This is a genomic window from Pseudomonas algeriensis, from assembly GCF_048847255.1.
Lineage (GTDB): Bacteria > Pseudomonadota > Gammaproteobacteria > Pseudomonadales > Pseudomonadaceae > Aquipseudomonas.
Genome location: NZ_JBKKRK010000010.1, coordinates 57,672 through 170,447 on the forward strand (window position 1 = coordinate 57,672; position 112,776 = coordinate 170,447).

Below are 112,776 nucleotides of genomic sequence, written 5' to 3' on the forward strand. Positions count from 1 at the left end.
CCGTAGCCTATTGCCCGACAGCCCTTTCAAGGCCTATGGCGACGTACTGGCGGTGAAAGCCGAAGAGGTGGACGTCAACGGCCAAAAGAAACTGGCGCTGTTCGCGAAGGTCGAGCCCACCAACGACTTGATCGCCATGAACAAGGCCAAACAGAAAATCTATACCTCCATCGAAATCGACGAGAGCTTTGCCGACACGGGTGAGGCCTACATCGTCGGTCTCGCCGTGACCGACTCACCCGCCAGCCTCGGCACAGACGTGCTGGCATTCTCAGCGCAGAAGCCCGAATCCAGCCCGTTCCAAGACCGCCACTATTCGCAAACCTCCATGTTCACCGAGGCGGTGGAGACCGAGCTGAAATTTGAAGAGTTCGAAGAGAAGCCGAGCATCGGCGCCCAGCTACTCAACAAGGTACAAACCCTCCTGACCGGCAAACAGACCAAGGATGACAACGACTTCACCCAGATCGGTGAAGCGGTCGAAGCCATCGCCGAACACGTCAAGGATTTGCCCGACCAACTCGCCGCTGAAAAGAAATTTTCGGCTGGGCTAAAGACCCGACTCGATCAAGTCAGCACCGAACTGACCGAGCTGAAAACCCAGCTCTCCACCACCCAGGATCCCAACCAGAAAACGCGCCCGCAGGTCTCCGGCGGCGGTAACCAAGTCATGACCGACTGCTGACCATCAAGGAAGATCAACATGCGTAACGACACCCGAGTACTGTTCAACGCCTACCTGCAGCAACTTGCGCAACTGCATGGCGTGGCTGACGTCACCACCAAATTCACAGCAGACCCAAGCGTCGCCCAGACCTTAGAAACCCGCATGCAGGAATCCAGTGCGTTCCTCCGTGCAATCAACGTCTACCCCGTCTCGGAACAGTCGGGTGAAAAGGTCGGTATCGGCATCGACGGCACCATTGCCAGCACCACCGACACCACCGTCAAAGACCGCGAACCACGCGATCCAAGCGGCCTGGATGATCGAGGGTACACCTGCACCCAAACCAACTTTGACACCAGTATTCGCTATCAAAAGCTGGACCAGTGGGCCAAGTTCAAAGATTTCCAAGCACGCATCCGTGACGCGATCATCAAGGCCCAGGCCCTCAACCGCATAATGATCGGTTGGAACGGCATCAGCCGCGCCGCGACATCCAACCCAACCATCAACAAGCTCCTGCAAGACGTGAACATCGGCTGGCTGCAAAAGATGCGCGAGGAAAACCCTGCCCGGGTCATGAAAGAAGTTAAAGACGGCAGCGGCAAAATCGAAATCGGCGCCAACAAGGACTTCGCAAACATCGACGCCCTGGTCGTCAGCATGGTCAACGAGTTCATCGAACCCTGGTACCAGGAAGACACCGAGCTGGTGGTGATTTGTGGTCGCCAACTGCTGGCCGACAAATACTTTCCCATCATCAACACCATTCAGGCACCGTCTGAAATGTTGGCCGCCGACATCGTCACCAGTCAAAAGCGTCTCGGCAACCTGCCGGCCGTGCGCGTGCCGCACTTCCCGGCCAGCGGCCTGATGGTCACGCGCCTCGACAACTTGTCGCTGTACTGGCAGGAAGGCACTCGCCGCCGAACCGTCATCGACAACGCCAAGCGCGACCGCATCGAAAACTTCGAATCGGTCAACGAAAGCTATGTCATCGAAGACCTGGGCTGCGCCGCCCTGGCCGAAAACATCACCCTGAATTAAGGCGGCGAACATGACCAACCCCTGCCGCCGCCACTTTGAACGCGTCACCGCTGCTGTCGAAGCAGCCGCCACCGATCCCACCCAAACCATGGCCGGCGCCACGGCTTATGAACATCAGCTAAATCAGCTGCTACAAGATCGCTTGCGCCTGAAACAGGTTCAGTCCAACCAGTGCAAGGCAGAACTCAAACGCCTGCTACTGCCAAGCTACGAATCCTATGTGCAAGGCGTGCTGGAGGGCGGCAAAGGCGCTCAGGACGAAGTGATGACCACCGTCATGGTCTGGCGCTTCGATGCCGGTGACTTCACCGGTGGGCTCGACATCGCGACCTACGTGTTGAAGTACAGGATGGTCATGCCGGACCGCTTCGCCCGCACCTTGGGTTGCCTGGTCGCTGAAGAGGTCGCCACAGCAGCCTTCAAGGCCCAGAAGATCGGCGAGCCGTTCGACCTGGCAACCCTGCATCGCACCGCCGAACTCACCGACGCCGAAGACATGCCCGACCAGGCCCGCGCCAAGCTGTTTCTCGCCATGGGCCGCGCCACGCTGGAAGGCATTACCGAACAGGCCCCAGGCCAACCCGGCCAGCTTCAAGCCGGTGTGGATCTGCTGAAAAAAGCCATCGCCCTGCACGACGCCTGCGGTGGCAAGAAAGATCTGGAGCGGGCCGAACGCCTGCTCAACAAACTTGCCGGCCCTGCCGGCTAACTAAGCGTCCCCACGCACCCCGCCGGCTCGGGGCGGATCGGCCAGGCGGCTCCCCCTGAACGTGAAGCCCCGACCACCGGCGACCTATTCTGAGTGCTGTTCCATGAGCGGATTTATTGCCGGCGGCACCGTCGCCAGCGGCCTTATCAATACCGATGCCTTCTGGCCCTCGATCGATCTGGACCAGTTGCGCGCCACGCTACGGATCGACGCGAGCGTCACCGCGCCACGCCTGGAAACCGCGGCTGTTGCCGCCGCCATCAGCGTCAACCGCGAGCTGAGCGAATGGCGCTCCACCCAACAGGTGGCCGGCCATACGAAACTTGCCGACATGCCCGGCGAGCGTATCAACGGCGTACTGGTCCTGGTGCACCTCTACCGCCGTGCCATCGAAGCGGCAACCGGCGCCGAAGTTTGCGAGCGCTACCGCTCCTACGACTCCACAAACAGCGGCCACCAGAACGCAGAAGACCTCACCCCGAACATCGACGACTACCGCCGGGACTTGCGTTGGGCGGTGCGTGACTTTCTGGGTATCAACCGCACCACCGTGGAGCTGATTTGATGCCCGTCACCGTCCGCGCCCGCCAAAACGAAACCGTCGACGCCCTTTGTTGGCGTCACTACGGCCGCACAGCTGGCGTGACCGAGGCGGTACTCGAAGCTAACCCCGGCCTGGCCGATTACGGACCGATCCTTCCCCAAGGCCTGGGCGTGCAGATGCCCGAAGCCCAAACCGCCGCCCCACAGCGGCAGATGGTGAATCTATGGGACTGATACCCTCAACAAGGCCTGGAACTGATGAACAAACCTGAAAGCCTGCGCACTCACCTGCTTGCCACCATTAGCGAACTCAAGCACAACCCCGACCGACTGCTGATTTTCATCGACAATGGCAAGATCCGATGCACCGCCGCTGCCACCCTGTCCTTCGAATACAGCTTTGATCTGCAGGTCATCCTCACGGACTTCGCCGGCCATCCTGACAGTGTGATGTTGCCAGTGCTCGGGTGGTTGAAAGTGAACCAAGCGGATCTGCTTGAAAACCTGAACAAATCAGCAGAAGGCATCAAGTTCGAAGCCGACATTTTGGATAATAGTAAGGTGGACCTCAGCCTGACCCTGTCGCTGACCGAGCGAGTGATTGTGAGGACGGACGCCGGCGGCAATACAACTATCCGCCACCCCGGCGAACCTCAGCGCACTGCCATGTTTCTCGACCCAGCGTGGATACCCGGACCTTGGAAGTCCGGCAGCGAATGGGCTACACCGACGTGACCAATCGACTGGAAGCGCTGGAGAACTGGGCCGAAAGTCCGATACGCCAGCTTCAACCTGCGGCACGAAACAAACTCGCACGCAGCATCGGCCAAGCCCTGCGGCGGAGCCAGCGCCAGCGGATCATCTCCCAGCGCAATCCAGATGGGAGCATGTACACACCACGGAAGCAGCGCAATCTACGAGGCAAAACAAGGAGAGTGAAACGGAAGAAGCAGATGTTTCAAAAACTGCGCACCACAAGACTACTAAAAGCGTATGGCAACAGTCACACCGTCAGCGTAGGTTTTTTTGCACGGGTTGCTGGAATAGCTCGGGTACATCAATTCGGGTTGAAAGAGCATGCCGGGAGAAGGCGGCCTGAGATACTATACAGTCGGCGACAGGTGCTGGGCTTCAACGACCATGATATTGATTTAATCAAAGATCAATTACTGACACACCTCGCTCCAATAGAGAAATAGCTTCTATGGTCATAGGCGCCAGGAAGTTCAGTCTGTGATCCGCTCAAACCGAAGCAAGGAAGGAGATAGCAATGGAAAATGCTGACGTTTCAGCAGAGATGAATGTCAGAATTTCTACAAACGACACGACCAGTACGTTCGAAATAATAAAAGTGCAAGACGAGAATAAATATTATCCTAGAACGCACTACCTATTGATAGAAACCGAGCTAAAATCCCATATCTGGTCCTCTGAGATAGCATCCACCTCCACTTCAAAAATTAAGGTCAGAGCCACTTACCTCTATGGAAGTGATGGCATATACAAAGCCGGATCTTTGATCAGCGAGATGGGAGGGGAAATGCAAAGCTATAGGCAAAGCGTCAGAGTGACTAATGGTGCGGTTATGGTCGACAGCTCAATGCGTGGATTGCACGTAGGCACCTATCTTTTTCATAAAATTGTCACTTGGGCAAAACAATTCGACCCTTCATATAACATCGTACCGATATCAGTGATCGCTGGAGATGCAGACAAGGATAACAAAGACAGGAGAAACAAATTATACGAAAACTCAGGAATACAATTCATATGGGATGGCTCAGCAGGGATGCAGGGAAGCTCCGACCCTACGTTAACCGTTTCAGATCTCATAGCCTACGCTAATTGGCCTAACATTCAAAAAGACTATGGGATGCGGTCCCTTGATAAGACTTGGCAAGAATTAGCGACCTTAAAGGTACAGGTACAAAGCCTTAAAGCCGCGAATCGTTTCTGCCGCCGCCAATATAATACAATTGAATCACGCCTTAAAATATTAGCAGGCCTTATAAGTATACCTCTTTGCATTGGATGTCTTTTGTTAGGGCTCGCTGTGGGAAAAGCAATCGGTTGACGATCCAAGCTATCGAGCATCTAAATTATGTTTTGCCGTGCTCATGTAATCGCCCCAACGTAGAGCAGGAACAACATAAGAAACAACTCGCCTAAACACCTAAACAACTGAGAAAAAAATGTACGAGACGGCCAACAAATTTGAAAAAGTGGCATCTACGCTGTTGATGCACTTGGGATTTCACATATCCACCAATCCCGCCCAAGTTGATTTTTATGCAATAAAAGAAAATCTAACCTGGGCTGTTGAAATAAAACACTACAAAACCCAACGAGCACAGCTAACACTACTCAAGACCGCGGCACGGCAGATCCGATTAGAAATGGATAACAATCCAACTCTGAAAGGATTACTTATCGCTTCATGCATCCTTACAGACAATCAGAAGGAACATCTAAGAAAGGAATACGGCATCTCCGTCTTCGACAGACAGCTCTTACTGAGTATGGCCTCTGATTCCCCTGAGATAACTGAGGACTTACACGCGTTATTCGAAATCGACCCAAATGACCTTTCAGTTAGCATCGAGAAATTTTACAATCTAGATAAAGAACTAGCTCCCCCAGTCGCTCCAGAGCTTGAAGAGTCCCTGCCCTTAGACACCACCGGCACTGAACTTTGCAAATCTCTTCGCGCAATAGAAGCTGGCAGACCAGGCTGGAGCGACTACGAAAAAAAATGTATAGAAATCCTCCAATATTTATTCAAAGATCACTTAGCAGGCTGGAAAGACCAACGAAAAACTGATGACGAACTCAATCGATTTGATCTCGTATGCAGGATAAAACCCGTCACGGACTTTTGGAAATTTATCATACACAACTTAGAAAGCAGATACATGATATTTGAATTTAAAAATTATGAACACCCTATCAAACAAGGACAAGTATTAACCACCGAAAAATATCTCCTTGAAAAGGGATTACGAAAAGTCGCCATTATGCTAACTAGAAAAGGCGCTCATGAGAGCGCAACTAAGATGGCTCAAGGGGCAATGAGAGAAACAGGAAAACTCATCATCATCCTTGATGACGACCAAATTTGCGAAATGCTTCATATGAAAGAAAAAGGGAGTGATCCGACTGACTTCTTATTTGACGTTACGGATGATTTCCTTCTCTCTCTCCCTCGCTGAGCCTTGTAGGCTGCAACTAGACAATCGTAGCAAGTAATTTATTTCCAAACCTGGCGCCATTATTGGCGCCATGAATAAGTTACCTACCCTCGCCCGCCTAATCGAAAACCTCATCCGCTACGGCACCATCGACGCCGTCCAGATGAAGCCCCCACGTGTGCGAGTCAAAACCGGAACCCTAACCACTGCCTGGCTGCCATGGATCGCCCTACGAGCCGGCGCCGACCGAGAGTGGAATCCACCGACGGTCAACGAACAAGTTTTGCTGTTCAGCCCCTCGGGCCAGCTCGGCAACGGTGTCGTCCTGACCGGCCTGTTCAGCGACCAGATCCCCGCCAACGGCGAGCGCGAAGGCCTACACCGCGTCACCTATCGCGACGGCACAGTGATCGAGTACGACAGCGTCGAGCACCACCTCAACGCCACGCTCACTGAGGGCGGCACCACCAACCTGATCAGCACCGGTGGTATCAACATCGTCGGCGACATCACGCATCAGGGCGATTACACCCAGACAGGCAACCAGAACGTCACCGGAAAGGTCACCGTCTCGGCGGACGTGGTGGCTGCCGGCATCAGTCTGGTGAAGCACCCGCACAGCGGCGTCATGCCAGGCAGCGGCAAAACAGGAAAACCGGAATGAACCGACACACCGGCGCCTCCCTCACCACCGTCGAGAGCATCGCCCAATCCATGAGCGACATCCTCAGCACCCGCATCGGTACCCGAGTCATGCGCCGCGAATACGGCAGCCTATTACCCGAATTGGTGGACCACCCGTTCAACGACATCACCCGCCTGCAGGTGTACGCGGCCACCGTCATGGCGCTGATGCGTTGGGAGCCGCGTATCAGCCTGAGCCGCGTGCAGTTCCAGGGTGCCACGCTGCAAGGTCAATCCTCGTTGGATATCGAGGGCAGCATCGTCGATAGCAACGAGCCGCTGAGTCTGAGCGTGCCGCTGCACTTAGGGGGTAGCGCATGAACTCATTCGTCGCGATTGACCTGGGCCAGCTCCCCGCGCCCGAGGTCGTTGAGCAGGTCGATTACGAGCAGATCCTCGCCGAGCGCAAGGCCTACGCAATCGGCCTCTGGCCGGTCGAAGAACAAGCCGAGATCGCTGCACGGCTTGAGCTGGAATCTGAGCCCCTGACCAAACTGCTCCAAGAGAACGCCTACCGAGAGATGGTATGGCGCCAGCGCGTCAATGAAGCGTCCGTCGCCAACATGCTGGCCCTCGCCAAGGGCAGCGACCTGGAGAACCTGGCCGGCAACTTCAACGTCAGGCGCCTGGTCATTCAGCCCGCCAAGCCCTCGGCCGTGCCGCCGGTCCCGCTGCTGATGGAAAGCGACGACAGCCTGCGGGAGCGGGCTCAAATGGCGTGGGAAGGACTCAGCACTGCCGGCCCGCGCAACAGCTACATCTTTCATGCGCGCTCTGCTGACGGCCAGGTTGCCGACGCCACTGCCGAGAGTCCCGCCCCGGCCGAGGCGGTGGTGACCGTGCAATCGATCCTGGGTGACGGCAGCGCATCGCCCGCGCTGCTGGCGAGGGTTAATGCCTACCTCAGCGACGACGACCGCCGCCCTGTCGCGGATCGGCTCACCGTGCAAAGCGCCCAGGTCATCAACTACCAGGTCAAAGCCAAGCTGTTTCTTTCGACGTCGGGCCCTGAGAGCGAATTGATCCTTGCGGCAGCCAATGCGCAGTTGCTCGCCTTCGTGCACCAACGGCGACGCCTGGGCTTGGAGGTTTCGGAATCCATTATCCACGCCTCGCTGCACGTTGAGGGTGTGCGCAAGGTCGTGCTGGAGAACTGGACGGACATCGTTGCCACGAAGTACCAGGCCCCGTACTGCACGGCCGTCGATTTGGCGCTGGGGGTCGAATGATGGCAGACGCGCCCCTGCTCCCCAGCAATTCGACGCCGTTGGAGCGCCAAGCAGCGCAGGCGCTGGCCCAGATCCAGCGTGTGCCGATTCCGTTGCGCACGCTGTACAACCCCGACCTATGTCCGTTGTCCCTGCTGCCTTATCTGGCCTGGACCTTCTCCGTGGATCGTTGGGACAGCAAATGGACCGAAGCCGCCAAGCGCGCTGCCATCCGTAGCGCGTACTACATCCATTCGCGCAAGGGCACCATCGGGGCACTGCGCCGCGTTGTTGAACCGCTCGGCTATCGGATCGAAATCATCGAGTGGTGGCAGACCGTTCCGCTCGGCCCTCGCGCTACCTTCAGGCTCAACGTCGGCGTGCTCGACACCGGTATCACCGAGCAGATGTATCAGGAGCTGACCTGGCTAATCGACGATGCCAAGCCCCTGACACGCTACCTGACCGAGCTCGCCATCAACCTGGAAACCACCGGTCTTGTTCATATCGGCGCCTGCCTCACCGAGGGCGACGAGATTGATATCTACCCACCCACACAGCGAGACATCGAGGTCACGGGCTACATCCACCAGGGCGGCCGTGAACACCAGATCGACACCATGGACATCTACCCATGACAGACCAAAACAGCCAGTTTTTCACTATCCTCACCGCCATCGGTAAGGCCAAGCAAGCCAACGCGAACGCGTTGGGCGTTGCGTGGACCTTCGCGCAAATGGGCGTGGGCGACGCCAATGGCACCGACCCAATACCCAGCGAGCAGCAGACACGCTTGATCAATGAGCGCCGCCGTGCCCCGCTGAATCAGTTGAAGGTTGACCCCGCCAACCCAAACATCATCATCGCCGAGCAAGTCATCCCTGAGCACGTCGGTGGCTGGTGGATTCGTGAAGTCGGCTTGTATGACGCCGACGGTGACATGGTCGCGGTGGCGAACTGCGCGCCAAGCTTCAAGCCGTTGCTGACTCAGGGATCGGGCCGTACGCAGGTGGTGCGGATGAACCTCATCGTCAGCAGCACCGCCAACGTAGACCTAAAGATAGACCCGTCCGTTGTGCTGGCGACCCGTCAATACGTGGATATGAACGTTCAGGACATCACCCACGGCTTCGCTCGCTTGCTGTCGCCGAACTTTACCGGCACACCCAAGGCCCCGACGCCCCCCCAGCCCGACAACACAACAGCCTTGGCGACCACTGAGTTTGTCCAACGCGGCATGGGCAACTATCGAGGGTTCATCAACGCCACCCGCTCATTGACCCTGACCGCTGACAGTATCGGGGCGGTGGTGACCTGCGTTGGAACATTCACGGTGAAGCTCCCCCCGGCTGGTGATAGCCGTAGCGGCTCAGCTGTCCACGTTCGAAATAATGGAAGCGGCACCATCACCGTCGCTTGTGCTGGAGCCGATACGATTAACACCGGCTCCGGTCAGGTCAAGAGCATGGTGCTTGACCCCGGAACGAATCTCGAATTGATCGGCAACGGCGCTTTGAGCTGGTGGGCATCTGGGTCTGCCCAGCTTGGATACTCCGACATTTTCAGTGGGCAGTACTCCCCCGCTGGTTTCCAAAAATGGCCGAACCGTTTTATCGAGCAATGGATGCAAGTTGCGTTGTCCGCCTCTGGTACCAGCACAATCACCTACCCGCACACGCTATCGGCGGTATACGGGGTTCACCCCGTTGTGATTTTCGGTGGGGCCCACTATGGCGTGTCGGTTGACGGTACTCCCGGATTGTCCTCATGCGGACTGAGAGCGAGCACAGCGGCACCGCTGCACGTATTTGTCCGAATCATTGGGAAGCGTTAACCATGCCTTACTACATCGCTGATATTCGTGGATTCGATCATTCTGAAATTCCGCCCGCTGGATCGGTGTTCATTTCCGATGAGGCCTTTCAAGATTTGTACAGAGACGTGGCGAGTCGCCCTGGTGCCTCGATAGTCCCTAACCGACAAGGTTATCCGGTGTTGCAGGAAGCACCTGAACCGACGTCGGCAGAACTGGCCGCTGCGGCCTTGGTTCGTCGTGACGAACGGCTGGCCCGGGCAGCATTGCGAATAGCGCCGCTACAGGATGCGGTCGATACTGATCAAGCCTATGAAGCAGAGGTACAGCTATTGAGGTTGTGGAAGAACTACCGGGTTGATCTCAATCGGATTGATCAGCAGGAAGGTTTCCCTACTTCGGTTGCCTGGCCTATTGAGCCCACGTCAAGCGAAAGCGGCCGGACTCGATAAACACGTGTGCAACACCCTGCTCTTTTAACGACAGGCACTAAACCTACAGCCACATACCCGGTAACACCGAACGCTCGCCCAGAGGCTACATCGCCTTGCGCCTTTGCCTACAACTAAGCCAGAATCCGCCCGCTTGTGCGCCTTGGTCCGTATCGGTAGCTTGGTTTCTGTCACTGCTCATCAGTGATCGGGTTTAGCGACCCGAATCGGTATGGATGCAACAGCGCTCCTGATTTCATTGCGGATACTCATGTCTGCAATCGTTGCAATGGCGGCTGTACGCGGGAGACCTTCGGGTCTGCCGGGCTCCTGTACCCCCGGTTCGCTAACCTGCGTCCAGCTGCCACCCTTACTTGTTTAGCGACAAGTCATGGTGGCCCAATCAGGTCAGGAGATTCACCATGTTCAAGGTCACACCCAATCCCCCGGAGTTAGACGCTGCCTCATCTAGCTCTAGCCTCGATCCGGAACAACTTCACGAAGCCGATGAGCGGGCGCTCAATTATTATTTGAAGCCGAAACAGGCCAAACCTAGAAAAAAACCTGCCCCGGGTCAGCTTTTTACTGTCGTAGAGAGTGTCGACACGGAAAGCCTGCTCGCCAACCTCAGCGAAAACCTAGCCTCTGCCAACGCCATGATCAGCGACCTGGCCTTCGATCTTGAAGGTTCCCGCCGACATATTGCGCTGGGGATCCAGCAAGTGATTGAGGTCAGCGAACTACTGGCGAATCGGGCGCAGGATATCGCCGATCCGCGTTAGCAACGGGGCCGTGACCGAACGGGCTCGCCGGCGCTTGTAGTTCCCCTAGCTACAGGGCAGCCGGCTCGCCCAATCGGTGCAAGCGCGGCAGCCTGTGCAGTGTCATTACAAACACTGCGCAGGCACCCATGACTGATTATCTCCATGGCGTGCGGGTTATCGAACTCAACGACGGCACCCGCCCCATTCGCTCCATCCCCACCGCTGTCATCGGCATGGTCTGCACGGCCGACGACGCCGATGCGGCCGCGTTCCCCTTCGACACGCCGGTGCTGCTCAACAACGTTCAAACCGCCATCGGCAAAGCCGGTACCACGGGCACCCTGGCGTCCAGCCTACAGGCCATCGCCGACCAAACCAGGCCCTACACCATTGTCGTGCGCGTGAAGGAAGGCGACACCGAAGAAGAGACCACCAGCGCCTTGATCGGCACCACTACCGCCGAAGGTAAATACACCGGCATGAAAGCCCTGCTCGCCGCCAAGGCTCGCTTGGGGATGGTGCCGCGCATCCTAGGTGTACCAGGCCTCGACAGCTTGCCGGTGGCCACCGCCCTGGTGTCCATCGCTCAGCAGGTACGCGGCTTCGCCTACGTCAGCGCCTGGGCCTGCAAAACCAAGGAAGACGTGGTCGCTTACCGGGCCAACTTCGGCGCCCGAGAAGCGATGGTCATCTGGCCTGAATTCCAGAATTGGAACACCGCTACCAACGCCACGGTGACCGCCTCGGCGGTGGCCCGCGCCTTGGGTCTGCGCGCCAAGATCGATCAAGAAGTGGGCTGGCACAAAACCCTGTCCAACGTCCCGGTCAACGGCGTCACGGGCATCAGTGCTGATGTGTTTTGGGATCTGCAGAACCCCGCCACCGACGCTAACTACCTCAACAGCCAGGATGTGACCACGCTCATCAACGAGGGCGGCTTTCGCTTTTGGGGCAGTCGCACCACCAGCGCGGACCCGCTGTTCGCGTTCGAGAATTACACCCGTACCGCGCAGATCCTCGCGGACACCCTGGCGGAGGCGCACATGTGGGCAGTGGACAAACCACTGCATGCGTCCCTGGTGCGGGACCTCATCGAAGGGGTCAACGCCAAGTTCCGCGAGATGATCGGCGCGGGCTATTTGATCGGCGGCAAATGCTGGTACCCAGACGATGCCAACGACAAGGACACCCTCAAGGCCGGCAAGCTGTTCCTGGACTACGACTACACGCCTGTGCCTCCGCTGGAAGACCTCACGCTGCGGCAGCGCATCACCGACCGCTACCTGATCGACTTCGCCAGCAAGATCAATAGCTGAACCCGCCCCTGCGCACCGGAGAACCCGACATGGCCATGCCTCGCAAACTCAAAAACCTCAACCTGTTCAACGACGCCAACAGTTACCTGGGCGTGGTCAAGTCCGTCACCCTGCCGCCGCTCGGCCGCAAGATGGAAGGCTATCGCGGCGGCGGCATGAACGGCCCGGTAAAGGCTGACCTCGGTTTCTCCGACGACGGCATTCAGTTGGTTTGGAAAACCGGTGGGCTGGACCTGATCGTTCTCAGGCAGTTCGGCGCGGTCAATGCATCGGGCATCGCGTTGCGTTTTTCCGGCGCCTTTCAGCAGGACGACACCGACGCCATCAGCGCGGTCGAGGTGGTGATGCGTGGTCGCCACGAGACCATTGAGATGGGTGAAGCCCAGCCCGGGGAAGACACCGAGCACAGCATCACCACCACCTGCACCTACTACAGATTGATCGTCGACAACGAAGACATCATCGAAATCGACCTGCTCAATTTCATTGAAATCGTGGATGGCGTAGACCTGCTGGACAAGCAGCGCAAAGCCATCGGCATCTGACCTACCCTCTGGACCCGCTATGAATACTCAAGACAACCTTGAAGCGCTGCCGCCCCAAGACGAAAACACCGTGCACCTGGATACCCCAATCATCCGTGGCAAAACCATCATTGAGAGCATTACTTTACGAAAACCGCAGTCCGGCGAACTGCGCGGCGTGCAACTGGTGGACCTGCTGAATATGGACGTTGCCACCCTGTTCAAGATCCTGCCGCGCATCAGCCAGCCCAGTATCACCGCACCGGAAGCCGCCAACTTGGACCCGGCCGACTTGTTCACCTGCGGCGCCAAGATTGCCAGTTTTTTATTGCAGAAAGCGGCGAAGCCCGATGCCTGCCTCGTTGCGTAGAAGACGCCATGGCCGATCTGGCCGTGGTTTTCCACTGGGCGCCGGCTGACATGGACACGCTGGGTCTGCAAGAGCTGATGGAATGGCGCGAGCGCGCCCGTGTACGGAGTAACACCGATGGCGAATGACTTGAAACTGCGTGTGCTGCTCGACGCCATCGACAAAGCCAGCGGCCCGCTGAAGGCCATCGACAAAAGCAGCATCGCCACCGCTCGCGCCTTGAAAGAAACCCGCGACCGACTCAAGGCGCTCAACGCGCAGCAGCACGATGTCAGTGCCTGGCGTGCCCAACGCACAGCCGCACTGCGCACCGAACAGGCGCTCAACGCAGCGCGGGATAAGGTCAAAACACTTAGCCAACAGTTCGCGGCCACCGGGGCGCCGACCCGTGCCATGACCCAGCATTTTCAGAAGGCTGTCCGGGCCGCTCAGGCGCTCAAACAACAGCATCAAAAACAAAACGAACAGCTCCAGACACTGCGCAGCCGAATGTCCGCCGCCGGCATCAGCACCCAACACCTGGCCCGCGATGAACGCCATCTGCGGCGCCAGATCAGCAGCACCACCGCCAGCCTCAGCGCGCAACAAAAACAACTGACCGCGTTAACGGAACAACGCCGACGCCTCAACGCTGCGCGGGTCTCAATGGATGGCTCTCGACGCACCGCTGGCGAGCTGGCCGCCAAGGGGGCAGTCGCGACGGCGGGCGGTGGTTCGGTTTTGTATGCGGGCGCTCGGTTGCTGTCGCCGGGCATCGACTTCGACGCCAGCATGAGCCAGGTGCAGGCCATCACCCGACTCGAGGAGCAGGCCGACGCACTCAAAGCCCTACGCGCCCAAGCCCGCAAGCTGGGCGGGGCCACCCAATTCACGGCGGGCCAGGCGGCCGATGCGCAGGGCTATCTTGGCATGGCGGGTTTTGAGCCCCACGCCATCCAGACCGCGATGCCCGGAATGCTCAAACTCGCGGCGGCCGGCGGTACTGAGCTGGCCCAAACTGCCGACATCGCTTCAAACATCCTATCGGGACTGGGACTCACCGCCGATGAAATGGATCGTTTGGGCGACGTATTGGTGGGCACGTTCACCCGTTCCAATACCACCTTGCAAATGCTGGGCGACACCATGAAATACGCCGCGCCCATGGCGAAAACCTACGGCGTGGAGTTGGAAGTGGCCGCGGCGATGGCCGGCAAACTCGGCGATGCGGGTTTGCAAGGCAGCATGGGCGGCACGGCGCTCAGCTCGATCATGAACCGCTTGGCCGCACCGCCCAAAGGCGCGGAAAAGGCCCTAAAACAGCTGAACATCATCACAGCGGACACCGCCGGTAATCTGCGCCCGCTGCCGGATCTGCTGAAGGAAATCCATGCCAAAACCCGCGCCTTGGGCACTGCTGAGAAAGGCGGCCTGTTCAAAGCCATCGCCGGTGAAGAAGCGGTGAAGGGCATGGCTCAGCTGGTCGAACAAGCGGGCACCGGGCAACTGCAAACACTCATCGCCAGCCTGCGCCAAAGCCGAGGCGAAGCCGCTCGTACGGCCAAGATCATGGCGGACAATCTCAAGGGAGACCTGGTTACCCTCAGCAGTGCCTGGCAAGACTTTGGTATTGAACTGCAAGACCAGCAGAACGGCCCCTTGAGGGAGTTGATTCATTCCGTGACCGAGCTTGTTCGAAGCATCAAAAGCTGGACGCGGGAAAATCCAAAGCTTGCGGCCGGGCTGGTGAAAGCCGTCGCGATCATTGCGGCGCTGGCTGTCGGCGTCGGCGGTTTGATGTTGGCCCTTGCGAGCGTGCTGCTGCCTTTCGCTGCGCTACGTTATTTCTTGGTGTTGCTGGGCTTTCGCTTGCCAGGATTGATTGGTCTGCTGACGACGTTGGGCCGTACCGTGCTGCCTTTTCTCGCCAAAGGACTCTTGACGGTCGGGCGTGCTCTGATGCTCAACCCCATTGGTTTGACCATCACTGCCATCGCCGGCGCGGCGTACCTGTTGTATCAACACTGGGACGCCGTGACGGCCTATTTGCTTGGCGCTTGGGACGAGATCCGAAGCGGCTTTGATGACGGGCTGGGCGGCATCTTGAAAGTGCTCGCGGACTTCAGTCCGGTTGGGCTGATCTACCAAGCTTTCGCGGCGGTGTTGAAGTACCTAGGCGTCGATTTGCCCAATCGCTTTACCGCCTTTGGTGGGCTGATGATCGATGGTCTGGTTAAAGGATTGACCGCCGGTATCGGCAAGCTCAAGGAGGTGGTCGATCGGCTTGGCACCCGAACGATTGACGCCTTCAAGGAAACTCTCGGCATCCACAGCCCTTCACGAGTGTTTGCCGAGCTGGGCGGCTTCACCATGGACGGTCTCGTCCAGGGCCTATCACGGCGCGCCGACGACCCCGTGCGCGCCATGACGGTCTTAAGCCAACGGCTCATCGAGGCCGGTGGACGCTTGGCGTCCGTTGATTCAATGACAATCGATCATCGCGCCCCGATCAGCCCTTGCCCCTCGCAGCACATCGACAGTCACGACACCTACGCCATTCACATCCACACAACGCCCGGCATGGACGCCAACGCGGTCGCCCGGGCTGTGCGTGCCGAGCTGACACGGCATCAACACGATCAAGCGGCTCGACGCCGCAGCCGCCTTGCGGACCTGGAGTAACCGACCATGATGCTTGCCTTGGGCATGTTCGTCTTCAGCCTTTCCACTGCGGCCTACCAGGCGCTGCAACGTCAAACCGAATGGCGCCACGCCAGCAACCCTCGCGTTGGCGCGGCGCCGGCTCGGCAGTTTGTCGGACGCGGTGACGACACCATCACTCTCCCCGGCATCATCCTGCCGGAGCTGGCCGGCAGCGCCCTGAGCCTCGACGCGCTGCGTCTGATGGCAAACACCGGTAAGGCCTGGCCGATGGTTGAAGGCAGTGGGCGGATCTATGGCCTGTGGATTATCGACAGCCTGAACGAAACCAAAACCCTGTTCTTCCGTGACGGCACGCCGCGACGCATCGAATTCACCCTCATCCTCAAGCGCATCGATGATGACAGCATAGACCTGCTCGGCGCGGCCACCCGCGTGGGCGTCAGCATCATGAGGGCGCTGCTGTGATCGACGCGGCGCTGTCCAAGGTCACCGGATACATCTACGGCTTAGTCGAAGGCTATCGCCGCGATGCCGCTTACCCCGTGCCGGCGTTTCGCATCACTGTCGATGGCAAGGACATCGCCCAGTTGATCAGCCCACGCCTGATGAACCTGGACCTGACCGACAATCGCGGCATCGAGGCCGACCAACTCAGCATCACCCTCAGCGATCATGATGGGCTGCTGACTATCCCACCGAAAGGCGCAGTGATCCGCCTGTGGCTGGGCTGGAGCGACACCGGCCTTGTGGACAAGGGCAGCTACACGGTCGATGAAATCGAACACAGCGGCGCGCCGGACGTGCTGAACATTCGCGCCCGTTCGGCGGACCTGCGCAAGGGTTTCAAAACCAAGCGCGAGCGCAGTTGGAGCAACACCACGCTCGGCGCCGTGCTGGGCGATATCGCCTTGGGCAACGGCCTGACCGCCTGCGATGCCGACGCCTTGACCGGGTCGCCCATCCTGCAGTTGGACCAGGCCAACGAATCTGACGCCAACCTGATCAGTCGCATCGGGGAAGCGTTCGACGCCGTGGTCACCGTCAAGGCTGGTTGCTTGCTGTGCCTGCCGGCAGGCGGCGGCAAGACCGCCAGCGGCGCCGACCTGCCGCACGTCACCCTCACCCGCGCCGACGGCGACCAACATCGCTATCTGCAAGCCGACCGCGACAGCTACGACGGGGTGCGAGCGTATTTTTACGACGTGAGCAGCGCGAAGAAACAGGAAGCCATTGCCGGCGGTGGCGACTATCTCAAAGACCTGCGCCACACCTACAGCGACCGCCAGTCAGCCTTGCGCGCAGCTCGTGCTGAATTCAATCGGTTACAGCGCGGTAGCGCGACGCTCAGCTACTCCCTCGCCCGGGGGCGGCCTGACCTGATTCCCGAATTGACCTACACGCTTCAGGGCGTAAAACCGGAGATCGACGCGATCGTCTGGTACGGCGGCAACGTGCTGCACAGCCTCAATGGGGACAACGGTTACACGGTCGATCTGGAGTTGGAAAGCAAGCTGCCCGAGGACAGGGTTGAGGATCTGGCTGAAGAGAATAAAGGCGACTTCACCGGAGTGATTGCTCACTACCGCGACAGGAGGACCGGGAAGGAAAAGACAGTGTCGGTCGGTGATCAGAGCAGGCCTAAGCGACTGCGGTGGTTGTACGCCACGGAGAAATCGGCCAAGCGGGCGATTGACCGGGAGTGGCGACGAATGCAGACAGAGACGCCATGACTCGGGCACGGAAAAACGATTACGAACAACTCAAGGACGATTGCATGCAGGACATACGTTGCGGCCATTGCTGTCGCAAGCTGGCCGCCGCCAGCGGCTTCCAGGAACTCCAGATCAAATGTCCGCGTTGCCGGACGCTTAACCATTTGAAGGCCCAGAGCCTCCCCTCAGTGTGCCGCGAGCATCCAGAACAACGAGTTCATGAATGCAGCAACCCACTATTGGAAGCCTGTTCGCAGGCATAGGAGGTTTTGATGTCGGATTTGAAAACGCTGGATACCGCAGCGCCTGGCAAGTTGAACTCAACCCCATCAACCGGGCTGTGCTTGCCGATCGATTTCCCCATGCACAGCAATTTGAAGACGTGCGCCAGTGTGGCGCCCACAACCTCTGCCCCGTCGACGTGCTTACCGCCGGCTTCCCCTGTCAGGACATCAGCCTTGCAGGATACCGAGAAGACAACCACGCCTCCCGAGGGCTACGCGGCGAACGCAGCGGCCTGTTCTGGGAAGTCATACGTATCCTCAAAGAGATACAACCTGGCTGGGTGGTGCTTGAGAACGTCGTTAACCTGCTCGCTGTCAACGATAGCCAAGACTTTGAGACAGTCGTCCGGGCCCTTGCGGACTGCGGGTATGTGGGATTTTGGCGAGTGCTTAATGCTCAATATTTCGGAGTCCCCCAGCAACGTCGTCGAATATTCCTGGTCGCCGGTTATCGACGAATGCCCCCCTTCGAGTTCCTGGCTGACGCCGCGCCAGTGGACGCAATACCTCCAGCGTCTCGCTCGATCCAATGGCCTCGGCCCGCGGATGCCTGGGCTGCCAATACTCTATTGGCAAACAAGGCCGGCTCCCAGATCGCTATGGGCTGTACCACTTTCGTCGCTCACCCGAACGGATGGGATCAGATGGTTGAGCGGCAGCGAGCGTCTGAAGATGATGGGCTTTGCCTCGGACTGGATGCGGCCAACCTTGCGGAGGCTTTCAGTGCCGGAAACGCCGTTGTTACGCAGGTCGCGGAGTGGGTTGGGCGGATCTTGATGCTGTGACCCAGCCTCACGTCTAGGCGGAAGTCCCTGCACTCCCCGCACATCTATCCAGTAAGTGCAGATTAGAACTCTGAAAGCAAAAAACCCCAGGGCTTGCGCGCCTGGGGCTTTCAGCTGAATCTCTATATCGGCCTATCCTTTCGCTTTCGCTTATCCCGCTCACTGGCTAGGAGAGGTTTTCACCTCCGAAATCGATACCCCCTTTCGGGTTCCGGTCCGTATCGACAGTTCCTAATCTACCCGGCTTTGTCGGTCCCGTCAAACCGGAATAGATTGAAGCCAACCCGAGCTTCGCACACATTCATTCCTCAGAAATTTACGTACGCCGACGTTCGGTGCAAATAGCCGTATTTTATGACTTCTTTCACATCTCTGTTGTTTCTCTATTTTCGCCCCGGTACGCTGCTGCGCTTTCCCCTACCCGAGTCTGCGAAATGCAATGGAGAGATCTGAACATCAACGGCAGGACGCTTTCGATGGCGCATTTGCAGCCATTTGAGATGGCGTTCGACGTGGCAGGTGAGCAGGTCACAGTAAAATTTGAATTCGGCTTCCATTGCTTCACGGACGACAAAGGCAACGGCGAATTGCTACATTTTAATGGTGAACACCGTTATTTCTGTGGAAATCGCTATCATTGCAGCACGCAATTGCGAGATTACATCGAACGGCGTTTCTATCAAGGAATGGCTGTGCCGCATTTCGTCCAAAACAACCAGCGGTACTACTGTCTGGACCTGCATGACTATGCAATCTTTTTCTCGATTAGCAAGCCAGCAAAAACAACGAATCAGCTCAAATTACGAATAATTTCAGCATATGACGTGGCGACATGGGGCCGCACCACGCTGCCACGAGGCAAGCCCCATAACGTGCGCTACATTCTGGAGATGCGTAACGCAGGCAAAAACGTATAGAAAGCAAAAAGCCCCAAGGCTTGCGCACTTGGGGCTTTCAGCTGAATCTCTATATCGGCCTGTCCTTTCGCTTTCGCTTATCCCGCTCACTGGCTAGGAGAGGTTTTCACCTCCGAAATCGATACCCCCTTTCGGGTTCCGGTCCGTATCGACAGGCCATAATCTACTCGGCTTTGACGGTCCCGTCAAACTGGAATGACCCCGGCAGACAGGGCCGTAGCGCTTTCGTATCTGCTAATCAGGCTTCACCGGTCGGCGTCACGGCAACCCCGGGGCTGTCAGTACAAAGTCCCTCCTGCTAGATGCGTCGCCCTCTCCTGATCGGTCAGCGCCTTCGTGCTCAACACCGCGCTAGTCACCTCACTTCCGGCATTTTTCCCACAACTGGGGCAGTCAATATTTTCCCGCTCCTTGCCCCCAGGGAACTCCCCACTCAGATAGATGACTTTGAATAGCTCGTTACATCCAGTACAGGTGTACACGTCCATCGCCTTGCTCCCTCATACGAAAATATGTCAACGCCGTGGCTGATACGAGCTCGCCGACGCTTCACCTCCCTTTCTACGCTTTACCTTCAACTACCGCACGCCTACCCGACGAGCACCCAGTCGTCTACGCCATGAAAGCGAGTACCGGAATGATTTCCTGCGGGACACGTCCCGTCAGCACCAGGAAGCGGCGCCAGACGCCATAGGGCGGTGCTTTGCTGCCGTCCTTGAAAGCCCTGACTCGACGATCCGAGGACAAGCCTAATAACCCCGCCAGCTTTGCGTCGGTGTTATACGCAGGAAAATGCGCCTGGAAGTGTCGGAAGTAGGCACCGATCAGATCCCGGTGCGGTGGCTCCCATCCCTCTTGCTCGGTCAGCAGGTGGGTACGCGGGTACTGGCTTTCGTCCACCTCGGTTTGTCCTGTCAGTTTCGGTGCCTTCAGGTTGGCTTGGAGCTGCGCAACGCCCGCTTTCGTTGCCGCCTCGAACACGAAAGCCTGCTGTTCGGTAATGCTCGGTAGATCGATGTTCATAAACCAATTCCTTAAGCGCCTGTGAAGCGTCAGGGGCCTTCCGGCCCCCTTTGCTTACCGTGGCGACAGCTCGATACGTCGAACGTCTGAAACACGGATATTGACCAAGCTCAACGTCCCGGTGGCTACCCTTTGCCAGTCGCCCCGCTGGTGAATCGCTGCGAGACAGTAAAACAGGTAATCCGGTAACAACAGATCAGTTCGTTCCACCCGTAACCCGATGTACTCGGGGTTGTAGCTCCGGGTGGGCTCGCCGCACCGTTGTATGGAGCCCCGCCGTACGATCCAGAAATGTGCCTCGGGAAAGCGCGTGCGGATGGTCGCTACCTCAGAAAGTTTCATCTCGTTCTCCGCCGGCGGCATGGCTAGCCCCCTCAGAGTCGAGTGGCTTTCCGCATGCCACCAACGGAATCGATACTAGGCTCTTTGAGCCTAAAACGACAGCTTTTTTCAGGCTCGATGAGCCTAAATTTGTAACGGCTCCTTGCATTTCTCCCCGACGCTCACCGATGCGTTTTTTATGAAAGAGCTTGATGTGGGACTAACCCAAGGGACACAGTACAGATAACACGTGCATTGTGTTTACTTGTGTTGCCTCCTATAGCGCGATGTTGCGCAACAGATGTGTTGCGCACTTATGCAGCACTTATGCAGCACTTCTGCTGCACACTTAGCTGAAGTTTAGTAGCCACAAAACTCTTAGCCTACCGTCCGTCGGATGTTTAAGTGGAGATGTACGCCTCTAGGGGTTTACATAAGTAAATCCGTGCCAATCGGATCAAATGTGGATAACCCAGTGAAAGCCTTACCAGCCAGGCACTGGCGCTTCGAAGATTATTTTCTAAACCTTCCGCGCACAAAAAAGCCCGGCTGGAGCCGGGCTTTACGGGCTGAAAATCGTGGTTGCTCTGGTTTCAAAAAAACCTGATGATTCGTTCAACCGCCGGTTCAGCCATTTCACTTGTCTTCGCAAAACAAAGGTTATGGGCTGATCGCACCTCAGTCAACCTGGTTTCGTTGACTAAACGTACGTAAGTACGTACGTAGTTGCGTAAAGTGCATTCATACATTGACATAGTGAAAACTTCAATCATTGTTGGGATGCGGTGGCGGGATGGAGGTTCTATTAAATAGAACCTAATCTTCCATATGAGGAGCATTTAGAAATGGTGAAAATCACCTTTCGTTTTATTCCTGAAGAGTTGATCCGTGCGCTGCAAGCCGCGTATTGGTCAATCCGTTTGATCCGCATACTCTTCTAAAATGGAATGACCAGGGGCCTAGGCCCCTGGTCTTGTTGGAGAGAGATCTCAATAACACCTCACCGTCCAGAGTTGATCAATCCTCGTTGTGAAGCTCTGGCTCATCATTTCTCGCCGCATCCCCCAATCAGGACTGGCCGGCACGCTACCAGTACGCAAGGTTCCACGCCCCCACCGCTGATTAATCTCATCCAGGACGCCCATCATCTTCTCAGCGGCCTGCGGTTGGGACTGGGCGAACAAGTCGTCCGTAAATTCACCAGGCTGACGCAGATCCATCAGCAGGATCTCAGCTTTGCTGTATTTGAAACCCGGCCTGAACAGACGATTCACCGCCTCGATCGCCGCCTTCGTCAGCAACCGAACATCGTTGGTTGGGTAAGGCAGCTCGACCAAGGCCCCGTTGGCATACTTCGCCTCTTCTGGGTTGAACATGCCGGTGCGTATGCTGACGCGGATCTTCTTGCACAACGAGTTCTGCACTCGTAGTTTTTCCGCCGCCCGGTGGACGTAGGTGGCCACCGCCTCCTTGATCGGCTCTATAGTCGTCAAGCGCTTGCCGAACATGCGACTACTGCAGATCTCCTGCTTGGGCGGCTCAGTGTCGGATAGCTCCAGGCATGAGGTGCCGGCCAGCTCGCGGGCGGTCTTTTCGATGACCACGCTGAATTTCTGCCGGAGCATCCACGGGTCGGCTTTCGCCAAGTCCATGGCCGTCTTGATGCCCAGTCCTTCGAGATGGACCTTCATCCGCCGGCCCACCCCCCACACTTCGCTCACGTCGGTGTTGCGCAGCACCCAGTCACGCTTGACCTGGTCGCAGATATCCACAACGCCACCGGTGTGAGCCTGAAGACGTTTGGCGGTGTGGTTGGCGAGCTTTGCCAGGGTCTTTGTGGGAGCGATGCCGACGCCCACCGGGATGCCGGTGCGCTTGTGAACCGCGGCGCGAATGGTGCGACCGAACGCCGTTAGATCGCCGCGAATACCTGTCAGGTCGGCAAAGGCCTCATCGATGCTGTACACCTCCACGGCCGGCACCATGGATTCGATGATGGTCATCACCCGCTCGCTCATGTCGCCGTAAAGCGCGTAATTGCTGCTGAACACCTGGACGCCGTTGCGGCGCAGCACGTCCTTTATCTGGAAGTACGGCGCGCCCATCTTCACGAAGGGCTTGGCGTCGTAGCTGCGTGCAATGACGCAACCGTCGTTGTTGCTCAGCACGACGATGGGGGTCTTCGCCAGATCCGGCCGGAATACGCGCTCGCAACTGGCGTAGAAGCTGTTGCAGTCGATCAGCGCAAAGACTTGTTCACGGTTTGCCATGGTCGCGCACGCTATAGGTCACCACACCCCAGATAATCAGCTCGTCGCCCTCCATCACGTAGCGCGGCGGGTACTTGCTGTTCGCCGATAACAGGATGATTGTGTTGTCACGCATGTGCAGGCGCTTACAAATGGGCTCGGAGTTGAGCCCGGCGATGACGATATCGCCATGCTCGGCGGTCAGGCTGCGATTGACGACCACCAGGTCTCCGCAAAATATGCCGGCGCCCTGCATGCTCTCGCCCTCGATCTTTGCCAGATAGACGTGTGGGGCTCGGATCTCGAACAGCTCGTCCAGGGAGATGTGCTTTTCGATGTGGTCGGCTGCCGGCGAAGGGAAGCCCGCAGGAATCTGGAACGAGTACAGCGGGAGCTTTTCGCCCCCTTCCAACAGCGGGCCAAGGATGGTGACACTCATGATGCGAACTCAACGTAAATTACTGTATGCACATACAGTAAACTCGTCGGGGTGTGCGTGGTCAATTGATGTGTAGGAAATTTCGACGGGTGACACCATGTGTGGACGCTATTCGATTTACGAACCGATGGACCACTACCTGAGAGAGCTGGCCCCACAGCAGCTGGTAATCAACGGCTACGACCTTTGGGCCATCGATCGGTACAACGTGGCACCCACGACTCGCGTGGAAATCATCCGGCCGGCGGACGGTGGGTTGAGCATCGATAAGGTGCGATGGGGATGGTCGCCGTTTTGGGCTAAGGGCAAGAGGCCTGACCCTATCAACGCCCGAGTTGAAACGGTCACCACCGGGAAATTCTTCAAGCAGCTTTGGCCGAACGGCCGAGCCATTGCGCCTGCCAATGGCTGGTTTGAGTGGGTCAAGGATCCCGATGATCCCAAGAAGAAGCAGCCCTATTTTATCCGTCTGAAAAGCCAGGCGCCGATGTTCTTCGGTGCCCTAGCGCAGGTGACACCTGGATTGGAACCGAACGACCAGGACGGGTACGTCATCGTCACCGCGGCCAGTGACCAGGGCATGGTCGATATCCATGACCGGCGGCCCCTGGTGCTCGCTCCTTCAATAGCTCGGGAATGGCTCGATCCTGAGCTGGACGCGGCCAGGGCTGAAGAGATCGCCAAGACCGCGTGTCGGCCGACTGAGGACTTCGAGTGGTTTCGGGTTGGCAGGGATGTGGGGAATGTCAGGTATCAAGGGCCGCAGCTAATCCTTCCGCTGGATGACCCATGTTGACAGTTCCGATGGGAATCCAGTGCGGCGTAGGAATGTGGTCGCGGCTCTGTTCTAACCCCACAGCAAAAGCAGTCCCCACCTCTCTGCAACTTAAGATACAGGGGCACACGCCAGCGACTTTGCAACGTGTCTTACATAGCCACGATCTGCATCAGATAACTTCCGATACCATGTAAGAAGATTCCATTCATCCTGTGCTAGCTCAGAACTCTCGCGGTGGTTCTTTTCCACGCCAATGTTCTTTTTGTCATCCTGATCCAACATGCCCACTACTCCATTAAGTGCATTGCGTGCGCAACGTTACTTAGGCGTGTGGGAAATCAAAACTGAAATTCGTCGTAACGAATCGTTTAAATACGACTAGTTATTTCTCGGCGTTCGAAAGACCGGTAACTTCTGCCATTGCGCTGATGATGCGATGCACAGCTTTTTGGTCATAGCCAGACAAGATCCTGAACTGGTGCAGCAGCGTTTCTTCGGCCTCGCTCAAGCCTTCGAGCCCACGTCGCGTGCGCCTTCCAGTCAGGACGTATGGCACGTCGACACCAGCCTTGAGCACCGCCGTGAGGTAGACGGAATCAGGGTTTCGCTCTCCTTTCTCATAGCTGCCTTGAGTATTGCGCGTGATGCCACCCAGTTGCGCAAAGGCCTCCTGGTTGAGCCCAAGCCGCGTCCGCTCTTCGCGCAAGCGTTCACCCACGCCAACGTCCATGTCATTTTCAGATGCACAACTTTTCAAGCTTTCACCCTTTACAGGACCAAATCCTTGGGCATAATTGCACCAAATCAACACGGATGCCCACGAATGGACACTATGCCCGCCCCCCTCACACCCGAGCAAGCCCGAGCGATGCTTGATCGAAAAGGTATCAGCATTGCGCAGTTCTCTCGTCAGAACGCGCTGAACAGCAACCTGGTCAGCGACCTGCTGAATGGCCGGAAGAAAGGACGCCGCGGCGAAGCCCATCGGGCCGCGGTGTTATTGGGCATCAAGCTCGGCACTGTGCCGGCAACCATCACCCCATCAGCCCTCGCGCAAGGACGCCGCCGTGAGCACTTACAAATTGGTTTGCCCCCATTGCCAATCACGGATGCGCATCCGCACAAGTGAAGGCACGCATATTTTTCTTCGCATTGCTTATTTGCAATGCACTAACGAGGCGTGCGGTTGGTCTGTTCGCGCCGAGTTTGAAATGACACACGAGATGAGCCCCAGCGGGATGGCCAACTCGTCGGTCAAGTTACCTTTGGCAGATGTCGCGCTACGTCGTGAGGCGATGACAACGAATGTCGCGCAACTCGAACTATTACCCCACTTAAGGATGGAGCGGACTGAATGAACGATACCCAGCCTATTTCGCTTGATTACCGCAGCAGTATGCAGCAGGCCGCCCTTGCCTATCTGGCTCGACACCAAGCCGAACATCTGGCCGATGGCGATCAGTTGTTCAAAAACTGTATCCATCATCTGATCGTTGCACTTGAGGTGCCGTCCGGCATTGCGACGAAACTGGTGCAGTTAGCCTGGACTGAGCATAACGCGGCGTCCGGCCTCGACCACCCCTCCTCGCTTTAACTCTTAATCATTGACTCAACCCTACTCGACCGTAGGGCTGGGTTTGTATTGCCCATCGGTTGGTGCGACATGGAACAGTCAGAAACGCTACGAGCTGAAGTGCTTCAACGGCTCAAGGACGATTACGGATTCAAGGCGCGGCACAGTGCCGTCTATTGGCGCGGCGGCAAATGCCCAGCCTGTGGACAAAAAGAGCTCTATACCCGGGTTTCGAAACCGTGGCTGATCATTTGCGGTCGCGAGGGCAAATGTGCGAAGCGCTGGCACGTTAAGGAGTTGTACGAGGATCTGTTCAATGACTGGAGCCGTCGAGCGCCCTCTTGCGATCAATACCCCACCGCAACAGCTCGAGCCTATCTAGAGTTTGCCCGTGGGTTTCGCCTTGAGCTGATTCAGGGCTGGTTTAGCCAAGAGTCATACTACTCCCGAGAGCTGAATGAAGGCAGCACTACCGTCCGCTTCGCCCTGGACAAAGGTGGATATTGGGAACGGCTGATCGATCGTCCGCACCGCTTCGGCAAGATGAAAGCTCGGTTCAAGCCTGGCGAGAGTCCTCGCGGGGTGTGGTGGTGTCCGCCTTGCGTCGAATTGTTAGACGTCGCAGGACTGTGGATTGTTGAGGGGATCTTCGACGCTATCGCTCTGGTGCATAACAGCATTGCCGCGGTGTCGGCTATGTCTTCCAACGCCTTTCCCGAAGAGTCATTGAGAGAGCTGGCACGACTGCGCGGCGGCAAGTTGCCCAAGTTGGTCTGGGCCTTGGACAACGAGCCCGGCGCACACAAATACACCAAACAATGGGTACGACAGGCACGCGCCCTGGGCTATGAATGCGAAGCAGCGCAGATCCCCCAACCTGACAGCCGCAAGGTTGATTGGAATGATTTGCATCAGCGCTGGGCCTTTATAGATGACGAGCCCCAGCGTACCGAGCAAGTCAAAAAAGACTTGGCGATTGCCCGCTATCACGGCTCGCTTCTGATCGCCGAAAGCGCGACCGACAAAGGCGTGCTGATGTACGAATGGCGCGAGCGTTATGAGTTTCACTTCGAGTTTGAGAGCCGGCTGTACTGGTTCAAGATGGACTTGGAGAAATTCCATAAAGCCATGCAGGCGTTGGAGTCTTCGGAGCGCCACGAAGACCAACTGCTTAACGATAAACAACGTCGGGACAAGGCGCTGCGCCAATGTGGTGGTGTTGTCGAAATCGCCAACTGCTATCCCCAGGCGCTGTACTTCCAGCGCAACGAGGTAACCGACGAGTCCTGGTACTACTTCCGTGTGGACTTTCCGCACGACGGCGGCAGCGTGAAGAACACTTTCACAGGCGGCCAGGTCGCCGCCGCCAGCGAGTTCAAGAAGCGCTTACTCAGCATGGCGGCCGGCGCGGTGTTCACCGGCAGCGGGCAGCAGCTCGACAAGATCATGAAGGACCAGCTCTATGGGCTGAAAACTGTAGAGACCATCGATTATGTGGGCTACAGCAAGGAGCACGGCGCCTATGTGTTCGGCGATATTGCCGTGCGTAATGGCATCGTCAGCCAGGTCAATAAAGAAGACTTCTTTGAGTTCGACAAGCTGCGGCTCAAGACGCTGCAGAAGTCGATTGCCATGCACATCCAGCGTGATGCCAAGCACTACCGCAACGACTGGCTGCCCATGCTTTGGACATGTTTTGGCGCCAAGGGAATCGTTGCGCTGGCGTTCTGGTTTGGCTCGTTGTTCGCCGAGCAGATTCGCGCACAGTACAAGTCGTTTCCCTTCCTGGAGGTCACGGGCGAGGCCGGTGCCGGTAAAACAACGCTGCTGACTTTTCTCTGGAAGCTCCTAGGCCGAGAACATGAAGGTTTCGATCCGTCGAAATCGACGCGTGCCGGCCGCCAGCGGGCAATGGGACAAGTTTCCAATATGCCGGTGGTGTTGATCGAGGGCGACCGCAACGAGCCGGATAAAGCACATGCCAAGGGCTTTGACTGGGACGAGCTGAAAGACTTCTTTGGCGGCGGCACCCTCGGCACGCGGGGGATGAAAACCAGTGGTAACGAAACCTACGAGCCACCGTTTCGGGGTGTCGTCGCCATCAGCCAGAACGCCGACGTCAGCGCGTCGGAGGCGATCCTGACCCGGATTATCAAAACTCACTTTGCTCGGCCAGCAGTGACCACTGAGAGTCGTGCAGCAGCGGATAACCTGAACCTGATCCCGGTGGAACAGCTCAGTCACTTTCTGCTGATGGCTGTGCGAGCTGAAGCTCAGGTCATGGCGAAGTTTGCCGAGCGCGTGGCAGTGCATGAGCAGTGTCTGCGCCAACTAAAGGAGATCCGTGTGGAGCGGATCATCAAGAACCATAGCCAGATCATGGCGCTGGTGGACTGCCTTTGTTTGGTCTGTCCGCTGGATGAAAACCAGCGCGTCACTACCCATCAGGCACTGACCACCATGGCTTTGGAACGTCAGTCAGCGATCAGTGCTGACCATCCTTTGGTTGCCGAGTTTTGGGACGTCTACGAGTACCTGGAAAGCCTCGGCGAAGGGCCGCAGGTCAATCACAGCATCGATCCAAAACTCATCGCCATCAACCTCAACGACTTCGCCGAAAAAGCCAGCGATCACCGACAGAACCTCGCGGATCTCAAGACCCTGCGCACGCTTTTGGTCAATAGCCGCAGCCGCAAGCTGCTGGAGGTGAACAAGGCCACCTACAGCGCCGTTCGAGCGGCCCAGGCAGCCAATAACGCGATGGCTAGGAAATCTACCACCGTGCGTTGCTGGACCTTCCAGAACGCCTAAGCGGCACCGTTCTTTACCAACCCGAATGTCGCTTACCCGAAGCGCGGTATCCCATTACACGACCCCGCGAGACGTTGCCCTTCGCTTATGCGAAAGACCGGACCGAAGTCGTCGGCATCATCAAGCGAGACCAGGCCAAGAACTAAAGGACAGTGCCGAGGAACGGCCATTCCTCGGCACCTACCACCCTCAAGGAGAGAGACATGCGAGATCAAACCCACAACGGTGGCCAGCCAGAGCCTACCACGCTAGATTCAAAAGTCGTCGCCCCGGCCGGCGTCATAGTTCGCGAACGACCGCCGCTGGCAGGCCAGCGCCTGGATCTGCCAAGCATTTGCGATATTTGCGGTAAAGCAAGGGTGACGCGCAGGCACCAGACTTGTAGCCGGATCAGGCAGAAGCGCAAATCGACAGAATGGGCAGCGTTGATGGCAGAGAAGGCCGCTGCTAAAAAAGTGAGGGGTGGGCGATATGCTTGAGCGTCATCAAATCAGCTGCCACCTAGGCTGCGCTGCCTTTCATGCGCTTCGACTCCGCCTCCATGTCAGTCTAGAAATGTGCGCCGACGGGGATGGAGGGGTTCTGCTATGAGCCAGCCGATAGATGGAGTCCTGATCTTTGAAGATCTACAACGTATCACTGGCTACGCTCGCCGGTCGGATGTCGAGCGCACTTTGATAGACCAGGGCGTTCGATTATTCCGTGGTCGGCTCGGCCCTTGGACTACGATCAATCTCATCAACCAGGCCGGTGGGCTGTGGCCCGCGACAGCGGAACGATACGAGGCCGAAATTTTATGAGGCGAGCCAGGAAGCGTAAGCACAATCCGCACATCCCAGGGCACATCGATCAAGCCGCCCTGCCGGCAGGCGTTTACTTTGACCATCGCGGCAGTGGCGTCTGGTACACCTTGCACTACGACGAAACGGGCAAACAGCGCCGCAAGAACATTGCACCTGCTGACAGTACCCTGGCAGAACTGCACCGGATCATGGACGAGGCATCCAACGTTGACAGGGGCACACTCCGATATGTGTGCGAGCAGTTCCATTTGAGCGACCGTTACAAAAAGCTCGCCCCGAAAACCCATGGTGATTACTGCTACTCCCGGGACGTGTTGCTGAACATCCCCACCAAGCTGGGTAAGCCCCTGGGCGATCTGGCGGTGAAGAGATTCACCGCCGCGCTGGTTCAGCGCATTGTCGATCGGCTGGCAGACGAAGGCACACCTTCGAAAGCTGCGCATGCTCTGCGCTACTTGCGCCGCGTGTTGCAGTGGGGTCGCAACCGTGGATTTCTTGATGTGAATCCTGCGCTGGGCATCGAGGCGCCGATTGAGCGAAAGCGGAGACGGTTGCCACGGCATAAGGTGATGGACGTTCTGATTGATCGCGCAACGGCACGTGGGCGTCTGGTGCGCAATGAACCAGGTGGCTGTCCGGAGTACTTGGCTTGCGTGATGGAGTTGGCCTATCTATGCCGGCTGCGAGGTATAGAGGTCGTGACGCTCACGGATGCCAACGAGCTGGACGAGGGGATCTTGACCAATCGGCGCAAGGGGAGCCGGGATAATATTGTTCGTTGGACTCCGCGGCTGCGGGCGGTGTGGGAGAGCGCGAAAGCGCTTCGCGCTAGAACCTGGGAGCGTCGGAAAACTGCGATTCCAATCTCACCTTCCAAGCGGTTCATCATCGTTGCGAGTCACGGTGGACCGCTTCGAAAAAGCAGTCTCGATACGGCTTGGCAGCGGTTTATTACTTTAGCGATTGCGGATGGGGACGTGGAGCCGGAGGATCGGTTTGCGCTGCATGATTTGAAGCGGCGGGGCATCACCGACACGACGGGCACCAGGGCGGACAAACAAGAGGCTAGTGGACATCGTGACCCTAAGATGATGGATGTCTACGACCATAGTGTCCCTGTTGTTTCACCCTCTGCTGACTGACGCCACTATCCTGAGACGGACGACTGCCTTCAAAAAATAGCGGAGGCAGCCGCATAAAAGCTAAGCTGACAAGCCATGGATGAATGCGGCCAACGTAGGAAAGCAATGCATGAGAACTGACGAACCGAGCAAAGGACGCATCGCTAAATCAGCGCGAGATGAGTTCAGTTCCAATACGAAAAGCATGCTTGCACTGCGCGTTGCCTACCGTTGCTCATTTAAAAACTGCGACAAGACAACCATCGGCCCAAGCGATTCCGCCATCACCAAAACAATAAGCATCGGTGAGGCTGCCCATATCACCGCTGCTGCACCGGGAGGCGCGCGGTACGATCCCAACCTGACCCCAGAGCAGAGGAGTAGCATCAGCAATGGGATATGGATGTGTAAAAATCACGCTCGGCTGATCGACGTTGATCCCTCGGTCTATCCCGCACACGTACTCCGCGCAATGAAAGCCGAACACGAAGCGCGCATAAATCTAGAAATTTCCGGTTTAAGCCCTGGACGAAACGCTTTTGACTTCATAGCCATCGGCCCGTCGATAGTTTTTGTCGGTGATTTAATAGCTGCAGAGCAGAGCAAGTGGAGCTATCGCGTAGAACACTTCGTAATAGGAGACCTTTCTGAACTGTTGAGATACATCGACCAGTTCGAAAGCTCAGATCCTTATGATAAATACGTGCTCGTCAATGAGCTTGGTGACGGCCGCGAACTGTTGGCCGCGCCGTCATGGTCGAAAACCGGCAATGACTGCGTGATCACAACTCTGGTTAAGCCCGGCTTTCCGAAGATCGATGTCCATCAGCTTCCAATGACGATGGCACTGGGTGACGACCATGACTTGCAAATACTCAACGGAAGTCTTGCTCTGATAAGAGGCTTGGAGGCGCTCCCTCAACAAGTCAAAACGTGCCTTTCAATGAGCCGTGGAGAGTCCTACTTCGCTCCCAGCTACGGCACGCGAATTCGTGAGTATTCCGTCGGTTTCTTTGGCTCGCCCTGGCTTCCACGTCTAATCAAGCTGGAGGCCATCAGGATGGCCGCAATTCCATACGTAGACAGTCACGGCATAACGCAGCCGACGACACCGTTGTGCTGCGTTCGGAGGGTTATTTCGATTGAGCAAATCGACGCTGTCGGTGACAGTGGCTGGTATCGATTCCGTGTCGATCTCGATATTGAGGGGCTAGGCGAATGGTCACGCGAAATGCCGATCTTCATATCCGAGAAGCTTTGAGTGCTTATCCCCCACGTAACAGGCGAGCCAAAGCCTGCGAAACATGCGGGTTCTGGGGTGCTCGCACGTAACAAGGAATCACTTAACCCTTTGTTTTATACGTTTGAAGCACCTTCCTTGTAATCAGTAGGTCCCGGGTTCGACTCCTGGTGCCGGCACCATACAAAACAAAGCCCTCGCAGAAATGCGGGGGCTTTGTTGTTTCTGGTGTGCTCTCCTGCCTCCGCTCCCTGAGAAAACCTGTGGGAGCGAGCTTGCTCGCGATGAGACCATCAACCCGCCGACATCTTTTCGCCCAACACAACGGGCAATCCTTCCTAGGCCAACTCAGCCAAACAACATCTTCTGCCAGTGATCCTCACCCACAATGGCAAGCGAAGCACCCGCTTCCCGCAGCTCCACTGCCTTCATGATCTTCGTTCCGTAGGTACTGTGGCGCCACTGCTCATTACCCACGCTGCCGACCACCAAATAATGCACCTTCTTACTCACCCCGCCCCCAATCAAACCGCCACGCTCCTCGACCAGAGCCTGACAATCCTTGCGCGGCCCGTAGGCCATGACGCCTGTGAATACAAATATACGGCCGTCCCACACCAAGTCAGGGACAGGCGAGTTGAACGGAAGGTCTGTCGGAGCGAAGGCAGCTGCACCGCCGACCTGGGGTCTATCAATGCCCACGCCAGAGAAACTACTCAGGATGTTAAGCAGCTCAAGAGACTCATCCGGGTCCAGGGCATCGTCCTGAAGCATGGACGCCAAACGCGAGTACAACAAATTGATCACCGGGTCATTCAAATGAGCGAGGTTGTTTTCCAACCACTGCTTTAAAAAGATCGCTTCGTGGGTGTTCACGACGCCGTCCGCCGTGATGCCAGCGGCCAGCCCGACCAGGGCATCGGCGGCACGCCGATCGATGCGGGACTGGTGGAAGAATTTGCTGTTTTCGAATTCGTTGTGTAGGTCCATTACGGGGGTTCCTTGAGTGTATTGACGAGGCTGATGCATTACCGATGGAGAGAAATATTGTGTCCAAACCTAGCAATTCTGCGCTCAATTTCCGGGTTCTATCTGAAAATAAATCCGTCCCCTTTTTCTTCGTCCCCTTTTTCTTCAAGACATTATCCGACCTGGACGGGAGATTCTGCACGCACACAACCTTAAAGGTCTGCATGAGCTACGAGCGGCATACGCATGTGAGCGCTACGAGCAAATCACCCAACGCCCCGCGCCTATCAATGGCGGCAATTGTCACCAGTTAGATAGGAAACCTTGATCGTGTGACCCGGAGACGAATCAGCTACGAGCTGGGGCACGGTCGGATCGATGTGGTCGCTGCCTACATCGGGGGATGGCATGAGTAAGCCATTCGATATGGAAACGTTCTTGGCTGGCGTGCTGACCGGTTCGCATGTGACACGGCAGCGTCATCTACGACAGGCGAAAACTATCCAAGCTGAAATATCAGAACGCTGGAATCGAGACACGCCCAGGGGGTGGAAGCGAAAGCATGTGGCTTGGTTCCCCAATTATCGCCTCAGCCAGCACAGTGAGGCGACGCGGTACTACTACTTGCTGACGGTACGGCTGCTCGCATATCGTTTAGAAAAGTCATGGGCTTTCAACCTATGATCTAGGATCTAATTTTCTTGTTCACGAGCTACACCGACCGACCCATGTGTCTTTCACACTGCGGGAGACGACGCACCTACCCTCGAAATGACGATCCATGAGAGATTGTCTGGCTCGGGTAGCCTGCCATTCAGGAAGCTGGTATAGAACGTTGAGGTCCCAATGAAGGATCTCGGTAAAAAATCCTCAGGGGGGGAGAACGATGGAAACGTTCCACAATCCGGACCGGTTTATGTCCGATCTACGGCAAGTGCTATCTCAGGGAAGAAAGCGTATCGGGATTCTTGTCGGCGCAGGAGCTCCCCTTGCGATTCGCGTTAATGAGAAGAATGAAATTGACCCTAAAGGCAAGTCGCTAATCCCGGGTGTTGAGGCACTGACTTCGCAAGCTACCACTGGGCTTACAGAGACGCAGACATTGGCGGTTAATTCGATAAAGGAAAGCCTAGGCAGCAATGCCAACATCGAATCTATTCTTTCCCACATTCGTTTGCTAGAACAGGCCTTGGGAAAGACTGTAGTTCAAGGACTAGACTCTAATGGCTATAAAGATCTCGGCAGAGACATTTGCAAGAATATTGCAAAAATCGTAGGGGTTTATTTACCAAAAGAACGGAATGCCTACTCTGACTTGATCGCCTGGATAACAGGAACGGTCCGCACAAACTCTGTAGAAATATTCACCACAAACTACGACTTTTTGTTTGAGGAAGCATTTGAGAGAGTTCGGAGCCCCTACTTCGACGGATTTTCAGGCGGTGGCAAACCGTTTTTCGATCCGGTTTCAGTCGCTGGTGATGACTTGCCTCCACGGTGGGCAAAGCTTTGGAAAATGCATGGATCTCTCGGTTGGGCATTGGAGGACGGAGCCGTCGTCCGTGGACATGGCAGGGAAGCAGCCGAGCTAGTTTATCCAGACCACTTAAAGTATGACCTAACGCAAAAACAGCCCTACTCAGCACTTTTTGAAAGGCTTAAGCGCTTTTTACTAACCCCAGACTCCCTGTTACTTACAATAGGGTTTTCCTTTAGGGACGCTCATATATGTGCAGTTCTTGATGAAAGCTTGGCGATGAACGCCAACTCGGCAGTTTTGGCTTTCCAGTACCAAAATCTCGTAAATGAAGAACCCGCTGTTAAGTTAGCAAGCGACAGGCCAAACCTTAGTGTCTACGCAGCTGACGGGGCTGTGATAGGAGGTGTACCTGGAAAATGGCGTCCAGGTGAACTACCAAAAAACTGGGGAAGTATACGTGAAAGCTTTTGGGCACCACGTTGGCCGAAAGAGCCTGATCTGTTCTTGCTGGGAGACTTCTCAGCATTTGCACGTTTTTGCGCATTAGCTCAGGCTAATGACTTGGTAGTCCAGTCTCTTAGAAGAGACGAACCAGAAGCCCCAAAAGAAGAAGTTGAAAGCTCCGACTTCGGTAGTGGCAAATCAGAGGACGCTAATGGATGAGTGGCAATGATCCTACCTATCTAGGTGTCGTCAGCGCCGTATCTGGCGCTACTCTTACTGTTAAACTCGCAGAGTCTCTAGACTCAGGATTTGCTGTCATCAGAGGTCATACATATCGGGTAGGGCAAGTAGGAAGCTTTGTCAGAATCCCTCAAGGCTACCAAGACCTATTTGGTATCGTCTCTGAGGTTGGCGCGACTGCGGCACCAGTACAGTCTATTGCATCAGGCATCGATTCAGGGAGGTGGATGACGGTCCAGTTGGCCGGTGAAACCATTGGGGGACAGTTCGAAAGGGGTTTAAGCCAGCACCCGAACATAAATGACGCTGTACATTTGGTAACCGAAGCCGACTTGAGGAGAATATACGGATCAGTTGGCGATGACCAAGTTGTTATAGGCCACCTAGCTAGCGCTGAGAATATTGAGGTGCGGCTATCTTTGGACGCCCTGGTAACGCGTCACTCTGCCATACTTGGTTCAACAGGAGCAGGGAAATCCACAACAGTTGCAAGCCTTTTAAGGTCAATAATTCGAAAAGATCAAGTAGCGGGTTCTCCAGGTGCACGTATCCTCATGCTCGACATCCATGGGGAATACACAAAAGCGCTTGAGGATGTGGCGACAGTTTTTAGTGCTACACCTAGTCAAGGCCAAGAGTCACTGTTCGTTCCTTATTGGGCCTTAGAGGCTGGAGAGCTTCTGGACTTCGTTACCGGAGGACTTTCCGACGCCCATGAAATTGCATTTACGGATAAAATTGCGGAGTTAAAGGAAAAGGCGATTAGGGCGCATCCCAAAGCAGGCGTCGACTCAAGAACATTGACCGTGGACAGCCCTGTACCATTCAGCCTGAAGCAGCTCTGGTACGAGTTGATCGATTTTGAAACAACCACCTACATCGGCGCGAATCGTGATGAGCCTGCCTTAGAGGAGGCTGGCGCCGCAGATACCCTTATAGCACCAAAATATCAACCTCACGCTATGGGTACCAAGGGTCCATTTACCAATACAGCGGCAAAAGGAATCCGTAGGCCGCTGAATCTGCTTCGATCTCGCTTGCTAGATCGACGCTTTGACTTCTTACTTCATCCAGGAGATTGGGAGCCAGAGCTGACCGGCGCGGTAAAGAATGACCTCGACCAATTGCTGAAGGGCTGGCTTGGCCACGATAAACAAATCACGATATTAGACTTATCCGGAGTTCCAAGCACTGTCCTCACACGCCTTATCGGCTCTATTCTCCGTATTGTTTATGAAGCCCTTTTTTGGAGCCGGGAAAAATCAGAAGGCGGCGTAGAACGCCCTCTCCTAGTAGTAATGGAGGAGGCTCATCGCTATTTGGGTCCTGACGCCGGAACAGTGGCCTCAGAAGTAGTAAAGCGTATTGCTAAAGAAGGCCGAAAATACGGTGTTGGAGCGATGGTTGTTTCTCAACGCCCCGCAGAGGTTGATGAAACAGTTCTATCCCAATGCGGCACGATTATCGCGCTCCGTCTGTCTAACCCTGTAGACCGAGCACGTGTGAAGGGGACCTTACCGGATAATTTAGCCGGTCTGATGGATTTGCTGCCAGTCTTAAGAACAGGAGAAGCTATTATCACGGGTGAAGCAGCACGCCTTCCTATTCGCTGCCGAGTTGCATTACCTCGCCAAGAACATTTACCTCGAAGCAATGATCCGAAGGTGACTCACGCTTGGGCTAGGCGGCGCTCAGCAGAGGGATATGATCGAGTGGTTGCGTCATGGCGTGGTCAGCAAACTACAGCAGTTGTCCAAAAGCTTGATATAACCCGTTCCCCCATAGAAGACGATTCTGAGGAAGGCTGAAAATGAACCGTGATGCCGTATCTTCGTCAAACATTATATCTACCGGCTATGACCCAGAGAGTGAGACCTTAGAAATCGAGTTCAAAAGCGGAGCCGTTTACCAGTATTACAACGTGAGCGAGCACCTTTATGAACAATTCAAAGCAGCCCCTTCGAAGGGTCAATTTTTCCATACATACATTAAAGACGCCGTTCCTTTCTCAAGGGTTTGACTAGCATATTCGGGCTGCACAAAGTGCAGCCCGATTTCCCGATCAAATCAGGGACCAAGCTACATGCATCTATCTTAAACAGCTGTCTAAAATCCTTCTAGCTACCAAAAACCGGCTCTACTCAGATGATCCGACTGCGCTCCGCTTACATCTTTATAGGACTTTCTCTACCTGCACCAAACCCTGAAAGATACAATTTTCAGGTTAATTTGCCTGCTTAAACTAAGTGTCATTTTCTCTCCTTACGCAACGCTTCCAGCTCCGCCGGAGTTAGCTTTTTCGTATTCGAATATCCCTGTAAATACCATGACAGGATAGAGGTTGACTTCCTAAAGCATTCCAGCACCTCAACCCAACTGAACTCAGGAAACTTTAAATCAGTCGCAGAAATTTCAAACTCGATAGTTCCAACCTCATCTCCAATACCAGAGATAGAATCGATCATGTGCGAGCCTGAAAAATGCACATACCCACAGAGATTTTTGTAAACATTAGGAAGCCATGGATACTCATCTTTATGAGTCTCAACGAGGAATGCATCTGATAGCTGTTGTTTTCCATCTCTTGCCTTTATCTTGTTGATTGGCGTCCCTTTCATTACATTGAGAGCAAATTCATGCGGATCGGGTACAAGCCAGGCTGCAGAGAATCGTAGAGCCGTGTCTATATGCATCCGCAACAGCGAGCGCGCACAAACCATATTCCATGTACGGACCATTGATGCGAGCGCACTTGAAGTACTGATACCTCGTTTTATTGCGGCGAAGACCATCCAGTCTAATGGATACATAGGGCTACCAGAAGGACCCACAACATCCATGCCGAATTTAATTAAAGTATTCTTGTCCCGCTCCAGCTCCTGCAGCAGAGCTTCGACATTAACACTCTGCGGAGGGAATTTTTTATCCATACTGAAATCTCCACGATTGAAATTCTGGTCGACGCAGCCCAGTCTGCTAAAAGAAATCGCGATAGGCGTTAGTCCCCTAGACTAGCAGTAGATCCCCGAGCGCTCAGCAACTAACCGAGCACACCGAAATACTTTTAGGGATATAATGGCGCTACAAGGCAAAAAAACATCAACAAAAACAATATCTTGTTATGAAGTTCGACTCTTGGTGCCGCACCATACAAAACAAAGCCCTCGCAGAATGCGGGGGCTTTGTTGTTTCTGGTGTGCTCTCCTGCCTCCGCTCCCTGAGAAAACCTGTGGGAGCGAGCTTGCTCGCGATGAGACCATCAACCCGCCGACATCTTTTCGCCCAACACAACGGGCAATCCTTCCTAGGCCAACTCAGCCAAACAACATCTTCTGCCAGTGATCCTCACCCACAATGGCAATCAAAGCCCCCGCGTCCCGTAGCTTCACCAAAAATCGCTTCGTTGGTGTTCACGACATCGTCGGCCGTAATCCAGAGGAAGCGGCGATGATTCGCGGCACGGATCGGTATGCCTGGGCTTCGATTATTTGCAGGACGGGGCAAGGCCGTTATTGACGGCGTGGTGAAGGTACTGGAGGCGCCGGGCAGCATTGGGTTCTTCGGTGCTACGGGACTGATAGAGGGCTCCTACGCAGCCCGGCGGGAGCAAGCTCCCTCGCCACGGGTTCATCTAATCACTTTTTCCGCCGATAGCTTTATATATAAGAGCCAGGCCCATCCCAAGCCGCCGCTGGCGCTCGACTACACTTTCCCAGACATCCCCGCTCCAGGAGCAGTAAGCGATGAGAATCCGCACCAAGGTTGTAGGTTCGGGGTTGGTCAGCCTGTTTTTTGCGTTGTTGCTGGGCGGTATCGGACTCTGGGGATATCACGCCATGACCGAGGCCTTGGCGCAGAACGAGACCAGTATTTCCGCCATGCGCAAGCACATGGAGGCGGACATGATGCACGACGCCATTCGTGGCGATGTGTTGGCTGCCTTGCTAGTGGCGCCGGGCGATGCCGAAGGCGCAAAGGAAGTAAACGAGGCGTTTGATGAGCATTCACAGCGGATGCGCAAGGTCATTGCCGAAAACGCCGAGGCGCGGTTGCCTGGTACTATTTCCCAGACCATCTCCGAGCTCAAGCCTCAGGCCGAGGCCTATATTGCCTCAGCGAAGCAAGTGATTGGCAAGGCGCTGAGCGGCGCTCAGGATGGCCGGGCGTTGCGCATTGAATTCGACAAGGCATTTTCAGCCCTGGAGGAGCGCAACGAGGCGGTCAGTGAACTGATCGAGAGCCAGGCGCATTCCTCTCGCGAGTTTCAAGATCAGAGCATCAACACCTCCGAGCGCTGGTTGATCATCACCTTGCTGGCCACATGTGTGGCGTTGGCGTTGTTGTCGTGGAGCCTGCTCAAGGCTGTGCTCACGCCACTGAATAAAATCATTCTCAATACCCAGGCCATTTCCCAAGGTGACCTGCAGCGCTCAATGGGCGCTCATGGAAATGACGAACTGGGGCAATTGCAGGCGGTGATAGAGCAGATGCAGGCCAACCTGCGGCAAATGATCGCCACGATCCGCAGCCAGAGCGATGAGTTGCACGGCACATCACGGAATCTGGGCGATACGGCTCGGCAGATTGTCTCCAGTGCCGACCAGCAGGCCCAGAGCGCCACCAGCATGGCGGCGAGCATGGAGCAAATGATGGCGAACATAAGCCAGATCCATCAGCACGCCGACAGTGCGCGGACCATTTCGGCGCAGTCAGAACAACTGGCGAGCAGCGGTGGGCAGGTGATCCTTGGCGTAGTGGAAGGGATGAATCGGATCGCCGAAGTGGTCGCCCAGTCGTCCAGCAAAATCACCGCGCTGGATGCATCGTCCGAGGACATCCATTCCATTATCCAGGTGATCAAGAGCATCGCCGAACAGACCAATCTGCTGGCCCTCAACGCAGCCATCGAGGCCGCTCGCGCCGGCGAGGCGGGCCGCGGCTTTGCGGTGGTGGCCGACGAGGTACGCAACCTGGCGGCGCGCACGACGCAATCCACCCAGGAAATCACCGCGATGATCGAGCGCATCCAATCAAGCGCACGAGATGCGGTGGCGAACATGCAGGCCTGTGTGAGTCGAGTGGACGAAGGCGTGAACCTGGCGCAGCAGGCCGGGGTTTCCATCAGTGAAATCCGCACAGGCGCCCGGCATGCCGCCGAAGTGGTGGAGGAAATTTCCCAGACCATCGCCGAGCAATCAAAAGCCAGCGATGAGATGGCCCAACGGGTGGAGTCGATCGCCGAGCAGTCTAGGGAAAACACCCGCTCGATCCACGATTTGACGAAAACGGCAGATCATTTGAACGATGCCGCAGGCTCGATGCAGGCTTCGGTGCAGCAGTTCAAGATATGATCTATCACACCTGATTTACCTCAAACACAAACGAAATCTCCCGCTTCTGGGCGCTCCAGACATAACGAATATGCTTGCCCTGCACCGGAATCGACACCGCCGGCGGCCGGAACGCGGCGATGCATTCGTGACCAGGCAGGCGGACGCTGTTATACAAAAGCCCCCAGGACAAGGTTGCGCGCAACTCCCGGGCAAATACCTGGGACGGTCCATAGGCCGTGGGGTCTGGATTGTGCAGATGCGGATAATCGTGGCGAATGTCGTGCAGGGGTCTGACGACCTGGTTGACATAGGTACGCATGGTCAATTCCAGGTCCGGCTCGTTGGTCGCCCCCAAGAACCGAGCCTGGTGGTAACACGTCTCGGCAATGGCCGCTTCCTGGCTGCTGGCAGCGTAATAGACGCCAAACGTGCCATCGCTGAAACGGCTGCTTTTGCCGATATGGGTAAATGCCGCCATCACGGGTGACGAACCAGGACCCGAAACGCGGTCTTCGGGACGAACCCTGGAGAGCACGCCGGCTTCTTCCATGAGCCGATCATTGGTCAAAGCTTCTAACGCATAGGCGGTGGCGAGGTCTTGCGGATCGAGCACATCTTCAAACAGGGTGATCGGCGGGAAACTGCTATTGACGATCCGATAGGCCCGTTTCCATTGCGGCTCCGCCAGAGGCGGCGCCATCAACCGCGTACTCCGTCGAGGTACCGCCGCACATCGGCAATATCCACCACCCGCCCGGCCAACATGTACGACAGCGCTGACTGACCGTTGAACGGCGCGGCAGCATTGGGGCTGCTGACCCATTGATACACACGGTCGCGGCTGTTGCTGAAAATGATGCTCAGCGCTTTATGGATACCCATCAGGTATGAAATGCGCTCAAGGGTGTCTCGCGGCAGCCTGACGTTTTCGGGTAACTGCTTGTACTTGTAAAAGGTCGTGTTTCCTACTTTTCCCAACAAGGTGCGCTGCTGCTCGACACTGCAGCCCCATAACTCCATCAGATTGAAGAAAAACTTCAAAGCGACTCGACCCGCATCCGGGGAGTCCAATTGTTGCTGGGTACTCAAGATAATCGAAGAGGTCGCCATGAGGTCTGGCTCCTTTGCTACAGGTTGATACCTGAAGATTAGTACATATACGTACAAAAATTAAATTTTAATTCAAATACGTACAACGTCGACTGTCATAAAGTCAGCTTCTCTACGATGATGCGTCTCGTATTCCGGGTTAATTGAATTGGCCTACACGCCGCCTCAGCAAAAATCCAGAATCGCGCATAAGCTCCAATCATCGCCTGCCGGCGCTTTTCGCCACAAAACCGCGACAAGCGTGGCAAGGTGCTTGATGATAGCCAGCATCGCACCGCCAGACCCGGCCAGGTGCCCAACAATAGCGAGCCCACTTAAGCAGAGGGCATTACCTCATGGATAGCAGAACCTTACGCAATCTCATGCGCATCATGCAGACCGGCTCGTTGTCGGCCGCCGCGGAACAGTCGTGCCTTACGGTGCAAGCATTGGCGGCGCAATTGAACAAGGTTGAGGAACAGTTCGGGTTCCGGTTGTTTCGTCGCTCGAACAAAGGCCTGACATTGACGACCCAAGGCTCTGAGTTGACGCCTTTCATGGATCAGGTTTTGGCGGCCACTCGGCAACTCGAAGAAAAGGTCGCGGCGCTCAAGGCCCCCAGGCAACGGAGCCTTAAAGTGGCGCTCAACACGACGCTTACGCCCGATTTCAATCGACGCATGATCGATCGCCTGATCGCGGTTTTTCCTGAATACCAGCTGGAGTTCAGTTATGCCGAGTCGATGGAGAACCTGAGCAAGCTGAAGAACGAGCATTTCGACCTGGCGATCCTGATCGGCCAACAAAGCGGTTTCACCAGTATCCCGATGCCGGATGTGCAAGTGCAGGTGGTCGGGGCCCATTGCGGTAACCACGATGACTCCCTTGGCTTGCTCGTCGACAAATTCCAGGTGCGCCCTGCGCAGGAATGCCCGTATTCCCACAGCTTCTTGCGTTTTCTCGACGCGGGTCTCGGCGAATACGGACCCAGCCAGAGGATGGTGTATTCCTGCAGCGAAACGCTGACCTTGTCGCTGATCACCCAGCTCGACGGCCTGGGGCTTGTCTCCAGGGACGCGGCGATGCGCAACGGCTTGGCCATCTTCCCTGATTTCGAAGACTCCCTGGAAGTGCGCCTGGCGGTTAACAATCCCGAGCTTTGCGACCAGGCACTGCACGATGTGGTAGACCTGACGCTACAGGAACGAACCGAGCGCGATATACGACGCCGTGCCCACCGCCACACTGAGAAACAGGTTGCGGCTGAAATACGCACATAGCAGTGTCGGAATCGCAGCATAGAACTCAGGGCGGTCGATCTGTATCTGTTGATCCTTGATCAACAACGGAGTCAGGCTGATGGCGGCGACAATCGCTACCGGCAGGTATTCCAGCGCGCGGGCGACGAAGGGTGGCCAGTTTTCCGTATTGACCTGCAATGGCAAGGCCCGCGGCAGGAAGGTCACGGCCATCATCAACACAACGACAAGGATCAGGAACGTTTGGTCAGGCATACGCCCACCCCGCAGCCAACAAACGTGGCGATGAATACGTTGAACGGTGAATTGCCCACCAGGCTGAGCACGCCCATGCAGACGACCGCCGCCAGAGCCGCAATCAGTTTGTTGCGCGTATTGCACAGCGAAACCAGGACGTAGAGCATCATGGCCGTCAGGGCGTAATCGAGCTGATATTTGATCAGGTGCGCTGCATATTGCGCGCAGATGGCCCCCAACAAGCCGCCCAATACCCAGGACGCATGGCAAAAAAGGTTGAAGCCAATCAGATAGCGCAAGCTGACCGGGGCCCCGCTACCCAGCTTGACGCTGTGGAAGGCGAACGACTCGTCCGTAAGCCCCGCCGCGTAGCACCAGCGCTCGAACCGACTGAGCCCCAACGCCCGTAATGCCTTGGCCATATAGACGGACATGAGCATGTGGCGCGCATTGATCAGGAACGTGGTGAGCACGATCGTGGTCAACGACGCACCGCTGGAAATCAACGCCAGCGCAGCGAACTGCGAGGCGCCTGCGTAGACGAACAGGCACATCGCAACTGGCAGCCACAATGGCAGCCCAGCATTCACCGCCATCAGGCCGAACACAAACGAAACCGTGAAATAACCCGCTACTACCGGACTGGCTTCAGCGAAGGTTCGCGAGGCTTGTGGTTCGACCACCAGCGGCTGGCTGGAAGTCTTGTTCATAAATCCCTCTCGAAAGTGATTTCACCCTGGGGCTCGCAGAACCCCTGGGCGGCCCAGAAGCGCTTGCCAGCCAGGTTGGCATCGTCGACGAACAGAAACATGCGCAGTACGCCCACGCGTTTCATATCCGCCGATGCCGCTTCCACCAGACGCTGGCCCAGGCCTTGGGTACGATGCCTCGGGCTGACCGCCAGGTGATTGATAGTGCCTCGAGTGCCCAGCATGCCGCCGATGACCGCGCCGACGACTTCACCCATCGCATCGAACGCCATGTAGGCGGTGGTGGTTTCCTGCAACAACACACCGCGCAGGAACCGCGCATCCTGCCACTCGCAGAATGACACCTCGGCAAAACCCCGGAAAAATTGCTCCAGTCGCTCCGCGTCCCTGACCATGGCTCGGCGCAACAGGACTTGCTGCACCGAATCGTCCATCGGTTCGAGCTGCTCAGCGAACAATGTCAAAAGCGGTCCCGGGCCGCGAGAAGGAGATCGCCAGAATCTGCCTGAACGCCATTTCATGGCTGTGGATATTGCGCGCCGGGGTCACATAATGGCGCATGTCCCGATCGAGGAAGAATGTCGTATCGAGGATATCCTCGTAAGTGGTTGCCGCCAGTTGTTCTTCCTGAGGGCTGTAGAGACGGCTTTCTGCACCGGACACGTTATTTCGGCCCCAGAAATGGACGCCGCTGAACGGATAGCCGTCGCAATGGATGCCTTCCGGGGTGATTTCCAATTGCTTGCCCGGCTTGATCTCGATGCGGATCTGATGGATCTGGCATTGCCAGATTTCGTCATGCAATTCCTGGGGCAGGACGTTTTTGTACACGTCGAAGTCTGTGTCGATCAGGCTGCGCATCACCGGAGAATTGATCACTTCATTGGAGAAATCCTGGAAGTGCCGCTCCAATCCGCCCACGTAGCTGTTGTTGGCCTTGGACTGGACATAGGCTCGGTGTTCGAGCTGCTTGAGTTCACGAGTCGTGGGGTTGTATTCGAAGTCGCTGTAGCGGCGAAAACGCATGCCTGACTCGGCCTGGCCGTAATAACTGTCGGGCTCCATATTTTCCCAGCTTTTGGTCAGCCGGACAAAATCGCCGAAATGACCGTAGAGATTGAAGTCTCCACCGCGGACGTTGACGTATTTGTCACGTCTTAGCGCTTCGCCCACTTCCCTGTTCAAAACGATCATTTTTCATAGGTCTCCACTACATTGAGCGGACTAATCTATTAGGTGCAGGATTTGCGTCCATGAAAAAGTATTTGAAGCATTTCAAGCGATGTTTGAAACAGTGCAAAAAGTTTCATTAGTACGACTTTACGTTGGGAAAATTGCACCGCAGAACCCTCATTCCGGGGAAAGACCGCCCACAGCTTTCGACGCCACGAGGGTGCGCAAGTCATGGCACAACAGTGCGCAATCAATCAGGCATCTTTTGCTCGTCATTCTCGACTTCCGCTCCTCCAAGCCATTGAAAATCCGTCGTAAACACCGAACCACGCGGCACTCGCCGAACCTGGCTTGATCCTTGATTGCTGCGCCTCATCCCCGGGTGAAGCCCGGCCCCATACCCTTGGCAAGGAGAGCCGGATGACGACCCTGGCGTTCAAGACCCTCGACCCCATCGCCTGGCTGGCCCAACAGCCCCTGCGGGAAAACGAACACCTTTACCTGATCATTAGCGCGGCGAGCGATACGGACGCCCTGGGGACCTATCGCCTGAGCGGACCTAGCCATCCGCTCCTGCCCATCTGGAGCGAAACGCCCTATTCCACCTGGCATGCGGTAATGCCCTACGTCACAAAACTCGCCCCCGACTCAACGTTCCTGCCATGGATTACCGAAACCGACGCCCTCGATTGGGGCTGGCTTGCTGTCTCCCGTTGTGAACCGGAGGAGGTGCTGGCGCATCTGCGCAGCCTGACGCAAGTGAAAATGCCGAAAGGTCGCGAGGTGTTTTTCCGGTTTTGGGATGGACGTTTCATCTATCCGATCCTTGAAGGCCTGGGAGACGACGCCGAAGCCTTGCTACCGGTGTTCGAACGGTATTTGATCAATGGCAAACCGCTGGAAGCAAGCCCGAGGAAGGTGCCGATGGTCCAGGATTGGCCATGGTGGGAAGTACCGCAAGGGTTACTCGATGCTTTAGCCGAGCAGGACCAGTCTGCGCCGATCGACAATCTGATGCAGTGGCTCGAAGAAGAACATCCTGATATCCATTGCGCATGGCCCAGGAGTGTTCTCAAGCGCAAGGTGAGCTATTTTTCAAAGCTCATGGGCGCTGAAGCCAATCCACAGCAAACCCTGCTTGATGTCCTGCGCCTTGACCAGAAAACGGTCTTGGAATAAAGGTAGGCACTTAGAAAAACCCGATCCAAAGATCGGGTTTTTCATCAAACGCGGGCGATGCAGTCAACGATCAAAAGACATTGATCGGATAATCCACGAACACCCGCAGTTCATTACCGCTGACGTTGTACTCACTGGACTTCTGCGACACGCGCAGGAACGAGCTGCGCAACCGCACGCTCAAGTCTTTGGCCGGTCCGCCCTGAACCACGTACTTGAACTGGTTGAAGATCTCGCGCTCGGTACCGCCTTCGCTGGTGGAGGTGGTGATGTTATCGCCACGCACATAGGCCACGTTATAAGTCAGGCCCGGTACACCGAAGGTGGTGAAATCCAGGCCATAGCCCAATTGCCAGCTGCGCTCGTCTTCGGCGTTGAAGTCCGACCAGTACGAGTTGGCCAGGTAGATGGTATTGCCGCCATCACCGACACGGTTCTGGTCACGCTGGTAGCCACCGTAGGCGTAGCCGAGGTTGCTGTCGCCGGTGCTGCGCTGATGGGCGAGCGTGAAGCTGTGCGGGCCGGTGGCGAAGGTCGCCGCCAGGCTCCAGATCTTATTGTCGTCCCCGGTGACGTTGTTTTCGCGAACGTAGCTGTTGTCCAGCTTGGTGCGATAACCGTTGAAGTCCAGCGTCAAGGACTGATCCTTGGCCAATGGGAACACGTAGTTGGCATTCACGTATTGCTTCTTCAAGACGTCTTCGACATCCGAGGCGTAGAGCGAAGCCTTGAGCTGCTCGGTGAACTGATAGCTGCCGCCCAACACGTTGATCGACTTCAGACCACCACTGTCACGACCTTCGGCGCTCTTGCGCGACTCGGCAGTGAAGCGGCCTGCGTTCAGTTCAAGGCCTTTGATTTCCTTGGAGGTGATCAGCGTGCCGGTGTAGCTTTCCGGCAGCAGGCGCGAGTTGTCATAGTTCAACACCGGCAGGGCCGGCATCTGGTCACCGTAGGCCAGCACCGTGTTGGAAACCCGGAACTTCACCGCGGCACCGAACTTGGACAGGTCGTCGGCGGCATTGCCACTGTCACCCTTCTTGAAGAAGTCGATGCCTTGCGCACCGGTGCGCCCCTTGCCGCCGTCCAGGCGCAGTGCGTACAGACCGAAGGCGTCCACGCCTACGCCCACGGTGCCTTGGGTGAAGCCGGACGAGAACGTACCGATGGCCGCTTGGCCCCATTCGGCCTTGTCCCGGTTGCCGTCCTTGTAGTCGCGACTGATGTAGGCGTTGCGCAACAGCACTTTCAGGCTGCTGTCTTCAACGAACCCCTTGGATTCAGCCTGGTCGTTGGCCATGGCTTGTGTGCTGCTCAATATCCCCAGTGCTATCAAAGTAAAGCGCTTGTTCAACATGATTATTTTCCTTGTACGGGTTGATTCGCACTGCAACCGGCAACCGGAATGGCGCTTTAGCGCTCTTTATTCGGACTCTTGCTCCTGGAAATAATAAAAAGGCCCGCCCACGAATCATCGTGTCGGGCCTTTTTATTATTTAAGAGTCATGGCTGTTAGCCACAGGCGTGGGCGAATCCTAGTCGCGCCCGGAAGCCTGTGTCAATTTCGTGAATCTTCTGAAATCAGGCAAAAAATTTCCGGAAACGGATTCAAGTAAGCATGCGGTCCAAGCGGATGTCGGGTTGGTTGAGACTTCACCATCGTGAGCAAGCCGTTTACATGAGCGGGTAAACAGTCGCTCATAAAAAAAGCGCTGCCCTCGCGGTCAGCGCTTTTTATCAATCCGTTGAATTCTATCCTTGCATCACATCCCACAACGCTTCCAGCTCCGCCTCGCTGAACAGGCCAGCGGGGTAGCGTTCCATGATCATCCGGCGCGGATCAGGTTCCCTGATCTGACGCGTTCCGTTGGATTTCAGCCACTGCGCCACGGCTTGAAGCGACTCACCATTTACAGCCAAAGGATGGCATGTGCGCTCGCTAATCATGTTCATTCCAGCGCCCTCCTGGTTGATGAGCGGCCAATCTATCCGAGGTTTATGACAAAACAACGCAGCTCCACTGCCCCAGAACTGCCGAAATAACGATACAAGAGCTATGCCAATGTCGTCGCGCCCGTAGCCGCCAGGCACAAAAAAGCCCGCGCCCCAATCAGGACGCGGGCTTGCCGGGATGGATCCAAAAACACCGGCATAGGGCCGCTGCGATGAGTGTCACCCGGCTGTTACATCGCCACTCATTTTATGCGCGGCGCCGGCTGCTGTTGGGTAAGGCAATGGATGTTTCCGCCTCCCAGTAACAGTTCCCGACCCGGCACCATGACCACTTCATGCTCCGGAAACAGGCTTTGCAGCAGGTCCTTGGCCGGACCGTCCAGCGGGTCATCGAAACTCGGGGCAATGATGCCGCCGTTGACGATCAGGAAGTTCACGTAGGAACCGGCCAGGCGCACAGTCGGATTGCGCTCCTGGGATCCTTCCACCGCATCAACGCCCGAGCATTCTTCCTCGGTGGCGTACAACGGCCCGGGGATCGGCATTTTATGCACTGTGAACGGGCGCCCCTTGGCGTCGGTGCTGTTTCGCAGCACCTCCATCGCCCCATGGCAGCGGGCATGATTGGGGTCCTGCGGATCGTCGGTCCAGGCGAGCAGCACTTCACCAGGGCGCACGTAGCAGCAAAAGTTATCCACGTGGCCATCGGTTTCATCATTGAACAGGCCGTCCGGCAGCCAGATGATCTTGTCTACCGCCAACTGGGCGCTGAGCACCGCCTCGATGTCCTCGCGGCTCATGTGCGGGTTGCGATTGCGGTTGAGCAGGCATTCTTCGGTGGTGATCAACGTGCCTTCGCCATCGACGTGGATCGAACCGCCTTCGAGTACAAAACCTTCGGTGCGATAGCGCGGGCTGCGCTCGATTTCGAGAATCTTGCCGGCCACTTGTGAATCGCGATTCCACGGCGAGTACAGCCCACCGTCGAACCCGCCCCAGGCGTTGAAATCCCAATCGACGCCGCGAACTTCGCCGTTGTCATTGACGACGAATGTCGGGCCGGTATCCCGGACCCAGGCGTCATCGCTGGACATTTCCACCAAACGAATATTCGGCACATCGAGGCGCGCCCGGGCGTTTTCATACTGGGCAGCGGACACCGCAACGGTCACCGGCTCGAAACGGGCGATGGCCTTGGCGACCGCGACATGGGCAGCCTGCGCCGGCTTGCCGCCCAGGCGCCAGTTGTCCGGGCGCTCGGGCCAGATCATCCAGACCTGAGTCTGAGTCGCCCATTCGGCGGGCATGTGGAAACCGTCCGCGCGCGGAGTGCTGTGCAAAGTTGTCATCAATCAGGACTCCAGTGAGCCGTCGAGGGTTTTGATCGCGCCGTACAGGTTCGGCCGTCGATCACGGAAAGTGCCCCAGGCACTGCGAATGTGTTCCAGCTCGTCAAGGTCGAAGCTATGCACCAGCACGCCTTCTTCGGTTTCGTCCAATTCCTGGACCTTCTCGCCAAACTGATCGGCAATGAACGACGAGCCGTAGAACGTGATGTCGTAGCCATCCTGCTCTTCGTTGCCGATGCGATTGCTGGCCACCAGCGGCATCAGGTTGGCGCCCGCATGACCCTGTTGCACGCGTTGCCAGTGATCGCGCGACGAGATGGTCTTGTCGTGCGGCTCGCTGCCGATAGCGGTCGGATACAGCAGGATCTCCGCGCCTTGCAGCGCCATGCTGCGGGCGCATTCCGGGAACCACTGATCCCAGCAAATGCCTACGCCAATCTTTGCGTAGCGGGTATTCCATACTTTGAAACCGGTGTCGCCAGGATTGAAATAATACTTTTCATGATAGCCAGGACCGTCCGGGATATGGCTCTTGCGGTAGACGCCCAGGTTCCGTCCATCGGCATCAATGATGGCAATACTGTTGAAGCGCGCCCGGCCGGCCAGTTCAAAAAAACTGATAGGCAACACGACCTGCAGCTCCTCGGCAAGTTTCTGGAAGTGCTTGATGGCGATGTTCTCATCGACCGGCGTTGCCAACTGCAGGTAATCCGGGTTCGGCTTCTGGCAGAAGTAGGGCGTCTCGAACAGTTCCTGGAGGAGGATAACCTGCGCGCCTTGGGCAGCGGCCTGGCGAACGAGCTTTTCGGCGGTCTCGATATTGGCTTCAAGATCCCAGGAACAGGCCATTTGAGTAGCGGCTACGGTAACGATACGGCTCATGAATCATCTCCTGGGCGATGGACAGAGCCGCCTTTATAGCCGATAAAAATCGACTTTAAAATAGAATCAGGCCAATTTTCCCTGAAGCTATGCTTATAGAGCCGACAAAAATCGATAAATAACCGTCGGAAAAACTTGCGGGAGCGAGCTTGCTCGCGATAGCGGTAGACCAGTCAAACAATTATCGGCCTGGAACCGTCATCGCGAGCAAGTTCGCTCCCACAGGGGAACAGCGTGGCGTTTCAGATTGGCTACAACCCCTCCTCCAACACCTTCGCCAGCATATCGACGAAGAAATCCACGCTTTGACGCGTGGTGACCATCGGCGGCTTGATCTTGAGAATGTTGAGGTAATCACCGGTCGGCTGCATGAAGATACCCAGCTCGCGCAAACGATCGCACAGCGCCGTTGTTTCTTCAGTGGCCGGTTCGAGGGTGTCGCGGTTGCGGATCAATTCCACTCCCAGGTAAAACCCCGAACCATGCACCGCTCCGACCAGGGGATACCGGTCGATCAACGCCTCCAGGCGGGCCTTGAAATGTCCTCCGACCACCCTGGCGTTTTCCCACAGCTTTTCTTCTTCCATGACATCCAGCACGGCCATGCCGATCTGGCAACTGACCGGACTGCCGCCTGCGGAAGAGAAGAAATACCCCTCGGCTTCCAGCGCCTCAGCGATCTCCCGGCGGGTGATCACTGCCCCCAGCGGCTGGCCGTTGCCCATGCCCTTGGCCATGGTGATGATATCCGGCACCACGCCTTGCTCTTCGAAGCCCCAGAAAAACTCGCCCATGCGCCCGTAGCCAACCTGCACCTCGTCGGCGATGCAGACACCGCCACGCTCGCGCACCATGGCATACACCTGCTTCAGGTAGCCTGGCGGCAATGCGATGCCGCCGGCGTTTCCATACACAGGCTCGCAAATGAAACCGGCGAGCTGGCGTTTCTGCTCGGCGATTTTCGCCAGGTTGTGCTCGACGCTGCGCACGTAGTCTGGCGCACTGTCGACCCCGCGGAATTCACCACGATAAGTGTTCGGCGCTGTCACCGGGTGCACCCAGTCTGGACGGCTGCTGAGGGCCTGGGGATTGTCGGCGATGGAGGTCGAGACCGCGTCCGCCGCCACCGACCATCCGTGATAGGCCTCCAGCACGCTGAGCATGTCGCGCCCGCCGCTGTAGGCCCAGGCCAGGCGGATCGCCAGGTCATTGGCCTCGGTGCCGCTGTTGACCAGAAACACCCGGTCCATGTTCGACGGTGCCAGCGCCAGCAGGCGCTCGGAAAACTCGGCGATCGCCGCATAGTGAAAGCGCGAGTTGGTATTGAGCAGCGACCACTGCCGGGCCGCAACCGCCGCCATGCGCGGATGGCCGTGCCCCAACACAGCGACGTTGTTGAGCATGTCCAGATAGGAGCGGCCCTGCATGTCGATCAGGTGATTGCGCCAGCCGCGCTCGATGCGTGGCGGGTCGACGTAGTAATGTTTTTGCGACCGGGCGAAACTCGCATCGCGACGGGCCAGGAGCGCCTCGGGGTCGATTTCCGGCTCAGCATCGCAAGCCAGACCCAGCAACGCCGCGGGCGAGGGGCAAAGCGCCTGCCAAGCCGGCGCCCTCGACGGCGCACAGAACAGCGGCGGCGCCAGATGTTCACCTCGGCACAGTTGGACCCGCAAAGGGCCAGCCACTTCGCCAAGTGCCTGGCCTTTGGTCAACGAGGCCCCGGAACGCAGCGACGAAGACACGCCCCACACATGCAAGCTCAATTGCGGGCCGTCGAGCCGCAGCAAGCCATTGGCATCCTTGTGCACAACCCCGGCGAAGGGCGACGCCAACGGCGTACCGTGGGGCACATGCAATTCCACGTGCAATGGAAAGGTATCGGGCTCGACGGCGCTGTCCGGACGGGTGCGTGAAAGCCGATATTGCCCGTAGCGGCTGGCCGCCAATCCATGCACCGCAGCCGCTTCGCTCAGCAGGCGCTGGTCGATTCCCGCCTGCTCCCAATTGCCGGCCTCGAAATGCGGGCTCAGGACGCCGAGGTCGATCAGGGCGAAATCTCGCCCGACCAAACTCGGCAACAACGGCGCGAAACCCTCGTTGGCGAAAGGCGGCAGGCTGTGGCCGGCGGCGGTGAGAATCGCCGCCTCCATCAACTCGAGCGGCACTGAATGGGCAACATCGAAGATCTCCCATTCATGTTGGAGATTGTCACGGGAGTATTCATTGCCCGGATCGATAGCCACTTGTTGCTCGCCGCTGAGCACCAGCACCGCGGCGCGAGCGACAATCAACGGCCAAAGCGCCATGAGTTCTTCGCGTTGCAACGGATTGACGCGGTGGTAGGCGCGGATCGCCGGCAGGATGAAAAACGGATCCCCATCGGCGTGATGCAGCAGGGCCGCGCAGGTTACCGACAGATCGGTGATACGCCAGGTGCGGATCAGGTCACCGAAATCGATGACGCCTTGCAGTTGCCATTGGCGCTGGGCGTCCCGCTGCCAGACCACGTTGTCATCGGTGATGTCCATGTGGATCGCTTGCACCGGCAGGCTTTCCTTGAGTGGTTGCAAGCGCCGTTCGGCCTGTTGCGCCGCCTCGGCGATCAATCGGCGTCGTTGTTCATCCTTGATGACGGGCAGCAAATGATCGATCAAGGCCGGCGCATGACGCGCGTCCCACTGCAATGTGCGATCCAGGCCGGGATGATCGAACGCAGCGAGGGCCACGTCCATCTCGGCACACACGCGCCCCAGCCCCGTCACCAGGTCGCGGGAAAGATGCTTGAGCTGGGTCAGGGACTGGCCCTCGATGTACTCCAGCAACCGCACGTGAACGGTTTGCCCGTCGACCTCAAGCGTCAACAGGTCCTCGCCATTGCTGGCCACCATGACCGCAGGCACCTTTACCGCGCCATGCCCGGCCAGCGCCTTGAGCGCGGCATGCTGGGCCTGGAGCTCCTGGACGGCATAGTTGCCGTGGCAAATCTTCAATACGAAACGCCCGCGGTCGCTGTCGACGCGGTAATTGAGATCCTGATGGCTGCCGAGGGGTCGCAGGTCACCGCTGAGTCCGTAATTCGAGCGCAGCAGCACCAACGCCTGTTCGGCGCTGATCTGTGGGCTTGGCAAACTGGCACGGTGAACCAACGTAGCGAGCGGCATACAACGACCCCTGAGTGGTTTTGTTTTGGATGCTTATCTCGCCATTGAGTCGGAGGATTAGCAACCCCCACTTCTTATTAAGTAGTGAGCCTGCTTCCCTTGCCCCGTTCCCAAGGGAGATTCGCTTGCACGCTCCTCGTCATGCCGACAAGCTATGCTCCATCGCTGTATCGTCTTATCGAAAAAAGGCTTAACCGGATGCGCATTCTCATCACCGGCGGTGCCGGCTTCATCGGCTCGGCTCTCATACGGCATTTGATTCTTGATACCGAGCACCAAGTCCTGAACCTCGACAAGCTGACCTACGCTGGCAACCTGGAGTCGCTGAGCAGCATTGATCACGACAGCCGCTACGAATTCGTGCAGGCGGACATCGTCGATCAACCAACGATCAGCGCGGTGCTGGCGCGGTTCAAACCTGACGCAATCATGCACCTGGCCGCCGAATCCCATGTGGACCGCTCCATCGACGGTCCGGCGGACTTCATCCAGACCAACATCGTCGGCACCTATAGCTTGCTCGAAGCAACCCGTGCCTATTGGCAGGCCCTGGCCGAACCGCAGAAACGGGCGTTTCGTTTCCACCATATTTCCACCGACGAAGTGTATGGCGACCTGCACGGCGTCGATGACCTGTTCACCGAAACCACCGCCTACGCCCCCAGCTCGCCTTACTCAGCCAGCAAGGCAGCGTCCGATCACCTGGTCCGGGCCTGGCAGCGCACCTACGGCTTGCCCGTGCTGCTGACCAACTGCTCGAACAACTACGGGCCGTTCCACTTCCCCGAGAAGCTGATCCCGCTGGTCATCCTCAATGCGCTGGCGGGCAAGCCGCTGCCTGTCTATGGCGACGGCCAGCAAGTGCGCGACTGGCTCTACGTCGAAGACCACGCCCGGGCGCTGCTCAAAGTCGTGACGGAAGGTGTAGTCGGCGAGACTTACAACATTGGTGGCCATAATGAGCAGAAGAACATCGATGTCGTGCGCAACATCTGTGCGCTGCTCGAAGAACTCGCGCCCCACAAACCCGAGGGCGTCGAGCGCTATGCGGACCTGATTACCTTCGTCAAGGATCGTCCCGGGCATGACCTGCGCTACGCTATCGACGCCGGCAAGATCGAACGGGAGCTGGGCTGGACCCCTCGGGAAACCTTCGAGACCGGGCTGCGCAAGACCGTGCAGTGGTATCTGGAGAACCTGCTGTGGTGCCGGCGCGTGCAGGATGGCAGCTATCAAGGCGAGCGCCTTGGCTCGCTCGAAAACAAGGATACGATTGCATGATGAAAGGCATTGTTCTGGCCGGCGGTTCCGGCACGCGGCTGCATCCGATCACCCTCGGGGTTTCCAAGCAGTTGTTGCCGGTCTACGACAAGCCGATGATCTATTACCCGATCTCGGTACTGATGCTCGCCGGCATCAAGGAAATCCTGATCATCTCCACCCCGCAGGACCTGCCCCAATATCGAAATCTGCTGGGCGATGGCGCCCAGTTCGGCGTCCATTTCAGCTACGCCGAGCAGCCGACCCCCGACGGTCTGGCCCAGGCTTTCCTGATTGGCGAGCAGTTCATCGGCAATGATCCGGTCTGCCTGATCCTGGGGGACAACATTTTTCATGGCCAACATTTCGGCGAACAATTGCAGACCGCCGTCAACCGCCCACGCGGTGCGACGGTGTTCGGTTATTGGGTCAAGGATCCCGAGCGTTTCGGCGTGATCGACTTCGATCCCGAAGGACGCGCCGTCTCCATCGAAGAAAAACCCGCCGCCCCCAAGTCCAGCTATGCGGTGACCGGCCTGTATTTCTACGACAACGACGTCATACAGATCGCCAAAGCCATCAAGCCGTCCAAACGAGGCGAACTGGAGATTACCGACGTCAACAATGCCTATCTGCAACGAGGTGACTTGCATGTCGAGCGCTTTGGCCGCGGCTTTGCCTGGCTGGACACCGGCACCCATGACAGCCTGCTGGAAGCCTCGCAATACGTTCAGACCATTGAGCATCGCCAAGGCCTGAAGGTCGCATGCCTGGAAGAAATCGCCTATCAACAGGGCTGGGTCAGCCGCGAGCACGTATTGGAGCGTGCCAGTTACTTCGGCAAGACCGGCTACGGCCAATACCTGTTCAAGATTGCCGGAGAAACACGTTGAATGTCATCGCCTCGCGACTGCCGGAAGTCTTGATCCTCGAGCCGAAGGTCTTCGGCGATGATCGCGGCTTCTTCTATGAAAGTTTCAATGCCCAGGCATTCGCCGAAGCCACGGGGCGCACGGTGCAGTTCGTCCAGGACAACCATTCGCGCTCGGCCAAGGGCGTGCTGCGCGGCCTGCATTATCAGATCGAACAAACCCAGGGAAAACTCGTGCGCGTCACCGCCGGCGAGGTACTCGACGTTGCGGTGGACATTCGCCGCAGCTCGCCGACATTCGGCCAGTGGGCCAGCGTACGTCTGTCGGGACAGAACCATCGGCAGCTGTGGATTCCCCCTGGATTTGCCCACGGTTTTGTCGTACTGAGCGACTCGGCGGACTTTCTCTACAAGACCACCGATTACTATGCCCCGTCAGCCGAGCGCTGCATTCGCTGGGACGACCCCGACCTGGCGATTGACTGGGAGTTGCCAGGCGCACCGATCCTGTCGCCCAAGGACCAGGCCGGCAAGGCCCTGCATGAGGCCGATCTGTTCCCATGAGTACTTCCTCGCGAATCTTGATCATCGGCCGGAACGGCCAGGTCTCCCAAGCCCTTCAAAAGCGCCTGGCCGGCATCGGCGAACTGACGGTGCTGGGCAGCAGCCAGCTCGACATGGCCCGACCCGATCACCTGCGCGCGCCTATCGAGGCGGCGCGGCCCGACCTGATCATCAACGCCGCCGCCCATACGGCGGTCGACCAGGCCGAGAGCGAGGCGCAGCGGGCCTTCGCCATCAATGCCATCGCACCGGGCGTGCTCGCCCAGGCGGCGCTCGAACTGGGCGTGCCGCTGATTCACTACTCCACCGATTATGTCTTCGACGGTCGCAAGCACACCCCCTACACCGAGGACGACGCGCCCAACCCGCTGAGTGTCTACGGTCGCAGCAAGCTGGCGGGCGAAGAGGCCATCCGCCAGGCGGGCGGAGAGCATCTGATCCTGCGCACCAGTTGGGTGTATTCCAACGCGGGACGCAATTTCCTGTTGACCATGCAGCGTCTGCTGCAGGAAAAGCCCCATCTGCGCGTCGTCTCGGACCAGATCGGCGCACCGACCTGGGCGGGGACAATCGCCGAGAGCACCGCGAAGCTGATCGAGCGCTGGCAAGCTGGGCAACGCGGCGCCTGGGGCACCTATCACCTGACAGCCCAGGGCCAGACATCCTGGTTCGGATTCGCCCAAGCCATCGGTGAACACCTGGTCGAGCAGCACAAACCCTGCGCCGTGCTTGAAGCCATCGCATCGAGCGAATACCCGACCCCGGCGCCGCGTCCGTTGAACTCGCGCCTGGACTGCACCCGGCTGGCCAGGGAGTGGGGCGTGAGCCAACCAGACTGGCGAAGCGCGTTACAGCAGTGCCTTGCCGGGCAAGCCTAGGCATAATGCGCCTGTAACCCCAGGCGCAGACTTCCATGACCTCCACCCTCCCCCGCAGACCTCGTTGGCGCAGCCTGGCGTTGCTCGCGCTGTGCCTGGCACCGTTGCTGTGGCCGCTTGAGCATCTGGCCGAGCGTTACTACCGCAGCGAACTGGCCGGGCAGAACAGACAGACACTCGACCTCTACGTCGCCAACCTGCTGGGGACGTTGCACCGCTACGAAGTACTGCCCCAGATACTCGGCGAGCTGCCGGCCCTGCGCGCGGCCTTGTCGACGCCGGACGATGGCGTCACCCAGGGCAATGCCAACCGGTTATTGAAAAACATCAGCGCCCAGACCGGCGCCGAGGTCATGTACCTGATGGACGCCACGGGCAAGACCCTGGCGGCGTCTAATTGGGATAAGCACGACAGCTTCGTCGGTCGCAATTTCGCCTTTCGCCCTTATTACATCGAGGCCATGGCCGGGCGCCTGGGACGTTTTTTCGGCCTGGGCACCACATCGGGCAAACGCGGTTATTTCTTCGCTGCCGCCGTGCATGATCGCGAAAAAGTCATCGGCGTGTTGGTGGTCAAGGTGGACCTGGACCACACCGAAAGCCTATGGGGCAAAACGCCCGAACAGCTCTTGGTGACCGACCACAACGGCGTGGTCATTCTCACCTCGCGCCAGGAATGGCGTTTCCGCTCGACGCGGCCCCTGAGCGATCCGGAAAGCAAGGCGATCAGCGCGATACAACCCTACCCTACCCGTGACCCCAAGCCGCTCAACCTGGACCCCAATGCCTGGCTGACCCAGACCCAGGCCATCGAAGAAACCGGCTGGAATGTGAGCATCCTGGCCCCGCGCACCCTGATTGACCGCCCGGTGCGCACGGTGGTCGTCATCGGCGGCGCGGCATTGCTGGTCTTGATGCTGTTGCTCGGGTTGATGATGCAGCGCAGGCGCCACTACCTGGAAAGAATCGCCTTCGAGGCCAAGGCCCGTCATGAATTGGAGGGCCGCGTCGCGGAACGCACCAGCGACCTGGAGGGCCTCAACCGTCGTCTCAAGCAAGAGGTGCTGGAACGCGAGCACGCCCAGCAGGAATTGGTCCGTGCCCAGGATGATTTGGTGCAGGCCGGCAAGTTGTCGGCGCTCGGCACCATGTCGGCCAGCATCAGCCATGAACTCAACCAACCGTTGGCGGCGATCAGAAGTTATGCCGAAAACGCAGAAATACTGCTCGATCACCAACGCACCGACGACGCCCGTGGCAACCTCAAGCTGATCAACGAACTGACCGGGCGCATGGCGTCGATCATCGCTCACCTGCGCGCCTTCGCGCGCCGCGACCGCCACGCCCCGGAAAGCGTCGCGCTGCAACCGGCGCTGGACGATGCCCTTGCCTTGCTCGCCAAACGTCGGCGCAGCATGGAAGTGGAGTTGATCCGTGACCTGCCCGCCGCCACCTTGTGGGTCGAGGCCGGTGAAACACGCCTGCGCCAGGTGCTGGGCAACCTGCTGGCCAATGCCCTGGATGCCCTGACTGAAAAAGGTCCGCCGCGTAGACTCTGGCTCAGTGCCCAGGCGACCGAAACCGGCGTCAACCTGTACATCCGCGATAACGGCCCGGGTTTCTGCATGGAAGCCCTCGGCCGCGCCGGCGAGCCGTTCTATACCACCAAGACTCGCACCCAGGGCCTTGGCCTGGGGCTGGCAATCTGCGACACCCTGATGCGCGCCTTCGGCGGCGAATTGTTGTTCGCCAACCACAAGGAAGGCGGCGCCCTGATTACCCTGAAGCTGCGGGCGGGTGCGCCCGGGGTGAGCCTGCAACCGTCCGAGGACCGTAGTGTATGACCATCGAAAACCAGATTGAGGTGGTGCTGATCGACGACGATCCCCACCTGCGTCAGGCCCTGAGCCAGACCCTCGACCTGGCTGGGCTGAAAATCCTGCCACTGGGCGAGGCCAACGGCCTGGCCGGGCAACTGCCGAGGGATTGGCCAGGCGTGGTGGTCAGCGATATCCGCATGCCCGGCATGGACGGCCTGGAACTGCTGGGCCAACTGCACGCCCAGGACCCGGACCTGCCAGTGCTGCTGATTACCGGCCATGGCGATGTACCGCTGGCCGTGCAGGCAATGCGCGCCGGGGCCTACGACTTTCTCGAAAAACCTTTTGCCAGCGATCATCTGCTCGACAGTGTGCGTCGGGCCCTGGCTTTGCGGCGCCTGGTCCTGGATAACCGCAGCCTGCGCCTGGCCCTCAGCGATCGCCATGAGCTCAGCGCCCGGCTTGTAGGACAATCGTCGCCCATGTTGCGCCTGCGCGAGCAGATCGGTGCCTTGGCAGCGACGCGCGCCGACGTGTTGATCCTGGGTGAAACCGGCGCCGGCAAGGAAGTGGTCGCCCGCGCGCTGCACGATCTCTCGAGTCGACGCAACGGGCCGTTCGTGGCGATCAACGCCGGCGCTTTGGCCGAGTCAGTGGTTGAAAGCGAACTGTTCGGCCACGAACCCGGCGCCTTCACCGGCGCGCAGAAGCGCCGTATCGGCAAATTCGAATTCGCCAATGGCGGCACGTTGTTTCTCGATGAAATCGAAAGCATGAGCCTGGACGTGCAGGTCAAGTTGCTTCGCCTGCTGCAAGAGCGGGTGGTGGAACGACTGGGTGGCAATCAGCAGATCCCCCTGGACATCCGTATCGTCGCCGCCACCAAGGAAGACCTGCGCCAGGCCGCCGATCAAGGCCGCTTTCGCGCCGACTTGTATTACCGGCTGAATGTCGCGCCGCTGCGCATACCGCCGTTGCGCGAGCGCGGTGAGGACGTGCTGATGCTGTTCCAGCATTTTGCCGATGAGGCCAGCGCCCGTCATGGCCTGCCGCCCCACGAACTGCTACCGGCCCACCGGGCGCTGTTGTTGCGCCATGACTGGCCGGGCAACGTACGCGAATTGCAGAACGCCGCCGAGCGTTTCGCCCTGGGCCTGGAGCTGGCCCTGGATAACAGCGCGCCGGAAGGCCAGCCAGGCGCCCCGGTGCAAACCGTCAGCGGCGGTTTGAGCGAGCAGGTGGAGAACTTCGAAAAAACGCTCATTGCCGCCGAGCTGGCACGGCCTCACAGTTCAGTGCGCAGCCTTGCCGAAGCGTTGGGTATTCCACGCAAAACCCTGCACGACAAGCTGCGCAAGCATGGACTGGCCTTCGGCGACAATAGCCCAGGCCAGGCCGACGATTCCGATTGAGTCCTGCCACCCACCGTTAGAAGAGGGCCCGCATGAACCGCGACAGCCATTATCTGGAAACGATCCTGCACCGGGACATCCCATTGACCCGGGACATGGGCCTGAAGGTGCTCCAATGGCAGGCCCGCCAGCTGCGTCTGTTCCTGCCGCTCGAGGCCAACGTCAACCACAAGAGCACCATGTTCGGGGGGAGCCTGTATTGCGGCGCGGTGCTGGGTGGCTGGGGCTGGTTGCACCTGGCCTTGCGCGAGGAGGGAGTCGAAGACGGACACATCGTGATCCAGGAAGGGCAGATCAGCTATCCGCTGCCCGTGACTCGAGACGCAACCGTCATTTGCGACGCGCCCGATGAAAAGACCTGGCAACGTTTCGTGGCAACTTATAAGCGCTACGGGCGGGCGCGGCTGGCATTACAAACGCGGGTGTTGAACGTCGAAAGCGAGAATGTGGCGGTGCAATTCGAAGGGCAATACGTTTTGCACCGCTGATCATCGTTAATTCACGTGGCGAGGGAGCTTGCTCTCACAAAAGCATCCGGCCAGAAATCAGCCTTGGTTCAAGAGCGGGCAAGCTCCAACAGCTTCCCACGCCACGCCGCTTTCGCCGGCAGCGCCAGGAACGAAGCATTCAACAGCGACTCGCGCGGTGGATAGCGGAACGGTTCGCCGCTCAGGTCCAGCACCTCGCCGCCCGCTCCTTCGAGTACGCCCTGGGCGGCGGCGGTGTCCCACTGAGACGTTGGCGCCAAACGGGGGTAACAATCGGCGGCGCCTTCAGCCAACAGGCAGAATTTCAGCGAACTGCCGATGTTGGTCAGTTGCAAGGCGCCGAGGCTCTCACTCAAGCCGGCCAACAGGCGCTCCTGCTCCGCACTGGTGTGGCGCCGGCTGGCGACCACGGTAAAAGCGTCTCCAGGCGCCAGCGCGTTACGCACCGTGATCGGCGAAGGCTCGACGCCTTTCTCGCCACGCCAGGCCCCCAGCCCCACGCCACCGACGTAGAAACGGCCATTGGTGGGCATCGAGACCACGCCGAACACCACCCGACCGTCTTCGATCAAGGCGATATTGACAGTGAACTCCTCACTCCCCGAAATGAATTCCTTAGTTCCATCCAGCGGGTCCACCAGCCACCAGCGTTTCCAGGTAGCGCGGACGCTTTGCGCGATATCGGCGTCCTCCTCGGAGAGGATCGGAATATCCGGCGCCAGCGCGGTCAATCCAGCGACGATGACATCGTGGGCGGCCATGTCCGCGGCGGTCACCGGCGATTCATCCGCCTTGTGCGCAACTTCCACATCGGCGCGCCAGAACGGCAGGATTGCCGCGCCGGCCCGAAGCGCCAGTTCGATCACCGGGACCATCAGCGGGTGAGGAAAATTCATGGCAGGTAGGCTCCACGCTGGGTCAGCAGGTCGCGGGCCAGATACAACGCCGCCAGCGCCCGTCCCTCGGTGAATTGGGGATTTTGTGCAAGGGCCGAAAGCTCGCCCAGGTTGACCTTGTCCACTCGCATCGGCTCGGGTTCGTCGCCCTCCAGCCGCTCTTCATACAGGTCGGTCGCCAGCACCACTTGGATCTTCTGGCTCATGTAGCCAGGCGACAACGACAGCTCCGTCAGGTGTTCCAGCTGACGCGCGCCAAAACCGGCCTCTTCCTTGAGCTCGCGCTCGGCCGCCGCCAGCACGTCTTCGCCCGGCTCGACCAAACCCTTGGGCAATGACCACTCATAAGCGTCGGTACCGCCACAATACTCTTCCACCAGCACGGCATGGTCGGCATCGAGCATCGCGACAATCATCACCGCGCCGTAGCCAGGGCTCTTGGCCGCCAATCGCTCGTAAGTGCGCTCCACACCATTGGAAAAACGCAGCTTCATTTCTTCCACGCAAAACAGGCGGCTGGTGGCGACGATCCGTCGGTCGAGTATGGTGGGTTTCTGGCGCATAAACGGCTCCCTGGGCGATAGCGGGCTACTATACCCGGCCTATTCTGATTGTTTGTGTCGGATATCCGATTACCGCTGGAGAAGTTTTTATGGCCTCGTTGCCTTGGCACGCGATCGACACGGTCCTGCTGGACATGGACGGCACCCTGCTGGACCTGCATTACGACAACCATTTCTGGCTGGAACACCTGCCTCAGCGCTACGCCGAACTGCATGGCGTCAGCCGCGCGATGGCCGAGATGGAGCTGCAACCGCTGTTCGAGCGCAACGCCGGCCAGCTGCAGTGGTACTGCCTGGATTTCTGGAGCGCGGAGTTGAAGCTGCCGGTGCGCGAATTGAAACTGGAAACCGCCCACCTGATCGCCCTGCGCCCGGATGCCGATACGTTCCTGGCAGCGATCCAAAGGGCCGGCAAACGCGTCGTGATGATCACTAACGCCCATCGAGACTCGCTGTCGCTGAAGCTGGAGCGTATCGAGCTCGCCCCGTATTTCGAGCGTTTGATCAGCTCTCACGATTACGGTTACCCCAAGGAGAACCCGCAGTTCTGGGATGCCTTGCAAGCCGACCTGGACTTCGACCCCGCTCGCAGCCTGTTCATTGACGATACCTTGCCAGTCTTGCGCAGCGCCCGTGATTTTGGCATCGAGCATCTGCTGGCGGTCAGCGAACCGGACAGCCGCAAGGGGCCGAAGGATACCGGGGAATTCGAAGCGGTCGGGGATTATCGGGATTTGATTGCCGGGCTTTGAACCGCGCTGCCTTCATCGCGAGCAAGCTCGCTCCCACAATGGTTTCGCCGCGAACCAAAGCCTCTGTGGGAGCGAGCCTGCTCGCGATGAAGGCGCCGCAAATGCGGCAGTCTATTCCGGAATACGCAGCACCTGCCCCGGATAGATTTTGTCTGGGTGCGAAAGCATCGGCTTGTTGGCTTCAAAGATCTTGTTGTACTTGTTGGCGTCACCGTACTCGGCCTTGGATATGGCGCTGAGCGTGTCACCCTTCTTCACGGTTACGAAACGTGCGGCCTGGGCTACCGGCCCAGTCACGGTGATCTGATCGTCAACACTTCCGACACCTTGGATATTGCCCACAGCCAGCAGGACCTTTTCTTTTTCCTCCTGGCTCGAGACTTCACCGGTCACGATGACTTTGTCACCTTCAACGGTCGCTTGGATATTGGGATTGCCCAGCCCGACTTTTCTGATGTGCTCCTTCAATTGCTCACCGGCATTGGCATTACCGGGGGTCAGGAGATCGATAAGTTTCTCACCCGCCTCCTTCACAAAACTAAAAAGACTCATGGCGCTTGCTCCTTGGAATTGAATGTCCAGACGCAAGCCTAGACCAAGCCCACCGAACCCGCCTTCCAACCGACCAATGACCCCAACACGCCCAAAGCGCTAGAATCCCAATCTTCCCGCGCCAAGGAGTGAAGATGGACATCAAGCAGCTGAAATTTCTCATCGCGCTCGACGAAACCCGCCACTTCGGCCAGGCTGCCGCCCGTTGTCACATCACCCAACCCACCCTGTCGATGCGTTTGCGCAGCCTGGAAGAAGAGCTGGGCCTTCCGTTGGTCAACCGCGGCCAGCGTTTCGAGGGTTTTACCGCGCCAGGCGAACGGGTGCTGGCTTGGGCGCGCACAGTGCTGGCGGCCTACGACGGGCTTCAGGCCGAAGCGGCGGCCTGCCGTGGCAACCTGGTGGGTACGCTGCGCCTGGGCGTGGTGCCGCTGTCGGATTTCGACCCGCTGTCGATGATGCAACGCCTGCACACCGAGCACCCGAGCCTGCGCTTCGAATTATCGTCCTTGAGTTCGGAGCGCATCCTCGAACAATTGGCGAACAACCGCATCGACCTGGGCATTTCCTACATGGAACGCCTGGATAACGAGCGCTTCGAATCCTTGCCCTTCAGCCACACCCGCATGGGCCTGCTGTACGACCAGCGGTTTTTCTTTTTTGGCGAAGAACCGCTGAGATGGGAATCACTGGTTGAACTGCCCCTGGGCATGCTCACCAGCGGCATGCATTTTCGCCAATCCATCGATCACGCGTTCCATAGCCGAGGCCTTGCACCTCAACCGTTGCTGCAAACCGACGCCGTGCATCAATTGCTGCAAGCGGTGCATGGCGGATTGTGCTGCGCGGTGGTCCCATTGGACAGCGGACTGAACGTCATGACCGAGGACTTGCGCATCCAGCCCATCGAAAACGCCCAAACCCTTGTTCCGCTTGGGCTGATCATGCGGCGCGGGGCTCCGCGCTCGGCGTTGGCGGAGGCTTGTTTCGCCCTTTACCAGAAATCAATAACCTTTCCTTGATCGACGTCATCTATTGAAAGATCAGTAATAGCGATTAGACGTGGCAGATTGCCGCATTTAGTCTTAGCACTATTCCTACTTTCAGTGATGCCCATGAACGACAAGCCTCAGGCCTGTCCAGTGCCTGACGTGGAACCTTCCACGCCAGCCGCCAGCCAGAGCTATCGCTACTGCAACCTGGAGCACTTCGAATCGGCCAGCGCCGCACTGGCCGAGGAAGTGGCGTTGGCCATTGCCTATAACGGCATCAGCCAAGCGGTGATGCTGGTCACGCCAACCGATCTCGAGGATTTTATCGTCGGGTTCAGCCTGGGCAGCGGCATCATCGAGGATCCAGCGGACATTTACGACTTGCAACTGAGCGGCGCCGGTTCCGCCCAATATGCCCAGGTCACCATCGCCAATCGCGCCTTCTGGAATCTCAAGGAGCAACGTCGCCAAATGGCCGGCACCAGTGGCTGCGGACTCTGTGGCGTGGAAGCCGTGGAACAGGCGCTGCCCGACCTCAAGTCGCTGCCCGGGGCACCCTTGCCACCAGCGCAATGGCTTGATGGCCTGCGTCAACGCATCAGCCAGTTCCAGCCCCTGGGCCAGCACTGTGGCGCCGTCCATGCGGCATTGTTCATGAACGCCAACGGCGAGTTGCTGATGGGCCGCGAAGACATTGGCCGGCACAACGCTCTCGATAAATTGATCGGCGCGTTGATCCGTCAGCAAATCCCGGTGGCTGGTGGCGTGGCAATCGTCACCAGCCGTTGCAGCCTCGAATTGATCCAGAAAGTACTGCGCGCCGGCATCCAGACGTTGGTCAGCCTGTCGTCGCCCACGGGCCTTGCCGTGCAATGGGCCCGCCAACACAACCTCAACCTCATCCACCTGCCGCAAAAAAGTGCGCCGCGGGTCTACAGCCCTGCGATGGAGAAACAAGCGTGAGCAATTATCAACAAGCCAACCAGAAACCCGCACCGCGCTACAAACCCTACAAGGGCCCAGCCGGTGGTTGGGGCGCGCTGATCAGCGTTGCCCAGGCCTGGCTGACCAGCGATAACGCGCTGAAAAACATCCGCATGATGCTCAAGACCAACCAGAACGGCGGCTTCGATTGCCCTGGCTGCGCCTGGGGTGATTCGCCGGAAAGCGGCATGGTCAAGTTCTGTGAGAACGGCGCCAAGGCGGTGAACTGGGAAGCGACCAAACGTCGCGTCGACGCCGCTTTTTTTGCCAAGCACAGCGTCACGTCATTGCTCGAGCAGAGTGACTACTGGCTTGAATACCAGGGGCGCCTGACGGAGCCGATGAAATACGACGCGCAAACCGACCGCTACAAGCCCATCAGCTGGGATGCGGCATTTGCATTGATCGGCAAGCATCTGCAGGGACTGTCCAACCCGAACGAGGCCGAGTTCTACACCTCGGGCCGGGCCAGCAACGAGGCAGCCTATCTGTATCAATTGTTCGTGCGCGCGTACGGCACCAACAATTTCCCCGATTGTTCGAACATGTGCCATGAGGCCAGCGGTGTAGCCCTGTCCCAGAGTGTGGGTGTCGGCAAAGGCACGGTGACATTTGACGACTTCGAGCATGCCGACGCGATCTTCGTCTGGGGCCAGAACCCCGGCACCAACCACCCACGGATGCTCGAACCGCTGCGCGAAGCCGTGAAGCGCGGCGCCCAGGTCGTATGCATCAACCCGCTGAAAGAGCGTGGCCTGGAGCGCTTCCAGCATCCGCAACACCCGCTGGAAATGCTTACCAACGGTGATAAACCCACCAATACCGCGTATTTCCGTCCAGCCCTGGGCGGAGACATGGCCGTGCTGCGCGGCATGGCGAAGTTCCTGCTGCAATGGGAGCGTGAAGCACAGAACAGCGGCGGCCCCGCAGTATTCGACCATGGGTTTCTCAACGAACACAGCGTCGATGTCCTGGAATACCTGGCGGTCGTCGACGACACCCCATGGGAACAAATCGCCGAACAATCAGGCCTGACCCTGGCCGAGATCGAGCAGGCCGCGCGCATGTACGCCAAAGCCAGCAACGTGATCATGTGCTGGGCGATGGGCATTACCCAGCACCGCCATTCCGTCGCGACCATCCAGGAAATCGCCAACCTGATGATGCTGCGTGGCAACATCGGCAAGCCAGGCGCGGGGCTTTGCCCGGTGCGAGGGCACAGTAATGTGCAGGGCGACCGGACCATGGGCATCAACGAGCGTCCGCCCGTTGCGTTCCTCGACGCGCTGGAGCGGCGTTTCCAGTTCAAGGTGCCGCGTGAAAACGGCCATAACGTAGTCGAGGCGATCCACGCCATGGCCGAGGGCCGGGCCAAGGTATTCATCGCCTTGGGCGGCAATTTCGCCCAGGCTACTCCCGATAGCCACCGCACCTTCCAGGCCCTGCGCAATTGTGACCTGACCGTACAGATCAGCACCAAGCTCAACCGCAGTCATCTGGCCCACGGGAAAGATGCGTTGATCCTGCCGTGCCTCGGTCGCACCGACATCGATCTGCAAGCCGAAGGCTCCCAGGCCGTGACCGTGGAAGACTCGTTCAGCATGGTCCACGCCTCCAATGGCCAATTGCAGCCGTTGTCGAACCAGATGCGTTCGGAGCCGTGGATCATCGCCGGCATCGCTGCCGCCACGCTGGGCAGCCGTCCGGTGGATTGGAACTGGCTCGTGGCCGATTACAGCCGCATCCGCGACCTGATCGCCGAGACCATCCCCGGCTTCAAGGACTTCAACCAGAAACTCAAGAATCCCGGTGGCTTCTATCTGGGCAACAGTGCCGGTGCCCGTCGCTGGAACACACCGTCAGGCCGCGCCAACTTCAAGCCCAACCGATTGCCGACCGACCTGCTCCACGAGCGGACCCGAGCCACAGGGCAATTGCCGGACCTGATCCTGCAGTCCATGCGCTCCCACGACCAGTACAACACCACCATCTACGGCCTCGATGATCGCTATCGCGGTGTGAAAGGCCAGCGTGACGTACTGTTCGTCAACGAAGCGGACATCATCCGACTGGGCTTCAAACCCGGGCAAAAGGCCGACATCGTTTCCCTGTGGGACGACGGACGCGAGCGGCGGGTCAAAGGGTTTACCTTGCTGGCCTTCGACATCCCGGCCGGACAGGCCGCCGCCTACTACCCGGAAGTGAACCCGCTGGTGCCCTTGGAAAGTACCGGTGACGGCAGCCACACCCCGACCTCGAAGTTCGTGGCGATCCGTCTGGAAGCGGCGAGCGAGAACGGGCTGATCATGGCCAAGTCGGCTTGAGTCAATCCTGGCGTTGAACTGGCCTTGCCGGGCACTTTCAGACGCCCATGAAAAAGGCCGTTTTCCAATGAAAACGGCCTGTCTGAAGTAGCTAAAGACCGGCAAAATCTACTTAAGTTCCGCTATGAAAACAGTAACTTAGCGAATTGTGCACAAGTCGTGTTACTCGTCGGATTTCGATTGTAACCAAGCGAAGCCAGCCTCAGGATCGCGCCGTCATCCCTTTGAGGCTCCTCTATGAAGTTCTCCTCCATTCTCTTGTTGTCCCTTGGCCTGGTCAGTGGCGTCGCGTCTGCCGGCGGTACCGCCGAAGCAGGTGTAGGCGGCGCATTGGGCGGGGTTTTGGGTTCGGTCGTCGGCCAGTCCCTGGGCGGCAACACCGGCTCCACTATCGGCGCGGCCCTGGGCGGCGCGGGCGGTAGCGCAGTCGGCGCAGACAAACATAGCCGCGGCGAAGCGGCAATCGGCGGCGCACTGGGTGCAGCCGGCGGTAACGTGGTCGGCCGCAGCGTGGGCGGCTCCACGGGCAGCCTGATCGGTGCCGCAGCGGGCGGTGGCGCCGGTGGCGCACTGGGTAACTACATGGGCAAGGACGACGATGACGACCGTTACGAAGGTCGCCGTAGCGATCGCCGCTACTACCGCGATGGCCACCGGGGCCGCGGTCATGCCTACGGACATCGCAAGCACAAGCACAAGCATCGCTATCACGACGATTGACGGCCGGCTTGACCCGTACCGTTAGATGATCGCAGCCTTCGGGAGACTGACCGGAGGCTGCGATTTTTCGTTTCAGGGTACCAATCGTTCCAATGCCTCGCGTAGCCGACCCGGGATCGGCACTGGCTGATTCGACATCCGGTCCACGAACACATGCACGAAGCGCCCCGCCGCGCAGGCCTCCTGCTCGTTCTCCTTGAACACCGCCAGCTCGTATTGCACCGAACTGTTGCCCAGCTTGGCGACCCGCAGGCCGATCTCGATCCGGTCCGGAAATGCGACCGATGCAAAATAGTCGCAGGCTGAACTCACCACGAAACCCACTACTTCGCCGTCATGGATATCCAGTCCACCGGCCTCGATCAGGTAGGTATTCACCGCCGTATCGAAAAAGCTGTAGTAGGTGACGTTATTGACGTGACCGTACACATCGTTGTCGTGCCAGCGCGTAGTCACCGGCTGGAAATGAAAGTACTCGGTGCGCTGGGGCATCTCTTGTCCTTGGTTGTGCACTGTTGTGGGGAAGACAGGCTGTCGGTTATCGCTGCGAGAAACCCTTGCCCTGCGCGGCCAACTCTCCGATCAGGCGAGCAGGCTTCCATTGATCCCCCTGCTTCGTCTCAAGGTCCACCAAGCGTGCATGGATGTCCGCAAGGCCTTGCTGATCAGCCCAGGCCATCGGGCCGCCCTTGTCAGCCGGGAAGCCATAGCCGTTGAGATACACCAGGTCGATATCGTGGGACGACTCGGCAATGCCTTCCTGGAGAATCTTCGCACCTTCGTTGACCAGCGCCAGCAGGCAGCGTTCGAGGATCTCATCGGCGTCGATGTCACGCCGCTGGAAACCCAGGTCCTCGCTGACCCGCTGTACCAGCGCATCGACTTCTACATCGTGTTCAGCCTGCCGGCTGCCCGGCTCATAGTGGTAATAACCGTTGCCACTTTTCTGGCCGAACCGACCCAACTCGCACAGGCGGTTGTCCACCTGCACCTCGGGGGCATCCTGCCCTTGGCCCGCCAGCTCCCGCGCGCGCCACTCCAGATCGATACCGACCACGTCGTACATTCGAAACGGTCCCATGGCGAAACCAAAGCCTTGCAGCGCCGCATCCACCTGATGGGGGAACGCACCCTCCAACAGCATCTTGCGCGCCTCCAGCACATAGGGATGAAGCATTCGGTTGCCGATGAAGCCGTGACAATTGCCCGACACCACGCTCACCTTGCCCATGCGCTTGCCCAGCGCCAGGGCAGCGTCCAGCACAGCCTTGGACGTTTGTGCGCCGCGCACGATCTCCAACAACTTCATGATGTGCGCCGGGCTGAAGAAGTGCAGGCCCAGCACTTGCGTTGGCCGACGCGTGGCGGCGGCAATGGCATCAATATCCAGCGCCGAGGTGTTACTTGCCAGGATCGCCTCGGGCTTGAGCATGCCGTCCAGCTCGCGAAATATTTTCTGCTTGAGTTCGAGGTTCTCGTAGACCGCTTCAATGACCAGGTCCACGTTGCGGATCGCCGCGTAGTCCTGCGCCCGCGCAATACGGGCGATCCTGGCGTCGGCTTCGCTTTGTTCGAGTCGGCCCTGGCGTACGTTATGGGCGTAGGTATCGGCCACCGTGGCCAGCGCCTGCTCCAGCATTTGTGGATTGTTATCGACCCACTGCACCGTAACGCCAGCGTTGGTCAGGCACATCACGATGCCCCGCCCCATGGTCCCTGCGCCGACCACAGCGGCGCGCTGGATATCGAAGGATGTCTGGCTCATGTTTGCTCTCTTGTTGGCGATCCAAAGACTGCTTCACCTTAGTCAGCCATCGACATTTTTTGAAATTTATTCGTGTGATGGAGGGCATTCAGCGGATGGATGGAGCTCGCAGTTGTTGGTCTGCTCGCCTGTGATGTGATTGAACTCGCCCGTGTTCTCCACGCACCGGATGATACCGCTCGGGAGTGTTACCGCTTTGCCACGAAGCGATACAAATCCAGGCGTTTTGATGTCTCGTCTCCAGTCATTTGACGCGTTAAGGTGCGCCGTCGATCCATGAATCAGCAGATCAGACCAGCAAAAGGCAGGATGCCCTTTGCACATTAACCAAGGAGAAAATCATGTTGAAGAAACTGACGTTACCTACCGCCCTGATCACAAGCCTCTTGCTAGGCGCGTGCATGAGGCTACCCGAAGTGCCACCGATGCTTGCTGGAGTGGAAATGCCAATTGTAGTTCCCGCGGCCTCGTTACCTTACGCTCACCACTCATCTCGATAATCAAAAGAGACTTGATAGTCATACAGCGTAAGATTTAGAACATGTTCAAAATGGGGCTGTAATATCTCAGCCCATTTGTCATCAACATTAAATCCACCCACGTTAATGTTGTTTTCTACTGGCACCCCCAGCTCATCAAGCACCCATGAATCGTCGCCAAAATCCTGTGAATATTCGCGCCCTTCGCCTAGCTCGGTTTCTTTGTCATACCAACTCAGTTTTAGCTTTAGACCCATTTTTTTCTCACAAATATTTTTTAATATTACGATTCGGTTTCGGACGATCTAGTTGCTCGCCCGTTAAATAGTCAAACGAACCTAGATGGCTTCCATCACTAGCACGGTATGCCTCCAACTCACCGTGCATGAAATCCCACTCATAAATAGTTCTTTTTTTGGAATCGGTCCACCGTTCGCGAAAACCGCCCCCACCTTGACGAGGGGTCTTTTGTTTGGCGATCTTCAAGTCAGCAAATCCAGTAATCTCCTCTGTCTTTGGTGCCCGATGGTAATCATGCCCTGCCTCCGGCAACCCTTTGCGCCGAACACTCAAAACTATATATAACGGCGAAACCCCAGACCCCACCGGAAACACAAGAATGAAATCCTTGTATTCCGGTGGATAAATCGGATTGACGATAATGCTGTCCGCCATGGGTGTCGGCGGGAAAATCCAGATACGCGGCGCCTGTGGCGCAGCCTCCAAAGCTGGGATGCCCAACGTCGCGCAAGGGTCCACTGCCGGCGTCCAGATCAACTCGACCCCATCGCCAAAAGCTGCCACTTGCTGCTCGCCACGCGCCTGGAATGTCACCACCGGGATCATCTCCCAGTCGCGTCTTGACTGGGTGTTGTAGCCATACCCTTTCAGCGTCCCGTCGGCCTGGGTTTCGACATGTAGGCGAACCCGGCTGCGCGCTTTTTCAAGGGACCTTAGTTGCTCTTCGGTGTACAGCGAACCATCGCCCAGGTTCGAGGGCATCAGCAGCCCCACCAACCCCACCAGCGCGCCGGCCGCCACGGGTGTCGTGACCGTCGCGCCAGCGCCAAGGGAGGCCAAAGCGGTCCCACCCAGTGCGAGCGTGCCAAAACTCGCCGGTAACGCTCCGCTGATGGTCTTCAGCGGTACGCAGCCTGACGCGTCAACCTCCCGACCGCCCAACAATTTGAACGCACCATAGGCGCTCAGCAGTTCGGTCGGGATGTAACCGGTTGGATTGTGATAGTCGATGATTGCATCGGGCAGTTCGCAGGATTTGGCGAACACACAGCCCTTGATGCTCGGTGCATCCCTCTGGCTTGTCTGGCCCAGCCGCTGGCTCATGTATTCCTCTTGCCGAGCGAGCATGTCCTCATGGGCTTTAAAATCGGCGTCTCTTTTTGCCAGCTCGCCCGGGGTCATGTCCCGCAGGACTCTGTAGCGCCTTTCGCCACCGCGGTACTCCCAGACTTGGGGGATATCACTTTTTCCTTTCGCCATGCTTCGTCCTTGCTCGGTCAGCGCCCGTTCAATACAAGCGGCGCGGCGAACCTTACCGAGTAAGCAAGGAAGTGATCACCAGACGGTTCCGAGACTGACGTGAGACTTTTCTTTTTGTTGGGATACGATTTCGCCCTCTACTTTCCAGGAATAAACAGGCGCTGGAAGAAAAATAGTCACCCACAAAAAAGCCGCCCTTAAAGGGCGGCTTTCTCATGTATCGGCAAGCCTTACAGCTGTGGACCTGCCGCCTTGATCGCGTCGCTCACTTCGAACTTCTTGAAGTTTTCGATGAACAGACCGGCCAATGCCTTGGCCGCTTCGTCGTAGGCAGCCTTGTCGGCCCAGGTGTTGCGTGGGTTCAACAGGCCAGTCTCGACGCCTGGGACGGCCAGCGGCACGTCCAGGTTGATGATGTCCAGGTGTTCGGTTTCAGCACCGATCAGCGCGCCGCTCTGGATCGCTGCGATCACCGCACGGGTGGTCGGGATGTTGAAGCGCTTGCCGACGCCGTAGCCGCCGCCGGTCCAGCCGGTGTTGACCAGGTAGACCTTGGAGCCGAAACCACGGATGCGCTTGATCAGCAGCTCAGCGTATTCACCGGCTGGACGCGGGAAGAACGGCGCGCCGAAGCAGGTGGAGAAAGTCGACTTGATGCCGCTGCCCGAACCCATTTCGGTCGAGCCCACCAGTGCGGTGTAGCCGGACAGGAAATGGTAGGCGGCTTGTTCTTCGCTGAGGATCGACACAGGTGGCAGTACGCCGGTCAGGTCGCAGGTCAGGAAGATCACGGCGTTTGGCTCGCCACCGAGGTTTTTCGGTGCGCGTTTTTCGATCAGCTCACGCGGGTAGGCGGCGCGGCTGTTCTGGGTCAGGCTGTCGTCGGCATAGTCGGCTTTCTTGGTGACCGGGTCCAGGACCACGTTTTCCAGTACGGCACCGTGCTGGATGGCTTTCCAGATGACCGGCTCGTTCTTCTCGGACAGGTCGATGCACTTGGCATAGCAACCGCCTTCGATGTTGAAGACCACGCCCACGCCCCAACCGTGCTCGTCGTCACCGATCAGGTAGCGGCTTTCATCGGCGGACAGGGTGGTCTTGCCAGTGCCCGACAGGCCGAAGAACAGGGTCACGTCGCCCTCTTCGCCCATGTTCGCGGCGCAGTGCATCGGCAGCACGTCGGCGGCCGGCAGCAGGAAGTTCTGCACGGAGAACAGGGCTTTCTTCATCTCGCCGGCGTAGCGCATGCCAGCAATCAGCACTTTCTTGGCCGCGAAGTTGATGATCACGGTACCGTCGGAGTTGGTGCCGTCGCGCTCAGGCTCGCAGACGAAGTTCGGCGCGTTGAGGATCTGCCATTCGTCCTTGCCGCCGGCGTTGTATTGCTCGGGGTTGATGAACAGGCAGCGGCCGAACAGGTTGTGCCAGGCAGTCTCGGTGGTCATCTTGACCGGCAGGTAGTGCGCAGGATCGGAACCTACATGCACGTGGGAGACAAAACGCTCGCGCTCGCCCAGGTAGGCTGCGACGCGGTTCCACAAGGCATCGAACTTGTCAGCCGGGAACTTGCGGTTGATCGGGCCCCAGGCAATGGCGTGCTGGGTGGTTGGCTCTTCCACAATGAAACGGTCCACTGGCGAACGACCGGTACGATGACCGGTACGTACAACCAGCGCGCCAGTATCGGCAAGCTCGCCTTCACCGCGATTCAGGGCTTCTTTAACCAGATCATCGACACTCAGATCGGTGTACACGGCGTTATTGGCTTGCGTCATGAGATTCCCCGTCGGCCCGTGGCCGAGTGCTCCAAACGTTTTGTAGTAGGAAGTCGCGCACTACTACCCGAAAAAAGTGGGCCGGATTATGCCAGAAAAGCCCAAAAAGAGTAGGGCCCTCCCGTCAGTACGGCGTAAATCCGGCGTTTGCCAGGAGATTTACCTGCGCTGAACCGATTTAGTGACGAGTATCTGACGGTGTGTCGACACCCGCACCGGCGAACAATTGGGCGATGTCCGCGGCATCGAACAGGTAGCGCTCATTGCAAAATTGGCAATCGATTTCGATGGCGCCGCCATGCTCGATCACCAATTGCTGCGCATCTTCCAGACCCAGACTGACCAACGCATTGCCGGAACGCTCACGGGAGCAACTGCATTTGAAGCGTAACGGCTGGCCTTCAAACAGGCGAACCTGTTCTTCGTGGTAGAGGCGATGCAGGATGGTTTCGTTGTCCAGGCCCAGCAGCTCATCGGCGCTCAAGGTGCTGGCGAGAGCGGTGACGTGTTGCCAGCTGGCATCACGTTCTTCCGAATCACGAATGCGGTCGGCCGGCAATTGCTGCAACAGCAGGCCGCGGGCACGCCGCCCGTCGGCGTACAGCCAGAAGCGTGTGTTGGTCTGCTGGGACATGACGAAGTAGTTGGTGAAGCACTCGGCCAGCGTTGCGCCGTCGAGATCGACAATGCCTTGGTAGCGCTTGCCATGGCTCGGGTCGACCGTCAGGGCCAAAACGCCATTGGGCATCAGGTCGGAGAGTGTCGCGTCGGGGGCGATCTGCTCGGCGTGATAACGGGCCAGGCCTCGGATCTCACGCTCGCTCGAACACTCGATCATCAACAATGGCACCGGGCCTTCGGAGCGGGCCTGGAGAATCAACAAGCCATCGAATTTCAAGGTACCCACCAGCAGCGCCGCGGCGGCCATCAACTCGCCGAGCAACTGCGCGACCGGCTCCGGATAGGGGTGCTTGGCGAGGACTTCGGCGTAGCTACGCTCCAACGCTACCAGCTCGCCACGGGCGTCGCTGTCATCGAAGATGAAACGTTGGGTGTAGTCGGTATCCGGTAAATCAGTCATAGGAGTCTGGTTCTGAGGTGATGGCAATGGATGGCTGGCATTTTATGGGCATTCAGGATGGGTTCCAAGCAAGCCATGATTTTGCTTTGTGGGAAGACTGAGCATCTATCTGCATGTGCAGCGCTGTTGTGGCGAGGGAGCTTGCTCCCGCTCGGTGGCGTAGCGACCGCAAGATTCTGGGGCCGCTACGCAGCCCAGCGGGAGCAAGCTCCCTCGCCACGGGTTACCGGTGTGGCCGATGCTTTACTCGCTGTTGCTCCCATGGAACTTGAACAGGTCTCGCCGTTGTTTCTTGCTTGGCTTGCCATCGGTGCTCACACCCAGGGCACCGGCCTTGCGTTGGGCGGCTGCCGCTTCGCGCTTGGCGACGCTGGCTTCGGTCTCGCGGTATAGCGTTTGAGCCTGCGGCGCGCCGCGACGCACGATGGACAAAGCTTCGACGACCACCGTTTTTTCGTCGAAGCCTGTTCGAATGACGTATTCGTCACCGATACGTGGCTCTTTGCCAGGCTTGCATCGTTCGCCCCGGTGATGGACCTTGCCGCTTTCAATGGCAGCCTTGGCCAAGGCACGGGTTTTATAGAATCGTGCCGCCCACAACCATTTATCGAGACGGACCTTGTCATCCTCTTCGCTTTTTTGTGCCACTTGGATTCCTCTTTCTAACCTATGGCTGGAACTGTACTACCGTTTTTGTCGGGCGCACGAATCCGTCCCGACGGATAGAATGCCCGCCGAACCGCCTGTCCGCATGGCATGCGTCGGCATCGGTTACACATGCAAACAAGTACGTAGATAACTGTCGTCATTTTGTGATTATTCTGCGTGAATACCGCGATTCGCGGGACCCGCAATCCGATGCGCCAATTTCAGGTTGTTTTTATTGAAGACTTTCGACCATCTGACCGTTGTCGGTCTGCGCGAGTGGGTGGCGCTCCCTGATCTGGGAGTCGCCGGGCTACGGGCAAAAATCGACACCGGCGCCAGCACCTCGAGCCTGCACGCCACCGACATCGAGCCATTCGAGCGTGACGGCGAAAAATGGGTGCGCTTCACCGCGCACCTCGGCACCGTCGTGCAACTGCGCCATCGCCGCTGCGAAGCACCCTTGGTGGCGCGCAAGACCATCAAGAGCTCCAACGGCCACGCCCAGGTCCGCTATGTGATCAGCACCACCCTGGCGTTGGGCGATCGGTTCTGGCGGGTCGAATTCACCCTCGCCTGCCGCAAATCCATGCGTTATCGCCTGTTGCTGGGTTCCAAGGCCTTGATCGACGGCCAGTTGGTGGTCAATCCAGGCATCAAATACGTTCAAGACAAGCCGGCATTCCCGGTATCCACTACCTCTGCCACAGGTGTTGCATGAAGATCGCTGTGCTGTCGCGAAACCCGCGTCTGTATTCCACCCGCCGCCTGGTCGAGGCCGGGACCGAGCGTGGCCATGAAATGGTGGTGATCGATACCCTGCGCGCCTACATGAACATTGCCAGCCACAAGCCGCAAATCCATTACCGCGGCAAGCCGCTGGAAGGCTTCGATGCGGTGATCCCGCGTATCGGCGCGTCGGTGACCTTCTACGGTTGCGCGGTATTGCGCCAGTTCGAAATGATGGGGGTGTATCCCCTCAATGAGTCCGTTGCGATTGCCCGCTCGCGAGACAAGCTGCGCTCGCTGCAATTGCTGTCTCGGCGTGGCATCGGCTTGCCCGTGACCGGCTTCGCCCACTCTCCAGATGACATTCCCGACCTGATCGCCATGGTCAATGGCGCGCCTCTGGTTATCAAGGTATTGGAGGGCACCCAGGGCATTGGCGTGGTGCTGTGCGAAACCGCAACGGCGGCGGAGTCGGTGATCGAAGCATTCATGGGCCTGAAGCAGAACATCATGGTCCAGGAATACATCAAGGAAGCCGGGGGCGCGGACATTCGTTGCTTCGTGGTCGGCGACAAAGTAATCGCGTCGATGAAGCGCCAGGCCAAGCCAGGGGAGTTTCGCTCCAACCTGCATCGCGGCGGCAGCGCAAGCCTGATCAAGATCACGCCGGAAGAGCGCATGACCGCCCTGCGTGCAGCCAAGGTCATGGGGCTGGCGGTGGCTGGCGTGGACATCCTGCGCTCCAATCACGGGCCGCTGGTGATGGAAGTCAACTCCTCGCCAGGCCTGGAAGGCATCGAGACCACCACCAGCAAGAACGTGGCAGGGATCATCATCGAGCACCTGGAGAAAAACGGCGGGCCGAACATGACCCGGACCAAGGGCAAGGGGTAATCCATTTATAGTTTACTGTGGGAGCGAGCTTGCTCGCGATGACGGTGTGTCAGCCAACATAAATTTGGCTGAGCCACCGCATCGCGAGCAAGCTCGCTCCCACAGGTTTTGCGCCTTCCGAGCGATTCCGCTACACCGCATCCCGAGGCAACATCAAGCCCAACGGCAGCCGCACCCGCGCTTCCAGTCCGCCGCCCACGCGATTGCGCAGCTCGACGTTGCCGCCGTGCATCGAGGCGATGCGCTTGACGATCGCCAGGCCCAGTCCCGTGCCCTTTCCCCCCCGGGCGCGATCGCCTCGGGTGAACGGATTGAAAATGGCCTCCAATTCCGACGGATCGATGCCGGCGCCTCGGTCCATGACGCTCAGCACGACGTAGGGCGCGCTGGTATCGCCCGAAACGTAGGCGGCCACTTCCACACCGGTGCCTGCATGGTTCAGGGCGTTGCCGATCAGGTTGTTCAGCAGGCGCTTCATCGATACGCGACGTAGCGGGAACGGCTGGATCGGCTCCAGGCGCAGGTGGACCTTCTCTTCGTTCTGGTTATAGGGTGCAGCCACCTCCCGAACCAGGTCGCTGAGATCGACTTCTTCCACCGACTCATCACGACCGTCGCGAATGAATGCCAGGAACTGGTCAAGAATCGCGTCCATGTCTTCGATATCGCGGACCATCTCATCAGTCAGGTCGGTGTGCTCGCCCATCAACTCCAGCGATAACCGCAACCGGGTCAGGGGCGTGCGCAAGTCATGGGAGACCCCTGCAAGCATCAGCTCACGTTCGCGTCCGGCCTGCTCGACATCCTCGGCCATCTGGTTGAAGGCGCGGTACACCTCGGTCATCTCGCTGGGCGTATCGCTGATCGGCAACCGTACACTACGCCCCTGGCCCAATTGCCGGGCGGCGTACACGAGGCGTTTGAGCGGTTGGTTGAGCTGGCTGACGAAGATCCACGCCGAAGCCGTTGAAAGCAGGCCGATCGCCAGGAACCAGCCCAGCACGTTCCAGATCTTCTGGCCCCGCAATGGATGGGGGTACAGCGGAACCTTCAGCCAACCATCCCCAAGGCTTGGAGCGCGCACCCACAATGCCGGCGGCGAGTGCATGCGCAATCGCACCTCGGTGTCGGCGCCCAACTCGGCCTGCATCTGCCGCTGATAGATCTCGCTGTATGGCCAGTGCTGCTCGCCTTCCGGCACGCCGGCTCCGACCACCCGGATCAACGTCGCCGCCTCGGCAATCTTTGCTCGATTGGTTTCGTCGGCCGCCCAGTAGGCCCGCAATGTCAAGGCAACGCCGTGACTGTATTGGCGGTCCACCAGCACGTCTTCGTTCATCAGCAGGTAGACCAACGTCAGCGCCTTGGAAAAAAGCACGACGATGAGCACCAGCCAGAGGGTGCGGGAAAAGAAACTCTGGGGGAACCAAACGGGGGTTTTCATGAATAGCCGCTACACACTTGCAGGAGCGAGCGATGCTCGCACAATGACGGACCGCGAGTCGCCTGGAAAAGACTTCAATCAACCAGGCTTCCCGCTCCTACAAATCGCCGATCACTTGCTGGCGGCGCCATCCGGCACGAATACGTAGCCTACGCCCCAGACGGTCTGGATATAACGCGGCTTGGATGGATCGGGCTCGATCATCCGGCGCAAGCGGGAAATCTGCACGTCGATGGAACGCTCCAGCGCATCCCATTCCCGGCCACGGGCCAGGTTCATCAGCTTGTCTCGGGTCAGCGGCTGGCGAGCGTTCATCACCAGAGCCTTGAGGACCGCGAACTCACCGGTGGTGAGCATGTGTACCTCGTCGCCGCGCTTGAGCTCGCGGGTGGCCAGCGACAGTTCATAGTCGCCGAAGGTGACGCTTTCGTCTTCGCTGCCCGGCGCGCCCGGCACCGGCGCCGACTGGCGACGCAAGACCGCCTTGACCCGCGCCATCAGCTCGTCCGGATTGAACGGCTTGGCCAGGTAATCGTCGGCGCCCAGTTCAAGGCCCTTGATACGGCTCAGCTCGTCGCCCTTGGCGGTCAGCATGATGATCGGGATCTGGTTGTTCGCGCCGCGCAGGCGACGACAGGCGGTCAAGCCGTCTTCACCGGGCAGCATCAGGTCGAGGACGACGAGGTTGAAAACCTCACGGGCCAACAGACGGTCCATTTGCTCCGTGTTCGGTACAGTGCGGGCTCGGTAACCCTTGCTGACGAAAAAGCGCTCCAGCAGGCTGCTCAGCCCTGGATCGTCGTCAACAATCAGAATTTTTTCGCCTTCAGCAGTTTGTGCGGTGCTGCTCATAGGAAGCTCCTTTGATCTCGGCGCGCATTATGGCCTAGCTGCCGTTGTGCGTACCGTGTGCATTGTTAGCAGATTTTTCGCCTATCTCCAGCAATCCGCTGATCAAGCCCACGGGCGCGACGCACCCTAACGGTTGAACGCTGGTTATAATGCGCGGCCTTTGTGCCAGGACAGGGCCGGATCGTTACACCGGCGAAACACCTTTTCCCCCTGGCCAGGCAGCATTTTTTTGATTTCACGGGTCAACAGGCAGCCTTTTGACCCAGGCAGCGGCGCACGCCAGGCCGCTCAACCAGTCTCGCCGAGCCCGGCTTCTGCGGTGGCGAGCCTGATTTCACAATTTGTCAGGTGGTTTTATGGACAGCATCAACAGCCGCATCGCCGAGGAACTCGGCGTCCGCCCACAACAGGTCGAAGCGGCCGTCGCGCTACTCGATGAAGGCTCCACGGTCCCTTTCATCGCCCGTTACCGGAAAGAAGTGACAGGCAGCCTCGATGACACTCAATTGCGTCATCTGGAAGAGCGCCTGCGCTACCTGCGTGAACTCGACGAACGGCGCATCAGCATCCTGGCGAGCATCCAGGAGCAGGGCAAGCTGACCCCGCAACTCGAACGCGACATCAAGCTGGCCGACACCAAGACCCGCCTCGAAGACTTGTACCTGCCCTACAAGCAAAAGCGCCGCACCAAGGGCCAGATCGCCCTGGAAGCCGGCCTCGGCGAGCTGGCCGACGGCCTGTTCAACGACCCGACCCTCGCCCCGGAAACCGAAGCCGCGCGTTTTATCGATGCGGAAAAAGGCGTGGCGGACGTAAAGGCCGCGCTGGAAGGCGCCAAGTACATCCTCATGGAGCGTTTCGCCGAAGACGCCAACCTGCTGGAAAAGCTGCGTAACTTCCTCAAGCAGGAGGCGACCCTCAGTGCCCGCGTCATCGCCGGCAAAGAGGAGGAAGGCGCCAAGTTCCGCGACTACTTCGAGCACGACGAACCGCTCAAGAGCATGCCGTCCCACCGTGCCCTGGCGATTTTCCGTGGCCGCAACGAAGGCATTCTCAGCTCCGCGCTGAAGGTCGGTGAAGAACTGCCCGGCACCATGCACCCGTGCGAAGGCATGATCGCCCAGCAATTCGGCATCCAGAACCAGAACCGCGCCGCCGACAAATGGCTGGCCGAGGTGGTGCGCTGGACCTGGAAGGTCAAGCTCTATACCCACCTGGAAACCGACTTGCTCGGTGAGTTGCGCGATAACGCCGAGACCGAGGCGATCAACGTATTCGCCCACAACCTGCACGACCTGCTGCTGGCCGCGCCGGCCGGCCCCCGCGCCACCCTGGGCCTGGACCCGGGCCTGCGCACCGGTTGCAAGGTAGCGGTCGTCGATTCCACCGGTAAGTTGCTGGACCACGCCACGGTCTACCCGCACGTGCCGCACAACAAATGGGACCAGACCCTCGCGGTGCTCGCCGCCCTGTGCGCCAAGCATTCGGTGGACCTGATCGCTATCGGCAACGGCACCGCCAGCCGCGAGACCGACAAGCTGGCAGCGGAACTGATCAAGAAATACCCGGCCATGAAAATGACCAAGGTCATGGTCTCCGAAGCCGGTGCTTCTGTTTATTCGGCGTCGGAGCTGGCTTCGAAGGAATTCCCGGACCTGGACGTGTCGATCCGTGGCGCGGTGTCGATCGCCCGTCGCCTGCAGGACCCACTGGCGGAACTGGTGAAGATCGATCCGAAATCCATCGGTGTCGGTCAATACCAGCACGACGTGTCCCAACTGAAACTCGCCCGTGGCCTGGACGCCGTGGTGGAGGATTGCGTGAACGCCGTGGGAGTGGACGTGAACACCGCTTCGGCGGCACTGCTGGCGCGGATTTCCGGCCTGAACGCGACACTCGCGCAGAACATTGTCACCCACCGTGATGAACATGGCGCGTTCAAGACCCGCGCCGCGTTGAAGAAAGTCCCGCGCCTGGGTGAAAAAACCTTCGAACAAGCCGCCGGCTTCCTGCGCGTCATGAACGGCGACAACCCGCTCGACTCCTCGGCGGTCCACCCGGAAGCGTATCCGCTGGTGCAACGCATCGCCGCCCAGACCGACCGCGACATCCGCTCGCTGATCGGCGACGCCGCGTTCCTCAAGCGCCTGGACCCGAAGAAATTCACCGACGAAACCTTCGGCCTGCCCACCGTGACCGACATTCTGCAAGAGCTGGAGAAGCCGGGCCGCGACCCGCGTCCGGAATTCAAGACCGCCGAATTCCAGGAAGGCGTCGAAGACCTCAAGGACTTGCAACCGGGCATGATCCTCGAAGGCGTGGTCACCAACGTGACCAACTTCGGCGCGTTCGTTGATATCGGCGTGCACCAGGACGGCCTGGTACACATCTCGGCACTGTCGGAAAAATTCATCAAGGACCCGCGCGAAGCCGTGAAGGCCGGCGACGTGGTGAAAGTGAAGGTCATGGAAGTCGATATCCCGCGCAAACGCGTTGGCCTGTCGATGCGCATGAGTGACACGCCGGGTGAGAAGGTCGACGGTGCCCGCGGTGCTCGCCCAGGCGCCGCCCCACGCCAGTCGCAGAACACCGCGCCCCGCAAGGAAACCGCCACGGCGGCCCCGGCGAACAACGCCATGGCCTCGCTGTTCGCCAACGCCAAGCAATTGAAGAAACGCTGATGGACGCGCCAGCCGGGTTGGTGGAGAGCGCGTTTTTCAAGCTGCTCGGCTGCCGTTTGCACAGCCTTGGGGACGGGGTGGCGCAAGTCACCCTGGATCTGGCCCCCGAGTTGCGGAATCGCGGCGGCAAGCTGCACGGTGGCGCGCTGTTCAGCCTGGTGGACATCGCCATGGGCCTGGCCTGCTCCAGTGTCCATGGCTTCGACCAGCAGTCTGCGACCATCGAATGCAAGATCAACTACATCCGCGCCGTGTCCGACGGCGAGGTGTTGTGCACCGCCCGGGTCATCCACCCGGGCCGGCGCACATTGGTGGTCGAGGCCGATGTGATGCAAGGCGACAAGCTGGTCGCAAAAGCGCAAGGCACGTTCGCTGTCCTATAGCTCCTGGTCATCGATTTGAGTTAATTTCGACGCCACGAATGCGGTGTCGGGCTTTCCTGTGGGAGCGAGCTTGCTCGCGATGGCGATGGACCTGTCACATTTAGTTGACTGATATACCGCTATCGCGAGCAAGCTCGCTCCCACGAGGGACGGCGGCGATCTTCTTTGACCGTATGTAAACCAGGCGAAAACGCCAGTTTTAACTTCACCCTTGTAGACCGTCTTGCCCACCCCCATATTGGGGCGACTGACGCGTGAAGGAATTCAACTTGAGCGACCTTTTAAACCGCCGCCTGGCCCTGCTCGGCGAGCGCGCCAACCTCTCCCTGCTCGAGCAGTGCCTGCACGGTATCGAACGTGAATGCCTGCGTGTCACCGACAACGGGCGCCTGGCGCAGACGCCGCACCCGCAAGCCCTGGGCTCGGCGCTGACCAACGAACAGATCACCACCGACTATTCCGAGTCGCTGCTGGAATTCATCACCCCGGCCCTGGCCAACCCGGCTGATACCCTGCGCAGCCTCGACAGGATCCACCGGTTTGTCTACAGCAAGCTCGGCGACGAATACCTGTGGAGCCCTTCGATGCCGTGTCCGCTGCCGGCTGAGGAGGAGATTCCGATCGCCTATTACGGCACCTCGAACATCGGTCGGCTCAAGTATGTCTATCGCAAGGGTCTGGCCCTGCGTTACGGCAAGACCATGCAATGCATCGCCGGGATCCACTACAACTTTTCCCTGCCGGAAAAGCTCTGGCCCCTGCTGCGCCAGGACGAAGCCAGCGATCTGAGCGACCGGGATTTCCAGTCGTCGGCCTATATCGCCCTGATCCGCAATTTCCGGCGCTACAGCTGGCTATTGATGTACCTGTTCGGCGCCTCGCCGGCCCTCGACGCCGGTTTCCTGCGTGGCCGACCGCATCAGCTGGAACAATTGGACCCGGACACCTTGTACCTGCCCTACGCCACCAGCCTGCGCATGAGCGACCTGGGCTACCAGAGCAACGCCCAGGCCGGCCTGACGCCTTGCTACAACGACCTGGCAAGCTACACCGATAGCCTGCGCAAGGCTGTGGCAACGCCGTATGCGCCGTATGTCGAGATTGGCACTCACCAGAACGGCGAATGGGTGCAGCTCAACACCAACATCCTGCAGATCGAAAACGAGTACTACTCCAACATCCGCCCCAAGCGCGTGACCTACACCGGGGAGCGACCGATCCAGGCGCTGATGGCCCGTGGCATCCAGTACGTCGAAGTACGTTGCCTGGACATCAACCCGTTCTTGCCGATGGGCATCGACCTGACCGAATCGCGGTTCCTCGATGCGTTCCTCTTGTATTGCGGCCTCGACGACAGCCCGCAATTGGAAAACAACGAGTGCAGCAACGCCACCAGCAACTTCCTGACGGTGGTCAAGGAAGGCCGCAAGCCAGGCCTGCAATTGCAGCGCCAGGGTGAATCGGTGGACATGCAAGCCTGGGCCCTGGAATTGCTGGACAAGATCGCCCCGCTGGCGGCACTGCTCGACCAAAGCCAAGGTGGTGATGACCACCGCCAGGCGCTGGACGCCCAACTGGCAAAAGTCCGCGACCCATCCCTCACGCCATCCGCCCGGGTACTGGCGGCCATGGCCGAACACAAGGAAAGCTTCGCCCAGTTCTCCCTGCGCCAGAGCAAGGCCCACGCCGAGTTTTTCCGCGCAGAGCCACTGTCGGCCGATGAAATAATTGCCTTCGAGGAAAATGCTCGGCGATCCCTGGTCCAGCAAACCGAGTTGGAGCAGAACGAAGTGGGTGATTTCGACGTGTTCGTGGGGTCGTACCAGGCGAGTATTCTAGCGATCAGTAACTGATTCGCCGCTGGCAAGAACATTCTGTGGCGAGGGAGCTTGCTTCCCTGCCACAGGGGTTTCGTGGCTTCTCGATAGACTTTTTCGCAGATAAGCTAATGCGAAAAAGTTATTTATTTTAGAGTTCTTAGATCATTTAGTCTCCTCCAACGCCGACTCTCCGGCGGCTTGTTGAGGAGCTTTACCATGTCTTTGAGTTTCCCCCTTCGCCTTCTCGCAGCCGCCTCCCTGGCCGCGGCGAGTTTTTTCGCACAGGCAACCGACCTGACCGTCGCCTACCAGACCACCGTGGACCCGGCGAAAGTCGCCCAAGCCGATGGCGCGTATGAAAAAGCCACCCAGGCCAAGATCGCCTGGCGCAAGTTCGACAACGGCGCCGATATCATCGCCGCCATCGCCTCGGGCGATGTGCAGATCGGCTACCTCGGCTCCAGCCCGCTGACCGCCGCGATCACTCGTAAGGTGCCAGTAGAAACATTCCTCATCGCGACACAGATCGGCGCCGCCGAAGCCTTGGTGGCCCGTGACGGCTCCGGCATCAAGACCCCGCAAGACCTGATCGGCAAGAAGATCGCCGTGCCGTTTGTTTCCACCGGCCATTACAGCCTGCTCGCCGCGCTGAAACACTGGAATATCGACCCATCGAAAGTCACCGTGCTCAACCTCGCCCCACCGGCCATCATCGCGGCGTGGAAACGCGGCGACATCGACGCCACCTACGTCTGGGACCCAGCCCTGGGCGTCGCCAAGGAAAACGGCAAGGTGCTGATTACCTCTGCGGAACTGGCGCAATTTGGCGCACCGACCTTCGACGCATGGATCGTGCGCAAGGACTTCGCCCAGCAGCACCCTGAAATCGTCACGGCTTTCGCAAAAGTCACCCTGGATGCCTACGCCCAGTACCGCAAGGACCCACAAGCCTGGCTGGCCGATGCGTCCAACATCGACAAGCTGGTGAAGCTATCCGGGGCCAAGGCCAGCGATATCCCGCTGTTGTTGCAAGGCAACGTATTCCCCTTGGCCGCAGACCAGGTGCTGAGCCTCGGCGCCCCAACCACCCAGGCGATAACCAACACCGCCGCGTTCCTCAAGGAGCAAGGCAAGGTCGAAGCCGTACTGCCGGATTACGCACCGTACGTCAGCGCCAAATACATCACTCGCTGATCAAAAAGGAGACACCGAGATGGCCTTGCTACAGCTGGAGCGCATCAGCGCACAGTACCCCGGCGCCACGAAACCGGTACTGGCGGATATTTCGTTGACCCTGGGCCCACAGCAGTTGCTGGTCGCCCTCGGGCCATCCGGCAGTGGCAAGACGTCGTTGCTGAACCTGATTGCCGGGTTCGTCGAGCCCAGCGCCGGACAAATCACCTTGGACGGCGTGCCAGTGTCAGGCCCGGGCGCCGAACGTGGCGTGGTGTTCCAGGACGATGCGTTGCTGCCTTGGCAGGACGTGCTGGCAAACGTCGGGTTTGGCCTGGAACTGGCCGGGCTCGCGAGAGAAAAACGCGAGGCTCGCGCCCGGGAAATGCTTGCCTTGGTGGACCTGGCCGGGTTCGAAAAGCGTCGCGTCTGGCAGCTGTCTGGCGGTCAGAAGCAACGCGTCGGCCTGGCCCGCGCGCTGGCGGCCGATCCACGGGTACTGTTGATGGACGAACCGTTCGGAGCCCTGGACGCCTTCACCCGCGAGCAGATGCAGGAACTGCTGCTGCAGGTCTGGCAGCGCACCGCCAAACCGGTGTTCCTGATTACCCACGACATTGAAGAAGCCGTGTTCCTGGCGACCGATCTGATTTTGCTGGCGCCCGATCCCGGGCGGATCGTCGAGCGGCTGAGCCTGGATTTCGGCCACCGCTACGGCGCTGGCGAATCGGCCCGGTCGATCAAGTCCGATCCACGCTTCATCGAGACCCGCGAGCACGTGCTCGCCAGAGTGTTTTCCCAACGCAGCGCCACTCGACAACAGGAGCGCGCATGAGCAGCTATGAAATTCCAGCCGTGGCCGGCGATGCCGTGAATTCGCACGCGGCCGCACCCGCTCGACGCAGGCTGAGCACACGCTGGATCAGCGGCCTGACATTGGTGGTGTTGCTGTTTCTCTGGTGGGCGATCACCGCCACCGGGCTGATCGAACCGCTGTTCCTGCCGCCGCCCTCCGCCGTGCTGCAGAAGGGTTGGCTGCTGGCAACCAGCGGCTACATGGACTCAACACTCTGGCAACACCTGGGCGCAAGCCTCGGCCGGATTGGCCTGGGCCTGTTGTTCGCGGTGCTGACAGCGGTACCGGTGGGCATCGCCATCGGCGCCAATCGTATTGCCCGTGGCGTGCTCGATCCGCTGATCGAATTCTATCGGCCGATCCCTCCCCTGGCTTACTTACCGCTGATCGTGATCTGGTGCGGCATCGGCGAGCTGTCGAAAGTCCTGCTGATCTACCTGGCGATCTTCGCCCCGATCGCCATCGCTACGGCCACCGGCGTGCGCACCGTCGACCCGGCCAGATTGCGCGCCGCGCAGTCCCTGGGCGCCTCGCGGACGCAATTGATTCGTCATGTGATCGTACCCAGCGCCTTGCCCGACATTCTTACCGGCATTCGCATCGGCCTGGGCGTGGGTTGGTCGACGCTGGTCGCCGCTGAACTGATCGCAGCCACCAGCGGCCTGGGATTCATGGTGCAGTCGGCGGCGCAATTCCTGGTCACCGATGTCGTGGTTCTGGGAATCCTGGTGATCGCAGTGATCGCCTTCGCCATGGAGATGGGCCTGCGCGCCCTGCAACGCAAACTGGTGCCATGGCACGGCCAGGCTCACTGATACGCAATGACCACGCCGACCATTCGGCGCCCATCCGAGAGAATCAAAATGAGCCGCCCGACCATTACCCCTTTAAGCATTGCCCTCGGCGCGCAGATCAACGGGATCGACATCAGCCAACCGCTGAGTCCGCAAGACCGGGATTTCGTCGAGCAGGCATTGCTGGAACATCAGGTACTGTTTTTCCGCGACCAGCCGATCGAACCACCGCAACAGGCACGTTTCGCGGCGTATTTCGGTGACCTGCACATCCATCCGATCTACCCCAACATACCGGAGCAGCCTGAAGTGCTGGTGCTCGACACCGCCGTCACCGACGTTCGCGATAACGCGGTGTGGCACACCGACGTGACCTTCTTGCCGACACCCGCCCTGGGCGCGGTGCTCAGCGCCAAGCTGCTGCCGGCGTTTGGCGGCGACACGTTATGGGCCAGCGGCATTGCAGCCTACGAAGCGTTGTCGGCGCCGTTGAAAAGTTTGCTGGAAGGTCTGACAGCGACCCACGATTTCACCCGTTCATTTCCGCTGGAGCGCTTCGGCAACTCGCCTGAAGACCTGGTGCGCTGGGAGGAAGCACGGCGCAAGAACCCGCCGTTGTCCCATCCAGTAATACGTACTCATCCAGTGAGCGGCCGCCGCTCGCTGTTCGTCAACGAAGGCTTTACCACCCGAATCAACGAGCTATCGGAAACCGAAAGCGAGGCGATCCTGAAACTGCTGTTCGCCCACGCCACCCGACCGGAGTTCACCGTTCGTTGGCGCTGGCAGGCCAACGACGTGGCGTTCTGGGATAACCGCGTGACCCAGCATTTCGCCGTGGACGACTACCGTCCCGCCCGGCGCGTGATGCACCGGGCGACGGTGTTGGGGGATGTGCCGTTTTTCAGGTGAGTGCCTTGCCCGAATGGTTTTCCGGGGTAACGCATATCCCCGTGGCGAGGGAGCTTGCTCCCGCTCGACTGCGCAGCAGTCGCAAAACCTGTCCCACTGCTTTTCCTGATACGCAGCGTTGAATGGGTTTGGGGCCGCTTCGCGGCCCAGCGGGAGCAAGCTCCCTCGCCACAGGGGTGTTCGGTGTTACTCCGCCGTCGAAGGCTTCTCCCACAGGTTAATCCCACCCTCCTGGGCAAACCGGTCGATCTCGGCCAGTTCTTCGGCGCTGAAGTTGAGGTTCTGCAACGCCCCGACGTTCTCGACGATCTGCTCCGGCCGGCTCGCGCCGATCAGGGCCGAGGTGACACGTGGATCGCGCAGCGTCCAGGCCAGGGCCATTTGAGCCAGGCTTTGGCCGCGACGCTGGGCGATTTCGTTGAGGGCGCGGACGTGGGCGATATTTTCATCCGACAGATGCGACGCTTGTAACGAGCCACCGCCCGGGCGATTCACCCGCGCATCGGCCGGAATGCCCTTGAGATACTTGTCGGTCAGCAGTCCCTGGGCCAGCGGCGTGAAAGCGATGACGCCAGTGCCGAGCTCATCGGTAGCGTCCAGCAGGTCTTTTTCCACCCAGCGATTGAGCAGGTTGTAGGCCGGCTGGTGGATCAGCAGCGGGACTTTCCATTCCTTGAGCAGCGCGGCCATTTCCCGGGTCTTCACGCCCGAATACGAAGAGATGCCTATGTACAAAGCCTTGCCCTGTTGCACGGCTGTGGCGAGGGCGCTGGCTGTTTCCTCCAGTGGCGTGTCGGGATCGAAACGGTGGGAGTAGAAAATGTCCACGTAATCCACGCCCAAGCGTTGCAGGCTCTGGTCGAGGCTGGCGAGCACGTATTTGCGCGAACCGCCGCCCTGTCCATAAGGGCCGGGCCACATGTCCCAGCCGGCCTTGCTGGAGATGATCAGTTCATCGCGGTACTGCTTGAAATCTTCACGCAACAGCCGACCGAAATTGATTTCGGCGCTGCCGTAGGGCGGGCCGTAGTTGTTGGCGAGGTCGAAATGGTTGATGCCCAGGTCGAATGCCGTGCGCAGCAAGGCTCGCTGAGTATCGATCGGCGTACTGTCGCCGAAGTTGTGCCACAAGCCGAGTGACAGGGCCGGAAGCACCAGCCCGCTGCGCCCGACGCGGCGATAGGGAATGGACTCGTAGCGGTTTTGCGCAGCGGTGTAGGTCATCGAAAAGGCTCTCTGTGCGAACGGCGAGTGGCAGAAGCTAACATTTCACAGACGCATCGGTCAGGCCGAAAGTTCGCATGGCAGGTGTGGAGCGAGCTTGCTCCGGGCGGCGATCCGACGATAGCGGTGGATCTGCCAACAAATCATCGACAGGTATGGCCTCATCGCGAGCAAGCTCGCTCCCACAGAGACCCGATAGCCTAGCCTTAACGCGCCTGCGCAAACACCTGGGCCACCCAATCCACGAATACTCGCACCCGTGGCGACATGTGTCGGTTGTGCGGATAGAGCACCGACACTGGCATGGAAGGTGGTGGAGTCGCGGCGAGGACTTCCTGGATCAGGCCCTGCCGGATCGGCTCCTCCATCCGGTAATGCGGGCATTGGATCAGGCCCATCCCGGCGATGGCCGACGCGGCGTAGATTTCCGCGCCGGACACTGACAACGTGCCCCCGATCGGCACTTCCTTGAGTTCGCCCTCGACCATGAACTCGAACGGATACAGCTTGCCGGTACTGCGCGAGACGTAATTCACCGCTTTGTGATGTTTCAGATCCGCGAGGCTTTTCGGCTCACCGTACCGGCGAAGGTAAGCAGGACTGGCGCAAGTGATCTGCCGAAGATTGGCGACGCGCCGGCCAATCAATGACGAATCCGCCAACGTGCCGGAACGCACGACGCAATCAACGCCTTCGGCAATCAGGTCGACGAAACGATCCGCCTCGCTGATGAACAATTCTATTTCGGGGTAGCGAGCCATGAATTGAGGCAGCGCTGGGATCACGAAATATCGCGCCTGGGTTCCGTGCAGGTCCACCCTCAGCTTGCCTTTGGGCGCCACGCCGCGAAACGCCAGTTCGGCTTCCTCCAGCTCGGCCAGCAACTGCACGCATCGCGGGTAATAGGCTTCGCCATCAAGGGTCGGGCGTACCTTGCGGGTGCTGCGCTCCAGCAAACGCACCCCCAACCAGGCCTCGAACTGATTGAGCGTGTGGGTCAGCGTCGCCCGGGGCATGCTCAAATCTTCAGCGGCCAGGGTGAAACTGCTGCGCTCGTAGATGCGGACAAATACCCGCATGGCCTTGACCTGATCCATCGGAATCCTGCGCCCTGATTGTTGAGAGATATTGAACAGTCAAGGCAACTTTCTTGCATTTATCGCCAAGAGTAAACATGTGAATCTGGCTTCAACCTACCACGACATCTCAGGGGATTCTTGCCATGACTGTTCCAAACTCCAAAGTTGCCATTGTCACCGGCGCCTCGCGCGGCATCGGTGCAGAGATTGCCAAGCAACTGGCCACTGACGGTTTCGCCGTCGCCGTCAACTTCGCCAGCAGTGCCACCGAAGCCTCCAGGCTGGTCGTGCAGTTGCGCCAGGCCGGTCACCAGGCCATAGCGGTGAAGGCCGACGTGTCGGTTGCCGCCGATGTCAGCCGGATGTTCGATGAAGTCGAAGCACAGCTGGGCAAGATCGATGTGTTGATCAACAACGCCGGCATCCTTCAGGTCATGCCCTTGGCACAGCACAGCGATGAGCTGTTCGACCGCACGTTTGCAATCAATACCCGGGGCACGTTCAACACCTTGCGCGAAGCCGCGACCCGGCTGAACGACGGCGGCCGAATCGTGAATTTTTCCAGCAGCACCGTGGGCCTGAACCTGCCTGGCTATTCGGTGTACATCGCCAGCAAGGCCGCGGTGGAGTCGCTGACCCAGGTGTTTGCCAAGGAACTGCGCGGTCGACAGATCACGGTCAATGCCGTGGCCCCGGGGCCGGTCGCCACCGAGCTGTTCATGCACGGCAAAAGCGAAGAGCAGGTGCAGCACTACGCGAAGATGCCGCCCTTGGAGCGCCTCGGCCAGCCGGAAGACATTGCCAGCATCGTGTCTTTCCTGGCCAGCCCGGCTGCCGGCTGGGTGAACGGGCAGATCCTGCGGGCCAATGGTGGGTTGGTCTGAGGCTGCGATCTGAACCCCAAGTCAAACCGCTTTCGTCGGATCGCCGCCCGGAGCAAGCTCGCTCCCACAAGGGAATCCTTGACCTGTGGGAGCGAGCCTGCTCGCGTTGGGGCCGGTGGTGCCAGACCCTAAGCTCGTTGACGCCGTCCTTGGGCTTAGCTCAGCGCACCAGATGCAAGAACTGCATGTGCCGCTCGTACTGATCGAGGATGTCGTTGATGACCTGCTCCTTGGAGTAGCCCACCAGATCGTAATCCTGGCTGCCTTCGCTCAGGTGCACCTCGGCTCGGTAGTAACGCCGGTTGTTGATTTGCTTGGAGCCCATGCCGCCCCGGGCGAAGGACGGCGTGAAGTAGCCGCGCATCTGCACCTGGTAGATGAACGGATGCTGCTCGCCGTGGCCGATCTCCAGGCTGACGCTGTCGTTGGCCGGGTCTGGCTGGGTCATCACCGCCAGGCCTTTTTCAGCGAACACCGCTTTCACTTCTTCAATGGCAGGGCGCACCGTGGTGTCCAGGAAACGGTACACCTCGTCCCGGGAAGGGAAATGCACCGCCTGGCTCAGACGCTGGCGCCAGCCGCCCGTGCCCCGGCGAGATCCCGCCACCGGCGCGAGGGAATGCAATTGCGCAATCTGCTTCTGGGATTCGAGATAGAACGCCTTGTGCAGCCCCCACATCATCAGCAAAAGAATCATGGAGAACGGCAACGACGTCAGCACCACCGCTGACTTAAGCGCATCAATGCTGCCGGAAAACAGCAAGGCACTGGTCACCAGAGCGGTCATCGCCCCCCAGAACACACGCAGCCATTTCGGCCCGTCTTCATCGGGGCTGCCACCCTTGGCAGACAATGTCGAAAGCACCACGGTGCCTGAATCGGCGGACGTGACAAAAAACACGAAGCTGATAAACACCGTGACCGCGATCACCGTCTTGCTCCACGGATAGGTTTCCAGCAGCAGGTAAAGGCTCATCGACGGGTTTTCCAGGGCGGACATGCCCAAGGCGCTCATGCCGTGGTTCAGTACTTGGTCGAGGGCACTGTTGCCGAAGATCGACATCCACGCCAGGGTGAAACCCAGTGGAATCAAAAGCACGCCAAACACGAATTCGCGGATCGTACGGCCACGGGAAATCCGTGCGATAAACAGCCCCACGAACGGCGACCAGGCGATCCACCACGCCCAGTAGAAAACGGTCCAGCCGCCCAGCCAGTCACTGGGCTTGTTGTAGGCGTACAGGTCGAAACTTTTCATCGGCAGCGCGCCGAGGTAGTCCCCCAAATTCTGAATCAGCGTGTTGAGCAGGTGCTGCGTCGGCCCGGCAAACAGCACGAACAGCAACAGCGCGCAGGCCAGCAGCATGTTGATGTCGGACATGACCCGCACACCTTTATCGACACCCGCCACGGCGACGATGATCGCCGCCCCCATCATCAGTACGATCAGGCCAACCTGGACCCACTGCGTGTGAGCGACGCCGAACAGGTAATCCAACCCGGAATTGAGGTGCAGCACTCCAAACCCCATGTCCGCGCCCAGGCCGAACACGGTCGCGATGATGCCGAAGCCGTCCACTGCATAACCGATCGGGCCATTGATGCGCTTGCCGATCAGCGGGTACAACGCCGACCGCAAGGCCAACGGCAAATTGTGCCGGTAGGCGAAGTACGCCAGGGCCATGCCGACGAATGCAAAGACGCCCCAGCCGTGCAAGCCCCAGTGCAGGAAAAGGATCTGCATGGCCTGGCGCGCCGCATCGGCGGTGCCGGCCTCCCCTTGGGGGGGCTGGACCAGATGGGTCAGCGGCTCCGAAACGCAAAAGAAGAACAACGTGATGCTGATCCCGGCGGCGAACAACATGCCGGCCCAGGACAGGTAACTGAACTCGGGTTCGTCGTGGTCGGCTCCGAGCTTGATCTTGCCGTAGCCGGACAATGCAGTGACTACCACGAAAATCAGATACAGGGTCATCGCCAGCAAGTAATACCAACCGACCGTGTTGGCCGCCCAGTTCTGGGCCGCCAGAAGCCACGCGCCGGCCTGCTTGGGCAGCGTGATGACAACCAGGCCGAACAGCAGGATGAAGGTCGCCGAGAAATAAAACACTGGCGGATTCATGCGGACCAGGCCGCTGGATGGGAGGGACGAAGTGCTCATCGACAGAGCACCTCGCGAAGCGAAGCAGTGATGTGTACAAACGGACTCGGCAAAGGCAAGCCTCCTGTTGTGAGCGGGCAGCAAACCAATGGTTTAACTTGAATGAACGTTCAAGTTAAACATGAATAGGGAACTAGAGACTAATCGCCGGGCTAAATGGCACGTTTCATACACTAGCCTATGGCTGGGTATGACGTTGCCTGGCGCGCATTCGTTCAGTGTTGCCTCGAACCCTGTGGAAGCTTACAAACCCTTCTTCATATCCATTCACGCCGGGCCGAAGATTGCTGGTTGCCGCCCGAATATCCACATGCCTATAGTCCGACATCGCCTACAACCAGTACGGACTCATGATCAAAGAACAGCTGTCCCGCTTTCATCGTCTCGACCTGCTCGGTCATCCGACACCGCTGGAAAAACTTGAACGCCTCTCCCAATGGCTCGGCCGCGAGGTCTACATCAAGCACGACGACCTGACGGCCTTGGCACTGGGCGGCAACAAGCTGCGCAAGCTTGAATACCTGGGCGCCGACGCGTTGGCCCAAGGTGCCGACACCCTCATCACCGCTGGCGCGATCCAGTCCAACCATGTCCGCCAGACGGCTGCCTTGGCCGCCAGGCTGGGCCTGGGTTGCGTGGCGCTGCTGGAAAACCCCATCGGCACCGACGACAGCAATTACCTGGGTAACGGCAATCGACTGCTGCTTGACCTGTTCGACGCGAAAGTCGAATTGGTGGATAACCTGGATAACGCCGACGAACAATTGCAGGCCCTCGCTGGCCGCCTGCGCAGCAACGGGAAGAAACCCTACCTGGTGCCGATTGGCGGTTCGAACGCCCTCGGCGCACTGGGATATGTCCGTGCTGGGCTGGAGCTGGCCGAACAGATCAAGGACACCGGTATCGATTTCGCCGCCGTCGTGCTGGCCTCGGGCAGTGCCGGAACCCACAGCGGCCTGGCGCTGGCCTTGAGCGAAAGCCTGCCCGCGCTTCCGGTCATTGGCGTGACGGTTTCCCGTAGCGAAGAAGATCAATTCCCCAAGGTCCAGGGCCTGGCCGAACGCACGGCGCAGCTGTTGGATGTCGCCGTCCCGCAAGCCTTCAAAGTGAACCTGTGGGATGAATACTTTGCTCCCCGCTACGGCGAACCCAGCGCCGGCACGCTGGCGGCGGTCAAGCTACTGGCGAGCCAGGAAGGGCTTTTGCTCGACCCGGTCTACACCGGCAAGGCCATGGCGGGCCTGCTCGACGGCATTGGTCGCGACCGCTTCGACGAGGGCCCGATCATCTTCCTTCACACCGGTGGTGCGCCGGCATTGTTTGCCTACAACGCGGCGTTTTGAGGTCAAGAGAACGATCCATGTGGTTATATAGGGAGGATTTAATATTATTTTCCAACCTATAAAAGCCACCCTATAGTCTCGCCGCAGGCGCATTTGCCGCGAGACGTCTTGGCTGCTTTAAGGCAGGATGTGGCAATCTTTTCGGAGCGCGGCGACGCCTTTCCATCCAAACGATGTCTTCTAAGAAAACACAGGGGCTTGTCATGAATTTTTCCGCATTACGTCGCAACCTGCTGGTGGGTTCGCTGGGCCTGGTACTGGGCGCCGGCCTGCTGGGGCAAGCGGTTGCCGGTGAGCAACTGCAAAACATCAAGGACGCTGGTGAAATCAAGATCGGCCTGGAAGGCACGTACCCACCGTTCAGCTTCGTTGACGCCGACGGCAAGCTGACCGGTTTCGAAGTGGAATTTTCCGAAGCCCTGGCCAAGGAGCTGGGTGTGAAGGTCAAGCTGCAGACTACCCCATGGGCAGGCATCCTCGCGGCACTGGAATCCAAGCGCCTGGACGCTGTGGTCAATCAGGTGACCATTTCTGAAGAACGCAAGAAGAAATACGACTTCTCGGAGCCGTACACTGTTTCCGGCATTCAAGCGCTGGTCCTGACCAAGAAAGCCGACGAGCTGAACATCAAGAAAGCCGCTGACCTGGGCGGTAAAAAAGTCGGCGTTGGCTTGGGCACCAACTACGAACAGTGGGTCAAGGCCAACGTGCCTACCGCCGATGTACGCACTTACGAAGATGACCCGAGCAAGTTCCAGGACCTGCGCGTTGGCCGCATCGACGCCATCCTGATCGACCGCCTCGCCGCGCTGGAATACGCCAAGAAAGCCAAGGACACGACCGCCGCCGGCGAAGCCTTCTCTCGCCAGGAGGCCGGTATCGCCCTGCGCAAAGGGGAGCCTGAGTTGTTGGCCGCCGTGAACAAAGCCATAGAAAAACTGCGCGCCGACGGCACGCTGAAAAAACTGTCGGAAAAATATTTCAACGCTGACGTCACCCAATAATGGAAGCAGCTCTTCAACTCGCGTTGGACTCCGCGCCCTTCCTGCTCAAGGGCGCGTATTACACCGTCATCCTCAGCCTGGGCGGGATGTTCTTCGGCTTGTTGCTGGGGTTCGGCCTGGCGCTGATGCGCCTGTCTCGTCTCAAGGTGGTCAACTGGATAGCCCGCGCCTACGTGTCGTTCTTTCGCGGCACGCCGTTGCTCGTGCAGTTATTCCTGATCTACTACGGGTTGCCGCAGCTGGGGGTCGAGCTGGACCCGCTTCCAGCGGCGCTGATCGGTTTCTCGCTGAACATGGCGGCCTATGCCTGTGAGATCCTGCGGGCCGCCATCAGCTCCATCGAGCGCGGCCAGTGGGAAGCGGCGGCGAGCATCGGGATGACCCGTGCCCAGACTCTGCGTCGGGCCATTTTGCCGCAAGCCGCGCGTACGGCCCTGCCACCGCTGGGCAACAGCTTCATCTCCCTGGTCAAGGACACCGCGCTGGCGGCGACTATCCAGGTGCCGGAGCTGTTCCGTCAGGCGCAATTGATCACCGCCCGCACCTTCGAAATCTTCACCATGTATCTTGCCGCCGCGCTGATCTACTGGGTTCTCGCCACCGTGCTTTCGCACTTGCAGAACGTATTGGAAGCTCGGGTCAATCGGCACGACCAGGAGTCCTGACCCATGATTGTCGTGGAAAAACTGACAAAGCAGTTCAAGGGTCAGGTGGTGCTCAACGGCATCGACTTGAAGATCGAAGAAGGCGAAGTGGTTGCGATCATCGGCCCCAGCGGTTCGGGCAAGACGACCTTCCTGCGCTGCCTGAATTTCCTCGAAGAGCCCAGCAGCGGTCGGATCAAGGTAGGCGACATCGAGATCGATGGCAGTCGCCCTTTGAACCAGCAGCAGGGCCTGGTGCGTCGTTTGCGCCAGCAGGTCGGTTTCGTGTTTCAGAACTTCAATCTGTTCCCCCACCGCACCGCGCTGGAGAACGTCACCGAAGGCCCGATCGTGGTGAAAAAGACGCCCCGTGCCGACGCCGAAGCGCTGGGTCGCAAACTGTTGGCGAAAGTCGGCTTGGCCGGCAAGGAAAACGCCTATCCAAGGCGCCTGTCCGGTGGCCAGCAACAGCGCGTGGCAATCGCCCGGGCGCTGGCGATGGAACCGGCGGTGATCCTCTTCGACGAGCCCACCTCGGCCCTCGACCCGGAACTGGTGGGTGAAGTATTGGCAACCATTCGTGGCTTGGCCGAAGAAAAACGCACCATGGTCATCGTGACCCACGAGATGGGCTTCGCCCGGGATGTGGCAAACCGCGTGGTGTTCTTCGACAAAGGCGTGATCGTTGAACAAGGCGAAGCCAAGGCATTGTTTGAAGCACCGAAAGAAGAGCGTACCCGACAGTTCCTCAGCAAGTTCCTCTCAGCCGGACACGGCACGCACTAAAGCAGCACAATGTCGTTACTTCCAAGGATGGAAGTAAGACAACTTGCAACATCCCACATTCAAAGCAAAACGTGAACTTCCCGCCTTTACTTATCCAGCCAAGTTAGAAAGTTATTCAGTCGCGCCTCGACTGAGATCAGCCTATCCGCACTCTGCAAAGCCTCGAACCCCAACGCCCGAGGAAAAGTACGACCAGAACAACGTATTCTTAACAGCAATGCGTAGGACATTTCTGAAGCCTGACATTATCAACTTTTGCGCAAGCGCTTCTATTGACACTGAAACTCTCCAACCTTTATCTAGACGCAAACAGGCGAAGCGCTTTACTTATCTTCAATAAAAATCAACGAGCATCCTAAAACCAAGTAACGCGGCAATTATTCACGTCTTCGATATTTCCGGAACGTAGTGCGTTTAGACATCAAGGAGAACACCCATGACATGTACGTCGCATACCCCTGAGTTGCCCGCGCCCACCTTGGCCAGCAGCGGCATCAATATCACCAGCGCCGCGCACCTGGAGGTCGTTGTAGCGCCCTACCCCGGCATGGATCCGGGGGATCTGGTCGAATTATTCTGGGACAACTGCTACGTCGGCTCCCGCCTGCTTACAGAATCGGACCTGCGCGCAAGCATTTGCCTGCGGGTACCGGAGAGTTTCATTGTCAACGGGACCTCCCGCGTCCACTACCGCGTCATGCAAATCGGACGCGGGCCGGCGCTGTCCGCGGCGCGACAGGTTCAGGTCAAGCTGGACTGCCCCGGTGGCCAACCGTCGGCCTTGACCGGTGATGAAAACCAGAGCCTGGCGCCGGTGCGGATCCCGGAAACCATCCGCCGCCAAGGCGTGAACCCGAACCAGATCAGACGTGGCGTGCCGGTGACGATCGAGCCCTACCTGAACATGGCCGCCGACGATGCGATTACCGTGCGTTGGGGCGACGTGCGCATGGACCTGCCAAGGATCAAGCCTTGTGAAGTAGGCCAACCGGTCCACGTCTGGGTTCCGCCGGAAGTCATCATGGAAGCGGGCGAGGACCTGCGTCTGGAAGTGACCTATTGCATCATCGACCGGGTGGGCAACAATTCCCGCTGGGCTCCGCCGCGTACGTTGAAGATCGGTTGCGCCAACCCGTATATGAAGAATCCGCCGACAGACCTGCTCGTGGCCGCTGAACCGCGACGCCGGGCGCCGTGACGTTTCTCTTCCGTAGTCGTATCTGGGCAGGCCACGCCGGTATCACATCCAGCCTATGGTTATTCCTAAAAGTTAGTTCAAAAATAATATCTGCGCGTTTAGGGTATATAAACCGGACCACCGGACATTCTTGATTTTGGTCGCCGCTTCATCGCGGCGTTTTCTTGAGATGTGAGGTGGGTATGGTACGGAACACAATCACCCCAATGCAGGGCGCCAAGGCACTGCGTGCAGCCACGGAGTGGCTGTGATGTCCGATCTGGCCCAGGCAAAGGTCCAGAGCGACCTGGACATCGCCCCATCATTGCTGCCGGCGCAGGTGCTGCGCACCGATGCCGAAGCAATCAAAGCTGCCCATGAACTGGCGCAATTGGCGCGCCAGCAAGCTGCGCGTCGCGACCAGCAACGCAAGCTGCCCTGGTCGGAAATTGAGCAATTCACCCGCAGCGGGCTCGGCAGCATTGCCGTGCCCCGCGATTACGGTGGCCCGCAAGTCTCCTGCGTCACGATCGCCGAGGTGTTTGCGATCATTTGCGCTGCCGATCCGGCCCTTGGTCAGATTCCCCAGAACCAGTTCGGCGTGCTCCAGCTGATTCTTGCCACGGGCACCGAGCGGCAGAAGAGATTGCTTCTCCAAAGCGTGCTGGAGGGCTGGCGCATCGGCAATGCCGGACCGGAGCGCGGCACCCGCAACACCTTGGAACTCAAGGCACGGATCACGGCCGACGGTGACGGCTATGTCATCAACGGGCAGAAGTTCTATTCCACCGGTGCGCTGTTCGCCCATTGGGTCGCCGTCAAGGCCTTGAACGAGGGGGGTCGCCAGGTATTGGCCTTCGTGCGACGCGGCACACCGGGCCTGCGGATCGTTGATGACTGGTCGGGCTTCGGCCAGCGCACCACGGCCAGTGGCACGGTGCTGCTGAACGATGTGCGGGTCGACGCCGAGCTGGTACTGGACAACTGGCGCATCAACGACACGCCCAACGTGCAAGGAGCATTTTCGCAACTGATCCAGGCCGCTATTGACCTGGGCATCGCCCGCGGCGCCATCGACGATGCCATCGACTTCGTGCGCAAACGCTCGCGCCCCTGGATCGACGCCAACGTCGAGCGGGCCAGTGACGATCTGTATGTCATCGCCGATGTCGGCAAGCTGAAGATCGAACTGCACGCCGCCGAGGCTTTGCTGCGCAAGGCCGGGCAGGTGCTTGACCAGGTCAATGCCGCGCCGATCACCGAACAGTCCGCCGCCCGCGCCTCGATAGCCGTCGCCGAAGCCAAGGTCCTGACCACCGAAATCGCCCTGCACGCCAGCGAGAAACTGTTCGAGCTGGCCGGCAGCCGCGCCACCCTCGCTGAATTCAACCTTGATCGCCACTGGCGCAACGCACGGGTCCACACCCTGCACGACCCCGTGCGCTGGAAATACCACGCGGTCGGCGATTACCGCCTGAACGGCACCTTGCCGGCCCGGCACTCCTGGATTTGACGACCCCGACTCTGGAGCAGCACATGACGTTTTCCCCACACGTCGCGGTGATCACCAGCGATGAACAAGCCTTGATTGTCGCCAGCGACCTGGCTGATGACTTCAAACGCGACAGTGCCCTGCGCGACCGCGAACGGCGTCTGCCTCTTGCGGAGCTGGAAGCGTTCACTCGCGCGGGCCTTTGGGGCATCAGCGTGCCCAAGGCCTACGGCGGTGCGGGCGTATCCAACGTCACGCTGGCCAAGGTCATCGCGCTGATCGCACAGGCCGATGGTTCGCTCGGCCAGATTCCGCAAAATCATTTCTATGCATTGGAAGTGCTGCGGGTTAACGGCAGCGAGGCCCAGAAGCAACGGCTGTACGCCGAGGTGCTGGCCGGCAAGCGGTTCGGCAATGCCCTGGCGGAACTCGGGACGAGGACGGCCCATGACCGCATCACCCAACTGCGTCGCGACGGCGAGGCCTATCGCATCAACGGCCGCAAGTTCTACGCCACCGGGGCGATCTATGCCCAGCGCATCCCCACCTCGGTGGTGGATGAAAACGGCGTGCAGCAATTGGCGTTCGTCCCGCGCAGCAGCAAGGGCCTGACAGTGATCGACGACTGGAGCGGTTTCGGCCAGCGCACCACCGGCAGCGGCTCGGTGGTGTTCGAGGATGTCCTTGTCAGTGCCGAAGACATCGTGCCCTTCCAGAGCGCCTTCGAACGCCCAACGCCGGTAGGCCCGTTGGCGCAGATCCTCCACGCCGCCATCGACGCCGGCATCGCCCGCGCCGCCTATGAAGACGCCCTGCATTTTGTCCGCAGCAAAACCCGTCCGTGGATCGACGCCACCAGCGACGTCGCCACCCAGGACCCGCACACTCTTAAAAGCTTTGGCCACCTGAGCATTCGCCTGCATGCCGCCGAAGCCTTGCTGGAACGCGCCGGTGAACTTCTTGACCGCGCCCAGGCCGACACGAACGCAGAAACGGTGGCGGCGGCCTCGATCGCCGTGGCCGAAGCCCGGGCCCTCAGCACTGAAATTTCCCTCGCCGCCGGCAGCACGCTGTTCGAACTGGCCGGCAGCCAGGCGACCCTGGCCGAACATGGCCTCGACCGCCACTGGCGCAACGCCCGAGTGCACACCCTGCACGACCCGGTGCGCTGGAAATATCACGCGGTCGGCAACTTCTACCTCAACGATGAAAAACCGCCGCTGCGGGGGACGATCTGATGGCGGCCGGCAAGAAAAAAATCCTCCTCAACGCGTTCAACATGAACTGCATCGGGCACATCAACCACGGTCTGTGGACCCATCCAGAGGACACTTCGACCCAGTTCAACACCATTGAATACTGGACCGGGCTGGCCCAGTTGCTGGAGCGAGGTTTGTTCGACGGGTTGTTCATTGCCGATATCGTCGGGGTCTATGACGTTTACCAGCAGTCCGTGGACGTCACGCTGAAAGAATCGATTCAACTGCCGGTCAACGACCCGTTGCTGCTGGTATCGGCAATGGCCGCAGTGACGAAGAACCTCGGCTTTGGCCTCACCGCCAACTTGACCTACGAACCGCCGTACCTGTTCGCCCGGCGCATGAGCACGCTGGACCACCTGAGCCGCGGACGGGTTGGCTGGAACATCGTCACCGGCTACCTGGACAGCGCCGCCAAGGCCATGGGCCTTACCGCGCAGGTCGAGCATGACCGGCGCTACGACCAGGCCGACGAGTACCTGCAAGTGCTCTACAAGCTATGGGAAGGCAGTTGGGAAGACGACGCGGTCATCAACGATCGCGAGCAGCGGATTTATGCCCGGCCAGAGAAAGTGCACAAGGTCCAGCATCAGGGGGAGTTCTATCAGATCGAGGGTTATCACCTCTGCGAGCCCTCGCCACAGCGCACGCCGGTACTGTTCCAGGCGGGCAGCTCCGAGCGGGGCCTGCAGTTCGCTGGGCGCCATGCGGAGTGCGTGTTCATCAGTGGCCAGAACAAACCGGCGACCAAGGTCCAGGTGGACAAGGTCCGCGCCAGCGCCCTCGCGGCTGGGCGCCATGCCGAAGACATCAAAGTGTTCATGGGCCTGAACGTGATCGTCGCCGAAACCGAAGCGGCGGCCTGGACCAAGCATGCCGAGTACCTGGGCTACGCCAGCGCCGAGGCCGGAGTGGCGCATTTCTCCGCCTCGACGGGCATTGATTTTGCCGAGTACGAACTGGACGAACCGATCCAGTACGTGAAGAGCAACGCCATCCAGTCCGCCACCAAGACCCTGCAAAACAACGACTGGACCCGACGCAGATTGCTGGAGCAACACGCCTTGGGCGGTCGCTACATCACGGTGGTCGGCTCGCCCGAACAGGTCGCCGATGAGCTGGAATCCTGGATCGCCGAAACCGGCCTCGACGGCTTCAACCTGACCCGCATCGTCACGCCGCAAAGTTACCTGGACTTCATCGACCTGGTGATTCCCGAGCTGCAGCGACGCGGGTCGTACAAGACCGAATACGACGATGGCACGTTGCGGGAAAAGCTGTTTCACGGGGGGGCTCATTTGCCCGAACAACATACCGGCTCAACCTACCGCCACAAAGGCGCATCACTCAATTAATCGATGACTGGAATATCCGACATGACCAAGCACTTCCTCACTCTGCCAGTCAGAACCCTGGCCCTGGCTTTCGGCCTGTTCAGCTCGGCATTGTTCGCCGCCGACGCCCCGTTGAAAATCGGCACCACCGCTGCGTTCGCCATTCCCTTGGAGGCCGCCGTCGAAGAGGCCGGCAAACAAGGCCTGAAAGTCGAACTGGTGGAATTCAGCGACTGGATTGCGCCTAACGTCAGCCTCGCTTCGGGCGACATCGACGTGAATTATTTCCAGCACATACCGTTCCTGGAGAACGCCAAGGCCGCCGCCGGTTTCGACCTGGTGCCGTTCGCACCGGGAATCATCAACAACGTCGGCCTCTATTCGAAGAAGTACAAAAGCTTCGACGAGTTGCCCGAAGGCGCCAGCGTGGCCATTGCCAACGATCCGATCAACAGCGGACGCGGTTTGCAATTGCTGGCCAAGGCCGGGCTGATCCAGCTCAAGCCGGGCGTCGGCTACAAGGCCACCGAAGACGACATCATCGCCAACCCAAAGAAGCTCAAGATCCTGCAAGTCGAAGCCGTGCAGTTGGTGCGTGCCTATGAAGACGCGGATCTGGTACAAGGTTATCCAGCCTACATTCGCCTCGCGAACACCTTCGACGCGACGTCTGCCTTGCTCTTCGACGGCCTCGACCACAAGGAATATGTCATCCAGTTCGTGATCCAGCCCAAGAGCGAGAACGATCCAAGGCTGATCAAGTTCGTCGACATCTACCAGCACTCGCCTGCCGTTCGCGCGGCCCTGGACAAGGCCCACGGCAAGCTCTACCAAGCCGGCTGGGAAGGCTGATCATGAGTGCCGTCAACGCTCGACTCCGCCATGAAGCCCCCGCGCCCCACATCGCCGACCAGGCCGAGCTGCATCCAGAACTGAACCATGCCCATGTGCGCTTCATCGGCCTCGGCAAAACCTACCCTGGCACCCAGGGCCCGGTGGCCGCGCTGCAAGGCATCGACCTGGCGATCCAGCGCGGCGAGGTCTTTGGCATCATCGGCCGCAGTGGCGCGGGCAAGTCCTCGCTGATCCGCACCATCAACCGCCTCGAACAACCCACCAGCGGACGGGTGCTGATCGATCAGGTGGACATCGGCGAGTTCGATGAAGATCGTCTCGTGGAGCTGCGCCGGCGCATCGGCATGATCTTCCAGCACTTCAACCTGATGTCGGCCAAGACGGTGTGGCAGAACGTCGAGCTGCCGCTCAAGGTTGCCGGCGTGCCCAAGGAACAACGTCTGCACAAGGTTCGCGAATTGTTGGAACTGGTCGGCCTGCAAGGTAAGCACGGCGCCTATCCGGCGCAGCTCTCGGGCGGTCAGAAGCAGCGTGTCGGGATTGCCCGGGCGCTGGTCCATGACCCGCAGATCCTGTTGTGCGACGAGGCCACCTCGGCGCTCGATCCGGAAACGACTCAATCGATCCTCGGTTTGCTGCGTGAGATCAACCAGCGGCTGGGCCTGACCATCGTGCTGATCACCCATGAAATGGCGGTCATCCGCGAAGTCTGCGAGCGGGTGGTGGTGCTCGAACAAGGACGGATCGTCGAACAAGGGCCGGTCTGGGAAGTCTTCGGCGACCCGCAGCATGACGTCAGCCGCACGCTCCTGGCGCCGTTGCAGCACGCACTGCCCGACGAACTGCAAAGTCGCTTGCAACCCCACCCGACCTCCGCGGACGCAGCCACTGTACTGCGCCTGCAATTCACGGGGCACAGCGGCGACGAACCAGACCTCGCGGCCCTGTTCAGTGCCCTGGGCGGACGGGTACGGCTGCTGCACGGCGGCCTGGAAAGAATTCAAGGCCACGGGCTGGGGCAGTTGCTGCTGGCGGTGAGCGGGTCGTCATGGGGCGCTGATGAACTGCGTCAACGTGCGGGCAACTGGGCACAACGGGTGGAGGTGTTGGGTTATGTGGTTTGACCGATTGCTGCAGGGCTTCATCGACACGTTCCTCATGGTTGGCGTGTCGTCGCTGATCGCGTTGCTGGCGGGCATTCCGCTGGCGGTGATTCTGGTCACAAGCGGCAAGGGCGGCATCTATGAGGCGCCCGCCTTGAACAAGGCCCTGGGCGGGTTTGTGAATTTGTTCCGCTCGATCCCCTTCCTGATCCTCATGGTGGCGCTGATTCCGTTCACCCGATTGATTGTCGGCACCACCTATGGCGTATGGGCCGCGGTGGTGCCGCTGACGATTGCCGCCACGCCGTTTTTTGCGCGTATCGCCGAAGTCAGCTTGCGGGAAGTTGACCATGGCCTGATCGAAACGGCCCAGGCCATGGGTTGCCGGCGCTGGCACATCGTCTGGCATGTGCTGCTACCCGAAGCGCTGCCCGGCATCGTCGGCGGCTTTACCATCACCCTGGTGACCATGATCAACTCATCGGCCATGGCCGGGGCGATCGGCGCCGGAGGCCTGGGTGACATTGCCTACCGCTACGGTTACCAGCGTTTCGACAGCCAGATCATGCTCACGGTGATCGTGTTGCTGGTGGCATTGGTGGCGATGATTCAATTGGGCGGGGATCGGTTGGCGCGGCGGCTGAACAAGCGCTGAGAGGCGAAACATTGTGGGAGCGAGCTTGCGGTATAGTCGTCAAACACTCCCCATCCAAAGCCAGCGACCATGAAACACACCGCCGACGATCTGCAGTCCATCACCGCCACGACCCTTGGCCATTACAACGCCGTGGCGGAGAGTTTTCGCGAAGGCACCCGCGATCATGACGTCAGCCAGAACATCGACGCCCTGCTGCGACACATCCAAGGCCAGGCGCCGTTCCATATCCTCGATTTCGGCTGCGGCCCTGGGCGTGATCTTCGCACCTTCACGGCCATGGGCCATGTCGCGGTGGGCCTCGACGGTTCGAGCGAATTCGCGCGCATGGCCCGCCAGGACAGCGGATGCGAGGTGTGGCAACAGGATTTCCTGCAACTCGATCTGCCGGCGGAGCGTTTCGACGGGATCTTCGCCAACGCCGTCCTGTTCCACATCCCGGTGCAGGAGCTGCCGCGCGTGCTCAAGCAATTGCACGCCACGCTCAAGCCCGGCGGCGTGCTGTTCAGCTCAAACCCCCGGGGCGAAAACCAGGAAGGCTGGAACGGCCAACGCTTTGGCGCGTATCACGACCTTGCGGCCTGGCGCGTGTCGCTCACGCAGGCGGGTTTTGTGGAGCTGGAGCATTACTACCGGCCGGCGGGGCTGCCGCGAGAGCAGCAGCCTTGGTTGGCGAGCGTATGGCGTAGACCTTGAATCTCCACTGTGGCGAGGGGATTTATCCCCGCTGGGGGGCGAAGCGCCCCCAATAGCCGCTGCCTCGGTGTACCTAACTGATTGCATCGCTTGCATGGGGGGCGCTTCGCACCCCAACGGGATAAATCCCCTCGCCACAAAGAACAGCGCTTGAGTCCGATTCTTTATCGCCTGTCACTCTTGCTTGACCAACCACTTCTGCGACAACCGCTCCAGCCGTCCATCGTCCTTGATACGCGCCAAGGCATTGTCCAGGCTGGCCTTGAACGCCGGGTTGCCCTTCTGGAATGGAATGACCAGGTTCGGCGCCGGCCCCTTCTTTTCCTCGGGCTGGAAAGACTGCGCCAGGACCAGCGGACGTTGCGCCTCTTCCTTGCTCGCCAGCAATTGCGCATCCGGTTGGCTATAAGTAGCGCTGGTATCGAAACGTTCCGCCAGTTCCGGGGTCATTGCTATGTGGTTGATGGCGACGTCGTACTTGCCGCTTTCCACGCCGGACAACAGATCCGCCGCATCGGTGACGACAAAATCAGGGCGTACATCGAGCTCGCCCGCGAGCATTTCGCCCAGCTCTACTTCGAAACCGGTGAGCTTGCCGTCCTCCTTGAAATTGAACGGAGCGGTGTTGGCCTCGAGGGCGATTCGCAACTCGCCACGGTCGTTGACGTCGTCGATCAGTTCCGCATGGGCCAGAGGGCTCAACAGAGGTAGCAGGCAGATCAGGCCAGGCAGGAAACGCATGGTCACTCCTAGTATTTATACAAGCGACGCTCGTTTCAGGCTCGCTTTGCTATGGTTGTTGCAGGCTTCGACAACGATTAGTCATGAAGTTGTCATGACCCGACGGATTTATGGGAAAACTGGAGTAAAAAATGAAAAGTTTTATGTCACGTGCGGCGTTGGCCGGTTTGTTGCTCGGAACTTCGATGCTGGCGACAGCGGCAACCCCGGCGCCCAAAGGTGCAGAAGTATTCATCGTTTCTCCTGAAGACGGTGCCACCGTCAGCCAAGAGTTCAAGGTCAAGTTCGGCGTCAAGAACATTGCACTTGCCCCGGCGGGCGACGTGACCAAGAACACCGGCCATCACCACCTGCTGATCGATGTCGATGATCTGCCTGCCGAGGGCACGCCGATTCCGACCGACCCCCACCACATGCATTTTGGCAAGGCGCAAACCGAAGCCACGATCAAACTGGCGCCGGGCAAACACACCTTGCAATTGATCCTGGGCGACAGCGGCCATATGCCGTTCGACCCGTCGATCGTGTCCGAAAAGATCACGGTGAACGTCGAGTAACACAGCACTTAGAAGATAAATGCAGTATCCACTGTGGGAGCGAGCCTGCTCGCGAAGGCGGCATATCAGTCAACGTAAATGCGCCTGACAGACCGCTTTCGCGAGCAGGCTCGCTCCCACAGGGTTCCATTGTGTCGGACAGAAAAAACGGGAGCCCCTTCGGAGCTCCCGTTTTCATTGCAAGCCAGGCCCGCTTAGAACAGCACGCGGCAACGAATGGTGCCGTTGATGTGCTGCAACTTCTCTTGGGCCAGGTCCGAGTATTCGGCATCGACGTCGATCACGACGTAGCCGACTTTCTCGTTGGTCTGCAGGAACTGACCGGAAATGTTGATGCCGTTTTCCGCGAAGACTTTGTTGATCTCGCTCATCACACCCGGAATGTTTTCGTGGATGTGCAGCAGGCGGTGCTTGCCAGGGTGGGCCGGCAGAGCCACTTCCGGGAAGTTCACCGACGATACCGAGGTACCGTTGTCGCTGTACTTGACCAGTTTTTCAGCCACTTCCAGACCGATGTTGGCCTGGGCTTCAGCGGTGGAACCGCCGATGTGCGGGGTCAGGATCACGTTGTCCAGGCCACGCAGCGGGCTTTCGAAGATGTCGTCGTTGGAGCGAGGCTCCACCGGGAACACATCGATCGCCGCGCCGATCAGGTGCTTGTCCTTGATCGCTTCGGCCAGTGCGTCGAGCTTGACCACGGTGCCGCGAGCGGCGTTGATCAGGATCCCGCCTTTCTTGATGGCGCGGATTTCCTTTTCACCAATCATCCACTGGGTGGCCGGGGTTTCCGGCACGTGCAAGGTGACGATGTCGGACATGCCCAGCAATTCGTGCAAGTCGTTGACCTGGGTCGCGTTGCCCAACGGCAGCTTGGTCACGGTGTCGTAGAAAAACACCTGCATGCCAAGGCCTTCAGCCAGTACCGACAATTGAGTACCGATCGAGCCGTAGCCGACGATACCCAGCTTCTTGCCGCGGATCTCGAAGGAATTGGCCGCGCTCTTGATCCAGCCGCCACGGTGGCAGGAAGCGTTCTTCTCGGGGATGCCGCGCAACAGCAGGATCGCCTCGGCCAGCACCAGTTCGGCAACGGAACGGGTGTTGGAATACGGCGCATTGAACACCGCGATACCGCGTTCGCGAGCCGCGTTGAGGTCCACCTGGTTGGTGCCGATGCAGAAGCAGCCGACCGCCACCAGTTTCTTGGCGTGGTCGAAGATCTCTTCAGTCAGTTGCGTACGGGAGCGAATACCGATGAAGTGAGCATCGGCGATCTTTTCCTTGAGCTGGGCTTCCGGCAGAGAACTGGTGATGTACTCGATGCTGGTGTAGCCCGCCGACTTGAGGACGTCGACAGCCGATTGGTGGACGCCTTCGAGAAGAAGGAACTTGATCTTGCTCTTATCGAGAGAAGTCTTGCTCATCTGCGTAAACCTGTGTCCCGGAGAAAAATGGCAGGGAATCGGACAGCGCATGCTGGCCCGACCGGCGTGACAGCCGTCGCCGCAGAACAGCCGTTGGGCACTACGCTGCGGGGTCGGTATGCTAGCATATGCCCCCCGCAAACACCCATTCCTGCGACGTGAAGCGTTCTCAGGATGACCATGAATTGTTCGAGAGTTCTGTCGATGACCAATCCTGCCGTGATAGATGAGCTGAAGACCCTGATTGAGCCTGGCAAAGTTTTGACCGATGCCGACTCCCTGAATGCTTACGGCAAGGATTGGACCAAGCATTACGCGCCCGCACCGACCGCCATTGTGTTTCCAAAGACCACCGAACAAGTCCAGGCCATTGTGCGCTGGGCCAACGCGCACAAGGTCGCGCTGGTGCCATCGGGCGGGCGTACCGGCCTCTCCGCCGCCGCCGTCGCGGCGAATGGCGAGGTGGTCGTGTCATTCGACTACATGAACCAGATCCTCGATGTGAACCTGACCGACCGCACCGCCGTATGCCAGCCGGGCGTGGTCACCGAACAGTTGCAGAACAAGGCTGAAGAACATGGGCTCTACTATCCGGTGGACTTCGCTTCGGCAGGTTCGAGCCAGATTGGCGGCAATATCGGCACCAATGCCGGCGGGATCAAGGTCATTCGCTACGGCATGACCCGCAACTGGGTCGCGGGCATGAAGGTCGTGACGGGCAAGGGCGACGTGCTGGAACTGAACAAGGACCTGATCAAGAACGCCACCGGCTATGACTTGCGGCAACTGTTCATCGGCGCCGAGGGCACCCTTGGTTTCGTGGTCGAAGCCACCATGCGCCTGGACCGCGCGCCGAAAAACCTCACTGCCATGGTGCTCGGCACGCCGGACTTCGACTCGATCATGCCGGTACTGCACGCATTCCAGGGCAAGCTGGACCTGACCGCCTTTGAATTTTTCTCCGACAAGGCCCTGGCCAAGGTCCTCGACCGCGGCGACGTCCCGGCCCCGTTCGAAACCGGCTGCCCGTTCTACGCCCTGTTGGAATTCGAAGCCACCACCGAAGAAGTCGCCAACCACGCCCTGGAGACTTTCGAGCACTGCGTCGAACAAGGCTGGGTACTGGACGGCGTAATGAGCCAGAGCGAAACCCAGCTGCAAAACCTTTGGAAGCTGCGCGAGTACATCTCCGAGACCATTTCCCACTGGACGCCGTACAAGAACGATATTTCGGTAACCGTCTCCAAAGTCCCGGGCTTCTTGCGCGAGATCGACGCGATTGTCGGCGAACACTACCCAGACTTCGAAATAGTCTGGTTCGGCCACATCGGCGACGGCAACCTGCACCTGAACATCCTCAAGCCGGAAAACCTGAGCAAGGATGAGTTCTTCGCTAAATGCGCGACGGTGAACAAATGGGTCTTTGAAACCGTCGAGAAGTACAACGGTTCAATCTCCGCCGAACACGGCGTGGGCATGACCAAGCGCGACTACCTCACGTACAGTCGCTCTGCGGTTGAAATCGAATACATGAAAGCCGTGAAGTCGGTGTTCGACCCGAACGGCATCATGAACCCGGGCAAGATTTTCGCGGTTTGATCTATAACAACACTTGATGAAATCTCAAGGCAGGAGTCGGTAATGAGCTATCAGCACCAGTATGTCGACGGTACGCGTATTCATTTCCCGGTGGGCAAAGTAGTGTGCATCGGCCGCAACTATGCCGAACACGCCAAGGAATTGGATAACCCGGTGCCCACCGAACCGCTACTGTTCATCAAGCCAGGCAGTTGCGTGGTGCCGTTGGAAGGCGGCTTCAGCATTCCCGCCGACCGCGGCTCGGTGCACTACGAAGCGGAAATCGCCGTGCTGATCGGCAAGCCACTGTCCACCAAGCCCAGCGTTGAAGAAGTACTGGACGCCATTTCCGGCTTCGCCCCGGCTCTGGACCTGACCCTGCGGGACAAGCAGGCCGAACTCAAGGCCAAGGGGTTGCCATGGGAAGTCGCCAAGTCCTTCGACGGCGCGGCAGTGATCGCTCCCTTTGTCTCGAACGCCACGTTTGCCGACCTGACCGATATTCCCGTTCGCCTGACCATCAACGGCGAAGTCCGCCAGGACGGCAACAGCAGCCTGATGCTCAACCCCATCGTGCCGATGATCCAGTACATGGCCGGCTGCTTCTCGCTTCAGGCCGGAGACGTCATTCTCACGGGCACCCCGGCGGGCGTCGGGCCGCTGAACATTGGCGATGAACTGGTGCTGGAACTGCCTGGGGCGAGCCGCTTCGAAAGCAGCGTTCGCTAACGGCCACGCCTCCAATTTCCTGTGGGAGCATGCTTGCTCGCGATGAGGTCATCACATCCAACAGTTAGGTTGGCTGACCGTCCGCTATCGCGAGCAAGCTCGCTCCCACAGGGTTCTTGAGCAGCCTTGTCCAGCATTTACCGTTTTTTTCACATGCCATCCGGATAATTCCGGGGATTGCGGCATCTGAGCCTGCCGATCCCTCGCGCGAATTCCTGGAACGCATCCCCGATGGCCAAGACCCAAACCCTGCCCACCTCCGTCCGCCGTGCTCGCTTCGGCTTGCCCTGGTATGCCTGGCTGCTGCTGGCCGCAATCGCTGCCTATGGCCTGGCGTTCGCGATGCATTGGGATGACCGGGGCCGGCTCTGGGTATCGGAACGCTTCGAAAGCCCGGCCCAACGCCAGGAAAGCATCTGGTTGCCCGACTATCGCGCCGTGATCGACGCCAAGCCCCTGCCTGGCATGGAAAAGGACGAGGCTTCCGACGTCACCTACAACCCGCAGACCAAGACGCTGTTCGCGGTCATGGGCAAGAATCCGTTCCTGGCGGAGCTGACCCTGCAAGGCGACGTGCTGCGCAAGATGCCATTGGTGGGCTGGAGCAATCCCGAAGGCGTGACCTATATGGAAAATGGCCTGCTGGCCATTACCGATGAGCGAAACCACACCCTGTCGATCGTCCAGGTCGATGCCAATACCCAAACGCTGAACAGCAAGGACTTTCCCCAATACGACCTTGGCGCGTCACAGAACCAGAACAAAGGATTCGAGGCGATCGTCTGGGATCCGCGCAATCAACAACTGGTGCTGGGCGAAGAGCGCCCGCCAGCCTTGTTCACCTGGAAAAGTGACGGCAGCCAATTGCTCAAGGGCGACAAGCAGATCCATGTCAGCGATGAACTGGACCTGCGCAACCTGTCCGCCCTGGCGATCGATCCCCGTACGGGACATATGCTGTTGCTGTCAGCCGACTCCCATCTATTGCTAGAACTGGATGCAGAAGGCGAACAGGTCAGCTTCATGACGCTGTTGGGAGGCTTCAACGGACTGAAAGATACGGTTCCCCGCGCCGAAGGCGTCACCGTCGATGAAGCGGGCAACCTTTATATGGTCAGCGAGCCGAACCTGTTCTATCGTTTCGAAAAACAACGCTGATTGCGAAAAACTCTGTAGGGAGATTCTTCCTTCGTTGTAGGGCGTGGCAGACGGCCATTAAGCTTCAGTTCAGGCAGTCGTGGTATTTCCAACCACCTGTTCTTATCCGAGCCCACTCCCGATGCGCCGACTTGCCCGTCCAAGACCCCTGATCCTGCTGTTGCTGTCGATTACCCTGATTGGATTAATCGCAGCCGGGCAATACCTGCGTCTGTTCGAGCGCGCCTGGTTCAATTTCAATACGCTCTGGCACACCCTTGGCGAGCAAGCCATTGCCCTGGACCAATACCAGGTCACGGTACAAGCCCAAGTCATCGAAGGCCTGGACGACGACGTTTCCGCGCTGACGTTCGATCCGATCCGCAAAAGCCTCTTCACCGTCACCAACAAGAATGCCGAGCTGATCGAGCTGTCACTGGACGGCAGGATTCTGCGACGCATCGCCCTGGTCGGCTTTGGCGACCCGGAAGCGGTGGAATTCATCAGCGAGAACATCTACGTCATTACCGACGAACGTCAGCAGCGCCTGATCAAGATCCACCTGGAAGAAGACACCCGCTTCCTGGACGCGGCCGATGCCGAGCAAATGACACTCGGCGTGCACATGAGCGGC

General features: G+C 58.8%; 113 protein-coding genes and 2 pseudogenes (2 of these 115 running past the window's edge). 81 read left to right on the plus strand and 34 right to left on the minus strand.

All coding sequences use genetic code 11. The annotated features are described in order from the left end of the window. The 26 genes from ACLK1G_RS16380 to ACLK1G_RS16505 all read left to right on the plus strand — a co-directional run. Window positions 1-685, plus strand: the 3' portion of a protein-coding gene (locus ACLK1G_RS16380) for a GPO family capsid scaffolding protein (protein WP_420766359.1). Its footprint begins 146 nt before the window's first position; 685 of the gene's 831 nt are visible here — the last part of the coding sequence; the start codon falls outside the window, past its left edge; it ends in the stop codon at window positions 683-685. 18 nt (window positions 686-703) lie between these two features. After that, the gene (locus ACLK1G_RS16385; RefSeq protein WP_420766360.1) at window positions 704-1,711 is read left to right on the plus strand and encodes a phage major capsid protein, P2 family; all 1,008 of its coding nucleotides are present in this window, start codon (window positions 704-706) and stop codon (window positions 1,709-1,711) included. 10 nt (window positions 1,712-1,721) lie between these two features. Next, entirely contained in the window at window positions 1,722-2,420 is a 699-nt protein-coding gene (locus tag ACLK1G_RS16390) for a phage terminase small subunit (protein ID WP_420766361.1), read from the plus strand. Between the two features lie 103 nt (window positions 2,421-2,523). After that, window positions 2,524-2,985 carry a head completion/stabilization protein gene (locus ACLK1G_RS16395; RefSeq protein WP_420766362.1) on the plus strand — a complete coding sequence of 154 codons (462 nt, stop codon included), beginning with the start codon at window positions 2,524-2,526 and terminating at the stop codon, window positions 2,983-2,985. Next, the gene (locus tag ACLK1G_RS16400) at window positions 2,985-3,197 is read left to right on the plus strand and encodes a tail protein X (RefSeq protein ID WP_420766363.1); all 213 of its coding nucleotides are present in this window, start codon (window positions 2,985-2,987) and stop codon (window positions 3,195-3,197) included. Before ACLK1G_RS16395 ends, ACLK1G_RS16400 begins: the two co-directional genes overlap by 1 nt. A 24-nt stretch (window positions 3,198-3,221) precedes the next feature. Beyond that, a complete protein-coding gene (locus tag ACLK1G_RS16405; protein WP_420766364.1) occupies window positions 3,222-3,698 on the plus strand; it encodes a phage tail protein in 477 nt (158 codons plus the stop codon). After that, entirely contained in the window at window positions 3,680-4,162 is a 483-nt protein-coding gene (locus ACLK1G_RS16410; protein WP_420766365.1) for a phage virion morphogenesis protein, read from the plus strand. The genes ACLK1G_RS16405 and ACLK1G_RS16410 overlap by 19 nt, the downstream gene beginning before the upstream one ends. Window positions 4,163-4,233: 71 nt before the next feature. Further along, window positions 4,234-5,037, plus strand: coding sequence for a hypothetical protein (locus tag ACLK1G_RS16415; RefSeq protein WP_420766366.1), 804 nt, complete (start codon window positions 4,234-4,236; stop codon window positions 5,035-5,037). Between the two features lie 118 nt (window positions 5,038-5,155). Continuing rightward, window positions 5,156-6,172: a restriction endonuclease gene (locus ACLK1G_RS16420; RefSeq protein ID WP_420766367.1), complete on the plus strand. Its 1,017-nt coding sequence runs from the start codon at window positions 5,156-5,158 to the stop codon at window positions 6,170-6,172. Window positions 6,173-6,242: 70 nt separating this feature from the next. Next, window positions 6,243-6,815: a phage baseplate assembly protein V gene (locus tag ACLK1G_RS16425; protein ID WP_420766368.1), complete on the plus strand. Its 573-nt coding sequence runs from the start codon at window positions 6,243-6,245 to the stop codon at window positions 6,813-6,815. After that, on the plus strand, window positions 6,812-7,156 hold the full coding sequence (locus ACLK1G_RS16430; protein ID WP_420766369.1) for a GPW/gp25 family protein: 345 nt from the start codon (window positions 6,812-6,814) through the stop codon (window positions 7,154-7,156). The genes ACLK1G_RS16425 and ACLK1G_RS16430 overlap by 4 nt, the downstream gene beginning before the upstream one ends. Then, window positions 7,153-8,064, plus strand: a complete 912-nt coding sequence (locus tag ACLK1G_RS16435) for a baseplate J/gp47 family protein (protein WP_420766370.1) — start codon at window positions 7,153-7,155, stop codon at window positions 8,062-8,064. Before ACLK1G_RS16430 ends, ACLK1G_RS16435 begins: the two co-directional genes overlap by 4 nt. Next, the gene (locus ACLK1G_RS16440; RefSeq protein WP_420766371.1) at window positions 8,064-8,681 is read left to right on the plus strand and encodes a phage tail protein I; all 618 of its coding nucleotides are present in this window, start codon (window positions 8,064-8,066) and stop codon (window positions 8,679-8,681) included. The genes ACLK1G_RS16435 and ACLK1G_RS16440 overlap by 1 nt, the downstream gene beginning before the upstream one ends. Continuing rightward, window positions 8,678-9,877, plus strand: a complete 1,200-nt coding sequence (locus tag ACLK1G_RS16445; protein WP_420766372.1) for a phage tail protein — start codon at window positions 8,678-8,680, stop codon at window positions 9,875-9,877. The genes ACLK1G_RS16440 and ACLK1G_RS16445 overlap by 4 nt, the downstream gene beginning before the upstream one ends. Window positions 9,878-9,879: 2 nt before the next feature. Next, window positions 9,880-10,308 carry a tail fiber assembly protein gene (locus ACLK1G_RS16450; protein ID WP_420766373.1) on the plus strand — a complete coding sequence of 143 codons (429 nt, stop codon included), beginning with the start codon at window positions 9,880-9,882 and terminating at the stop codon, window positions 10,306-10,308. A gap of 401 nt (window positions 10,309-10,709) precedes the next feature. After that, entirely contained in the window at window positions 10,710-11,069 is a 360-nt protein-coding gene (locus ACLK1G_RS16455) for a DUF6124 family protein (protein ID WP_420766374.1), read from the plus strand. 128 nt (window positions 11,070-11,197) lie between these two features. After that, window positions 11,198-12,367 carry a phage tail sheath protein gene (locus tag ACLK1G_RS16460; protein WP_420766375.1) on the plus strand — a complete coding sequence of 390 codons (1,170 nt, stop codon included), beginning with the start codon at window positions 11,198-11,200 and terminating at the stop codon, window positions 12,365-12,367. A gap of 29 nt (window positions 12,368-12,396) precedes the next feature. Further along, a complete protein-coding gene (locus ACLK1G_RS16465; RefSeq protein ID WP_420766376.1) occupies window positions 12,397-12,912 on the plus strand; it encodes a phage major tail tube protein in 516 nt (171 codons plus the stop codon). Between the two features lie 19 nt (window positions 12,913-12,931). After that, entirely contained in the window at window positions 12,932-13,261 is a 330-nt protein-coding gene (locus ACLK1G_RS16470) for a phage tail assembly protein (protein ID WP_420766377.1), read from the plus strand. A gap of 8 nt (window positions 13,262-13,269) precedes the next feature. Continuing rightward, window positions 13,270-13,389, plus strand: a complete 120-nt coding sequence (locus tag ACLK1G_RS16475; protein WP_420766378.1) for a GpE family phage tail protein — start codon at window positions 13,270-13,272, stop codon at window positions 13,387-13,389. Continuing rightward, a complete protein-coding gene (locus ACLK1G_RS16480; RefSeq protein ID WP_420766379.1) occupies window positions 13,379-15,922 on the plus strand; it encodes a phage tail tape measure protein in 2,544 nt (847 codons plus the stop codon). Before ACLK1G_RS16475 ends, ACLK1G_RS16480 begins: the two co-directional genes overlap by 11 nt. A gap of 6 nt (window positions 15,923-15,928) precedes the next feature. After that, window positions 15,929-16,369, plus strand: a complete 441-nt coding sequence (locus tag ACLK1G_RS16485; protein ID WP_420766380.1) for a phage tail protein — start codon at window positions 15,929-15,931, stop codon at window positions 16,367-16,369. Beyond that, window positions 16,366-17,634, plus strand: coding sequence for a phage late control D family protein (locus ACLK1G_RS16490; RefSeq protein WP_420766381.1), 1,269 nt, complete (start codon window positions 16,366-16,368; stop codon window positions 17,632-17,634). The genes ACLK1G_RS16485 and ACLK1G_RS16490 overlap by 4 nt, the downstream gene beginning before the upstream one ends. A gap of 44 nt (window positions 17,635-17,678) precedes the next feature. After that, entirely contained in the window at window positions 17,679-17,879 is a 201-nt protein-coding gene (locus tag ACLK1G_RS16495; protein ID WP_420766504.1) for a Com family DNA-binding transcriptional regulator, read from the plus strand. Beyond that, the gene (locus tag ACLK1G_RS16500) at window positions 17,840-18,685 is read left to right on the plus strand and encodes a DNA cytosine methyltransferase (protein ID WP_420766382.1); all 846 of its coding nucleotides are present in this window, start codon (window positions 17,840-17,842) and stop codon (window positions 18,683-18,685) included. Before ACLK1G_RS16495 ends, ACLK1G_RS16500 begins: the two co-directional genes overlap by 40 nt. Before the next feature lie 434 nt (window positions 18,686-19,119). After that, complete coding sequence (locus ACLK1G_RS16505; protein ID WP_489685934.1) at window positions 19,120-19,602, plus strand: hypothetical protein; 483 nt, start codon at window positions 19,120-19,122, stop codon at window positions 19,600-19,602. Between the two features lie 612 nt (window positions 19,603-20,214). On the opposite strand, the gene ACLK1G_RS16510 is transcribed toward ACLK1G_RS16505, so the two are convergent. The 3 genes from ACLK1G_RS16510 to ACLK1G_RS16525 all read right to left on the minus strand — a co-directional run bounded on the left by ACLK1G_RS16510 (window position 20,215) and on the right by ACLK1G_RS16525 (window position 23,634). Next, window positions 20,215-20,625, minus strand: coding sequence for a hypothetical protein (locus ACLK1G_RS16510; RefSeq protein WP_420766383.1), 411 nt, complete (start codon window positions 20,623-20,625; stop codon window positions 20,215-20,217). A gap of 1,310 nt (window positions 20,626-21,935) precedes the next feature. After that, entirely contained in the window at window positions 21,936-23,216 is a 1,281-nt protein-coding gene (locus ACLK1G_RS16520; protein ID WP_420766385.1) for a Y-family DNA polymerase, read from the minus strand. After that, window positions 23,203-23,634 carry a LexA family protein gene (locus ACLK1G_RS16525; protein ID WP_057452066.1) on the minus strand — a complete coding sequence of 144 codons (432 nt, stop codon included), beginning with the start codon at window positions 23,632-23,634 and terminating at the stop codon, window positions 23,203-23,205. The genes ACLK1G_RS16520 and ACLK1G_RS16525 overlap by 14 nt, the downstream gene beginning before the upstream one ends. A 97-nt stretch (window positions 23,635-23,731) precedes the next feature. Between ACLK1G_RS16525 and ACLK1G_RS16530 the strand changes: the two genes are divergently transcribed. Further along, window positions 23,732-24,430, plus strand: coding sequence for an SOS response-associated peptidase family protein (locus tag ACLK1G_RS16530; protein WP_420766386.1), 699 nt, complete (start codon window positions 23,732-23,734; stop codon window positions 24,428-24,430). Between the two features lie 364 nt (window positions 24,431-24,794). Here ACLK1G_RS16530 and ACLK1G_RS16535 read toward each other — a convergent pair whose 3' ends face one another. Next, window positions 24,795-25,130 (minus strand): helix-turn-helix domain-containing protein, encoded by a 336-nt coding sequence (locus tag ACLK1G_RS16535; protein WP_420766387.1) that lies wholly within the window; start codon window positions 25,128-25,130, stop codon window positions 24,795-24,797. Window positions 25,131-25,244: 114 nt separating this feature from the next. On the opposite strand from ACLK1G_RS16535, the pseudogene ACLK1G_RS16540 reads away from it, so the two are divergent. The 7 genes and pseudogenes from ACLK1G_RS16540 to ACLK1G_RS16570 all read left to right on the plus strand — a co-directional run. Beyond that, window positions 25,245-25,436, plus strand: a pseudogene (locus ACLK1G_RS16540) (DNA-binding protein); the annotation flags it as partial. A gap of 43 nt (window positions 25,437-25,479) precedes the next feature. Continuing rightward, window positions 25,480-25,770 (plus strand): Ogr/Delta-like zinc finger protein, encoded by a 291-nt coding sequence (locus tag ACLK1G_RS16545; RefSeq protein WP_420766388.1) that lies wholly within the window; start codon window positions 25,480-25,482, stop codon window positions 25,768-25,770. Further along, window positions 25,767-26,006, plus strand: a complete 240-nt coding sequence (locus tag ACLK1G_RS16550) for a hypothetical protein (RefSeq protein ID WP_420766389.1) — start codon at window positions 25,767-25,769, stop codon at window positions 26,004-26,006. Before ACLK1G_RS16545 ends, ACLK1G_RS16550 begins: the two co-directional genes overlap by 4 nt. Before the next feature lie 69 nt (window positions 26,007-26,075). Continuing rightward, entirely contained in the window at window positions 26,076-28,796 is a 2,721-nt protein-coding gene (locus tag ACLK1G_RS16555) for a toprim domain-containing protein (RefSeq protein WP_420766390.1), read from the plus strand. 587 nt (window positions 28,797-29,383) lie between these two features. Continuing rightward, window positions 29,384-29,596: a hypothetical protein gene (locus tag ACLK1G_RS16560; RefSeq protein WP_420766391.1), complete on the plus strand. Its 213-nt coding sequence runs from the start codon at window positions 29,384-29,386 to the stop codon at window positions 29,594-29,596. Next, window positions 29,593-30,741, plus strand: a complete 1,149-nt coding sequence (locus ACLK1G_RS16565; protein WP_420766392.1) for a site-specific integrase — start codon at window positions 29,593-29,595, stop codon at window positions 30,739-30,741. Before ACLK1G_RS16560 ends, ACLK1G_RS16565 begins: the two co-directional genes overlap by 4 nt. Before the next feature lie 109 nt (window positions 30,742-30,850). Next, window positions 30,851-31,981, plus strand: coding sequence for a hypothetical protein (locus ACLK1G_RS16570; RefSeq protein ID WP_420766393.1), 1,131 nt, complete (start codon window positions 30,851-30,853; stop codon window positions 31,979-31,981). A gap of 327 nt (window positions 31,982-32,308) precedes the next feature. Here the strand turns inward: ACLK1G_RS16570 and ACLK1G_RS16575 are convergent, their stop codons facing one another. After that, window positions 32,309-32,950, minus strand: a complete 642-nt coding sequence (locus ACLK1G_RS16575) for a BRCT domain-containing protein (protein ID WP_420766394.1) — start codon at window positions 32,948-32,950, stop codon at window positions 32,309-32,311. A 139-nt stretch (window positions 32,951-33,089) separates the two neighbouring features. Between ACLK1G_RS16575 and ACLK1G_RS16580 the strand changes: the two are divergent. The 5 genes and pseudogenes from ACLK1G_RS16580 to ACLK1G_RS16600 form a co-directional block, all read left to right on the plus strand. Beyond that, window positions 33,090-33,345 (plus strand): annotated as a pseudogene (locus tag ACLK1G_RS16580) (integrase domain-containing protein); the annotation flags it as partial. After that, on the plus strand, window positions 33,338-33,613 hold the full coding sequence (locus tag ACLK1G_RS16585; RefSeq protein WP_420766395.1) for a hypothetical protein: 276 nt from the start codon (window positions 33,338-33,340) through the stop codon (window positions 33,611-33,613). The pseudogene ACLK1G_RS16580 and the gene ACLK1G_RS16585, both read left to right, overlap by 8 nt. 202 nt (window positions 33,614-33,815) lie before the next feature. Then, window positions 33,816-35,072, plus strand: coding sequence for an SIR2 family protein (locus ACLK1G_RS16590; protein ID WP_420766396.1), 1,257 nt, complete (start codon window positions 33,816-33,818; stop codon window positions 35,070-35,072). Between the two features lie 248 nt (window positions 35,073-35,320). Further along, window positions 35,321-36,901 carry an ATP-binding protein gene (locus ACLK1G_RS16595; RefSeq protein ID WP_420766506.1) on the plus strand — a complete coding sequence of 527 codons (1,581 nt, stop codon included), beginning with the start codon at window positions 35,321-35,323 and terminating at the stop codon, window positions 36,899-36,901. A 2-nt stretch (window positions 36,902-36,903) separates the two neighbouring features. After that, complete coding sequence (locus ACLK1G_RS16600; RefSeq protein WP_420766397.1) at window positions 36,904-37,113, plus strand: KTSC domain-containing protein; 210 nt, start codon at window positions 36,904-36,906, stop codon at window positions 37,111-37,113. Window positions 37,114-37,342: 229 nt separating this feature from the next. Here the strand turns inward: ACLK1G_RS16600 and ACLK1G_RS16605 are convergent, their stop codons facing one another. Further along, window positions 37,343-38,023, minus strand: a complete 681-nt coding sequence (locus tag ACLK1G_RS16605; protein ID WP_420766398.1) for a hypothetical protein — start codon at window positions 38,021-38,023, stop codon at window positions 37,343-37,345. An 813-nt stretch (window positions 38,024-38,836) separates the two neighbouring features. Here ACLK1G_RS16605 and ACLK1G_RS16610 point away from each other — a divergent pair. Next, a complete protein-coding gene (locus tag ACLK1G_RS16610; RefSeq protein ID WP_420766399.1) occupies window positions 38,837-40,444 on the plus strand; it encodes a methyl-accepting chemotaxis protein in 1,608 nt (535 codons plus the stop codon). A gap of 4 nt (window positions 40,445-40,448) precedes the next feature. On the opposite strand, the gene ACLK1G_RS16615 is transcribed toward ACLK1G_RS16610, so the two are convergent. Together ACLK1G_RS16615 and ACLK1G_RS16620 are read right to left on the minus strand one after the other, a co-directional pair. Then, entirely contained in the window at window positions 40,449-41,126 is a 678-nt protein-coding gene (locus ACLK1G_RS16615; RefSeq protein ID WP_420766400.1) for an RES family NAD+ phosphorylase, read from the minus strand. After that, window positions 41,126-41,536 (minus strand): MbcA/ParS/Xre antitoxin family protein, encoded by a 411-nt coding sequence (locus ACLK1G_RS16620; RefSeq protein WP_420766401.1) that lies wholly within the window; start codon window positions 41,534-41,536, stop codon window positions 41,126-41,128. Before ACLK1G_RS16620 ends, ACLK1G_RS16615 begins: the two co-directional genes overlap by 1 nt. Window positions 41,537-41,871: 335 nt before the next feature. On the opposite strand from ACLK1G_RS16620, the gene ACLK1G_RS16625 reads away from it, so the two are divergent. After that, on the plus strand, window positions 41,872-42,795 hold the full coding sequence (locus ACLK1G_RS16625) for a LysR family transcriptional regulator (protein ID WP_420766402.1): 924 nt from the start codon (window positions 41,872-41,874) through the stop codon (window positions 42,793-42,795). On the opposite strand, the gene ACLK1G_RS16630 is transcribed toward ACLK1G_RS16625, so the two are convergent. Genes ACLK1G_RS16630 through ACLK1G_RS16645 form a run of 4 tightly spaced genes read right to left on the minus strand, consistent with a single transcriptional unit; the run spans window position 42,712 to window position 44,915 of the window. Next, on the minus strand, window positions 42,712-43,029 hold the full coding sequence (locus ACLK1G_RS16630) for an AzlD domain-containing protein (RefSeq protein WP_039592671.1): 318 nt from the start codon (window positions 43,027-43,029) through the stop codon (window positions 42,712-42,714). The two genes, ACLK1G_RS16625 and ACLK1G_RS16630, sit on opposite strands and share 84 nt — an antisense overlap. Next, entirely contained in the window at window positions 43,008-43,721 is a 714-nt protein-coding gene (locus tag ACLK1G_RS16635; RefSeq protein ID WP_420766403.1) for an AzlC family ABC transporter permease, read from the minus strand. Before ACLK1G_RS16635 ends, ACLK1G_RS16630 begins: the two co-directional genes overlap by 22 nt. Continuing rightward, entirely contained in the window at window positions 43,718-44,155 is a 438-nt protein-coding gene (locus tag ACLK1G_RS16640) for a GNAT family N-acetyltransferase (RefSeq protein WP_420766507.1), read from the minus strand. The genes ACLK1G_RS16635 and ACLK1G_RS16640 overlap by 4 nt, the downstream gene beginning before the upstream one ends. Before the next feature lie 13 nt (window positions 44,156-44,168). Next, window positions 44,169-44,915: a 2OG-Fe dioxygenase family protein gene (locus ACLK1G_RS16645; protein WP_420766404.1), complete on the minus strand. Its 747-nt coding sequence runs from the start codon at window positions 44,913-44,915 to the stop codon at window positions 44,169-44,171. A 399-nt stretch (window positions 44,916-45,314) separates the two neighbouring features. Between ACLK1G_RS16645 and ACLK1G_RS16650 the strand changes: the two genes are divergently transcribed. Then, entirely contained in the window at window positions 45,315-46,073 is a 759-nt protein-coding gene (locus ACLK1G_RS16650) for a DUF4123 domain-containing protein (RefSeq protein ID WP_420766405.1), read from the plus strand. Window positions 46,074-46,143: 70 nt separating this feature from the next. On the opposite strand, the gene ACLK1G_RS16655 is transcribed toward ACLK1G_RS16650, so the two are convergent. The 5 genes from ACLK1G_RS16655 to ACLK1G_RS16675 form a co-directional block, all read right to left on the minus strand. Beyond that, window positions 46,144-47,430 carry an OprD family porin gene (locus tag ACLK1G_RS16655; protein WP_420766406.1) on the minus strand — a complete coding sequence of 429 codons (1,287 nt, stop codon included), beginning with the start codon at window positions 47,428-47,430 and terminating at the stop codon, window positions 46,144-46,146. 395 nt (window positions 47,431-47,825) lie between these two features. Next, window positions 47,826-48,026: a hypothetical protein gene (locus ACLK1G_RS16660; RefSeq protein ID WP_420766407.1), complete on the minus strand. Its 201-nt coding sequence runs from the start codon at window positions 48,024-48,026 to the stop codon at window positions 47,826-47,828. 242 nt (window positions 48,027-48,268) lie between these two features. Next, window positions 48,269-49,375: an agmatine deiminase gene (gene aguA / locus ACLK1G_RS16665; protein ID WP_420766408.1), complete on the minus strand. Its 1,107-nt coding sequence runs from the start codon at window positions 49,373-49,375 to the stop codon at window positions 48,269-48,271. A gap of 3 nt (window positions 49,376-49,378) precedes the next feature. Beyond that, the gene (gene aguB / locus ACLK1G_RS16670; RefSeq protein WP_420766409.1) at window positions 49,379-50,257 is read right to left on the minus strand and encodes an N-carbamoylputrescine amidase; all 879 of its coding nucleotides are present in this window, start codon (window positions 50,255-50,257) and stop codon (window positions 49,379-49,381) included. Window positions 50,258-50,508: 251 nt separating this feature from the next. After that, the gene (locus ACLK1G_RS16675; RefSeq protein ID WP_420766410.1) at window positions 50,509-53,421 is read right to left on the minus strand and encodes an aminotransferase; all 2,913 of its coding nucleotides are present in this window, start codon (window positions 53,419-53,421) and stop codon (window positions 50,509-50,511) included. Between the two features lie 198 nt (window positions 53,422-53,619). On the opposite strand from ACLK1G_RS16675, the gene rfbB reads away from it, so the two are divergent. From rfbB to ACLK1G_RS16710, 7 genes are read left to right on the plus strand one after another with little or no spacing between them, the layout of a single operon-like run. Then, window positions 53,620-54,702, plus strand: a complete 1,083-nt coding sequence (rfbB, locus tag ACLK1G_RS16680; protein WP_420766411.1) for a dTDP-glucose 4,6-dehydratase — start codon at window positions 53,620-53,622, stop codon at window positions 54,700-54,702. Next, window positions 54,699-55,574 (plus strand): glucose-1-phosphate thymidylyltransferase RfbA, encoded by an 876-nt coding sequence (rfbA, locus tag ACLK1G_RS16685; RefSeq protein ID WP_420766412.1) that lies wholly within the window; start codon window positions 54,699-54,701, stop codon window positions 55,572-55,574. Before rfbB ends, rfbA begins: the two co-directional genes overlap by 4 nt. Next, window positions 55,571-56,116, plus strand: coding sequence for a dTDP-4-dehydrorhamnose 3,5-epimerase (rfbC, locus tag ACLK1G_RS16690; protein ID WP_420766413.1), 546 nt, complete (start codon window positions 55,571-55,573; stop codon window positions 56,114-56,116). Before rfbA ends, rfbC begins: the two co-directional genes overlap by 4 nt. Continuing rightward, window positions 56,113-56,994 (plus strand): dTDP-4-dehydrorhamnose reductase, encoded by an 882-nt coding sequence (gene rfbD, locus ACLK1G_RS16695; RefSeq protein WP_420766414.1) that lies wholly within the window; start codon window positions 56,113-56,115, stop codon window positions 56,992-56,994. The genes rfbC and rfbD overlap by 4 nt, the downstream gene beginning before the upstream one ends. 35 nt (window positions 56,995-57,029) lie before the next feature. Next, the gene (locus ACLK1G_RS16700) at window positions 57,030-58,838 is read left to right on the plus strand and encodes a sensor histidine kinase (RefSeq protein WP_420766415.1); all 1,809 of its coding nucleotides are present in this window, start codon (window positions 57,030-57,032) and stop codon (window positions 58,836-58,838) included. Then, on the plus strand, window positions 58,835-60,226 hold the full coding sequence (locus tag ACLK1G_RS16705; RefSeq protein WP_420766416.1) for a sigma-54-dependent transcriptional regulator: 1,392 nt from the start codon (window positions 58,835-58,837) through the stop codon (window positions 60,224-60,226). Before ACLK1G_RS16700 ends, ACLK1G_RS16705 begins: the two co-directional genes overlap by 4 nt. Before the next feature lie 32 nt (window positions 60,227-60,258). Beyond that, window positions 60,259-60,714, plus strand: a complete 456-nt coding sequence (locus ACLK1G_RS16710) for a thioesterase domain-containing protein (protein WP_420766417.1) — start codon at window positions 60,259-60,261, stop codon at window positions 60,712-60,714. 68 nt (window positions 60,715-60,782) lie between these two features. Here ACLK1G_RS16710 and cysQ read toward each other — a convergent pair whose 3' ends face one another. After that, the gene (cysQ, locus tag ACLK1G_RS16715; RefSeq protein ID WP_420766418.1) at window positions 60,783-61,610 is read right to left on the minus strand and encodes a 3'(2'),5'-bisphosphate nucleotidase CysQ; all 828 of its coding nucleotides are present in this window, start codon (window positions 61,608-61,610) and stop codon (window positions 60,783-60,785) included. Continuing rightward, a complete protein-coding gene (gene nudE / locus ACLK1G_RS16720; RefSeq protein WP_420766419.1) occupies window positions 61,607-62,173 on the minus strand; it encodes an ADP compounds hydrolase NudE in 567 nt (188 codons plus the stop codon). The genes cysQ and nudE overlap by 4 nt, the downstream gene beginning before the upstream one ends. An 89-nt stretch (window positions 62,174-62,262) precedes the next feature. Between nudE and yrfG the strand changes: the two genes are divergently transcribed. Then, a complete protein-coding gene (gene yrfG / locus ACLK1G_RS16725) occupies window positions 62,263-62,925 on the plus strand; it encodes a GMP/IMP nucleotidase (protein WP_420766420.1) in 663 nt (220 codons plus the stop codon). A 111-nt stretch (window positions 62,926-63,036) separates the two neighbouring features. Here the strand turns inward: yrfG and lysM are convergent, their stop codons facing one another. Then, entirely contained in the window at window positions 63,037-63,477 is a 441-nt protein-coding gene (lysM, locus tag ACLK1G_RS16730) for a peptidoglycan-binding protein LysM (RefSeq protein WP_420766421.1), read from the minus strand. Window positions 63,478-63,611: 134 nt separating this feature from the next. Between lysM and ACLK1G_RS16735 the strand changes: the two genes are divergently transcribed. The 4 genes from ACLK1G_RS16735 (at window position 63,612) to ACLK1G_RS16750 (ending at window position 68,497) form a co-directional block, all read left to right on the plus strand. Then, the gene (locus ACLK1G_RS16735; protein WP_420766422.1) at window positions 63,612-64,499 is read left to right on the plus strand and encodes a LysR family transcriptional regulator; all 888 of its coding nucleotides are present in this window, start codon (window positions 63,612-63,614) and stop codon (window positions 64,497-64,499) included. A 93-nt stretch (window positions 64,500-64,592) separates the two neighbouring features. Further along, window positions 64,593-65,432 (plus strand): formate dehydrogenase accessory sulfurtransferase FdhD, encoded by an 840-nt coding sequence (fdhD, locus tag ACLK1G_RS16740; protein WP_420766423.1) that lies wholly within the window; start codon window positions 64,593-64,595, stop codon window positions 65,430-65,432. Then, window positions 65,429-67,777: an FdhF/YdeP family oxidoreductase gene (locus ACLK1G_RS16745; RefSeq protein WP_420766424.1), complete on the plus strand. Its 2,349-nt coding sequence runs from the start codon at window positions 65,429-65,431 to the stop codon at window positions 67,775-67,777. The genes fdhD and ACLK1G_RS16745 overlap by 4 nt, the downstream gene beginning before the upstream one ends. A 237-nt stretch (window positions 67,778-68,014) precedes the next feature. After that, entirely contained in the window at window positions 68,015-68,497 is a 483-nt protein-coding gene (locus ACLK1G_RS16750; protein ID WP_420766425.1) for a glycine zipper domain-containing protein, read from the plus strand. A gap of 72 nt (window positions 68,498-68,569) precedes the next feature. On the opposite strand, the gene ACLK1G_RS16755 is transcribed toward ACLK1G_RS16750, so the two are convergent. From ACLK1G_RS16755 to ACLK1G_RS16785, 7 genes are all read right to left on the minus strand, one after another. Beyond that, on the minus strand, window positions 68,570-68,989 hold the full coding sequence (locus ACLK1G_RS16755; RefSeq protein WP_420766426.1) for an acyl-CoA thioesterase: 420 nt from the start codon (window positions 68,987-68,989) through the stop codon (window positions 68,570-68,572). 46 nt (window positions 68,990-69,035) lie between these two features. Then, a complete protein-coding gene (locus tag ACLK1G_RS16760) occupies window positions 69,036-70,262 on the minus strand; it encodes a 3-hydroxyacyl-CoA dehydrogenase (protein ID WP_420766427.1) in 1,227 nt (408 codons plus the stop codon). A gap of 481 nt (window positions 70,263-70,743) precedes the next feature. Then, window positions 70,744-70,998, minus strand: coding sequence for a colicin E3-like toxin immunity protein (locus ACLK1G_RS16765; protein WP_420766428.1), 255 nt, complete (start codon window positions 70,996-70,998; stop codon window positions 70,744-70,746). A gap of 7 nt (window positions 70,999-71,005) precedes the next feature. Then, entirely contained in the window at window positions 71,006-72,241 is a 1,236-nt protein-coding gene (locus tag ACLK1G_RS16770) for a colicin E3/pyocin S6 family cytotoxin (protein ID WP_420766429.1), read from the minus strand. A gap of 230 nt (window positions 72,242-72,471) precedes the next feature. Further along, window positions 72,472-74,016, minus strand: a complete 1,545-nt coding sequence (locus ACLK1G_RS16775) for a phosphoenolpyruvate carboxykinase (protein WP_420766430.1) — start codon at window positions 74,014-74,016, stop codon at window positions 72,472-72,474. Between the two features lie 178 nt (window positions 74,017-74,194). Then, entirely contained in the window at window positions 74,195-75,097 is a 903-nt protein-coding gene (hslO, locus tag ACLK1G_RS16780) for an Hsp33 family molecular chaperone HslO (protein ID WP_420766431.1), read from the minus strand. A gap of 243 nt (window positions 75,098-75,340) precedes the next feature. Next, complete coding sequence (locus ACLK1G_RS16785; protein ID WP_420766432.1) at window positions 75,341-75,745, minus strand: RNA-binding S4 domain-containing protein; 405 nt, start codon at window positions 75,743-75,745, stop codon at window positions 75,341-75,343. Window positions 75,746-75,980: 235 nt separating this feature from the next. Here ACLK1G_RS16785 and rimB point away from each other — a divergent pair, with 235 nt between their 5' ends. Continuing rightward, a complete protein-coding gene (gene rimB, locus ACLK1G_RS16790) occupies window positions 75,981-76,463 on the plus strand; it encodes a retropepsin-like aspartic endopeptidase RimB (RefSeq protein ID WP_039592641.1) in 483 nt (160 codons plus the stop codon). After that, window positions 76,460-77,365 carry a 30S ribosomal protein S6--L-glutamate ligase gene (gene rimK / locus ACLK1G_RS16795; protein WP_215003541.1) on the plus strand — a complete coding sequence of 302 codons (906 nt, stop codon included), beginning with the start codon at window positions 76,460-76,462 and terminating at the stop codon, window positions 77,363-77,365. The genes rimB and rimK overlap by 4 nt, the downstream gene beginning before the upstream one ends. Window positions 77,366-77,495: 130 nt before the next feature. Here rimK and ACLK1G_RS16800 read toward each other — a convergent pair whose 3' ends face one another. Then, window positions 77,496-78,809 carry an ATP-binding protein gene (locus tag ACLK1G_RS16800; RefSeq protein WP_039592640.1) on the minus strand — a complete coding sequence of 438 codons (1,314 nt, stop codon included), beginning with the start codon at window positions 78,807-78,809 and terminating at the stop codon, window positions 77,496-77,498. Between the two features lie 111 nt (window positions 78,810-78,920). Then, entirely contained in the window at window positions 78,921-79,661 is a 741-nt protein-coding gene (gene ompR, locus ACLK1G_RS16805) for an osmolarity response regulator transcription factor OmpR (protein ID WP_003196691.1), read from the minus strand. Between the two features lie 356 nt (window positions 79,662-80,017). Between ompR and ACLK1G_RS16810 the strand changes: the two genes are divergently transcribed. The 7 genes from ACLK1G_RS16810 to tauD all read left to right on the plus strand — a co-directional run bounded on the left by ACLK1G_RS16810 (window position 80,018) and on the right by tauD (window position 88,280). Next, window positions 80,018-82,342: a Tex family protein gene (locus tag ACLK1G_RS16810; RefSeq protein WP_420766433.1), complete on the plus strand. Its 2,325-nt coding sequence runs from the start codon at window positions 80,018-80,020 to the stop codon at window positions 82,340-82,342. Next, entirely contained in the window at window positions 82,342-82,725 is a 384-nt protein-coding gene (locus ACLK1G_RS16815) for a PaaI family thioesterase (protein ID WP_420766434.1), read from the plus strand. Before ACLK1G_RS16810 ends, ACLK1G_RS16815 begins: the two co-directional genes overlap by 1 nt. 269 nt (window positions 82,726-82,994) lie before the next feature. Next, window positions 82,995-84,578 (plus strand): glutamate--cysteine ligase, encoded by a 1,584-nt coding sequence (gene gshA, locus ACLK1G_RS16820; protein WP_420766435.1) that lies wholly within the window; start codon window positions 82,995-82,997, stop codon window positions 84,576-84,578. 183 nt (window positions 84,579-84,761) lie between these two features. Continuing rightward, complete coding sequence (gene tauA, locus ACLK1G_RS16825) at window positions 84,762-85,739, plus strand: taurine ABC transporter substrate-binding protein (protein ID WP_420766436.1); 978 nt, start codon at window positions 84,762-84,764, stop codon at window positions 85,737-85,739. A 19-nt stretch (window positions 85,740-85,758) separates the two neighbouring features. Then, a complete protein-coding gene (gene tauB, locus ACLK1G_RS16830; protein WP_420766437.1) occupies window positions 85,759-86,553 on the plus strand; it encodes a taurine ABC transporter ATP-binding subunit in 795 nt (264 codons plus the stop codon). Then, window positions 86,550-87,389 (plus strand): taurine ABC transporter permease TauC, encoded by an 840-nt coding sequence (gene tauC / locus ACLK1G_RS16835; protein WP_420766438.1) that lies wholly within the window; start codon window positions 86,550-86,552, stop codon window positions 87,387-87,389. The genes tauB and tauC overlap by 4 nt, the downstream gene beginning before the upstream one ends. A gap of 48 nt (window positions 87,390-87,437) precedes the next feature. Beyond that, on the plus strand, window positions 87,438-88,280 hold the full coding sequence (tauD, locus tag ACLK1G_RS16840; protein WP_420766439.1) for a taurine dioxygenase: 843 nt from the start codon (window positions 87,438-87,440) through the stop codon (window positions 88,278-88,280). Window positions 88,281-88,466: 186 nt separating this feature from the next. Here the strand turns inward: tauD and mgrA are convergent, their stop codons facing one another. Together mgrA and ACLK1G_RS16850 are read right to left on the minus strand one after the other, a co-directional pair. Next, window positions 88,467-89,504, minus strand: a complete 1,038-nt coding sequence (mgrA, locus tag ACLK1G_RS16845) for an L-glyceraldehyde 3-phosphate reductase (RefSeq protein ID WP_420766440.1) — start codon at window positions 89,502-89,504, stop codon at window positions 88,467-88,469. A 206-nt stretch (window positions 89,505-89,710) separates the two neighbouring features. Continuing rightward, on the minus strand, window positions 89,711-90,601 hold the full coding sequence (locus tag ACLK1G_RS16850) for a LysR family transcriptional regulator (RefSeq protein WP_420766441.1): 891 nt from the start codon (window positions 90,599-90,601) through the stop codon (window positions 89,711-89,713). Window positions 90,602-90,726: 125 nt separating this feature from the next. Here ACLK1G_RS16850 and ACLK1G_RS16855 point away from each other — a divergent pair, with 125 nt between their 5' ends. Further along, window positions 90,727-91,467 (plus strand): SDR family oxidoreductase, encoded by a 741-nt coding sequence (locus ACLK1G_RS16855; RefSeq protein ID WP_420766442.1) that lies wholly within the window; start codon window positions 90,727-90,729, stop codon window positions 91,465-91,467. 160 nt (window positions 91,468-91,627) lie between these two features. Here the strand turns inward: ACLK1G_RS16855 and betT are convergent, their stop codons facing one another. Next, the gene (gene betT / locus ACLK1G_RS16860; protein ID WP_420766508.1) at window positions 91,628-93,589 is read right to left on the minus strand and encodes a choline transporter BetT; all 1,962 of its coding nucleotides are present in this window, start codon (window positions 93,587-93,589) and stop codon (window positions 91,628-91,630) included. Between the two features lie 389 nt (window positions 93,590-93,978). Here betT and ACLK1G_RS16865 point away from each other — a divergent pair, with 389 nt between their 5' ends. From ACLK1G_RS16865 to ACLK1G_RS16920, 12 genes are all read left to right on the plus strand, one after another. Then, window positions 93,979-94,971, plus strand: coding sequence for a D-cysteine desulfhydrase (locus tag ACLK1G_RS16865; protein ID WP_420766443.1), 993 nt, complete (start codon window positions 93,979-93,981; stop codon window positions 94,969-94,971). A gap of 203 nt (window positions 94,972-95,174) precedes the next feature. Then, the gene (gene tcyJ, locus ACLK1G_RS16870) at window positions 95,175-95,975 is read left to right on the plus strand and encodes a cystine ABC transporter substrate-binding protein (protein ID WP_420766444.1); all 801 of its coding nucleotides are present in this window, start codon (window positions 95,175-95,177) and stop codon (window positions 95,973-95,975) included. Next, window positions 95,975-96,640, plus strand: coding sequence for a cystine ABC transporter permease (tcyL, locus tag ACLK1G_RS16875; RefSeq protein ID WP_420766445.1), 666 nt, complete (start codon window positions 95,975-95,977; stop codon window positions 96,638-96,640). Before tcyJ ends, tcyL begins: the two co-directional genes overlap by 1 nt. A gap of 3 nt (window positions 96,641-96,643) precedes the next feature. Continuing rightward, window positions 96,644-97,405 (plus strand): L-cystine ABC transporter ATP-binding protein TcyN, encoded by a 762-nt coding sequence (gene tcyN / locus ACLK1G_RS16880; RefSeq protein ID WP_420766446.1) that lies wholly within the window; start codon window positions 96,644-96,646, stop codon window positions 97,403-97,405. Window positions 97,406-97,841: 436 nt separating this feature from the next. After that, on the plus strand, window positions 97,842-98,603 hold the full coding sequence (locus ACLK1G_RS16885; protein ID WP_420766447.1) for a hypothetical protein: 762 nt from the start codon (window positions 97,842-97,844) through the stop codon (window positions 98,601-98,603). Between the two features lie 250 nt (window positions 98,604-98,853). Further along, window positions 98,854-100,095 (plus strand): SfnB family sulfur acquisition oxidoreductase, encoded by a 1,242-nt coding sequence (locus ACLK1G_RS16890; RefSeq protein WP_420766448.1) that lies wholly within the window; start codon window positions 98,854-98,856, stop codon window positions 100,093-100,095. Window positions 100,096-100,118: 23 nt separating this feature from the next. Continuing rightward, window positions 100,119-101,312 carry an SfnB family sulfur acquisition oxidoreductase gene (locus ACLK1G_RS16895; RefSeq protein ID WP_420766449.1) on the plus strand — a complete coding sequence of 398 codons (1,194 nt, stop codon included), beginning with the start codon at window positions 100,119-100,121 and terminating at the stop codon, window positions 101,310-101,312. Beyond that, entirely contained in the window at window positions 101,312-102,688 is a 1,377-nt protein-coding gene (locus ACLK1G_RS16900) for an LLM class flavin-dependent oxidoreductase (RefSeq protein ID WP_420766450.1), read from the plus strand. The genes ACLK1G_RS16895 and ACLK1G_RS16900 overlap by 1 nt, the downstream gene beginning before the upstream one ends. A 21-nt stretch (window positions 102,689-102,709) precedes the next feature. After that, a complete protein-coding gene (locus tag ACLK1G_RS16905) occupies window positions 102,710-103,519 on the plus strand; it encodes a MetQ/NlpA family ABC transporter substrate-binding protein (protein ID WP_420766451.1) in 810 nt (269 codons plus the stop codon). 2 nt (window positions 103,520-103,521) lie between these two features. Then, a complete protein-coding gene (locus tag ACLK1G_RS16910) occupies window positions 103,522-104,646 on the plus strand; it encodes a methionine ABC transporter ATP-binding protein (protein WP_420766452.1) in 1,125 nt (374 codons plus the stop codon). Next, window positions 104,636-105,280 carry a methionine ABC transporter permease gene (locus ACLK1G_RS16915; RefSeq protein WP_420766453.1) on the plus strand — a complete coding sequence of 215 codons (645 nt, stop codon included), beginning with the start codon at window positions 104,636-104,638 and terminating at the stop codon, window positions 105,278-105,280. Before ACLK1G_RS16910 ends, ACLK1G_RS16915 begins: the two co-directional genes overlap by 11 nt. Before the next feature lie 69 nt (window positions 105,281-105,349). Beyond that, window positions 105,350-105,976: a class I SAM-dependent methyltransferase gene (locus tag ACLK1G_RS16920; RefSeq protein WP_420766454.1), complete on the plus strand. Its 627-nt coding sequence runs from the start codon at window positions 105,350-105,352 to the stop codon at window positions 105,974-105,976. A gap of 174 nt (window positions 105,977-106,150) precedes the next feature. Here the strand turns inward: ACLK1G_RS16920 and ACLK1G_RS16925 are convergent, their stop codons facing one another. After that, on the minus strand, window positions 106,151-106,717 hold the full coding sequence (locus tag ACLK1G_RS16925; RefSeq protein ID WP_420766455.1) for a transporter substrate-binding domain-containing protein: 567 nt from the start codon (window positions 106,715-106,717) through the stop codon (window positions 106,151-106,153). Window positions 106,718-106,848: 131 nt separating this feature from the next. On the opposite strand from ACLK1G_RS16925, the gene ACLK1G_RS16930 reads away from it, so the two are divergent. Next, on the plus strand, window positions 106,849-107,274 hold the full coding sequence (locus ACLK1G_RS16930) for a DUF4399 domain-containing protein (protein ID WP_420766456.1): 426 nt from the start codon (window positions 106,849-106,851) through the stop codon (window positions 107,272-107,274). A gap of 194 nt (window positions 107,275-107,468) precedes the next feature. Here the strand turns inward: ACLK1G_RS16930 and serA are convergent, their stop codons facing one another. Continuing rightward, window positions 107,469-108,698, minus strand: coding sequence for a phosphoglycerate dehydrogenase (gene serA, locus ACLK1G_RS16935; RefSeq protein ID WP_039592617.1), 1,230 nt, complete (start codon window positions 108,696-108,698; stop codon window positions 107,469-107,471). Between the two features lie 204 nt (window positions 108,699-108,902). On the opposite strand from serA, the gene ACLK1G_RS16940 reads away from it, so the two are divergent. From ACLK1G_RS16940 to ACLK1G_RS16955, 4 genes are all read left to right on the plus strand, one after another. Further along, window positions 108,903-110,297 (plus strand): FAD-binding oxidoreductase, encoded by a 1,395-nt coding sequence (locus ACLK1G_RS16940; RefSeq protein WP_420766457.1) that lies wholly within the window; start codon window positions 108,903-108,905, stop codon window positions 110,295-110,297. A gap of 42 nt (window positions 110,298-110,339) precedes the next feature. Then, window positions 110,340-111,005 (plus strand): fumarylacetoacetate hydrolase family protein, encoded by a 666-nt coding sequence (locus ACLK1G_RS16945; protein ID WP_420766458.1) that lies wholly within the window; start codon window positions 110,340-110,342, stop codon window positions 111,003-111,005. Window positions 111,006-111,236: 231 nt separating this feature from the next. Then, window positions 111,237-112,163 carry an SdiA-regulated domain-containing protein gene (locus ACLK1G_RS16950; protein WP_420766459.1) on the plus strand — a complete coding sequence of 309 codons (927 nt, stop codon included), beginning with the start codon at window positions 111,237-111,239 and terminating at the stop codon, window positions 112,161-112,163. A 121-nt stretch (window positions 112,164-112,284) separates the two neighbouring features. Then, window positions 112,285-112,776: the 5' portion of an SdiA-regulated domain-containing protein gene (locus tag ACLK1G_RS16955; RefSeq protein ID WP_420766460.1), read on the plus strand. Its footprint extends 423 nt past the window's final position; only the first 492 of its 915 coding nucleotides appear in the window; its start codon is at window positions 112,285-112,287; its stop codon lies beyond the right edge, outside the window.

Bases quoted from the DNA above. Each gene is read 5' to 3' on its own strand.
- ACLK1G_RS16385 (WP_420766360.1), top strand. From the start codon at position 704: ATGCGTAACGACACCCGAGTACTGTTCAACGCCTACCTGCAGCAACTT.
- ACLK1G_RS16390 (WP_420766361.1), top strand. From the start codon at position 1,722: ATGACCAACCCCTGCCGCCGCCACTTTGAACGCGTCACCGCTGCTGTC.
- ACLK1G_RS16395 (WP_420766362.1), top strand. From the start codon at position 2,524: ATGAGCGGATTTATTGCCGGCGGCACCGTCGCCAGCGGCCTTATCAAT.
- ACLK1G_RS16400 (WP_420766363.1), top strand. From the start codon at position 2,985: ATGCCCGTCACCGTCCGCGCCCGCCAAAACGAAACCGTCGACGCCCTT.
- ACLK1G_RS16405 (WP_420766364.1), top strand. From the start codon at position 3,222: ATGAACAAACCTGAAAGCCTGCGCACTCACCTGCTTGCCACCATTAGC.
- ACLK1G_RS16410 (WP_420766365.1), top strand. From the start codon at position 3,680: ATGGGCTACACCGACGTGACCAATCGACTGGAAGCGCTGGAGAACTGG.
- ACLK1G_RS16415 (WP_420766366.1), top strand. From the start codon at position 4,234: ATGGAAAATGCTGACGTTTCAGCAGAGATGAATGTCAGAATTTCTACA.
- ACLK1G_RS16420 (WP_420766367.1), top strand. From the start codon at position 5,156: ATGTACGAGACGGCCAACAAATTTGAAAAAGTGGCATCTACGCTGTTG.
- ACLK1G_RS16425 (WP_420766368.1), top strand. From the start codon at position 6,243: ATGAATAAGTTACCTACCCTCGCCCGCCTAATCGAAAACCTCATCCGC.
- ACLK1G_RS16430 (WP_420766369.1), top strand. From the start codon at position 6,812: ATGAACCGACACACCGGCGCCTCCCTCACCACCGTCGAGAGCATCGCC.
- ACLK1G_RS16435 (WP_420766370.1), top strand. From the start codon at position 7,153: ATGAACTCATTCGTCGCGATTGACCTGGGCCAGCTCCCCGCGCCCGAG.
- ACLK1G_RS16440 (WP_420766371.1), top strand. From the start codon at position 8,064: ATGGCAGACGCGCCCCTGCTCCCCAGCAATTCGACGCCGTTGGAGCGC.
- ACLK1G_RS16445 (WP_420766372.1), top strand. From the start codon at position 8,678: ATGACAGACCAAAACAGCCAGTTTTTCACTATCCTCACCGCCATCGGT.
- ACLK1G_RS16450 (WP_420766373.1), top strand. From the start codon at position 9,880: ATGCCTTACTACATCGCTGATATTCGTGGATTCGATCATTCTGAAATT.
- ACLK1G_RS16455 (WP_420766374.1), top strand. From the start codon at position 10,710: ATGTTCAAGGTCACACCCAATCCCCCGGAGTTAGACGCTGCCTCATCT.
- ACLK1G_RS16460 (WP_420766375.1), top strand. From the start codon at position 11,198: ATGACTGATTATCTCCATGGCGTGCGGGTTATCGAACTCAACGACGGC.
- ACLK1G_RS16465 (WP_420766376.1), top strand. From the start codon at position 12,397: ATGGCCATGCCTCGCAAACTCAAAAACCTCAACCTGTTCAACGACGCC.
- ACLK1G_RS16470 (WP_420766377.1), top strand. From the start codon at position 12,932: ATGAATACTCAAGACAACCTTGAAGCGCTGCCGCCCCAAGACGAAAAC.
- ACLK1G_RS16475 (WP_420766378.1), top strand. From the start codon at position 13,270: ATGGCCGATCTGGCCGTGGTTTTCCACTGGGCGCCGGCTGACATGGAC.
- ACLK1G_RS16480 (WP_420766379.1), top strand. From the start codon at position 13,379: ATGGCGAATGACTTGAAACTGCGTGTGCTGCTCGACGCCATCGACAAA.
- ACLK1G_RS16485 (WP_420766380.1), top strand. From the start codon at position 15,929: ATGATGCTTGCCTTGGGCATGTTCGTCTTCAGCCTTTCCACTGCGGCC.
- ACLK1G_RS16495 (WP_420766504.1), top strand. From the start codon at position 17,679: ATGCAGGACATACGTTGCGGCCATTGCTGTCGCAAGCTGGCCGCCGCC.
- ACLK1G_RS16500 (WP_420766382.1), top strand. From the start codon at position 17,840: ATGCAGCAACCCACTATTGGAAGCCTGTTCGCAGGCATAGGAGGTTTT.
- ACLK1G_RS16505 (WP_489685934.1), top strand. From the start codon at position 19,120: ATGCAATGGAGAGATCTGAACATCAACGGCAGGACGCTTTCGATGGCG.
- ACLK1G_RS16510 (WP_420766383.1), bottom strand. From the start codon at position 20,625: ATGAACATCGATCTACCGAGCATTACCGAACAGCAGGCTTTCGTGTTC.
- ACLK1G_RS16520 (WP_420766385.1), bottom strand. From the start codon at position 23,216: ATGGCAAACCGTGAACAAGTCTTTGCGCTGATCGACTGCAACAGCTTC.
- ACLK1G_RS16525 (WP_057452066.1), bottom strand. From the start codon at position 23,634: ATGAGTGTCACCATCCTTGGCCCGCTGTTGGAAGGGGGCGAAAAGCTC.
- ACLK1G_RS16530 (WP_420766386.1), top strand. From the start codon at position 23,732: ATGTGTGGACGCTATTCGATTTACGAACCGATGGACCACTACCTGAGA.
- ACLK1G_RS16550 (WP_420766389.1), top strand. From the start codon at position 25,767: ATGAACGATACCCAGCCTATTTCGCTTGATTACCGCAGCAGTATGCAG.
- ACLK1G_RS16555 (WP_420766390.1), top strand. From the start codon at position 26,076: ATGGAACAGTCAGAAACGCTACGAGCTGAAGTGCTTCAACGGCTCAAG.
- ACLK1G_RS16560 (WP_420766391.1), top strand. From the start codon at position 29,384: ATGAGCCAGCCGATAGATGGAGTCCTGATCTTTGAAGATCTACAACGT.
- ACLK1G_RS16565 (WP_420766392.1), top strand. From the start codon at position 29,593: ATGAGGCGAGCCAGGAAGCGTAAGCACAATCCGCACATCCCAGGGCAC.
- ACLK1G_RS16570 (WP_420766393.1), top strand. From the start codon at position 30,851: ATGAGAACTGACGAACCGAGCAAAGGACGCATCGCTAAATCAGCGCGA.
- ACLK1G_RS16575 (WP_420766394.1), bottom strand. From the start codon at position 32,950: ATGGACCTACACAACGAATTCGAAAACAGCAAATTCTTCCACCAGTCC.
- ACLK1G_RS16585 (WP_420766395.1), top strand. From the start codon at position 33,338: ATGAGTAAGCCATTCGATATGGAAACGTTCTTGGCTGGCGTGCTGACC.
- ACLK1G_RS16590 (WP_420766396.1), top strand. From the start codon at position 33,816: ATGGAAACGTTCCACAATCCGGACCGGTTTATGTCCGATCTACGGCAA.
- ACLK1G_RS16595 (WP_420766506.1), top strand. From the start codon at position 35,321: ATGACGGTCCAGTTGGCCGGTGAAACCATTGGGGGACAGTTCGAAAGG.
- ACLK1G_RS16600 (WP_420766397.1), top strand. From the start codon at position 36,904: ATGAACCGTGATGCCGTATCTTCGTCAAACATTATATCTACCGGCTAT.
- ACLK1G_RS16605 (WP_420766398.1), bottom strand. From the start codon at position 38,023: ATGGATAAAAAATTCCCTCCGCAGAGTGTTAATGTCGAAGCTCTGCTG.
- ACLK1G_RS16610 (WP_420766399.1), top strand. From the start codon at position 38,837: ATGAGAATCCGCACCAAGGTTGTAGGTTCGGGGTTGGTCAGCCTGTTT.
- ACLK1G_RS16615 (WP_420766400.1), bottom strand. From the start codon at position 41,126: ATGGCGCCGCCTCTGGCGGAGCCGCAATGGAAACGGGCCTATCGGATC.
- ACLK1G_RS16620 (WP_420766401.1), bottom strand. From the start codon at position 41,536: ATGGCGACCTCTTCGATTATCTTGAGTACCCAGCAACAATTGGACTCC.
- ACLK1G_RS16625 (WP_420766402.1), top strand. From the start codon at position 41,872: ATGGATAGCAGAACCTTACGCAATCTCATGCGCATCATGCAGACCGGC.
- ACLK1G_RS16630 (WP_039592671.1), bottom strand. From the start codon at position 43,029: ATGCCTGACCAAACGTTCCTGATCCTTGTCGTTGTGTTGATGATGGCC.
- ACLK1G_RS16635 (WP_420766403.1), bottom strand. From the start codon at position 43,721: ATGAACAAGACTTCCAGCCAGCCGCTGGTGGTCGAACCACAAGCCTCG.
- ACLK1G_RS16640 (WP_420766507.1), bottom strand. From the start codon at position 44,155: ATGGACGATTCGGTGCAGCAAGTCCTGTTGCGCCGAGCCATGGTCAGG.
- ACLK1G_RS16645 (WP_420766404.1), bottom strand. From the start codon at position 44,915: ATGATCGTTTTGAACAGGGAAGTGGGCGAAGCGCTAAGACGTGACAAA.
- ACLK1G_RS16650 (WP_420766405.1), top strand. From the start codon at position 45,315: ATGACGACCCTGGCGTTCAAGACCCTCGACCCCATCGCCTGGCTGGCC.
- ACLK1G_RS16655 (WP_420766406.1), bottom strand. From the start codon at position 47,430: ATGTTGAACAAGCGCTTTACTTTGATAGCACTGGGGATATTGAGCAGC.
- ACLK1G_RS16660 (WP_420766407.1), bottom strand. From the start codon at position 48,026: ATGAACATGATTAGCGAGCGCACATGCCATCCTTTGGCTGTAAATGGT.
- aguA (WP_420766408.1), bottom strand. From the start codon at position 49,375: ATGACAACTTTGCACAGCACTCCGCGCGCGGACGGTTTCCACATGCCC.
- aguB (WP_420766409.1), bottom strand. From the start codon at position 50,257: ATGAGCCGTATCGTTACCGTAGCCGCTACTCAAATGGCCTGTTCCTGG.
- ACLK1G_RS16675 (WP_420766410.1), bottom strand. From the start codon at position 53,421: ATGCCGCTCGCTACGTTGGTTCACCGTGCCAGTTTGCCAAGCCCACAG.
- rfbB (WP_420766411.1), top strand. From the start codon at position 53,620: ATGCGCATTCTCATCACCGGCGGTGCCGGCTTCATCGGCTCGGCTCTC.
- rfbA (WP_420766412.1), top strand. From the start codon at position 54,699: ATGATGAAAGGCATTGTTCTGGCCGGCGGTTCCGGCACGCGGCTGCAT.
- rfbD (WP_420766414.1), top strand. From the start codon at position 56,113: ATGAGTACTTCCTCGCGAATCTTGATCATCGGCCGGAACGGCCAGGTC.
- ACLK1G_RS16700 (WP_420766415.1), top strand. From the start codon at position 57,030: ATGACCTCCACCCTCCCCCGCAGACCTCGTTGGCGCAGCCTGGCGTTG.
- ACLK1G_RS16705 (WP_420766416.1), top strand. From the start codon at position 58,835: ATGACCATCGAAAACCAGATTGAGGTGGTGCTGATCGACGACGATCCC.
- ACLK1G_RS16710 (WP_420766417.1), top strand. From the start codon at position 60,259: ATGAACCGCGACAGCCATTATCTGGAAACGATCCTGCACCGGGACATC.
- cysQ (WP_420766418.1), bottom strand. From the start codon at position 61,610: ATGAATTTTCCTCACCCGCTGATGGTCCCGGTGATCGAACTGGCGCTT.
- nudE (WP_420766419.1), bottom strand. From the start codon at position 62,173: ATGCGCCAGAAACCCACCATACTCGACCGACGGATCGTCGCCACCAGC.
- yrfG (WP_420766420.1), top strand. From the start codon at position 62,263: ATGGCCTCGTTGCCTTGGCACGCGATCGACACGGTCCTGCTGGACATG.
- lysM (WP_420766421.1), bottom strand. From the start codon at position 63,477: ATGAGTCTTTTTAGTTTTGTGAAGGAGGCGGGTGAGAAACTTATCGAT.
- ACLK1G_RS16735 (WP_420766422.1), top strand. From the start codon at position 63,612: ATGGACATCAAGCAGCTGAAATTTCTCATCGCGCTCGACGAAACCCGC.
- fdhD (WP_420766423.1), top strand. From the start codon at position 64,593: ATGAACGACAAGCCTCAGGCCTGTCCAGTGCCTGACGTGGAACCTTCC.
- ACLK1G_RS16750 (WP_420766425.1), top strand. From the start codon at position 68,015: ATGAAGTTCTCCTCCATTCTCTTGTTGTCCCTTGGCCTGGTCAGTGGC.
- ACLK1G_RS16755 (WP_420766426.1), bottom strand. From the start codon at position 68,989: ATGCCCCAGCGCACCGAGTACTTTCATTTCCAGCCGGTGACTACGCGC.
- ACLK1G_RS16760 (WP_420766427.1), bottom strand. From the start codon at position 70,262: ATGAGCCAGACATCCTTCGATATCCAGCGCGCCGCTGTGGTCGGCGCA.
- ACLK1G_RS16765 (WP_420766428.1), bottom strand. From the start codon at position 70,998: ATGGGTCTAAAGCTAAAACTGAGTTGGTATGACAAAGAAACCGAGCTA.
- ACLK1G_RS16770 (WP_420766429.1), bottom strand. From the start codon at position 72,241: ATGGCGAAAGGAAAAAGTGATATCCCCCAAGTCTGGGAGTACCGCGGT.
- ACLK1G_RS16775 (WP_420766430.1), bottom strand. From the start codon at position 74,016: ATGACGCAAGCCAATAACGCCGTGTACACCGATCTGAGTGTCGATGAT.
- hslO (WP_420766431.1), bottom strand. From the start codon at position 75,097: ATGACTGATTTACCGGATACCGACTACACCCAACGTTTCATCTTCGAT.
- rimK (WP_215003541.1), top strand. From the start codon at position 76,460: ATGAAGATCGCTGTGCTGTCGCGAAACCCGCGTCTGTATTCCACCCGC.
- ACLK1G_RS16800 (WP_039592640.1), bottom strand. From the start codon at position 78,809: ATGAAAACCCCCGTTTGGTTCCCCCAGAGTTTCTTTTCCCGCACCCTC.
- ompR (WP_003196691.1), bottom strand. From the start codon at position 79,661: ATGAGCAGCACCGCACAAACTGCTGAAGGCGAAAAAATTCTGATTGTT.
- ACLK1G_RS16810 (WP_420766433.1), top strand. From the start codon at position 80,018: ATGGACAGCATCAACAGCCGCATCGCCGAGGAACTCGGCGTCCGCCCA.
- ACLK1G_RS16815 (WP_420766434.1), top strand. From the start codon at position 82,342: ATGGACGCGCCAGCCGGGTTGGTGGAGAGCGCGTTTTTCAAGCTGCTC.
- tauA (WP_420766436.1), top strand. From the start codon at position 84,762: ATGTCTTTGAGTTTCCCCCTTCGCCTTCTCGCAGCCGCCTCCCTGGCC.
- tauB (WP_420766437.1), top strand. From the start codon at position 85,759: ATGGCCTTGCTACAGCTGGAGCGCATCAGCGCACAGTACCCCGGCGCC.
- tauC (WP_420766438.1), top strand. From the start codon at position 86,550: ATGAGCAGCTATGAAATTCCAGCCGTGGCCGGCGATGCCGTGAATTCG.
- tauD (WP_420766439.1), top strand. From the start codon at position 87,438: ATGAGCCGCCCGACCATTACCCCTTTAAGCATTGCCCTCGGCGCGCAG.
- mgrA (WP_420766440.1), bottom strand. From the start codon at position 89,504: ATGACCTACACCGCTGCGCAAAACCGCTACGAGTCCATTCCCTATCGC.
- ACLK1G_RS16850 (WP_420766441.1), bottom strand. From the start codon at position 90,601: ATGGATCAGGTCAAGGCCATGCGGGTATTTGTCCGCATCTACGAGCGC.
- ACLK1G_RS16855 (WP_420766442.1), top strand. From the start codon at position 90,727: ATGACTGTTCCAAACTCCAAAGTTGCCATTGTCACCGGCGCCTCGCGC.
- betT (WP_420766508.1), bottom strand. From the start codon at position 93,589: ATGAATCCGCCAGTGTTTTATTTCTCGGCGACCTTCATCCTGCTGTTC.
- ACLK1G_RS16865 (WP_420766443.1), top strand. From the start codon at position 93,979: ATGATCAAAGAACAGCTGTCCCGCTTTCATCGTCTCGACCTGCTCGGT.
- tcyJ (WP_420766444.1), top strand. From the start codon at position 95,175: ATGAATTTTTCCGCATTACGTCGCAACCTGCTGGTGGGTTCGCTGGGC.
- tcyL (WP_420766445.1), top strand. From the start codon at position 95,975: ATGGAAGCAGCTCTTCAACTCGCGTTGGACTCCGCGCCCTTCCTGCTC.
- tcyN (WP_420766446.1), top strand. From the start codon at position 96,644: ATGATTGTCGTGGAAAAACTGACAAAGCAGTTCAAGGGTCAGGTGGTG.
- ACLK1G_RS16885 (WP_420766447.1), top strand. From the start codon at position 97,842: ATGACATGTACGTCGCATACCCCTGAGTTGCCCGCGCCCACCTTGGCC.
- ACLK1G_RS16890 (WP_420766448.1), top strand. From the start codon at position 98,854: ATGTCCGATCTGGCCCAGGCAAAGGTCCAGAGCGACCTGGACATCGCC.
- ACLK1G_RS16895 (WP_420766449.1), top strand. From the start codon at position 100,119: ATGACGTTTTCCCCACACGTCGCGGTGATCACCAGCGATGAACAAGCC.
- ACLK1G_RS16900 (WP_420766450.1), top strand. From the start codon at position 101,312: ATGGCGGCCGGCAAGAAAAAAATCCTCCTCAACGCGTTCAACATGAAC.
- ACLK1G_RS16905 (WP_420766451.1), top strand. From the start codon at position 102,710: ATGACCAAGCACTTCCTCACTCTGCCAGTCAGAACCCTGGCCCTGGCT.
- ACLK1G_RS16910 (WP_420766452.1), top strand. From the start codon at position 103,522: ATGAGTGCCGTCAACGCTCGACTCCGCCATGAAGCCCCCGCGCCCCAC.
- ACLK1G_RS16915 (WP_420766453.1), top strand. From the start codon at position 104,636: ATGTGGTTTGACCGATTGCTGCAGGGCTTCATCGACACGTTCCTCATG.
- ACLK1G_RS16920 (WP_420766454.1), top strand. From the start codon at position 105,350: ATGAAACACACCGCCGACGATCTGCAGTCCATCACCGCCACGACCCTT.
- ACLK1G_RS16925 (WP_420766455.1), bottom strand. From the start codon at position 106,717: ATGCGTTTCCTGCCTGGCCTGATCTGCCTGCTACCTCTGTTGAGCCCT.
- ACLK1G_RS16930 (WP_420766456.1), top strand. From the start codon at position 106,849: ATGAAAAGTTTTATGTCACGTGCGGCGTTGGCCGGTTTGTTGCTCGGA.
- serA (WP_039592617.1), bottom strand. From the start codon at position 108,698: ATGAGCAAGACTTCTCTCGATAAGAGCAAGATCAAGTTCCTTCTTCTC.
- ACLK1G_RS16940 (WP_420766457.1), top strand. From the start codon at position 108,903: ATGACCAATCCTGCCGTGATAGATGAGCTGAAGACCCTGATTGAGCCT.
- ACLK1G_RS16945 (WP_420766458.1), top strand. From the start codon at position 110,340: ATGAGCTATCAGCACCAGTATGTCGACGGTACGCGTATTCATTTCCCG.
- ACLK1G_RS16950 (WP_420766459.1), top strand. From the start codon at position 111,237: ATGGCCAAGACCCAAACCCTGCCCACCTCCGTCCGCCGTGCTCGCTTC.